This window comes from Microbacterium dauci, assembly GCF_030065535.1.
Lineage (GTDB): Bacteria > Actinomycetota > Actinomycetes > Actinomycetales > Microbacteriaceae > Microbacterium > Microbacterium dauci.
Genome location: NZ_JASJND010000007.1, coordinates 171,657 through 282,912, shown reverse-complemented (window position 1 = coordinate 282,912; position 111,256 = coordinate 171,657). Strand labels below are relative to the sequence as shown.

Genomic DNA, 111,256 nt, shown 5'->3' with positions numbered 1-111,256 from the left:
TCGGGGTAGTCGACGGATGGGTCAGGTTCGGTGGCGCTGAGCGCGTGCGCGAGGGCGTCAAGGTCGACGATGATGTCGTGCTGCTTGGCGCGCTCAGCGATCCAGTGATTCTTGCCGGCCGTGGGCGGACCGGTCACGATGACCACGGATGCCCCATAGCCGGCGATGACGCGATCCTGGCGCTTCGAGTTGCACGAGCGGCAGGCCGGTCGCAGGTTCTCGAGCACGTCCGAGCCGCCGTGGATGAACGGCACGACGTGATCTTTGGTGGTCGCGAGGCCCGTGCAGCCTGGCAGCTTGAGCCAGCACCGTGTGCCGTAGGTCTCGAGGACGAGCTGCGTCAGCTTGGCAGACGCGCGTCCTCCGCGCTTACCCACGAGGGGCATCCCGGCGAGCAGCGCACCAGGCGTGCACGTCGGCCCAGGCGTAGCGCACCTCACGGCCGATCGTGACGAACTTGGGGCCGTTACCCTCGCGGCGCATCTTCCGAAGCTTCTGCGTGCCGGCCTTGCCGAGCTGGAGCCATTCGGCCACCTGCTCGGGGGTGGCCCAGGCGCGGCGGGTGCTGTCGGTCATGCGTGGACTCCGAACGCTGCCATCGCAAGCTCGAGGCCTTCCTGGGGCACCACGGCGTTGCGCATCGCCTTGCGAGCGTCGCCGACCACACCAGCAGGGATGGGCGGCAGGCCATAGGACTCGGCGTACTCGCCGGCGACGGTCTTCGGTGACAGCGGGATGACGTGGACGCGGGTGAGCATCGGCGGCGGATTGTTCGTCCAGTAGTAGTGCCGGTCGGTCACCACGTCGGGTTCGACAAGCGGCGCGTAGTACGTGTGCACGTTCTCGACGACGAACGGTACGCCGAGAGCGCGTAGGTGGTTGACCTCGTCCCATAGGCGGGGGTCGGGGTTCAGTTCGCGGCCGTAGCGGGACGCGACCACCTTCGCCAGCTTCGAGTGCGTGGGGCAAGGCGGCGAGGACCACACGGCGTCGAACTCGTGGGCGTGCGCGAGCAGGTACTCGTGTGCGTCGACGACGAGCACGGTGTCGTTTGGGTAACGGCGCGCGTACTCGGCCGCGACGCGCGGATCAATCTCGAGCGCGGTCACCTTCCACTCATCCGGCCACAGGTGGCGGTTCCCACCGATCCCGGCGTAGGCGTTGAGGACTCTCACGACGCCACCACGATTCCGATGCACATGAACGCGAGAGCGAAACCGAATGCCGCTGCGCCGAGGATCACGCTCAGTAGCTCGCCGTTGGTCTCGATCCACGGTCGCGACTCGTGCTGCTGGCTGGTCATCGCTGCTCCCGTCGCTTCTGCACGCCTGCGAGCACGACGCGCGACTCGACGACGAACGCCTCGGCGGACTCCGTCCATGCCTCGTCGCGCCGTACGAGCGCGTCGAGTGCGCCTGCGACGTGGTGGACCTCGTTGAGCATGTCCAGGTCGCGGATGCTCACTGCGAGCAGCTGCTCGAACTTCACGTCGTCGCGGAGGCGAGCGAGATCGTCGGTGACGTTCACTTGTGCGGCTGTGGGGCGGTTCTCGTCGGTCATGCGATTTCTCCTTGCTCGTTCGCCCGTTCGGGCTTCTCGTGGCAGTGCGAGCACTTGCCCGCTGCGCTCATCTCGTGCTGCTGGGTCTTCCAGTTCGCGGGGCACCGATCGTCCGACCAGACGAGCGTCAAAGCTCGCGCGCGATCACTTGGCTTTGTCTCAGGAAGATGAGTAGTAGTTGGTAGGACAGGTTTGGGCCGCATGGGTGCGGCCCCCCCGGGCCGCGTGGATGCGACGGGGCCGCATGGGTGCGACGGGGTCTGACCGGGCCGCATGGGTGCGGCCCCCTCCCCCTCGTCGAGGCCGTCGAGCTGCTCGGGATCGAGGTCGAGAATGTGCTGCTGGGATGCCCTCGTGCGGTGCTGCGAGCTGCGGTCGCAGTCCGGCGGGCACTTGAGCAAGAAGTCATACCGATTGGGGCGCTCGTGTGACGCGAAACGCTCGTCGCCGCCCGCCTGGACGTGCCGGCGCACCTCGCCGAGCTTCTCCAGATCCGCGATCGCGCGCTGCACCTGGGAGCGGCTGCAACGCCCGTACTTGGCGAGGGTGGTGACCGCCGGCCACGCGCCGCCGTCGCCGCTGTGGTTCGCGATGCCGAGCAGGATGACGAGCGTCGTCCCCTTGGCGCGTGAGTGGTGCATGGCGATCGCCGCCGCTTCGAAGCTCACTCGGTCGCCGCCATCGCTGCCACGTCGGCAGCGTCGAACAGAAAGTCGCCGCGGTACCGGTCGAGGCGCTGCACCGGCTCGATCCGGCCGGCCTTGACCCATCGGGTAAGGGTGGATCGGTCGACGTGCAGCAGGCGAGCCGCTTCTGCACTTCCAATCAGGTTGGGCTGTGTCACAAGTGACACATTGCACTACCTAGCGCCCAGACTCGGACATTGCACCACTTAGCGGCGTGTCGCGTTTCGCCTCTTTGCACTAGATAGCGCGACGTGCCAATATCAGCGTTATGTCGATGGAACTCGCCCTGGACCCGAAGTACACGATGGACTTCGCCGAGCGTCTCTCATTCGCGCAGCGCCGGTCGGGCCTGGGCGTGCAGGAGATTGCAGATCGGCTCGACGTCTCACGCAACGCCGTGAGCACCTGGATCAACGGCCGGAACAAGCCGCGTCCGCGCGACCTCAAGGCATTCGCGCTGCTCACGGGCTACCCGGTGCTGTGGCTGGAAACAGGAGAAGCCCCGCACGGTGGCGGGGCTCCTACTGGTGGGTCGCTCCCCGGCTTGGACTCGAACCAAGAACCTATCGGTTAACAGCCGATTGCTCTGCCAATTGAGCTACCGAGGATCAGTCACCCGCGAGCGGGCAACTTGACTATCGTAGCAAAGCCCATGGGGTGCTCACGACATCAGCCGGCGATCGACGTCGCTTCGTCGGGCGTCCACTGCATGTCGTCGATGCTCGGCCCGATCCCGATCGTGTGGCCGGCGCGAAGGACCAGTACTGCGGCGCCGAGGTCGGTGACGAGCTCACGCTCGTTGGTCACGGCGACGATCGCCATGCCGTCGTCGCGGCGACGGACGAGGGCGTCGCGGACTGCGGGTCGCACGTCGACGTCGAGGTTCGCGTACGGCTCGTCCGCGATCAGCACCGCCGGATCCAGCACGAGGCTCCGCGCGATCGCGACCCGCTGCCGCATGCCGCTGCTCAACTCGTATGGGTACCTCGCTGCCGCCCCGATCGGCAGGTGCAGCTCGTCGAGCAGGTCGGCGATCCGCAGGTCGAGCGCACGCTGATTCACCTTGCGATCGCGCGTCGTGATCGGCTCCGCGACGATATCGGCGACCGTCAGCTGCGACTGCAGCGCCGAGTTCGCGCCCTGCGCGAGATGTCCGGTGCGGTACGTGCGGATGCGACGCGCGCGACCGCGAGCCCTGAGCGGGATGCCGGCGACCTCGGCGACACCGCCGACCATCCGCACGTCGCGCGGCTCCGTACCCGCGAGCGCGGCGGCCAGGCTGGACTTGCCCGACCCTGTCGCACCCATCACCGCGATCGCCTCGCCGGGCGCCAGACGGAACGAAACACCGTCCACGACCCGCATGCCGGCAGAGCCGCGAGCCACCGAGAGGTCGTCGCAGAGGACGGCGGCTTCGGGATCGGTCGTTCGCACCATGTCTTTCATCCTGCCTGGTTTCGCCGGGCTCGTCAGCGCGCGCCTCACGACGTTGTGACTATTTGCGATTGACCCAGACATTCTGGGAGAGCATCTCCCGACCCTCACCGCTCCGGTAGTTGAACTCGGCGCTCACACTCACGGCAGGACCGAGCCGCACCGACACGTGGTCGTGTGCGCAGTCCGTGCTCTGCCACACATCACCGACTGCCAGCGTCAAACAGAGGGTGTCACGATTATCGGCTCCGAGAGCGAAGTACACGTCGTACCCGTCGGCCACCCCGACGTACCGAAGCGTTGACTCGTCGATCGCGTCGCCTGCCCCGTCGAGGACGAACGCCGGGCGATCGGCGGCTGTTTGCTCGCGCGCGAACTCGGCCGGCGCGCAGCCCATCAGCAGGAACACCGCCGCGAGGAGCGCGGGCGCGCACACGCGTCGTGCGGTCATGCGTCCGCCCACCGCTCTGCGTGGCGCGCAATGAGGCATGGCTCCCAGCGCGGAATGTCACCCGACTGGCACTCGAGGATTCGGCAGATCGTATCGACCACCACCGGCATCACACCACCTCTGCCATCTGCTCCTCCAGCAACGTCGCCCGACGCAGCAGCTCGCGCATGACGGAGATGATCAACACGAGCCCGATGATCACCACCAGGAGAAGCGCTCCGACCAACACGACGAAAGGGCTTCCTGCTCGCGCGTCCCCGATCACGAACAGCCCCGTCACGACGACCACCCCCGCTGCACCGACCGCAGCGACGATCGCGTTCACCCACCTGAACGACTTGTCGTCGAAGACCGTGTCTTCCGCGACGAAGGTGAGCAGGCGCCACACGCACACCAACACGACCTCTCCACACGCGAGCAACAATCCCGCGAGCAGAATGCCGGGTGTCTCGAGGGCAGCGAACTCCGGCGCAGTCCGCGCGAAGCCCGACGCGATCATCGGGACCACCCACACCTGGCACACCACGAGCGCCGCGAACAGCGCCAAGACGATCACTTTCGTCGCCGAAACCAAAGGAGAGCGCATCTGCTGCCTATCGTTCTTCGATGTTTGACTATCGAAAAACGATACACCCGAGCTCGATGTCAGTCGAGTGTCGCGAGCACGCGCCGATGCTGATCGAGTTCACGCAGCGCGACACGAACGCGCCGACCCTCCTCCGAATCGGCAGGCACTCGCTGCACCGCCCCGAGGAGCTGCGCCTTCTCCTGATCGATCGCCCGCAGCCGCAGCCGACGGCACAATGCGAACGCCGATGCCTTCGCCTCAGCCTCGGTGAGCGCGGGGAACGACGACGTCAGGAGCTCCGCCGACAGCGAGCGGTACGGTTCGCGCGTGGCATCCACCGCCGCCGTCGACCACCCCACGCGCGTGCGATCAGGCTGGGCCACGATCGCCTGCCGGACGGCGTCGAGGGCTGGATGCTGCATGGGCAACGCGAGGGCTGCGTCGACCTCCGCGGCGTCGATCGTGTGCCCGTACTGCAGCACGCCCATCAGGGCATCGCGCTCGAGAACCACGGCCGCCGAATGCGGGAGCGTCGCCAGCGTCACCCGCACGGACTCGACCGGTGCGCCCGGCACCGGATCGACCGGCGGCGACGCGTTGTCACGAGACGCACGGCTCCCCCGCGCGGTGCGTTCGACGGCGGGTGTCACCTCGCCGAGGTCCATCCCGAGCTTGCGGGCGAGCACTCGCGTGTATCCAGGCCGCAGCGACGGGTCGCGGATCTCCGCCACGATCGGCGCTGCTGCGCGCAGCGCCCCGACGCGACCTTCGACGCTGCCCAGGTCGAATCCGGCGAGCTTCTGGTCGATGACGAACTCGAACATCGGCGCTTTGGCGTCCATCAGGGCGCGAACCGCACCGTCGCCGCGGTTGAGGCGGAGGTCGCACGGGTCGAGCCCGTCTGGAGCGACTGCCACATACGTCTGCGCGGCGAAGCGCTTCTCGTCGGCGAAGGCGCGGAGCGCCGCCTTCTGCCCCGCGGCATCCGGGTCGAAGGTGAAGATGACCTCTCCCGACGCACTGTCGTCGCCCATCACTCGACGGAGCACCGAGATGTGGTCGGACCCGAACGCGGTGCCGCACGTCGCGATCGCGGTCGTGATCCCTGCGAGGTGGCACGCCATCACGTCGGTGTAGCCCTCGACGACCACGACGCGGTGCGAGCGTGAGATGTCCTTCTTCGACAGATCGAGGCCGTACAGCACCTGCGCCTTCTTGTAGATCGGGGTTTCGGGGGTGTTCAGGTACTTCGGACCCTGGTCGTCGTCGTAGAGCTTTCGCGCGCCGAATCCGATCGTCTGCCCGGTGAGGTCTCGGATCGGCCAGACGACACGCCCGCGGAACCGGTCGTAGACGCCGCGCTGCCCCTGCGACACGAGACCCGCCGTGGCGAGCTCCTCGTCGCTGAACCCCTGTGCGCGCAGGGCATCGCGCATGTTGTTCCACCCCTTCGGCGCGTAGCCGATGCCGAAGTGGGCCGCAGCCCCCGCATCGAAGCCGCGCTCCCCCAGGAATCGGCGGCCGGTCTCTGCTTCGGGGCTCGCGAGCTGCGAGCGGAAGTACTCCGCCGCGGCGGTGTTCGCCTGATACAGCCGCGTGCGACCGCTCGTCTCGGGCGCAGGACCGCCGTCCTCGTAGTGGAGCGTGTACCCGATCCGACCGGCGAGCCGCTCCACCGACTCGGTGAACGTCAGGTGGTCCATCGCGCGGAGGAACGAATAGACGTCACCCGATTCGCCACAGCCGAAGCAGTGGTAGTACCCGACCTGCGGGCGTACGTGGAAGCTCGGGCTCCGCTCGTCATGGAACGGGCAGAGCCCCTTCATCGAGCCGACACCGGCCGACTTCAGCGCGACGCGCTCCCCGACGATGTCCGCGATGTTCGTCCGGGCCTTCACCTCGTCGACGTCGGACTGTCGGATGCGCGCCATCAGAGGCCTTCGATCGGCTCGGGCAGCGCGAACCCGGAGGATGCCACGACCCGTGAGCCGTCTGGCCAGAGGCCCAGCTCGCGCAGATCGACCGGACCGACGAGGGCGGAGTGCCACTCGATGGCGAACCGGTCGGTGAGGGTTGCGACTTGGTCGACGACGACGCGCTTGCGCGCGGCATCCGTCTGGGCACGTGCGAAATCGACGGCGTGGATGCGGTCGAGATGCTCCGGGCGCTCGAGAAGCGCTGACGCGAGTCGCTTCAAGACCCGGCGCTGCTCCTTGTAGAGCCCCTTACGGCCGTCGATCGAGACGACGAAGGCGCCGATCGTGCCCTTGAGCACCGCCATCTCGGCCTCGATCACGCGAGGCACGATCATGCGCCCACGGTAGCGGGTCAGTGCAGGCGTGTCGTAGTGCTCGCGGGTGGCTGCCGTCGCCGCTCGCGCGAAGCGGCCGATGAAGTCCGACGTGAGGTTCTTGAGGTGGCCGACCGAGGCGCGGGTGCCGTCGAACTCGGTCATCCACTCCGGGAGGCGCACGAGACGATACAACGCGTCGGCGAGCTCGTCGCGGCTGAACCCGAGCCCCACCCACGACTGGATCGCGGTCAGGAGCGACTCGCGCTCGCGCGGGTCGGCGAGGCGACGCGGGTCGAGGTAACCGTTGAGGACGGCATCCTCGAAGTCGTGCACCGAGTAGGCGATGTCGTCGGAGAGGTCCATGACCTCGGCCTCGATGCAGCGCACGCGGCCCGGCGCACCCTGCCGCATCCAGGCGAACACATCCTCATCCTCGGCGTAGACGCCGAACTTCTGCCGACCGCCCGGGTCGGGGATCGCGTGCTCCTCGGTCCACGGGTATTTGCAGGTCGCGTCGAGGCTCGCTCGCGTGAGGTTCAGGCCGACGCTCTCGCCGCGGTCGTCCTGCACCTTCGGCTCGAGTCGCGCGAGGATACGCAGCGACTGAGCGTTGCCCTCGAACCCGCCGATGTCCTCGGCCCAGTCGTTGAGCGCGCGTTCGCCGTTGTGGCCGAACGGCGGATGACCCAGATCGTGGCTCAGGCACGCAGTGTCGACGACGTCGGGCGAGAGCTCCAGGGCGATCGCGAGTTCGCGACCGACCTGCGCGACCTCGAGCGAGTGCGTCAGGCGGTTGCGTGCGAAGTCGGCGGGGCTCGCAGGGCTCAACACCTGCGTCTTCGCGGCGAGACGCCGGAAGGCGGCGGAGTGGAGCACGCGCGCGCGGTCGCGGGCGAACCCGTCCCGCTGGGATCGGTGCTGCTCGGGGTGGAAGCGTTCGGCGTCGCGGTCGTCGTATCCGGCGGGGCGGCCCGGCGCGATACCGACCCCGCTCGCCAGCTCAGCCGCCACTGGTGTCGAGCTCCGCATCGGCGAGGGCGCACGAGGCATCTTCACCGAGCTCACGGGAGTCCAGCCAACCGTCGGGCAGAGCGGGGCGCTTCGGCGTGCCGGCGCGGCCGCGCTGGCCCTCGGCCGCGGCACCGGGGTACGGCGCGGCGAGGTCGAGCGTGCCGAGCAGGTCGTCGATCTCGTTCAGGCTCGACGCCGTCGCGAGGCTCGCGCGCAGGTCGCCGCCGACCGGGTAGCCCTTGAAGTACCAGGCGACGTGCTTGCGGATATCGCGGCAGCCACGGTCCTCGTCCTCGAAGAACTCAACGAGCAATTCCGCGTGGCGGCGGAACGCGCCGGCGACGAAGCCGAGCGTCGCGTCAACGGGCTCACCGGCATCGCCGGTCGTTCCGAGCGCTCGGGCGAGGTCGCCGAACAGCCAGGGGCGACCGAGGCAGCCGCGGCCGACGACGACGCCGTCGCAGCCGGTCTCGGCCATCATGCGCTCGGCGTCCTCGGCCGACCAGATGTCGCCGTTGCCGAGCACCGGGACGCTCGTCACGGCTTCCTTCAGCTTGGTGATCGCCGACCAGTCGGCGGAGCCGGAGTAGAACTCGGCGGCGGTGCGCGCGTGCAGCGCGACGGCGGCGACACCGGCATCCTCCGCGATCCGACCGGCGTCCAGGTAGGTGAGGTGGTCAGCGTCGATGCCCTTGCGCATCTTGATCGTCAGCGGGATGTGCTCCGACGCCTTCGCGGCACGCACGACGATCTCGCGGAAGAGGTTCGTCTTCCACGGCAGCGCCGAGCCGCCGCCCTTGCGGGTCACCTTCGGGACCGGGCAACCGAAGTTCAAGTCGATGTGGTCGGCGTGGTCCTCGGCGACGATCATGCGGACGGCAGCCTCGACCGTCGCAGGATCCACACCGTAGAGCTGGATCGACCGCGGCGTCTCGGACTCGTGGTGGCGGATGAGACGCATCGTGGTGGCGTTGCGCTCGACCAGCGCGCGCGTCGTGATCATCTCGCTCACGTAGAGCCCGGCACCGTACTCGCGGCACAGTCGACGGAACGCCGTGTTGGTGATCCCGGCCATCGGCGCGAGCACCACGGGCGCGTCGAGCGTGATGGGCCCGATCTTCAGGGGCGCGGGAGGAGCAACGGTCGTGGACATATCCTTCACATTCTCCCAGACCCCCACGACCTCCGGCGTCGCCGCCGCGCCTATCGTGGAGACATGGCTGAGACCGCTGCACTGCGAGAGATCCCGTTCACCGCCGCCGACGGCACCGAGACGTCACTCAACGCCCTCGGCGACAAGACGTTCCTCGTCGTCAACGTGGCATCCAAGTGCGGCCTCACGCCGCAGTACGAGCAGCTCGAACAGCTGCAGAAGACCTACGGCGCGCAGGGCCTGCAGGTCATCGGCTTCCCCTGCAATCAGTTCATGGGGCAGGAGCCGGGCTCGATCGACGAGATCCTCGACTACTGCGCGATGACCTGGGGCGTCAGCTTCCCGATCATGGACAAAGTGAAGGTCAACGGCTCGGGCGCCGCGCCGTTCTACAAGGCGCTCAAGAAGACCCCGAACGCCGAGAAAGCCAAGGGACCGATCATGTGGAACTTCGAGAAGTTCCTCGTGACGCGCGATGGTGGCGTGCACCGATTCCGCCCGCAGACCAAGCCCGACGAGCCCGAGGTCATCGCCGCCATCGAGGCCGCGCTCGCCTGAAATGCACGCAGCGAAGGCAGCGTTCCTCATGTGGAACGCGGCCTTCGTGGTCTCAGAACTCAGGAAGCGGATGCCGCGGCGCGCTCGCCCCACACCTGACGGGCGATCTGCGCGAAGGCTGCCGGCGGCTGCGCGCCGCTGACGCCGTACTTGCCGTCGATCACGAAGAACGGCACACCCTGGATGCCGTAGGCGGTCGCCTGCGCCTGGTCGGCGCGGACATCCGCGAGGTGACGGTCGCTCTCGAGCGCCTCGCGCGCGGCATCCGCATCGAGTCCGACCTCGGCAGCCAACGCGACGAGGTCGTCGACGCGACCGACGTGGCGGCCCTCGGTGAAGTAGGCGGCCATGAGCCGCTCGGACATCTCGACCTGTTTGCCGTTCGCCTTGGCGAAGTGGATGAGCTCGTGCGCCTTCACGGTGTTCGTGTGCTGGAGCTTCTCGAAGTGGTACTCGAGGCCCGCGTTCGCGGCGACGCCGGTGACATGTTCATGCATCTGCGCTGCCTGCTCACGGGAGATGCCCTTGTGCTCGGCGAGGAAGTCCGAGATGTCGCCGTCGAAGTCGACCGGCGTGTCGGGCGAGAGCTCGAACGAGTGGTAGGTCACCTCGACCTTCGGGGCGTCTGCGTCGCCCGTCGTCTCGGCGAGGCCCGCCTCGAGGTTCCGCTTCCCGATGTAGCACCACGGGCAGGCGATGTCGCTCCACACGTCGATCTTGATTGCGTCCGTCACACCGAGTGCAACGCGGATGCCGCTCACGTATTCCGACCGGCGCATCGGCTGCGGCGATCTACGCTGGCGACATGCTCTCGGCGCATGATCCACTCCCCCGCGCGCCTCGCCGCGTCGTCATCGCCGGGACGACCGGCGCGGGAAAGTCGACGCTCGCCCGTCGGCTCGCGGCGCTCTGGTCAATGCCGTACACCGAGCTCGACTCGCTCTATCACGGTCCGAACTGGACGCCGCGCCCGGAGTTCCTCGACGACGTCCGGTGCATCGCTTCAGGCGAACGCTGGGTGTCGGAGTGGGGTTACTTCAGCTCCGGCGGCGGTCAGATCCTGGGTGCGCGGGCCGACCTCGCCATCTGGCTCGACCTGCCGCGGTCGGTCGCCCGCACCCAGCTGTTCCGCCGAACGGTGCGGCGTGGTCTGACACGCGAACTGCTCTGGAACGGCAATGTCGAACCGCCACTCTGGACCGTCTTCCGCGATCGCGACCACATCTTGCGGTGGGAGATGCGAACGCACGACACCTGGAAGCAGCGGATGCCGCGGGTCGCCGCCGAGTACGGGCTCACCGTCGTCCGATTGTCGAGCCGTCGCGACATCGCGGGCTGGCTCGCGGGTCCGGCTTCAGTCGTCGTCGCCTGAGGTCAACCGGCGGTCGGCGTGTCAACGGCTCCGCCGAAACGACGGTCGCGAGAGAGGAACAGCTCGATGGCGCCCCACAGGTCGGTGCGCGAGAAGTCGGGCCACAGCGTGTCGAGGAAGACCATCTCGGCGTACGCGGCCTCCCAGAGGAGGAAGTTCGACGTCCGCTGCTCTCCGCTCGAGCGGATGAACAGGTCGACGTCGGGCATGTCCGGCACGTACAGGTGACGGCGCAGGAGCTTCTCGGTGATCGCCGACGGCTTCAGGCGCCCGGCGGCGATCTGCTCCCCCATCGCCCGCATCGCGTCGATGAGCTCGTGCCGCCCGCCGTAGTTGACGCACATCGTCAGCGTGAGCGTGTCGTTGCCGCGGGTGAGCTCCTCCGCGTATTGCAGCTCCTTGATGACCGAGCCCCACAGTCGCGGCTTCCGGCCCGCCCAGCGCACTCGGACGCCCCACTCGTTGAGCTGATCGCGACGGCGGTGCAGCACGTCGCGGTTGTAGCCCATGAGGAAGCGCACTTCCTCGGGCGACCGGCTCCAGTTCTCGGTCGAGAACGCGTACACGCTGAGGTGCTTCACGCCGGCCTGTACCGCACCGGCGACGACGTCGAGCAGAACCTCCTCGCCCGCACGGTGCCCCTCGATGCGGGTGAGGCCGCGGCGATTCGCCCAGCGGCCGTTGCCGTCCATCACGATCGCGACATGGTTCGGCACGCCGCCCTTCGGGAACGCGGGCGGGTACACGCCGGTCCAGTCGAGCGGGCGGTAGGGCACCGCGTCGCGGTGCGTGTACGGCTTCGGACTCACCGAGGCGCCTCCAGATGTGACAGCGAGCGGATGCCGCGCTCGAGGTGGAACTGCGCATAGGCCGAGATGAGGCCCGAGGAGGCGGCGGAGGCGCCGGCCGATGCGGCATCCACCACATCCCACTCCCCCGCGAGCAACGCGCGGAGGAGGTCGCCGGTCTCCGGTGCCATGCGCGCGGACCCCGTCGGTGCGCACGAGCTGCATACGACGCCGCCGAGCTGCGCGACGAACCACTCGTGCGGACCCGGCGCGCCGCATCGAGCACACGCCTGCAGCGACGGCGCCCAACCTGACAGCGACATGACACGCAGCAGGTAGGAGTCGAGGACCGACCGCGACGCGTGCTCGCCGCGAGAGAGTGCCCGGAGCCCGCCGAGGAGCAGCAGGTACTGCTGCGGCGTCGCCTCGGACTCGTTCAACCGGTCGGCGGTCTCCGCCATCGCGGATGCCGCGGTGTACCGCTCGTAGTCGGGCACGATGTCGGCGCCGTAGGCACCGAGCGACTCGGCCTGCTGCACGATGTCGAGCGAACGCCCCTTGTAGAGCTGCACGTCCGCCACCATGAAGGGCTCGAGCCGCGCGCCGAACTTCGATGACGTGCGACGCACGCCCTTCGCGACCGCGCGGATCTTGCCGTGGCGACGGCTGAGCATCGTGACGATGCGGTCCGCCTCCCCCAGTTTGTGGGTGCGCAGGACCACGACTTCATCGCGGTAGGTGGGCACCATCCGATTATCCCGCGCGCAGGGGACAATGAAGGCGTGACCGAGCCGCAGTTCCTCATCCCGCTCTGGGCCGACCTCACCGCGGTGGGACTCGGCGGCGTCCAGGGCGCCCTGTTCGCGTCGGGTTTCGTGGGCCAGCGCCGCCTCGATCTGCTCGGCGTCGCGATCATCGGCATCGTGATGGGCCTCGGCGGCGGCATGATCCGCGACCTGCTGCTGAACACGACCCCGGCGGCCCTGCAGAGCAACTGGTACCTCCTCACCGCGACGGGCGCCGCCCTCGTCGGGATGCTGCTCGCGAACGTGTTCCAGCGACTCAACGCCGTCATCGTCGGCCTCGACGCCGTGGTGATCGGGATGTTCGGCGCGTTCGGCACGACGAAGGCGTTCGCGCTCGGCCTGCCGCCCATCCCCGCGATCTTCGTCGGCGTGTGCGCCGCGGTCGGCGGTGGCCTCCTCCGCGACGTGTTCATGGGGCTGCCCGTCGCGATGATGCACGTCGGATCGCTCTACGCGGTCGCGGCGGGCGGCGGGGCCGCCGCCTACGCCGTCCTCGACGCATTCGGGGTCCCCGCGGTCCCCGCCGCAGTCGCGTGCATCGGGGTCACCACGGTGATCCGCCTGCTCGCCGTGATCTTCGACATCTCGCTGCCCGAGCAGCGCGCGCTCTACCGCCGCAAGGTGGCCGTGGAGACCTCCGCGATCCCGATCATCCGCTCCTAAGCGGCGCGCGGCATCCGCTCGGTGCGGCATCCGCTCGGTGTGAGAGAAGCCCGCCGCCAGAGAACACCTGCGCGCCGAGAGAACGGGTCGCAACCGTTCTCTCGGCGCAGCGGTGTTCTCTCGCCGTTCGGCTGGGCGGATGCCGCGATGGGTGGCTGGCGGATGCCGGGACGGATACTACGAGCCAATGCCGCAGCCAGCGCCGGACGGAGCGCGGCCGCGGACCCGCGGCGCACGGCCGTGAGGCCGCGGCCGAGGCCGGGCTTAGACCGCGGTGAGCTCGCCGTCGCGGGAGCGCGTCCGGATCGCACGGTTGACGCACGACACGATCGCCTTGAGGCTCGCGGTCGAGATGTCGCCATCGATGCCGACGCCCCACAGGCGCACATCGTCGACCTGCAGCTCGACGTAGGCGGCCGCCTGGGCGTCACCGCCCGCGCTCATGGTGTGCTCGACGTAGTCGTAGAGCGTGACGTCGAAACCCTTCGCACGCATGACTTCGATGAACGCCGACACCGGACCGTTGCCGATCCCCGTCGTCGCGACGCGCTCGTCACCGTCGCGCAACGTGACGTCGAGCGAGACCTCGCCCGACATGTCGCTCTGCGTGCGCGTGGACAGCAGTTCGAACCGGCCCCACTTCTCGTCGGCGGCAGACGCGGGCAGGTACTCGTCCGAGAAGATCGCCCAGATCTGGTCGCTCGAGACTTCGCCGCCGTCGGCATCCGTCTTCGTCTGCACGACACCCGAGAACTCGATCTGCAGCTTTCGGGGCAGGTCGAGCGCGTGGTCGGTCTTCAGCAAGTAGGCGACGCCGCCCTTGCCCGACTGCGAGTTCACGCGGATGACGGCCTCGTACGAGCGCCCGAGGTCCTTCGGGTCGATCGGCAGGTATGGCACGGCCCATTCGATCTCGTCGACCGAGACACCGGATGCCGCGGCCTTCGCCGCCATCGCCTCGAAGCCCTTCTTGATCGCGTCCTGGTGCGAACCGCTGAACGCGGTGAACACGAGGTCGCCGGCCCACGGGCTGCGCTCGGGCACCGGCAGCTGGTTGCAGTACTCGGCGGTGCGCTTGACGTGGTCGATGTCGCTGAAGTCGATCTGCGGGTCGATGCCCTGCGTCAGCAGGTTGATGCCGAGGGCGACCAGGTCGACGTTGCCGGTGCGCTCGCCGTTGCCGAAGAGGCATCCTTCGATTCGGTCGGCGCCGGCCATGTAGCCCAGCTCGGCAGCGGCGATCGCGGTGCCGCGGTCGTTGTGCGGGTGGAGCGACAGGATGACGTTCTCGCGGTGCGCCAGGTGACGGCTCATCCACTCGATCGAGTCGGCGTACACGTTCGGCGTCGCCATCTCGACAGTGGCCGGGAGGTTGATGATGACCTTGCGGTCGGGCGTCGGCTCGAAGATCTCGATGACTTGGTTGCAGACGTTGACGGCGAACTCGAGCTCGGTGCCGGTGTAGCTCTCGGGCGAGTACTCGTAGTAGACGTCGGTCTCGGGGATCGTCTTCTCGTACTCGCGGCACAGGCGTGCACCCTCGAGGGCGATGTCGATGATGCCCTGCTGGTCGGTGCGGAAGACGACCTCGCGCTGCAGCACACTCGTTGAGTTGTAGAGGTGGACGATCGCCTGCTTCGCACCGGCGATGGCCTCGTAGGTGCGCTTGATGAGGTGCTCGCGCGCCTGGGTCAGCACCTGGATGGTGACATCGTCGGGGATGAGGCCCTCTTCGATGAGCTGGCGCACGAAGTCGAAGTCGGTCTGGCTCGCGCTCGGGAAGCCGACCTCGATCTCCTTGTACCCCATGCCGACGAGCAGCTCGAACATGACGCGCTTGCGCTCGGGGCTCATCGGGTCGATGAGCGCCTGGTTGCCGTCGCGCAGGTCGACGGCGCACCAGCGCGGCGCGGTCTCGATGCGCTTCGCGGGCCAGGTGCGGTCGGGCAGGTCGACGCGGATCTGCTCGTGGAACGGCCGGTACTTGTGGATCGGCGCGGCGGTGGGCTTCTGGGTGTTTCGCATGATGTGGCTACTTCTCTCGTCATCGTGGTTCGGGCCCACGGAAAAGCTCCGCGACGAGAGTGGCCCTGGTCTTACGAGCTCTCGCCGCGGCAGCTAAGAAGGAGCGAGCCGACGCGCATGCCGACCACAGTACACCCGATCGCCGGCGCGGACCGGCCGTGAGACGATCCGCGGCATCCCGACACTCCTCGGGCATGATGCACCGTCACCTCGCCGCGGGACTCGTCGCCGGCGCCGCGCTCCTGCTCGCTTCCTGCGCCACCCCGGCGGATGCCGGTGCCCCCGGCGCCGCTCCGTCCACCTCGCCGGAGCCGTCGCTCGGCGTCGTGTTCCCGGGACCACCCACCGGCGAGGTCGTCGCGCAGGGGACGGTCATGGACACCCCTGACGGCATCGAACTGTGCTTGGGTGCGGTCGCCGAGTCGTATCCACCCCAGTGCAGCGGCATCCCGCTCGAAGACTGGTCGTGGGAGGGCGTCGACGGCTCGGAGTCATCGGGCGACGTCACCTGGGGCTCGTACGCGGTGCAGGGCACCTACGACGGCACCACGTTCGCCGTCACGCAGGCGCCAATCATGCTCGCGCTCTACGACCCGATCATGCGCGAGGACCCGACCGGCGGCGAGCCCGGCGCGGGCGACGAGGCCGACCTGCTCGACCTGCAGGAGCAACTCCCCGACCTGCTCGGCGAGACGTACCTCGCCTCGTACCCCGAGAACGGCTGGCTGTGGGTCGACGTCGTCTGGGACGACGGAACGTGGCAGGATGCCGCGGACGCGGACTTCGGCGCCGACACGGTGATCATCCGGTCTGCGATCACGCCGCTCCCGTAAGTCTGGACTCAGGGCAGGAGCGCGAGGTTGCCGCCGGCGTGCCCGGTCATGAGCAGGCGGGCAGCCTCCTGTGCGTCGGCGAGCGGAAAGGTGCGCGCGACGGGTACGGTCAACAGGCCTCGCGCGGCGAGCTCGACGATGCGCGGTCGCGCCGCGTCGCGGAACTCCGCGCTCGACTTCTTCATGCCACCGATCATGACGATGCCGTCCGGCTCCACCCGGTCGGCGCGCACGATGGTGATGATGCGCGCCGGGTCGGCGACGAGCGCGAGCGACACCGCGATCGCCTCATCGGTGCCGACGGCGTCGAGCGCCGCGACGAAGGGCGCGCCCGCGGCATCCGTCGCCCGCTGTTCGAGTCCGTCGCCGTACGCGATCGGGATGCCGCCGTACCGGCGCACTGCGTCGGCGTTGGCCGCACTCGCGGTGCCGACGACGCGGATCCCGAGCGCTGCGGCCTGCTGCAACACGCTCACGCCGACGCCACCGGACGCACCGTGCAGCAGGATCGTGTCGCCGGCGACGGCGCCGCTCCGGTCTACGAGCTCGGCCGCAGTCGTGCCGGCGAGGAGCAGGTTCGCCGCCTCGGGGTGGGTGAGGGTGGCGGGCTTGTGGAACACCTTGCTCGCGGGGACGGCGAGCTCGGTCGCGTAGCCGCCGCTGACGCGGAACGCGAGCACGTCGTCCCCGACGGCAGCGGCGCCGGAGCTGATCTCGGTGTCGGGGCCGATGGCGGTCAGCTCACCCGAGACCTCGTAGCCGATCCGGGCAGGGTCCGCCCCGACGGGACGGCTGCTGAACTTCGCGTCGGCGGGGTTCATCCCCGCAGCATGCACCCGGATGGTCACCTCGCCGGGACCTGGTGCCGGCACCTCGACCGAGGCGAACCTCCAGTCGTCGATGCCGTCGGGACCGGTCCCGAACCACGCGTGCGCCATGGCGGCCTCAGAACCCGAGCCGGCCGAGCTGCTTCGGGTCGCGCTGCCATTCCTTGGCGACGCGCACGTGCAGCGAGAGGAACACGCGGCGCCCGAGCAACGGCTCGATGCCGGCACGGGCGCGCGCACCCACGTCGGCGAGGCGCGAGCCCTTGCGACCGATGATGATCGCCTTCTGGCTGTCGCGCTCGACGACGATGTTCGCGTAGACGTCGGTGAGGTCGCTGTCCTCACGGTCGGCGATGTCCTCCACCGTCACCGCGATGGAGTGCGGCAGTTCGTCACGCACACCGTCGAGCGCCGCCTCGCGGATGATCTCCGCGATCCGGTCCTCGACGGACTCGTCGGTGACGACGCCCTCCGGGTAGAGCGCGGGGCCGGTCGGCATGAGCTTCAGCAGCTCGTCGCTGAGGACGTCGAGCTGGTCGTCGGTCACGGCCGACAGCGGGATGACGGCGGCCCAGTCCTCGCGGAGCGCGTCGACCTCCATGAGCCGCTCGGTGATCTCGTCGCGCGAGGCCACGTCGACCTTCGTCACGATCGCGACCTTCTTCGCGCGCGGGTAGCCGTCGAGGGATGCCGCGATGCGGCGGTCACCCGGCCCGACCTTCTCGGTCGCGGGCACCAGGAATCCGATCGCGTCGACATCGCCGAGCACCTGCTCGACGAGGTCGTTGAGGCGCTGACCCAAGAGCGTCCGCGGCTTGTGGATGCCGGGGGTGTCGACGATCACGAGCTGGCCGCCGGGGCGGTTCACGATGCCGCGGATCGCGCGGCGTGTCGTTTGCGGCTTGTCGCTCGTGATGGCGACCTTCTCGCCGACGAGGGCGTTCGTCAAGGTCGACTTGCCGACGTTGGGGCGTCCCACGAAGGTCACGAATCCGGACCGGTCGGTCATGGTCACTCCGATCCCCGCGAGATGCGGATCTCTCCGGTGGACGGCGCGAACGCGGCATCCGCTGCTTCAAGGCTCTCAGAGCGCTCGACGAACACGGTGGCGAGCCCGCGACCGCGGCCGCGAGAGGTGCCGCCGGTCATCACGAGGCCGCCGTACTCGACACGCGCGCCCGGAACCGGGACGCTGCCGAGCGCCTTGCCGAACAGGCCGCCGATCGAGTCGACGTCGTCGTCTTCGAGCTCGATGCCGAACAGGTCGCCGACCTCGTCGAGGGCCAGGCGGGTGCTCACCCGGAACCGGCCGTCGCCCATGTCGGACACCTCGGTCTGACGCGAGTCGTACTCGTCGGCGATCTCGCCCACGAGCTCCTCGATGAGGTCCTCGAGCGTCACGAGCCCCGACACGCCGCCGTACTCGTCGACGACGAGGCAGACGTGCACGGCCTCGCGCTTCATCTGCTGCAGCAGCGTCTCGGCGCGCATCGACTCCGGCACGAAAACCGCGGGGCGCGCGATCTGCGCCACCGGCACGCCGCGCCAGGCCGACTCGTCGCGGAACGCGAACTGCACGAGGTCCTTCAGGTACACGACGCCGGTGATGTCGTCGGCTTCGCCGTCGGCGACGGGGATGCGGGACACGCCCTTGTCGAGGAACAGCGTCATGGCCTGCTGCGTCGTGGTGGCGGCATCCACCGTCACCATGTCGGTCCGGGGCACCATGACGGCGCGCACGAACCGATCCGTGAAGTCGAACACCGAGTGGATGAGATCGCGGTCGTCGGCCTCGATCAACGCCTGCGACGCGGCCTCGTCGACCATGCTCAGCAGCTGCTCCTCCGACGCGAACGACGCGCCTCGGTGGATGCCGGGGGTCAACCGGTCGCCGACGACGACCAGCAGGTGCGCCAGCGGGCCGAGGACGGTGCGCGCGCCGCGGATGAGCGGCGCACAGGCGCGGAGGAAGCCCTTCGAGTGCTGGCGGCCGACGGCGCGCGGCGAGGCGCCGACGAGCACGAATGAGGTGATCGTCATCACGACGACGGCGGCGAGCATCGCCCACCAGATGTTGTCGAAGATGAGCATGAACGCGACCGTGACGAGCACGGCCGCGGCGGTCTCGACGAGGATGCGGATGAAGACGACCGCGGTGCGGTGCGCATCCGGGTCCGCAGCGATCCGCTCGAGGGAGCGCTTGCTGCGCGCCGTCTCGGCGAGGTTCTCGAGGTCACTACGGGAGGTGACATCGAGCGCGGCCTCGAGCGAGGCCATGAGCCCGCCGAGGGCGACCAGGAGGACGGCAGCGACGAGGAGGAGGATCTCGGTCATGCGCGGCGGCGGCGCTCGCTTGCGTGGAACGCCGCGATGAGCTCCTTCTGCAGGCCGAACATCTCGCGCTCCTCCTCGGGCTCGGCGTGGTCGAACCCGAGCAGGTGGAGCAGTCCGTGCGTCGTGAGCAGGATGAGCTCGTCGACGGTCGTGTGCTTCGCGGCCTGCGCCTGCGTCTCGGCGACCTGCGGGCAGAGCACGATGTCGCCGAGAAGCCCGGCGGGCGTCGGCGACTCGTCGGTACCGGGGCGGAGCTCGTCCATTGGGAAGCTCAGCACGTCGGTCGGGCCGGGCTCGTCCATCCACTGGACGTGCAGCGCCTCCATCGCGCCCTCGTCGACCAGGAGGATCGCGAGGTCGGCGTCCGGGCTGACATGCAGCTCGGCCAGGTTGTGCTCGGTGAGCCGCAGCAGCACGGTCTCGTCGATCTCGACGCCCGACTCGTTGGTGATCTCGATCGTCATGAACGTCCTCGCTTGGGCTGACGGTCGCGCGGACCGCTCGGTCGCAGGCTCGAGCGACGCTCGGCCCGGTTGGCGAACTCGCTCGCCTCGTCTCGGTCGCGACGCGCCGCGAGCCGCTCTTCGTCGTAGGCGCTGTACGCATCGACGATGCGGCCGACGAGCGTGTGCCGGACGACGTCCGCGCTCGTGAGCATCGAGAAGTGGATGTCGTCGATGTCCTTGAGCACACGGGTCACGAGCCGCAGCCCCGACGCGCCCTGCGGCAGGTCGATCTGCGTGATGTCGCCGGTCACGACCATGCGCGTACCGAAGCCGAGGCGGGTGAGGAACATCTTCATCTGCTCGGGCGTCGTGTTCTGCGCCTCGTCGAGCACGACGAACGAATCGTTCAGCGTGCGACCTCGCATGTACGCGAGCGGCGCGACCTCGATGGTGCCGGATGCCATGAGCTTGGGCACCAGCTCGGGGTCCATCATCTCGTTGAGAGCGTCGTACAGCGGCCGCAGATACGGGTCGATCTTGTCGGTGAGCGTGCCGGGCAGGAACCCGAGCCGCTCTCCCGCCTCGACGGCTGGCCGCGTGAGGATGATGCGGCTGACTTCCTTGCGCTGGAGCGCCTGCACGGCCTTCGCCATCGCGAGGTACGTCTTTCCGGTACCGGCGGGGCCGATGCCGAAGACGATCGTGTGGTCCTCGATCGCGTCGACGTATTCCTTCTGCCCCATCGTCTTCGGACGGATGACCTTGCCGCGCGACGACAGGATCGCCTCACCGAGCACCTCGGAGGGACGCATGCCGGAGCCCTCGTTCAGGATGCGGTTCGACTGCGTGACATCGCTCGGGTCGAGGCCCTGCCCCGACCGGGCCATGCCGATGAGTTCGTCCACGAGCTCGTGGGCGCGTGCGACGGCGTCTGCGGCACCGGTCAGCGTGATCTCGTTCCCCCGGACGTGCACCTGCACGTCGGGGTGCTCCCGCTCGACGGTGCGCAGCAGCCGGTCCTGCGGGCCGAGCAGTTGGACCATGGCGACGCCGTCCGCGTAGATGCGGGCGACGGTGTGGTCGGGGGTGTCGTTCGGGCTCGTGGTGTGCTCAGGCACCCAGGCTCCCTTCGGTGAGGCCACCGCCGAGCACGTGCGCGTGCACGTGGAAGACGGTCTGACCGGCGGCGGCGCCGGTGTTGAAGACAAGGCGGAACTCGCCGTCCGTGTGTTCGCCCGCGAGCGTGTTCGCGAGGCCGACGACCTCGGCCAGCAGCGCCGGGTCGCCCGCGGCGAGTTCGACGACGTCGCGGTACTGCGGCGTCTTGGGGATGACGAGGAGGTGGACCGGCGCCTTCGGCGCGATGTCGCGGATGGCGAAGGCGTTCTCGGTCTCGGCGATGATCTCCGAAGGGATCTCGCCCTGGAGGATGCGGGTGAAGATCGACGGCTCGCTCATGCCGTCCAGTCTAGTCGCGAGGCCTTCCGCTGAGCCGGGCGCCGGGTCACCAGCGGCCGAGTCCGGCGTTCACGAGGGCGAGCGCGACGGGCCCGGCCGTCGAGGTGCGGAGCACCGTGTCGCCGAGGCGGACGAGCGTCGCCCCGGCAGCCTGGAGCACGTCGAGCTCGTCCGGTGCGATGCCGCCCTCCGGCCCTACGACGAGGACGACGTCCCGTTCGTCCGCGGCATCCCATGTGAGCGATGTCAGGGCGGCATCGGCGGTCGGCTCGAGGATCAGCATCCGCGAGACTCCGGCGCGTGCGGCGAGCTGCGCGGTCGTCACGGGTGCCGACACGGATGCCAACCGCGGCCGGTGCGCCTGTTTGGCGGCTTCTCGCGAGATCGTCTCCCACCGCGCGACGCCCTTCGCCACCTTCGCGGCATCCCATCGGCTGACGCTCCGCGACGCCTGCCACGGCACGATCTCGTCGATCCCGAGCTCGGTCGCGGCCTGCACCGCGAGCTCGTCGCGGTCGCCCTTCGCGAGCGCCTGCACCAGAACGGTGCGCGGCTGCGGCTCGGGCACGTCCTCGCGGCTCGTGACCTCGATCTGCACTTCCTTGGGCTGCACGGATGCCACGGTTCCGGTCAGCCACACGCCACGGCCGTCGCCCACCGTGACCGCCTCGCCGACGCGGACACGTCGCACCGAGGCGGCGTGGTGGGCCTCGGCACCGCCGAGGACCACGACGTCGCCGACGGCGGCATCCGCCGCGGACTCGAGGAGGAAGTGCAGCGCCACGATCAGCGCTTGAACTTGTCGCGGAGCTTCGCGAACAGTCCCGGGTGGAACTCGGCGAGGTGCGGCGGTGCCGGCTTCGTGCGCTTCGCGAGCTCCTGGATGAGAGCGCGCGACTTCGGGTCGAGGTGACCCGGAGTCACGACTTGCACACCGATCTTGAGGTCGCCGCGACCCGAGCCGCGCAGCGGCGTGATGCCGCGCTCGCGGATGGTCAGCACGTCGCCCGCCTGCACGCCGGCGCGCACGTCCAGGTCGACCGGGCCGTCGAGCGACTCGATCGTCACGCTCGTGCCGAGGATCGCGTCGACCATCGAAACTTCGAGGGTCGCGAGCAGGTCGTCGCCGTCGCGGCTGAACACGTCGTGCGGCTCGACCGTCACCTCGAGGTAGAGGTCGCCGTTCGGGCCTCCGGCGGGGCCGACCTCGCCGGAGCCGGGCAGCTGGAGGCGCAGTCCGGTCTCGACGCCGGCGGGGATGTCGATCGACACGGTGCGACGCGCGCGCACACGGCCCTGTCCCTGGCATCCCGAGCACGGGTACGGGATCGTCGTGCCGTATCCCTGGCACGTGGTGCACGGCTGCGAGGTCACGACGTTCCCGAGGAGGCTCCGGACGGTGCGCTGCACCTGTCCCGAGCCGTGGCAGATGTCGCACGTGACGGGCTGGGTGCCCGGCTGGCAGCACGACCCCTGACAGGTCTCGCACAGCACGGCCGTGTCGACCTCGAGGTCGCGGTGCACACCGAACACGACGTCACCGAGGGTGAGGTCGACGCGCACGAGTGCGTCCTGGCCGCGCTCACGGCGCGAACGGGGGCGTCCGGCGCGCGGGCCACCGCCGCCACCGCCGAAGAACGTCTCGAAGATGTCACCGAAACCGCCGAACCCGGCTCCGCCACCGAACCCGCCGTCGCCGCCGAGGTCGTAGCGCTGCCGCTGCTCGGGGTCGCTGAGCACGTCGTAGGCGTGGGTGACGAGCTTGAACCGCTCGGCCGCGTCCTCACCTGGGTTCACATCCGGGTGCAACTGCCGGGCCAACCGGCGGTACGCCTTCTTGATCTCATCGGGGCTCGCGTCGCGCTCGACACCGAGGACCTCGTAGTGGTCTGCCACAATCACCTTTCCGGCCCGGAGGCCGCGTCGCTCAGCGCGACTGCTCGTCTTCTTCGAGCAGTCGGCTCAAGTAGTGCGCGACGGCGCGAACCGCCGCGAGATTGCTGGGGTAGTCCATGCGTGTGGGACCGAGCACACCGAGTCGCGCGTGCGACCCCGTGACGTCGTACTCCCCCGCGACCACCGAGGCCTCGGCGAGCCCGAACGGCTCGTTCTCGCGGCCGATGCTCGTCGCCAGGCCGTGGTCGCCGGCGACCATCTCGCCCATGAGGCGCAGGAGCGTGACCTGCTCCTCGATCGCCTCGAGCAGCGGCGAGATGCTGCCGCGGAAGTCGGCCTCGCGGCGTGCGAGCGTCGCAGATCCGGCCATCACCAACTTGTCCTGCCGGAACTCCTCGAGCTCTTCGGCGAGGGTCCGCAGGACGATCCGCAGGTTGTCGTCGCGACCCGGCGCCGCGTCGGCCTCGAGCAGGCGCTGCACTGCAGCCGCCCCATCGCGCACGCTCTTGCCGGTCAGCAGGCTCGCGGCGCTGAGCTTGAGGTGCGCGGTCTCGTCGGCGGTCGGTTCCGACGCAAGGAACGCGACCCGCTGCGACACCCGACCGGTGTCGGTGACGACGATGACGACGATGCGCGATCCACCGAGGTGCACGACCTCGACGTGGGAGACATCGGCACGTGCGAACGAGGGGTACTGGACGATCGCGACCTGGCCGGTCAGCCGGGTGAGACTGCGGACCGTGCGGACGAGCAGATCATCGAGGTCTCCGGTGTCGGCGAGGAACGCGCCGATCGCGTTCTTCTGCGCGGGGCTCAGCGGACGGAGCTCGGCGAGGTGGTCGACGAAGACGCGGTAGCCCTTGTCAGTCGGGATGCGGCCCGACGAGGTGTGCGGCGCCGCGATGAGCTCTTCATCCTCGAGCAGCGCCATGTCGTTGCGGATGGTCGCAGCGGACACCCCGAAGTGGTGCCGGTCGACGATCGCCTTGCTGCCGACGGGCTCGCGGGTGTCGACGTAATCCTGGACGATCGCCCGCAGCACCTGCAGTCCACGTTCCGAGACCATCACCCCTCCTCCGCTGGCACTCTCATCCGATGAGTGCCAACTCTACCGTGCCCGGAGCGCACTCGCTGGGAGCTCCACGCGACGATCAGGTGGTCAGGGCGCGGACGACGGCGTCGGCGAGGAGCCGGCCCTGCCGCGTGAGGACGACCGTGCCGCGGATCGCCGACGGACCGTCGATGAGGCCGTCGGCGATGAGGGATGCCACCTCGCGGCGACCGGCATCCGTCGCCTCCGCGATCGGGACCCCGTCCACGATGCGCGAGCGGAGCAGGATGCTCTCGAGACGTCGAGCCTCGGCATCCGGGCGCTCGCGACCGGCAGCGGGCGACTCCCCCGCAGCGAGACGCTGCGCGTATGCCGCCGGGTGCTTCACATTCCACCAGCGGAGCCCGCCGACGTGGCTGTGCGCGCCGGGACCGTACCCCCACCAGTCGGCCCCCTGCCAGTACGACAGGTTGTGGCGGGAACGCTGCGCCGTCGACGTCGACCAGTTGGACACTTCGTACCAGCCGTATCCCGCGGCGGCGAGCCGCTCGTCGACGAGCTCGTACATGTCGGCCTGCAGATCGTCGTCAGGCGCCACGACCTCGCCTCGGCGGATCTGGCGCTCGAGCTTCGTGCCGTCTTCGATGATGAGCGCGTACGCCGAGATGTGGTCGGGCGCGTGCGACACGGCGGTCTCGACGGAGGCGCGCCAGTCCTCGAGCGACTCCCCCGGCGCGCCGTAGATGAGGTCGAGGCTCACTGCGAGGCCGGCGTCGCGCGCGGCGGCGACCGCCGTCGCGACGTTCGCCGGGTCGTGGGTCCGATCGAGCGCGGCGAGCACGTGCGGGACTGCGGACTGCATGCCGATCGAGAGCCGGGTCACGCCGGCATCGGCGAGTGTCTGCGCCGTGGCATCCGTCATCGTGTCCGGATTCGCCTCGACGGTGACCTCGGCGTCGGATGCCACGCCGAACGTCTCGCGGACGCCGTCGAGCATTCGCGCGAGGTCGCCCGGAGGCAGCAGCGTCGGGGTGCCGCCCCCGAAGAACACGGTCTGTGCGGGCCGGAGCGGTCCGCGCTCGGCCAGGACGCGACGCGACAGCACGATCTCACGGAGCACCTCGTCGGCGTACGCGTCCTGCCGGGCACCGCGCAGCTCGGTCGCCGTGTAAGTGTTGAAGTCGCAGTACCCGCAGCGCACCCGGCAGAACGGGACGTGCAGATAGACGCCGAAGTCGGTACCGGGGTCGACCACGACGTCGGACGGCAGCGAACCGTCGGCGGGAGCGGGATCGCCGAGCGGGAGTGCGGAGCCCATCAGGCTCCGGTCGCGTACAGCGGCGAGATCGCCCGCAGGTAGCCCTGGAAGAGCTCGCGGCGGCGACGCTTCACGAGCGGACGCCAGACGCGGTAGAGGAAGCCGACCCGACGGTCGAAGGCACGGACCGTGAACCAGACCTCGTCGTCCTCGCGCCACTCGATCGCGAACGACTCCTCGCCGCTCACGACGGCCCCGTCGACCGTCCCGAGCACGAACCCGATCTTACGCGGCTCGTCCGTCACCGAGATCACCCGCAGCTCGGCGTCGGCGCGCATCCCGCTCACGCGGCCGCGTACGCGGAGGGTCGCCCCGGGGCTCGCGTACGGCGTGCCGTCGGCGTCGAAGCGCTGGTCTTCGTCGAGTCGACTCGCCTGCACCGGCGTGCCCTCGGCGTCGAAGCCGACACCGGAGTACATCGGACCCGACGCGGGCCGGACGTCGGTCACCTGCAGGCCTGCGCCGGTGAGCGCGCCCCACGAGAGCAGCTGCTCGGCGGAGCTGCGGAACCGGGCCTCGCCGGAGCCGATCCGCCACGACGCCTCAGCCGGAACGGTGCCCTCGGGCGGATAGCCCATCAGATCGGCGGCCTGCGTCGCCCCGACGGCGGCGTAGTCGACGGTCCCTGCCTGGAAGTTCCCGCGGCGCATCGGACCAGCCTACTTCTTGTCCTTGCCCTCGACGTCGCCCGACAACGCGGCGATGAACGCCTGCTGGGGGACCTCGACGCGGCCGACCATCTTCATGCGCTTCTTGCCCTCCTTCTGCTTCTCGAGCAGTTTGCGCTTGCGGGTGATGTCACCGCCGTAGCACTTGGCGAGCACGTCCTTGCGGATCGCGCGGATGTTCTCGCGGGCGATGATGCGGGCGCCGATCGCGGCCTGGATCGGGACCTCGAACTGCTGGCGCGGGATGAGCTTGCGCAGCCGCTCCGTCATCATCGTGCCGTAGCCGTACGCCTTCTCGCGGTGGACGATCGAGCTGAACGCGTCGACCTTCTCGCCCTGGAGGAGGATGTCGACCTTGACGAGGTCGGCGGTCTGAGAACCGGCCGGCTCGTAGTCGAGGCTCGCGTAGCCCTGCGTCTTGGACTTCAGGTGGTCGAAGAAGTCGAAGACGATCTCGCCGAGGGGCATGTTGTAGCGCAGCTCGACGCGGTCCTCGCTGAGGTAGTCCATGCCGAGCAGGGTGCCGCGGCGGGACTGGCAGAGCTCCATGACGGTGCCGACGTAGTCCTTGGGCAGCAGGATGCCGACCTTCACGACCGGCTCGGAGACCTCGGCGACGCGGCCGTCGGGGTACTCGGACGGGTTCGTCACCGTCACGGTCTCGCCGGTGTCGGTCATCACCTCGTACGTCACGGACGGCGCGGTCGTGATGAGGTCGAGCCCGAACTCGCGCGCGAGGCGCTCGGTGATGATCTCGAGGTGCAGCAGACCGAGGAAGCCGCATCGGAAGCCGAAGCCGAGCGCGACCGAGGTCTCGGGCTCGTACTGCAGCGAGGCATCCGACAGTTTCAGCTTGTCGAGCGCCTCGCGGAGCTCGGCGTAGTCGCTGCCGTCGATCGGGTAGATGCCCGAGAAGACCATGGGCTTCGGGTCGGTGTACCCCGCGAGCGCCTCGGATGCGGGCTTGCGATGGTTGGTGATCGTGTCGCCGACCTTGGACTGGCGGACATCTTTCACACCGGTGATGAGGTAGCCCACCTCGCCGACGCCGAGACCCTTGGTGGGCACGGGCTCGGGGCTCGACACCCCGATCTCGAGGAGGTCGTGGGCGGCCTTCGACGACATCATCTGGATCCGCTCGCGCGGCTCGAGCTTGCCGTCGACCATGCGGACGTAGGTGACGACGCCGCGGTAGGCGTCGTAGACGGAGTCGAAGATCATCGCGCGCGCCGGGGCGTCGGCGTCGCCGACGGGCGCGGGGATCTTCTCGACGATGAGGTCGAGCAGCGACTCGACGCCCATGCCGGTCTTGCCACTCACCCGGAGGACGTCCTCCGGCTTGCCGCCGATGAGATTCGCGAGCTCGGCCGCGTACTTCTCGGGATCGGCCGCCGGCAGGTCGATCTTGTTGAGGACGGGGATGATCTGGAGGTCGTTCTCGAGCGCCAGGTACAGGTTCGCGAGCGTCTGGGCCTCGATGCCTTGCGCGGCGTCGACCAGGAGGATCGCGCCCTCGCACGCGGCGAGCGAGCGGCTCACCTCGTACGTGAAGTCGACGTGGCCGGGGGTGTCGATCATGTTGAGCGCGAAGGTGCCGGCATCCGTCTGCCACGGCATGCGCACGGCCTGGGACTTGATCGTGATGCCGCGCTCGCGCTCGATGTCCATGCGGTCGAGGTACTGCGCGCGCATGTCGCGGTCGGCGACCACGCCGGTGATCTGCAGCATGCGGTCGGCCAGGGTGGACTTCCCGTGGTCGATGTGGGCGATGATGCAGAAATTGCGGATCTGCGCAGGCGGCGTCGCGGCGGGCTGCAGAGGCGTGAGGGCGCGGGGTGACATGACCCTGCGAGTCTACCGGCGGCGTGGCATCCGCCATCGCATCGCGGAGCACTGAGCACGCCTTACCAGTCGGGTGACGCAACACGCCAGCAGCGACACGGATGAGAAAGAGTTAACCGTTTTGCCACTTGTGGGGCCGGATTTCTGACCGAATGCTCAATCATGCGTGTGCATCCTGCGCGGATGCCGCAGCGTGCCCGAGCCGTGATCTGGAGACCCCGTGACGCATCGATCCGCCCCTGCGCCCCACCCCCGTACATCCATCCGCCGCACCACCGCCGCACTGACGGCCACCGCCGTCGCCGCCGCCGGTCTCGCGCTGACGCCGAGCGCCGCGACCGCGGCAGTCGACCCCGCCTCGCCCCTCGTGATCTCCGAGGTCTACGGCGGCGGCGGGAACAGCGGCGCTCCACTCAGCCGCGACTTCATCGAGCTCGCCAACACCGGCGATGCATCCATCGACCTCGCCGGGTACAGCGTCCAGTACGCGTCGGCGACAGGCTCGTCGTGGCAGGTGACCCCGCTGGGAGACATCGATCTGCCTGCCGGAAAGCAGCTGCTCATCGGGCAGGCGACCGGGTCGAACACCGCGCTCCCGAGCTTCGACGCCGATGTCGAAGGCACCATCGCGATGAGCGGGTCGGGCGCCAAGGTCGCACTCGTGCGCACCGAGACGGCGCTGAGCGGCACGACCGGCATCTCGGCACTCCCCGACGTCGTCGACCTCGTCGGCTGGGGCAGCACCGCGAACGCCTTCGCGGGCAGTGCCCCCGCCCCCGGCACGACCAATGCCACCAGCATCTCGCGCGACGCCGAGTTCACGAACACGGCCGACAATGCCGCGGACTACACCACAGGCGCGCCCACCCCGACCGGCCTCGGCGCCGACCCCGAGCCGGAGCCCGAACCGGAGCCGGACCCCGAGACGGTCACGATCGCCGAGATCCAGGGCACCGGCGACGCATCGCCGCTGGCGGGCGACACCGTGATCACCACCGGCGTCGTGACGGCGCACTACCCCACCGGCGGCTTCAACGGCTACGTGATCCAGACCCCGGGTACCGGCGGCGCGATCGATCTCGCCACCCACGACGCCTCCGACGCCGTCTTCGTGTACGCGCCCGGCGCCGTGGACGAGGTCGCGCTCGGCGACACCGTCACCGTGACCGGCGAGGTGTCGGAGTGGAACGGCCTCACCGAGCTCACCGTGGCCGCAGGTGACGCCACCGTCATCGCCGACGCCGAGGCGCCGACTCCCGCCACCGTCGCCTGGCCCGAGACGGCCGCCGCGCGCGAGTCGCTCGAGTCGATGCTCATCGCACCGCAGGGTGACTTCACCGTGACGAACACCTACAGCACCAACCGGTACGGCGAAGTCGGCCTCGCGAGCGGCACCACGCCGCTCCGCCAGCCCACCGACGTCGCGCGACCGGGATCGGACGAGGCGGCCGCGGTCGCCGCCGACAACGCCGCGCGCGGCGTGCTGCTCGACGACGGCTCGACCACCGACTTCACATCGAGCGCCAACACCGGCAAGACGCCCGCGTACGTGTCGCTGACGGAACCGATCATCGTCGGCGCGGGCGTCTCGTTCACCGAGCCGCTGATTGTCGACTGGCGCAACAACGCCTGGAAGCTCAACCCGACCGAGGCGCTCGTCGCCGACGGGTCCGGCGCGGACGGCGTCACGTTCGAGAACACGCGCACCGAGGCCCCCGAGGCCGTCGGCGGTGACCTCACCATCGCATCGTTCAACGTCCTCAACTACTTCACGACCGTCGGCACCGACACCGCGAGCTGCACGGCGTACACCGACCGCTTCGGCGACGGCGTGACCGTGCGCGACGGTTGCGATCAGCGCGGCGCGTGGGACGCGGAAGACCTCGAGCGGCAGCAGGCCAAGCTCGTCGAGGCGATCACGACGGTGGATGCCTCGGTCGTGGGCCTCATGGAGATCGAGAACTCGGCGGCGCTGGGCGAGACCCCGGACGAGGCGACCTCGACGCTCGTCGACGCGCTCAACGCCTCGGCCGGCGCCGGCACGTGGGACTACGTCGCTTCGTCGGCGGACCTCCCGCCGGCATCCGAGCAGGACGTGATCACGAACGCGATCATCTACCAGCCCGCGCTCGTCTCCCCCGTCGGCGCCGCGCGCGCGCTGGGCGACCAGAGCGGTGACGGCGAGGCCTTCGGCAACGCGCGCGAGCCGATCGCGCAGGTGTTCGAGCCCGCCGACGGCGGGGCCGAGTTCCTCTTCGCGGTGAACCACTTCAAGTCGAAGGGCTCGGCCGGTCCGTGGCCGGGTGACGCCGACACCGGCGACGGCCAGGGTTCCTCGAACGAGTCGCGCGTCCGCCAGGCCACCGCGCTGCGCGACTGGATCACCGAGATCCAGGGCGACGTCGACGCGGTCGCGCTCGCCGGCGACTTCAACTCCTACAGCGAGGAGGACCCCCTCCACGTCCTGTACGAGGCCGGTTACACCAACGCCGAGCAGGCGTTCGACGTCGACACGTCGTCGTACAGCTTCTCGGGGCTGTCGGGCTCGCTCGACCACGTCCTGCTGAACGACGCCGCGCTCGCCCGCGCGACCGGCGCCGACATCTGGAACATCAACTCAGGTGAGTCGATCGCGCTCGAGTACAGCCGGTTCCGCTCGCACGGCACCGAGTTCTACGCGGCCGACGCCTACCGCTCCAGCGACCACGACCCGGTGATCGTCGGACTCGACGCGGATGCCGCTCCCGTCGAGCTCACCCTGCTCGGGATCAACGACTTCCACGGTCGCATCGACGGCAACACCGTCGCGTTCGGCGGCACTGTCGAGGAACTGCGCGACGCGGCATCCGGCCCCGTCCTGTTCCTCTCGGCAGGTGACAACATCGGCGCGTCGCTCTTCGCGTCGTCGGTCTCGCAGGATCAGCCCACGATGGACGTGCTGAACGCACTCGGACTCGAAGCGAGCGCCGTGGGCAACCACGAGTTCGACCGTGGCTTCGACGACCTCGCCGGCCGCGTGTCGGAGCAGTTCGACGCACCGCAGCTCGGCGCGAACGTCTACCTCAAGGGCACCGAGACGCCCGCCCTCGACGAGTACGCGCTCCTCGAGGCCGACGGGCTGACCGTCGGCGTCATCGGCGCCGTCACCGAGGAGACCCCGTCGCTGGTCACCCCGACCGGGATCGAGGACATCGAGTTCGGCGACGCCGTCGAGGCCGTCAACCGCGTGAGCGCGCAGCTCACCGACGGCGACGAAGCGAACGGTGAGGCGGACGTCATCGTGGCGCTCTACCACGAGGGTGCCGGCGCAGGCACGCCCGACGGAGCGACGCTCGAAGAAGAGGTCGCCGCCGGCGGTCCCTTCGCCGCGATCATCGAGGACACCTCCGCCGAGGTCGACGCGATCTTCACGGGCCACACCCACAAGGAGTACGCATGGTCGGCGCCCATCCCGGGCACCGATCGCACGCGCCCCGTCGTGCAGACCGGCTCGTACGGCGCGAAGCTCGGCGAGATCGTCCTGACGATCGACCCGGCGACCGGCGACGTGTCAGCGCACACCGAGCGCAACGTCGCCCGGACCACGACGCCGGCCGCCGATCTGATCGCGATGTACCCGCGGGTCGCCGAAGTGGATCGCATCACGAAGGCGGCGCTCGCCAACGCAGCGGCCATCGGCAACACTGCAGTCGGCGAAGTGTCGGGCGACATCACGACCGCGTACTCCGGTGGCTCGTACGTTGACGGCGTCTACACGGGAGGCTCGCGCGATGACCGTGCATCCGAGTCCACGCTCGGCGGCGCCGTCGCGAACATGCTGCGCGACAGCCTGGCCGACCTGCCGAACGGTGCCGTCATCGGCGTCACCAACCCGGGCGGCCTGCGCGCCGACCTGTGGGACACCCAGGCCGAGTTCGGCGCGGGTGCGGTGGCGGGCCTCGCCGACGGCACGGTGTCGTTCAGCCAGGCCAACGCGGTGCTGCCGTTCAACAACACGCTCGCGCTCGTCAGCCTGACCGGTGAGCAGTTCACCACGATGCTCGAGCAGCAATGGCAGCGCGACGCGGCAGGCAACGTGCCGCAGCGCCCGTACCTGCAGCTCGGGCTGTCGGACAACGTGTCGTACACCTACGACCCGGCACTCCCCGAGGGCGACCGCATCACCTCGGTCACCGTCGACGGCCAGCCGATCGACCCCACCGCCACCTATCGCATCGGGACGTTCTCGTTCCTCGCGGCCGGCGGCGACAACTTCCGGGTCTTCACCGAAGGTGCCGACTACGTCGACACCGGGCTCGTCGACTACGAAGCGTGGGTCGACTACATCGCCGATGGGTCGCCGCTCGCACCGTCGTTCGCGAAGCGCGGTGTGCAGGTCTCCGGCGTCCCCGAGACGGTCGCCGCGGGCGACACCGTCGCGTTCGACGTGGCAGGCCTGAACCTGACCAGCCGCGGCGCCCCGGCGAACACGGAGCTCACGGTGACGCTCGGCGAGCAGGAGCTCGGCACCGCGACGGTCTCGGAGGGTGCGGCATCCGTCTCGGTGACACTCCCGGCCGGCACCCCCGCGGGCACGGCGACGCTCACCCTGACGGCGGGCCCGAGCGGCACGGTGGTGCAGGTGCCGGTCACGGTCGAGGAGGCCGCTGAACCGGCCGCCAAGACCCGGACGCTGCTCATCGCGGTGCCGCCGGTGCACATCAACCGGTTCCTGCCCGCGACGCTCATCGCGCACGTCTCGCAGGAGGGCGGCCGCCCCGACGGTGTGGTCGAGTTCCGCGAGGGCGACACGGTGATCGCGACCGTCGAGGTCCGCCGTGGCATCGCGGCGAAGACGCTGGGCAAGCTCTCCCGCGGCGCGCACTCGTACACCGCGACGTTCGTGCCCGCTGACCCCACGGTCGCAGAGGGTTCGGAGAGCAACCGCGCCACGGTGCGCGTGCTGTTCTAGTCGCTGACGGACGGAGATGGGGCGGATCTGTGGATCCGCCCCATCTCCGTGTCCGGACGGCGATCGCGTCGTGACCGCTTCGTAGGCTGAAGGCATGACTGCGCAGGTGGTGTTCGTCCACGGCATCCGGACGTCCGCTTCCATGTGGCGGTCGCAGCTCGCCCACCTCGACGACATCGGCGTCGAGGGCGTGGCGGTCGACCTTCCCGGGCACGGAACCCGGATGTCCGAGACCTTCACCCTCGACGGCGCGTTCGCGACGATCGACGATGCGGTGGCGGATGCCGCGACCCGCGGGCCGGTGCTCCTCGCAGCGCACTCCATGGGCGGGCTCATCTCGACTGCGTACGTGGGGCGCGAGCACACGCCGCCGGTCGACGCGTTCATCGCGGCGAGCTGCACCGCGATCCCGCGGGGCCTCGGGCTCGCGACCTACCGGACGCTCGCGCGCGGGTTCGACCGACTCCCCCACCGCGGGCAGTATTTCGCCGATCTCGTGCTCGACCGGACGCTCCCTGCCGAGACGCGAGCCGACTTCGGGGCCGGCGGGTACGCCTATGACACGCAAGATGTCGCGTTGCGCAGCCTGTCGGTGCTTGATCTTGTCGCGGCGCTCGGCCGCATCGACATTCCGATGTGGTTCGTGAACGGGCAATGGGACCAGCTGCGCGTCAATGAGCGGCTGTTCACCACACTCGTGCCCCACGCGGAGCTCATCGTCGTGCCCCGCACCTCGCATCTGGTGACGGCGATGCGACCTCGCGTGTTCAACGCGGTCATCGACCTCGCACTCGCCACGATGGCCGCTTCGGACTGACGCGGCAGACCTGATAGACTCTCAAGTCGGCTTGCCGTGTGGGTTCCTCCCTCACACGACCGCCGCAAGACGCCCCTCTACCGTCGCGCGGCACATCATCCGAACACCTCCGAACGAAAGATACGTCGAACGTGGCGAACATCAAGTCGCAGATCAAGCGCAACAAGACCAACGAGAAGGCGCGCGAGCGCAACAAGGCCGTCAAGAGCGAGCTGAAGACCGCGGTGCGTCGCACCCGCGAGGCCATCGCCGCCGGCGACAAGGCTGCTGCCGAAACGGCGCTGCTCAAGGCCACCAAGAAGCTCGACAAGGCCGTCAGCAAGGGTGTCATCCACCAGAACCAGGCTGCGAACCGCAAGTCGTCGATCGCCAAGCAGGTTGCTGCACTCTGAGCCCAGGCTCACCGAAGGCCCGTCCCCACTGGGGGCGGGCCTTCGTCGTTCCTGGTACGTGCCGGCGCGTCAGGCGCCGTAGGGGGCGCGCGTGGCGATGACGGTCACGAGGCGCTCCACGGCGAAGACGGGGTCGCGCGAGGCGCCCTTGACCTCGGCATCCGCGCGCGCGGCGGCCTGGATCGCGAGGCCGAGCGAAGACTCGGTCCACCCGGCGAGGTCACGGCGGGCACGATCGACCTGCCAGTCCTTCATCCCGATGCGCGACGCGAGCTGCCTGGACGGCTCGCGGCTCCCGGCGACCCGTGCCATGGTCCGCAGCTTCGATGCGATCGCCGCGACCATCGGCACGGGATCCGCGCCCGACGCGAGTGCGTGCCGAAGTGCGATCAGCGCTTCGCCGTAGCGCCCGGCGATCGCCGTGTCCGCCACGGCGAACGCCGTTGTCTCGACGCGGCCGCCGTAGTACCGGGTGACGACCTGCTCGGAGATGTCGCCCTCGACGTCGGCGATGAGCTGCTGGCAGGCTGCGGCGAGCTCGGTCAGGTCGTCGGTGAACGCCGAGACGAGCGCACGGAGCGCTGGCGGCGCGATACGTCGCTTCGCAGCCTGGAACTCCCCCGCGGCGAAGTCGAACCGGTCGGAGTCGCGCTTGACCGCGGGGCAGGCGATCTCGACGCCGCCGCCCGTGCCGGCGCGGATCGCGTCGAGGAGCTTCTTGCCGCGGACACTCGACCCGGTGTGGCGCAGGACGACCGTCGCGCCGTCCTGCGGGTTGTCGAGATACGCGATCGCCTCGGCGAGGAATGCGTCGGAACACTTCTCGACGCCGGAGACGCGGATGAGTCGGGGCTCGCCGAACAGCGACGGCGACGCGACGCCGAGCAGGGTGCCGGGCGCGTAGTCGTCGGCGCGCACGTCGCTCACTTCGAGGCTCGGGTCCTCGGCGCGGAGGTACTCGCGGATGCCGGCGGTGGCACGCTCCGCGCAGATCTCCTCGGGCCCCGAGACCAGGACGACGGGGGCCGGCTGCGGGGCACGCCACGACAGCTGCGGGATCGCCGACGCGGGCGTCTTGGCGGCGGGACGGCGCGGGCTCGGCATGTCTCCCAGCCTACCCAGCGGCGCCGACGTCGCCGCGGGTCCGCGCCACCTTGAGACCGTCGCCGTCGGCCCACACCGAGATGTCCCCGGAGAGGTCGGTGCGCGCGATCGTCGCACCTTCGGCGACGAGGAGATCGAGGATCTCCGCCCGCGGATGCCCGTACGTGTTCTCCCCCACCGTGACGAGCGCAATGCTCGCCCCGAGCGCTTCGTAGAGCGAGGGGTCCTGGTCGGCGCTGCCGTGGTGCGCGACCTTCACGACGTCGTACGAAGGTGCGAGACCACCCGTCGCGACGAGCGACCGTTGCGCCTGCGCGGAGAGGTCGCCGAGGAAAAGCGCATCAGGGACGCGGCATCCGGCGATATCGAGGATCACGCTCGCGTCGTTCCCTGGCAGGTAGACGAGGTCGCGCGGCTTCGGCCACAGCGCTCGCCACGCGCAGTCACCGAGTCTGCCCTGCTGACCCGCGGCGACCGGCTGCACCGCCGCTCCCGATGCCGCCAGCTCGGCCAGGAGCGCGGCATCCGCATCCTCTGCGACAGGCCCGTGGAGGACGAGGTCGACCCGACCGCGGAGCGCGGATGCCCCACCGCGGTGATCCAGGTCGAAGTGCGTGATGACCGCGATATCGACCCGGTCGATGCCGAACCGGTCGAGGCAGTCACCGAGCAGCGCGGCATCCGGTCCCGCGTCGATGAGCATGATCGCGGCGCCGTCACGGACCAGCACTGCGTCACCCTGTCCGACGTCGCACGCGGCGATCGACCAGTCGGGTGGGATCCGGGAACGCTCGATCCACCCGGCGACCGGGCCGACAGCCGCGATGAGGAGGACCGCCGTGAGGCACACGGCGCCCGCTGCTCGCCGAACGGCACCGCGCCGAGCACCGATGAGGACGCCGACCGCCGCACCGGCGCCCGCGAGGGCGACGAGTCCTGGGAGCCCTTCGAGCCATGGCAACGTCGCACCCGGCACCGCGGCCGCCATCTGCGCCGTCGCCGCGATCCACGACGCGGGCAGCCACGCGAGCGCGGCGAGCCCGTGCGAGAGGATGGGCACCGGCTGCGCCAGGCACGCGAGCAGCCCGATCACGGTCGCCGCCGGAGCCGCGGGCCCTGCGAGGAGGTTCGCGAGCACGCCGATGAGCGGGACGGTCGGCTCGATGAGCACGATGAGCGGCCCGCAGGCGAGTTGCGCGGCGAGGGGCACCGAGAGGGCGAGGGCGAGCGGCGGCGGCATCCACCGCGAGAGGCCATCGGCGAGTGGCCCCGCGAACAGCAGCAGCGATCCCGTCGCCGCCGCGGAGAGCGCGAACCCGAGTGACCCGGCGAGCCAGGGGTCGACGAGCAAGAGCACGCAGACCGAGGCGCTGAGGATCGAGACGCCGGCTCCGATCCGCCCGAGCAGCACGCCGACCATCGCGATCGCCGCCATGGTGCCGGCGCGCACGACGCTCGGCTCCGGGGACACCAGCACGATGAAGCCGACGAGCGCACCGAGGCCGACGAGGACTCGGATGCCGCGCCGCGCACCGCACCACGCGGCGGCGGCGAACGCGATCCCGACGACGATCGCGCAGTTCGCCCCGGACACCGCGGTGAGGTGCGACAGCGACGATGCCTTCATCGCGGCGTCGAGGTCGGCCGAGACCGCCGACGTGTCCCCCACCGCGAGGCCGGGCACGAGCCCAGCCCCGGGGTCCGGTAGGCCGTTCGCGGAGCCGACCAGGCCCGTGCGCAGATCGGCGGCGACCGCGAGGGCACCGTTCGGCGGCGCCAGCACGACGACCGTCGAGGCCGTGACGACGAGCACCGCACGGTCGCCGGCGTCGGCCGGGAACGCCGTGGCCGTCGCCTCGATCCGGGCGCCGAGGTCGAGGCCGGGCAGGCGCTCCGGCGCACGGATCAGCACCGGGGCCGAGACCGCCTGCTCGCGGTGCCCGACCGCGACCGTCCGCAGGATCGCGTCGAACCTCACCCCCGTGGCGGACCGCTCGACCTTGCCGACGACGTCCGCGGTGACCGTCACTGCGCGCCCTCCGCCGATCTCGAGTGCCGCGGCCTCGGCCCGGGACGGCTGCGCCACAGCGACGTGCGTCGCGGCGGCGGCGCCGAATGCGAGCGCGACCGCCGCGATGGCGGCGACCGTGCCGGCGCCCCTTCTGGCCGCGAACCGCGCCCCACCGAGCGCGACGACGGATGCCGCCCACAACGCGACCGCGATGACCCATGCGGCATCCGGGACGGCGATCGCGAACCCGGCCGACGCCCAGGCCACACCCGCGACCGGGAACAGCCGCAGGTCGCGGCGACGGGCGGATCGCTGGCTCATGCGCTCAGACCGTCACGAGGTCACGGAGCGCGGCGAGCATCTTCTCGCCGATGCCGGGAACGGCGAGCAGGTCGTCGACGCTCGTGAACCGGCCGTGCTCGTCGCGCCAGTCGAGGATCCGCTGCGCGATCGCGGGCCCGACGCGCGGGAGGGTATCGAGCGCCGCGAGGTCCGCCGTGTTCAGGTTGATGGTCCCGTCGGCACTCGCTCCCGGCGCGTCGGTCCCGACAGGCGGCGCCTCACCCTCGGCCGGGACGTGCAGCTGCTCACCGTCGCTGACGAGGCGGGCGAGATTGATCCCCTCGGGAGTCGCCGCGTCGGTGAATCCGCCCGCCGCGGAGACGGCATCGACGACGCGCGCACCGTCATCGAGTCGGTAGAGCCCCGGCTCGGCCACCTCGCCCGACACATGGACGTAGACGGCGGCCGGCGCCACTGACGGCGCGGCGTCCGGCACGGTCTCGATCGGGACGGCATCGAGACCGGACCGGACGATCCCGATCGACACCGTCGCCGCGGCCGCCACGATGACCAATGTCACCGCCGCACCGATACTCAGCCGACGCCCGGTCGGCGCCGCCCGCGCTCCCACCTGTCGATGGTGCGCGCGAGCGGGCGGGTCAGCGGGTCGCTCGCGCCTGCCCGTGGATCATCTCGGATGATCCATACCGGTGGAGAACGCCGCAGCGCCCCCAGCAGGTCAGGCGGTGGTGAAGCTGACGACCTTGGGGGCGCGGACGACGGCGCGGACGATCTCCTTGCCGCCGAGCGCACGGACGACCTTCTCGTCGGCGCGGGCGAGCGCCTCGAGCTCATCGCCCGAGATCTTCGCCGGAACCGTCAGCGTGCCGCGCACCTTGCCGTTGACCTGCACGACCGCGGTGACTGACTCCTCGACGAGGAGCGTCGGGTCGGCCTGACGCCACGCGACGACACCGACGAACGGCTCGTAGCCGAGGATCTCCCACATCTCCTCCGCGGTGTGCGGCGCGAAGAGGTCGAGGATCATCGCGACGGCCTCGGCGGCCTCGCGCACGGCGGGGTCGCTCGCGCCGGCACCGGAGTCGATCGTCTTGCGGGTGACGTTGACGAGCTCCATGAGGCGCGCGACGACGACATTGAACTTCGACTGCTCGACGAGGCCGACGACATCGGCCCAGAGGCGGTGCGTGACGCGGCGGAGCGCGGCGTCACCTTCCTTCCAGACGACGTCTGTGGGGCTGTCGACATCGGATGCCACGCGCAGCGCGCGGGCGAGGAACTTCTGGGCGCCGGTCGTCGAGACGTCTTCCCAGTTGATGTCGTCCTCGACCGGGCCGGCGAACGCGATCGCGACGCGGACGGCGTCGGCACCGGGGTCGGCCATGCTCGACGCGAACTCGACGAGGTTGCCCTTCGACTTCGACATCTTCGAACCGTCGAGCAGCACCATGCCCTGGTTGATGAGGCTCGTGAAGGGCTCGGTGAAGTCGATGAGGTCCATGTCGAACAGGACCTTCGTGATGAAGCGCGCGTACAGCAGGTGCAGGATCGCGTGCTCGACACCACCGATGTACGAGTCCACCGGCGCCCACTTCGCCGCCTCGGCGACCGGGAACGGCTGCGTCGCGTCGTTCGGCGCGAGGAAGCGCAGGAAGTACCAAGAGCTGTCGACGAACGTGTCCATCGTGTCGGCATCCCGGAGCGCGGGCGCACCGGTCTCGGGGTCGACGGTGTTCACCCACTCGGTCGCGCCGCCCAGCGGCGACGTGCCCTTCGGCTTGAGGTCGAGCCCGGTGGCATCCGGCAGTCGCACGGGAAGCTGCTCGTCGGGGACGGGCACGATGCGACCGTCCTCGGTGTGGATCATCGGGATCGGCGTGCCCCAGAAGCGCTGGCGCGAGATCAGCCAGTCGCGCAGGCGGTACGTCTTCGCAGCACGCCCGTTACCGGCAGCGGTGAGCTCGTCGATCGCGCGGGCGATCGCGTTGCGCTTGGAGAGGCCGTTGAGCGACCCCGAGTTGATGAGACGACCGTCGCCGGTGAGCGCGACACCAGTGCGCACCGGGTCGAGCGACTCGAGGTCGTCCTCGCTTGCACCCGGATCGATGGGCACGCCGTCCTCGTCGAACTCGATGACCGGGATCGCGCCGGTGACCGGAGCCGTCGTGTCGACGACGACCTTGACGGGCAGGTCGAACGCACGGGCGAAGTCGAGGTCGCGCTGGTCGTGCGCGGGCACCGCCATGACGGCGCCGTGGCCGTAGTCCGCGAGGACGTAGTCGGCGGCCCAGATGGGCAGCCGCTCGCCGTTGATGGGGTTGATCGCGAAACGGTCGAGGAAGACGCCCGTCTTCGGACGATCGGTCGACTGCCGCTCGATGTCGCTCGACTTCTGCACGGTGTCGAGGTAGTCCTGGAACCGCATGCGCACAGCCGAAGACGAGCCGGCGGCGAGCTCCGCAGCCAGGTCGGAGTCGGGCGCGACGACCATGAACGTCGCGCCATGGAGCGTGTCGGGGCGCGTCGAGAAGACGCTGATCTTCTCGGTACGTCCCTCGATCTCGAAGTCGATGTCGGCACCGACCGAACGGCCGATCCAGTTGCGCTGCATCTGCAGCACCTTGTGCGGCCAGAAGCCCTCGAGCTGGTTCAGGTCGTCGAGCAGCCGGTCGGCATACTCGGTGATCTTGAAGTACCACTGCGTGAGCTTCTTCTTGACGACCTCCGCGCCGCAGCGCTCGCAGTGCCCGTCGACGACCTGCTCGTTCGCGAGCACGGTCTGGTCGTTCGGGCACCAATTGACGGGGCTCTGCTTGCGGTACGCGAGCCCGCGCTCGAACAGGCGCTGGAACAGCCACTGGTTCCAGCGGTAGTACTCGGGGTCACTGGTGTGGAGCACGCGGCTCCAGTCGTAGCTCGAACCGAACTCGCGGAAGCTGACCTTGTGCTGGTCGATGTTGTTGTACGTCCACTCGCGCGGGTCCGAGCCGGCACCGCCCTTGATCGCCGCGTTCTCGGCGGGCAGGCCGAACGAGTCCCAGCCGATCGGGTTGAGGACGTTGTAGCCGCGGTGGCGCCAGAATCGCGCGACGGCGTCGACGTAGGCGTAGTTCTCGGCGTGCCCCATGTGCAGGTCGCCGGACGGGTAGGGGAACATCCCGAGCACGTACTTGCGGGGGCGAGTGTCGCCGTCGCCGCCCGCCGCGAACGGGTCGGCCTCCGCCCAGCGGGCCTGCCACTTCGCCTGGATGGCCGAGGTGTCGAAGGTCCCCGGCTCAGTGGTCGGTGCGTCGGTGGAGGTGCTGCGGGACACGGAAGAACCAATCGTGCAAAAGGTCGGGAATGCGCGCGAAAGCGTCATTCCAGCCTAGCGGACGGTCCTCACTCCCAGCCGGGCGGCAGCGTCCCCCCGATCGCCGCGAGCGGTCCGCGCGCCTTGATGCCGACCTCGGCCACCTCGTCTGCCGCGACAGAGCCCCAGGTGATGCCTCCGCCGGCGCCGACGTACGCGCCGTCGGCGTGGACCACGATCGATCGGATCACCATCGCGAGGTCGGCGGCACCGTCGTCGCCGACCCAGCCGAAGCAGCCGGCGAACACGCCGCGCGGCGCGGCCTCGAGCCGGTGGAGGATCTGCATCGCCGACAGCTTCGGCGCACCGGTCATGCTGCCTGCAGGGAAGGCGGCATCCCACAGGTCGCCGACCGTCGTCCCGGCGATCAAGCGTCCTGCGACCGTGCTGACGAGCTGGTGCACCGCAGGGTAGCTTTCGACTTCGAGCAGTCGCTCGGCCGCGACCGTCCCGGGTTCGCAGACCCGCTGCAGATCGTTGCGCATGAGGTCGACGATCATGACGTTCTCGGCCTGCTCCTTCTCGCTCGCGCGGAGCTCGGCCGACAGGGCGGCATCCGTCTCGGCATCGCATCCGCGAGGGCGCGTGCCCTTGATCGGACGGGTCCGCACGACACCTCCCGACACCTCGAGGAATCGCTCCGGCGTCGCGCTGAGGAGCGCCTCGTTCCCTGAACGGATCATCCCGCCGTGGTGCGACGGGGTCGCCGAGCGCACACGAAGGTACGTCTCGAAGGGATCGACGGATGCCGCGGTCTCGAACCGCGTCGTGAGACAAAGCTGGTACGCCCTGCCCTCCCGGATCTCCTCACGGCAGCGCGCGATGAGATCGGCATAGGCATCTGCGGCGTGCCGCCCGATGATCTCGACGGGGGCAGGTGCCGACGGCAGCGGAACCTGCGCCAGCGCCACCCAGTCTTCGACCGTCGCCGCGTACGCGTCGAGCACGTCGGCCGGCGCGACGACGAAGACGCGGCGCGCAGCGTGGTCGAAGGCGATGAAGCGGTCGACGCGCAGCCAGCGGTCGGGCACCGGATCAGCGGATGCCGGTGCCCCGGCGCGCTGCGCCGCGTCGTCGTAGCCCGCCCAGCCGACCCACCCACCGGTGAACGGGCCGAAGCCCTCCGGCTCCCCGGAGCCGTCGCAGACGACGTCGATCGGCGCGTCTGCGGGGGCGCCGCTGCCGATCCAGCTCCACCCGTCTGCGGCATCAGGTCCCGCGTCGAGCCAGAACGCGTGCTCGGCTCCAGCGAACCCGGCGGCGAAGACTGACGCCGGGTCGACCCATCCCGATCGCTCGTGCGCGGTGAGTCGGGGCATCCGCCCATTATCGGGCCATCCATCGGAATCGTCCGGTCATCCCCCAGGTCCGCTCGAGCCCGCTCGATAGCCTGGGAGCGTGAACGAGTTCCTCACCTGGCTGCTCGACACCGTGCAGGATGTCGATCCCGTGGTGCGGACGATCGTCGCAGGCGTCGCGATCATGCTAGAGACGAGCGTGCTCATCGGGCTCATCGTGCCCGGCGACACCATCGTCATCGTCGCCGGCACCGCCGTCGGCAGTGTCGGCGAGGGTGCGATCCTCGTGGCAGCCGTGCTGGTCGGCGCACTCATCGGCGAAAGCATCGGCTTCGCACTCGGGCGGTGGCTCGGCCCGCGCATCCGGTTCTCGAGGTTCGGCAGGCTCATCGGCGAGAAGAACTGGATCCGCGCGGAACTGTATCTGCGGCGCCGGGGCGGTGTAGCGATCTTCCTCTCGCGGTTCCTCCCCGTCCTGCATTCCCTCGTCCCGCTCACCGTGGGGATGAGCGGCTACGCCTACCGCCGATTCCTCGCGTGGACGTTGCCGGCGTGCACGATCTGGTCGATCGCCTATGTCTCGGTCTCGGCCGCCGCGGCCAGCGGGTACCGCGAGCTCGCCGACAGCCTCCACTTCGCTGCGTACCTCTTCGTCGCCGTCATCGCCGCGTTCCTGGTGCTCGCCTACGTCGTGAAGCGCGTCATCGCGGCGCGCGAAGCTCGGCACCTGCGCACCGACGTTGTCAACCTCCCCGAGGCACCGGGCGGCGACGTGAAAGACTGAAGCGATGGCTTCTCCGACTACACCCGAGACGAAGATCCTGTGGTTCGCCCGGCTCGAATACCGCTTCCACGCGTGGCGTGAAGGTCGAGCGCGCGCTCGCGGCCGCCGCCCGACGGTCGCCGCGTTCCCCGGTTACGGGAGCACCGAATGGGTTAGGGTGCTCGGTCGGGTGCTGATCCCACCGAAGGTCAAGCGCCGAGAGCGCGGCGAGTACGCCGGCGTCCGCGGGTGGCGCAGCTTCGCAGCGGTCCCCATCGCGCATGCGACGGTCCGCGTCACCATCGACGGCGTCGACCACGAGGTCCCTGCCGATCGCGGCGGTGTCGTCGACATCGTGCTTCCCGCGACCCTCCCGCCCGGGTGGCAAACGGTGACGATGCGCGTCGAAGGCTCTGAGCCCGTCGAAGCCCGCGTGTTCATCGTCGCCGCCGACGTGCGGTTCGGCGTCGTCTCCGACATCGACGACACCGTCATGGTGACTGCGCTCCCCCGCCCGTTGCTGGCCGCGTGGAACTCGTTCGTGCTGAACGAGCACGCGCGACAGCCGGTGCCCGGGATGGCGGTCCTGCTCGAGCGACTGATGCGCGACAACCCCGGCGCGCCGATCCTCTACCTCTCGACGGGCGCGTGGAACGTTGCGCCGACACTCGTCCGCTTCCAGCGCCGCCACCTCTTCCCCTCGGGTGCCCTGCTGCTCACCGACTGGGGTCCCACGCACGACCGCTGGTTCCGCAGCGGCAAGGCGCACAAGCAGAAGAACCTCCGCCGCCTGGCGCGCGAGTTCCCCGACATCGACTGGCTCCTCGTCGGCGACGACGGGCAGCACGACGACGAGATCTACACCGAGTTCACGATCGAGCACCCCGATCAGGTCGCGGCGGTCGCGATCCGTCGCCTGTCCCCCGCGGAGGCCGTCCTCGCCGGTGGCCGGACCGCGGTCGACGACCACACCGCCGCCGGTGTGCCCTGGGTGACCGGCGACGACGGGTCGGAACTCCTCGAGCGACTCACCGACGTCCGCGTCATCAGCGACGTCGCAGACCCCGCCTAGGCTGACGGCCATGTGCGGAAGATTTGTCGTCGCGAACGTGGCATCCGAGCTGGTCGGCGTCCTCCGCGTCGACATCGAGAGCGACGATCTGCCCCAGCCGTCCTACAACGTCGCGCCGACCGCTCAGGTCGGGATCGTGCTCGACTCGGCGAAGACCGACCCGCCGACGCGGCGTCTCGAGTCCGCCAGATGGGGGCTCGTTCCTGGCTGGGCGAAAGATCCCAAGATCGGCGTCAAGGCGTTCAACGCTCGTTCCGAGGAGCTCGAGGACAAGCCGATGTTCCGGCAGGCGTTGATCAAGCGCCGCGCGATCGTGCCCGCCACCGGGTACTACGAGTGGGCGACGACCGACGACGGCAAGGTGCCGTATTTCATCTCCCCCGCCGACGGATCGCCGATGCTCTTCGCCGGCCTCTACGAGTGGTGGAAAGACCCGCAGAAGGCCGAGGACGACCCGACGAAGTGGCTGCTGTCGTTCACGATCCTCACGCGCGACGCGGTCGATCCCCTCGGTTCCATCCATGATCGGATGCCGCTGTTCGTCGACGCCGATTTCGCCGACGCGTGGCTCGACACCGAGGTCGACAACGTCGGCGATCTGCTGGACGCCGCGGTCGACGCGGCACCCGCCGTGGTCGAAAGGCTGACCGACCACGAGGTGGGTCGCGAAGTGGGGAACGTCCGCAACGACGCTCCCGACCTCATCCGCCCGGTCTGACGCCCAGCCGAACGGCCTATCCTCGGGTGGTGACGTCCGCGACCCGTACCCGCCTCACGCGCGCCGAATGGTCGGCGCGAGCGGCAGCGCACGAGGAACGCGCTGACGCGCTCACGGCCGGCCGGCGCGCACGGGTGCAGCGCGGGCAGACGCATCCCGTGGACGACTTCCTTTACACCTATTACTCGTACAAGCCGGGGCTGTTGCGGAAGTGGCATCCGGGCCGTGACGTGACGCTGGCGGACGCCGTGTCCGCCCCGCACGCGGCGTGGCGCTGGTACCGCGTCGACGGCCACGACGTGATTGCCGACGCCGAGGGGTTCCTGGCCGAGAAGGCGCCGCTCGTCCGCGCGATCCGCGGCATCCTGTCGAGCACGCTCGCTCGCACCGGATCGTATGGCTGTTTCGGCATGCACGAGTGGGCGATGGTCTACCGCGACCGTGAGACGCGGCATCCGGTGCCGCTGCGACTCGGCAACGATGGCACGGACGCCGTCGTCGAGTCGCACGACCTTCGCTGCACGCACATCGACGCCTTCCGCTTCTTCACGCCCGATGCCACGCCACGGAACCGCTTCGCGCCGGCGCGGGACACGCAGGCCGAGCACGAACAGCCCGGGTGCCTGCACGCCGGCATGGACCTCTACAAGTGGGCGGTGAAGCTTGGCCCGCTCGTCCCGGGCGAGGTGCTGCTCGACGCGTTCGAGCTCGCGCGCGACATCCGGGAGCTCGACATGCGCGCGTCGCCGTACGACCTCCGTGACTGGGGCTACGAGCCGGTCGCGGTCGAGACGCCGACGGGCAAGGCCGCGTACGTCGCCGCGCAACGGCAGTTCACCGAGCGCGCCCAGCCGATCCGTCGAGTGCTGCTCGAGCAGATCGGCTGAGCGGCCGTCACTCGAACTCGATCGTCGCGTCGGGGTTGTTCAGGACGATCACCGGCGTGATCGTCGGGTGTCCCGCAGCGATGATCCGGTCGCGATCGAATCGCACGAGCGGGTCACCCGCCTTCACGGCGGTGCCTGTAGCAACGAGCGTCTCGAATCCATCGCCCTACATCGCAACCGTGTCGATGCCGACGTGGATGAGGAGCTCGCTCCCGTCGCAGCCGGGCCGACAGGAACGTGATCCGGTAGGTGCTCGCGGGGATGCTGCCGAACGACCAGATGTTGTTGAGCTTCGTGGTCGCCCAGGAGACGCGGCCGGTCGACTGGTCGCGGAGTGGCTAGGAGGTCGGCCAGCCGTAGGAGTGGTCGACGGTGAGGTCGAGGACGTCTCCGGGACGGAGCAAGCCGTTCGGAATGCGCTCGATCGGGATGTTGAACTTCTGGCTGATCCCCCAGGCGGTGTCGCCCTCGACGACGACGTAGTCGATCGGCGCGTCGTCGAGCCCGGTCGGAACGGGGCCGGTCGGGCGCGGCGTCACCGCGTCCTCGGTGTCGGCGGGCCCGGCGTCCTGCGCCGGGGTCGACGGTGAGGGCTCGGCGGATGCGGCCGGGGTCGCGTTGGTGTCAGCCGTGGGCACCATCACGAGCGGAGAAAGGGCCATGCCCATGAGGCCGACGACGACAGCAGCGCACACGCCGACGGTGATTCTCTGCGGGGTGTTCACGGTCGTGAGGTTAGCGTCCCTTTGAGTGGTACACCTGATCAACTCACCGATGATCGGAGGTTCACCCAGGCCGGAGCCGGGTCAACCCTCTCGCGCCCGCCGCTCCGCGAGCGCAGGATGAGGGGGACGAAAGGATGACTCATGACCGACGCACCCACATCGCCCGAGAACCTGGAGCGCTTCGCGGCCGGCGAGGGCGAGCACCTGCCACCGGCACCCGAAGGGGACCCGGCCGGTCCTGACGACGCGGAGGAAGTGTTCACTCCTCCGCCGGGCAACACGCCGTACGCCGCCCGAACCACAGTGGATGACAATCGGACGCCCGAAGACGAGACCGCCATCGATCCGACTTGAACCGAAGAGTAGTCGAAACCACGAAAACCCCCGGGGAACCGGGGGTTTTGGTGGACCTGAGGGGACTCGAACCCCTGACCCCCTGCATGCCATGCAGGTGCGCTACCAGCTGCGCCACAGGCCCTTGGTTACCGCTCGCGGCAACTCGTCTAGCTTACTACACGCTCACCCGTGCTCTGAACACGGGGCGAGCACGCCTCAGCCCTGCGGAGCGGGCTCCGGTGTCTGCACGGGAATGACGGGACAGTCCTTCCAGAGCCGCTCGAGCCCGTAGAACACGCGCTCCTCCTCGTGGAAGACGTGGACGACGAGGTCGCCGAAGTCGAGCAGGATCCAACGAGATTCCTGGCGACCCTCGCGGCGCAGCCGCTTCTGGCCGGCCTCGAGCATCGCCTCCTCGACCGCATCGGCGATCGCGGCGACGCCGCGTTCGCTCGAGCCGGTCACGAGGAGGAACGCATCGACCAGCGGCAGCGGCTCCGAGACGTCGAACGCGACGAAGTCCTCGCCGCCCTTCGCATCAGCGGCGGCCGCGGCGATCTGGACGAGCTCGTGCGTGCGGGTGGTGGCTACCATCAGAAGACTCCATTCACGACGGCCAGGATGAGGACCGTCGCGAGCGCGAGGGCGAGGGCGCCGGCCATGACAGCCAGCGTCATCGTCAGCCGGCCGCCCTTGTCGGGCGCCGGCGGGCGGATGATGTCCTCCGCGCTCTTGATCGTGCTGATCGCCGAGCTGGCGGCGATCGGGGTGGGGGACGATGCAGGCGGCAACTCGCCGTCGATGAGCGTGGCATCGACGTCCTTGCCATCCTGGGAACCGGGCGTGCTGCCGGTCGAACCGTAGGAGTCGGGCAGCGAGTAGCTGCCCGTGATCAGCAGCTCGCCGGTGCCCATGATCGGGACCGACAGCGAGCCGGTCTCGGGGGTCTGCGACAGGATCAGCGCGTTCGGCGCGGACGTCGAACCGCCACCGCCGCGCACCAGGAGATGGTCGAACGACGGGGGAAGATCGGCCTCGATGCCATCACCGGCGAGGAGGTTCGCTCCGAGCGCGGGAGCGACGACCGGCGCCTTCTCGACCGCGGCCGGCTCCTCCTCAGAAGCCTCGGCATCTGCGTCCGACTCGGCCTCAACGGGTTCCGACGCTTCGTCGGGCTCCTCGGCCTCGTCAGCCTCGGGCTCCCCCGCCTCAGGTTCCTCGTCCGCAAGCCCTTCGTCGTGCGTCTCGATCCCATCGGATTCGGCTGCGTCGACCGGGTCGACATCGGGCTCGACGTCGACGACATTCGAGTCATCGTCGGGCGCGACGACTGCCGGCTCGTCGACCTCGGGTTCCGTCACCTCGGGCTCGGCAGCCTCCTCGACCACCTCGGGCTCGGCGGGCGCATCATCGGCAGCGGCATCCGCGTCGGGCTGGTCGGCGACGACATCGATGGACTCCGTGCGCAGCTTCGCCTGCTGGCGCGCCTGACGGCGGGTGACCGGAGCAGCCTCGAGATCGACATCGGCGGAGGGCGCCTCGGGGAGCTCGACGGGCTCGGCCGCACGCGGCGGCGTCTGGACCGGGGCGACCGGGGGTACCTCATCGATCAGCGAGGCCGCCTGCTGCGCCTCCTCGGCCTCCTCGGGCGTGATGACGGGGTTCGATGCCGTGTTCCGCAGCTCACGCAGCTGCCGCCGGGTCAGCGGAGGGCCCGGCTGGTCTGGTGTGCTCATGCCTTGCTCCGATACAGGTGGTGCTTCGCAATGTATTGGACGACGCCGTCAGGGACGAGGTACCACACCGGGTTTCCCCGACTCACCCGTTCACGACAGTCCGTCGACGAGATCGACAGCGCGGGAACCTGCAGCTCACTGACGTCCTCGCTCGGCAGCCCGTCGACGCTCAGCGTGTGCCCCGGACGCGAGACCGCGACGAAATGCGCGAGATCCCACAACTCGACGACGTCACGCCACCCGAGGATCTGCGCGATGGCGTCGGCTCCCGTGATGAAGAACAGATCGGCGTCGGGCCGCTCCGCCTTCAGATCGCGGAGCGTGTCGATCGTGTACGTCGCCCCACGTCGGTCGATGTCGACGCGGCTGACCGTGAACATCGGATTGGATGCCGTCGCGATGACGGTCATCAGGTACCTGTGCTCCGCCGACGAGACGCCTGACTTGTGCCGTGGCTCCCCCGTCGGGACGAAGACGACCTCATCGAGATCGAACGACTGCGCCACCTCGCTGGCCGCGACCAGGTGACCGTGGTGGATCGGGTCGAACGTGCCGCCCATCACCCCGATGCGTGGGGCCCGCGTGGATGCCATCACGGATGGCCTCAGTGGTGGCCGTGGCCCGCCTGCGGTGCCGGGTGCTTCTTGGCGTACGCCTCAGCCTTGTGCGCGTGGCGGTTCGCGACGTTCCGGTACGAGAGGGTCACGAAGCCGAGCGCGAGGAAGATCACGAACGCGACGACGCCGTATCCGAAGGTCTCGGCCATCACGTTGCCCTGGTGCTCGGTTTCGGCTGCGGCGAAGGCAATGGTCGTCGCGAAAGTCATTCGGGCTCCGTTCGAGGATCGGGTGCAGGAACAGTTTAGGCGGTCAGCGGCGGATCTGCCCGCCACCGCGGGCGAGCCACTTGGTGGTCGTCAGCTCCGGCAGCCCCATCGGGCCGCGCGCGTGCAGCTTCTGGGTCGAGATGCCCACCTCAGCGCCGAATCCGAACTCGCCGCCGTCGGTGAACCGCGTCGACGCGTTCACCATGACGACGGCCGAGTCGACCTCCGCCAGGAACCGCTCCGCGTGGGTGTCGTTGTCGGTGATGATCGACTCGGTGTGCTGGGTCGAATATGTGCGGATGTGCTCGAGCGCGGCATCGAGATCGTCCACGATGCGCACCGACACGTCCAGGCTCATATGTTCGGTCGCCCAGTCCGCCTCGGTCGCGGGCACCACGTCGGAGGCAAGCGACTGCGCCGCCTCGTCGCCGTGAACGGTGACCCCCTGCGCCTGCAGCGCGGCCACCACGGGCGGCACCAGGCGATCGGCAGCATCGCGCATGACGAGCAGCGTCTCGACCGCGTTGCACACGCTCGGGCGCTGCACCTTCGCGTTCACGACGATGTCGGTGGCCCAATCGAGTCGCGCCGTCGAGTCCAGCACGATGTGGACGACGCCGGCACCGGTCTCGATGACGGGCACGGACGACTCGGTGACGACCGTCTCGATGAGCTGGGCGCTCCCCCGCGGCACGAGGACGTCGACGAGCCCCCGTGCGCGCATGAGTGCACGTGCGCCCTCACGACCGAAGTCGTCGACGGACTGAATCGCCTCGGGATCGACGCCCGACGCCGCGAGCGCTCCGCGCATCACGCGAATGAGCTCGGCGTTGGAGGATGCCGCGGCCGAGCCGCCGCGGAGGACGACCGCGTTGCCGGACCGCAGCGCGAGCGCCGCGATGTCGACGGTCACGTTGGGTCGGGCCTCGTAGATCGCGCCCACCACACCGAACGGCACCGACACCTTCTGCAGGTTGAGGCCGTTCTCGAGCGTGCGGTCGTCGATGACCCGACCGACCGGGTCGGGCAGCAGCGCCACGTCACGCACAGCGGCCGCCAGTGCACGGACGCGCGCGTCGTCGAGGCGGAGACGGTCCAGGAGCCCCGTCGAGAGCCCGTCGGCGGCACCGCGTGCGAGGTCGTCGGCGTTCGCAGCGACGATCTCGCTGACGTTCGCCTCGATGGCGTCGGCGATCGAGCGCAGCAGGTCGGCCTTGGCGGCATCCGACAGCAATCCGACGGATCGCGATGCGGTGCGGGCGAGCTGCATCCGCTCCTGCGCGCTGACGAGGGTGGTGGTCATCCCGCCAGTCTAGAGCGGGGCGGATGCCGCGGGTCCGGGGTCAGCGAGCGTCGACGCGAACGGGCGCTGTGCCGACCGGCGCCGCCGGCTCGGGGTTGGGCGCGAACCACGTCCCGACGTCCTCGCCGCGCAGCGCCTCGAAGACGAGGTCGGCACTCGTGACGAGCACCGCGACGCCCGCGGCCGAGGCGAGCTTCGCCGCCGAGACCTTCGTCGCCGCACCGCCGGTGCCGACGCTGTTCACCACGACGGAGCCGAACTCGTAGCCGGCGAGGTCGTCACCGTACTCGACCGAGTGGATCGGGCGGGCACCAGGCTCCGCCGGCGGCCGGGTGTACAGGCTCTCGATGTCACTGAGGAGGACGAGAGCGTCGGCACCGATGAGCTGTGCGACGAGCGCGGCAAGCCGGTCGTTGTCACCGAAGCGGATCTCGTGCGTCGCGACCGTGTCGTTCTCGTTGACGATCGGCAGGATGCGCAGGCCCAGCAGCCGTTCCATCGCGCGCCGCGCGTTCGAACGGTGCGTCGCGTTCTCGAGGTCACCGGCGGTGAGGAGCACCTGCCCGGCGACGATCTCGAACGGCCGGAGCGCCGCCTGGTAGCGGTAGATCAGGACGTTCTGCCCGACGGCCGCCGCCGCCTGCTGCGTCGCGAGGTCGCTGGGACGCGAGTCGAGGAGCAGGAACGGCATGCCGGTCGCGATCGCACCGGACGAGACCAGGACGACCTCGGTGCCGCGGGCATGCGCCTCGGCGAGGGCTTCGACGATCGGCTGGATCTTCTCTGCGTTCTCGCCGCTGATCGACGAGGAGCCGACCTTGACGACGACACGACGTGCGCCGGCGATGCCGGCCCGTTCCTGCAGGCTCACGACTCGTCCTCGTCCTCCCAGCCGTCACCGCGGGCGGCGAGGCGCTCGGACTCGAGCTCTGCGCGCGCTTCGGCCTTGGCATCCATCCGCTCGTGATAGCGGTCACGGCGCTGCGACGTCGTGCGACGCGGGTTCAGGTCGAGACGCGGGTCGGTGCCTCGCGGCGCCGTCATGAGTTCGGCGGCAGAGCTGAGCGACGGGTGCCAGTCGAAGATGATGCCGTCGCCGGGGCCGATGACGACGGTCGAACCCGCCTGCGCACCGACGCGGAACAGCTCGTCCTCCACGCCCAGCTTCTCGAGCCGGTCGGCGAGGAAGCCAACGGCCTCTTCGTTCTGGAAGTCGGTCTGCTGCACCCAGCGGAGCGGCTTCGTGCCGAGAATCCGGTAGTAGGTGCCGTACGTGCCGCCTTCGACGCGGATCTCGAAGTCTTTCTCGGCGCCCTGCGGGCGGATGACGATCCGCTCGGGCGCGGGCGCGGTGGCGGCTTCGATGCGGTGCTGCTCGACGAGCTCGCCGAGCGCGAACGTCAGCTGACGCAGACCATCGTGGCTCACCGTCGAGATCTCGAAGACGCGGTAGCCGCGCGCCTCGAGCTCGGGACGGACGAGATCGGCGAGGTCTTTCGCCTCGGGCACGTCGAGCTTGTTGAGCGCGATGAGCTGGGGGCGCTCCAGGAGCGGCACCTGACCCTCGGGGACGGGGTACGCGGCGAGCTCGGCGAGGATCACGTCGAGGTCGCTGATCGGGTCGCGACCCGGCTCGAGCGTCGCACAGTCCAGCACGTGCACGAGCGCCGTGCAACGCTCGACGTGGCGGAGGAACTCGAGCCCGAGCCCCTTGCCGTCGCTCGCACCCTCGATGAGGCCGGGAACATCGGCGACGGTGAAGCGCGCGTCTCCTGCCTGCACGACACCCAGGTTCGGGTGCAGCGTCGTGAACGGGTAGTCGGCGATCTTCGGGCGTGCAGCGGAGATGGCGGCGATGAGGCTCGACTTGCCGGCAGACGGGAACCCGACGAGCGCCACATCGGCGACGGTCTTCAGCTCGAGCTGGACATCGCCCTGCCACCCGGGCGTACCGAGCAGTGCGAAGCCGGGCGCCTTGCGCTTCGGGTTCGCGAGCGCCGCGTTTCCGAGACCACCCTGGCCGCCGGGGGCGACGACGAAGCGGATGCCGGGCGTCACCATGTCGACGAGGATTTCGCCCGTCTCGTCCTTGACGACGGTGCCGACGGGGACCGGGAGCTCGAGGTGCTCGCCGGCGGCACCGGAGCGGTTGTCGCCCATGCCGAACCCGCCGTTGCCCGCGGAGCGGTGCGGCGAGTGGTGGTACGACAGGAGGGTCGTCACCTGGGGGTCGGCGACCAGGACGACGTCGCCGCCGTGCCCGCCGTTGCCACCGTCTGGACCGGCGAGCGGCTTGAACTTCTCGCGCCGGACGGAGACGCACCCGTTGCCGCCCTTGCCCGCACTCAAGTGCAGTGTCACGCGGTCGACGAAGGTCACCATTCGGGGTCTCCTGGCAGTGCGATGTTGGGTGGGAACACGTGAGGGGCGAGCCGTAGCCCGCCCCTCACGTTGGAACTCTGTGTCTTACTCGGCGACCGAGACGATGTTGACGACCTTGCGGCCGCCCTTCGTGCCGAACTCGACTGCGCCGGCCTCGAGGGCGAACAGCGTGTCGTCGCCACCGCGGCCGACGTTCGCGCCGGGGTGGAAGTGCGTGCCGCGCTGGCGGACGATGATCTCGCCGGCGAGGACCTTCTGACCACCGAAGCGCTTCACGCCGAGGCGCTGTGCGTTGGAGTCACGACCGTTACGGGTGGAGCTTGCGCCCTTTTTGTGTGCCATCTCTCGTGCCTCCTGGCTTACTTGATGCCGGTGATCTTGACGCGCGTGAGGTCCTGACGGTGGCCCTGGCGCTTCTTGTAACCGGTCTTGTTCTTGAACTTCTGGATGATGATCTTCGGGCCGCGCTCCTCGCCGAGGACCTCGGCGGTGACCTTGACCTTCGCGAGCTTGTCGGCGTCGGTCGTCACGGCGTCACCGTCGACGAACAGGACGGCGGGCAGCTCGATCTTGTCGCCGACCTTCGCCGCCTGACGGTCGAGAACGACGACCGTGCCGACCTCGACCTTTTCCTGACGGCCACCGGCGCGCACAACTGCGTAAACCACTTCACACCTTGTTTCTTCTGTGGAGCGCTGGGCTCCGGGCTCTGATGAGACTGGGAAGTCCTGGTGCGGAAGCGAGGCTCTGCGTCGCCATAGGCCTGCGACACGTGACGCACCAAGGGTCCAGAATACCCGATCCTCCGGGCGGAGGCAAAAGCGCTGACCCGCGAGTCGCGGCGACCCGCTCCCCCGCACGGCGAGCCTATGATCGCGGGATGGCCATCCTCGTCGACACCGCGATGTGGCCCGCGCACGGGCGCCTCTGGGCGCATCTCGTCTCGGACCACGACCTCGACGAACTCCATGTCTTCGCCGCCGCGCACGGCATCCCACAACGCGCGTTCGACCGCGATCACTACGACGTCCCCGACGAGGCGGTCGAACGCCTCGTCGCGGGCGGTGCGGAACGCGTCACGGGGCACGAACTCGTGCGCCGGTTGATCGCGTCGGGCTTGCGCGTCACCGCCCGCGAGCGTCGCGGACGGTGACCTCGGCGGTCACTCCCCGTCAGAGGTGGCGACCGGGGTGCCGGTGAGCGCAGCGGTCGTCACACGACGGCGTCCGCGGCCCTGACCCGGCGCCTTCGGCTCGGGGAGCGCGTCGAGCACGGAGTCGAGCATGCGATCCGCGTCGCTCTTCGGCGCGGCATCCGCTCGCTTCTTGCGGGGACGCTTGGGACGCTCCGCACGCTCGGGCGCTGCGACGACACCGCTCGGCTGCTCGGCAGGCGCCTCTTCGAGCGGGTGAATCGTGGATGCCGCGATCTGGGCGAGCGCCGACTTCACACCCTCGGTGATGACGTGGGTGCCGGTCGTCGGCGCAGCGCTCTGGCCGCTGCCACCGCCGTTGCCGCCGCCACCGTTGTTGTTGCCGCCGCGCGAGCGACGGTTGTTGTTCGACCCACCGCCGCCGTTGCCGCCCGCACGGTGCTTCACAACGGGGTCGTGGTGCACGATGACGCCACGGCCGGCGCAGACGTCGCACGCCTCGCTGAAGGTCTCGAGCAGCCCGAGACCGAGCTTCTTGCGGGTCATCTGCACGAGGCCGAGCGACGTGACCTCGGCGACCTGGTGCTTCGTCCGGTCACGGCTGAGGCACTCGACGAGGCGTCGCAGCACGAGGTCGCGGTTGGACTCGAGGACCATGTCGATGAAGTCGACGACGATGATGCCGCCGATGTCGCGCAGGCGCAGCTGACGGACGATCTCCTCGGCCGCCTCGAGGTTGTTCTTGGTGACGGTCTCTTCGAGGTTGCCGCCGGTGCCGACGAACTTGCCGGTGTTGACGTCGACGACCGTCATCGCCTCGGTGCGGTCGATCACGAGCGAACCACCGGACGGCAGCCAGACCTTGCGGTCGAGCGCCTTCTCGATCTGCTCGGTGACCCGGAACTCGTCGAACGGGTCGTGGTCACCCTCGTACTTCTCGATGCGCTCGAGCAGATCGGGGGCGACCCCGGTCAGGTACGACGTGATCGTCTGGTGCGCTTCCTCGCCCTGGATGAGCATCTTGCGGAAGTCCTCGTTGAAGACGTCGCGGACGATCTTGACCAGGAGGTCGGGCTCGGAGTGCAGGAGCGCGGGCGCCTGGCCGGACTGCGACTGCGCGCTGATGTGCTCCCACTGCGAGGTGAGGCGCTGGACGTCGCGCGTCAGCTGCTCCTCGGTCGCGCCCTCGGCCGCGGTGCGGACGATGACACCCGACGACTCGGGCAGCACCTCCTTGAGGATCTTCTTCAGGCGCGCGCGCTCGGTGTCGGGGAGCTTGCGGGAGATGCCGTTCATGGCACCGCCGGGGACGTACACGAGGTACCGGCCCGGGAGCGAGATCTGGCTCGTCAGGCGGGCACCCTTGTGTCCGACCGGGTCCTTCGTGACCTGCACGAGCACGCGGTCGCCGCTCTTGAGGGCAAGCTCGATGCGACGCGGCTGGTTGCCGGTCTCGACGGCGTCCCAATCGACTTCGCCGGAGTACAGCACGGCGTTGCGGCCGCGGCCGATGTCGACGAAGGCGGCCTCCATCGAGGGCAGCACGTTCTGGACGCGACCGAGGTACACGTTGCCGATCAGCGACGCGTCCTGGTTGCGCGCGACGTAGTGCTCGACGAGGACGTTGTCTTCGAGCACGGCGATCTGGATGCGACCGTTCTTCGAGCGGACGATCATGTCACGGTCGACGGCCTCGCGGCGCGCGAGGAACTCGGCCTCGGTCACCACCGCACGGCGGCGACCGGCCTCGCGACCGTCGCGGCGACGCTGCTTCTTCGCCTCGAGACGGGTCGAACCCTTGATGCGCTGCGGCTCGGTGATGACCTCGACCGCGCGGCGGCGCGGCGCCGGCTCGTCGCCGGACTCCGCTGCCCCACCGCCACCGCGGCGGCGGTTGCGCCGGCGCGAGCTCGACGAACCCTCGGCGGGCTGATCGTCACGGTCATCGCGGTCGTCACCCGGACGAGCGGGCAGCGCGACGATCTCGGGCGCGTAGAAGTGCAGGGCGGTCGACACGGCCGACACGAACGCCTCGGGCAGCAGGCCCAAGCTCGCGGCGGTGAGCGGAGCGGGCTCGGCTTGGGTTGTGGGCTCGGCTTCGGTTGCGGGCTCGGCCGTTTCGGCGACCTCGACCGGAGCGTCTGCTGCCGGGGTGTCTGCTGCGGGGGCGTCGTCGGATGCGGGAGCGGATGCCTCGTCGGCGGGCGCCGCCCCGGCGGGAGCCTCGTCGGCTGCTTCGGCATCGGCGGGTGCGTCGGTGGGAGTGCCCTCGGCCTCGGCGGCATCCGTCACCGACGCGTCGGACGCGGGAGCTTCTTCGGTCGGGACGTCGGCCGTCGTGGACACCTCGGTGTCGGTCAGCGGCGCATCCGGCTCATCGAGAGGGGCTGCTTCGTTGTGCTCATCGGCCATCACTGGCTTACTCCTAGCGGACGGCTCCGCGGGCCGTCCGGACGTTCTCTGGCGGCGCCGTCCCGTATGCAGGACGGGCCGCGAACTCACTCGGTCTGCAGTCGATCACCGCTCTCTGCGCGGGTGATGCTGCTTGGGCGGTCATCGCCCGAAGTCTTCTGGGTGACATCCGGGCGGCGCGGCCGCGGGGACGTCGACCACCAGTATCTCACTAACCGCGCGGAAACCGTGACCGCGGTCGTTTTGCACGGCTCCGAGCCCAGCCCGGGCATACGAAGCCGGTGCGATAATCGGCCGCATGACCGCCCGGACGACCACGCCCCGCCCCACTGCGTTCGCCGTCTGGTTGATCATCGCCGGTGTCATCGGATGGATCGCCGCCTTCGCGCTGACGATGGAGCGGATGAAGCTCCTCGCCGATCCGAACGCGACGGCCGCGTGCGACATCAGCCTGCTCGTGCAGTGCGGGGCCAACCTGCAGTCGTGGCAAGGCTCGGTGTTCGGCTTCCCGAACCCGATCCTCGGGCTCACCGGCTGGATGGCGCCCGTCGTCGTCGGTGTCGCGCTCCTCGCCGGTGCGCGGTTCGCCCGCTGGTTCTGGCTGCTGTTCGGCCTCGGGATCACCGGCGCCTTCGCATTCGTGATCTGGCTGATCTCGCAGAGTGTGTTCGTCCTCGGCACGCTCTGCCCGTGGTGCATGGTCACGTGGGCTGTGACATTCCCCACGTTCTTCGCCGTCGCCGTGCACTTGCTCCGGATCGGCGCGATCCCTGTCCCGGAGCGGGTGCAAGCCGCGGCGGATCGACTGATGGCATGGGTGCCGCTGATGGCGATCGGCGGGCTCGCCGTCGTCGGACTCATCGCGCAGCTCCACCTGAACTGGATCGCCGAGTTCTGATCCCCTGAGAACGACGAAGCGCCCGGTCCCAGGGGACGCGGGCGCTTCGAAGGTGCGGGTCAGTCGAACCAGATGCCGAGCTCGCGGGCGGCGGACTCGGGGCTGTCGCTGCCGTGGACGAGGTTCTGCTGCACGGCGAGGCCCCAGTCACGGCCGAAGTCGCCGCGAATGGTGCCGGGAGCTGCCGTCGTCGGGTCGGTCGTGCCGGCCAGCGAGCGGAAGCCCTCGATGACGCGGTTGCCAGCGAGACGGATCGCGACCGACGGGCCCGACATCATGAAGTCGAGCAGCGGCTCGTAGAAGGGCTTGCCCTCGTGCTCGGCGTAGTGCTGCTCCAGCAGCGCACGCTCGGGCTCGACGAGGCGGATGTCGACGAGCGCGTAGCCCTTCGCCTCGATGCGGGCGAGGATCGCGCCGGTCAGGCCGCGGGCGACGCCGTCGGGCTTGACGAGGACAAGGGTCTGTTCGGTGGCCATGTCAGTCTCCGTTCGTTTCCGCCTGCGCGGCGAGCGTTGCGTTGCGCTCGTCGAGCGCACCGCCCTTGATGGTGGCATACACATACATCGCGCCGAAAACCACGGCCGCGATTAGCAGCGCGGGCACGAGGAACGCGGCCAGTGCGATGACCCCCTGCAGCACGGCGCCGGCGATGACGGCCCAGCGGTGCCGGACGAGCCCGGCGAGGGCGACCGTCACGACGGCGAGCACGCTACCGGCCACGATCGCCCACCAATCGGCGATGCCGCCCGGCAGCACGCGCAGGCCGAAGACGACCAGTCCGCCGAGGAAGACCACCAGCGATTCGGAGATGAGGACGACCGACAGCAGGGACTCCTGCGCACCGCGGTGCCGACGCACGCGCGGACTCACGAGGCGTACCCCGCTTTCCAGTCCTCTGCAGCCGACAGCGCGACGGCCTCCCCCGCGAGGACGACACTCCCCGCGATGACGACGGCACGACGATCGGACGCCGCAGCCCAGGCGCGCGCCGCTTCGGCGGCGTCCGTGAGGTCGTGATGGACCGTCACCGACGCGCCGAGTTCCTCGGCGAAATCGGCGACGGTATCGGGCTCGGCGGCCCGATCGGACTCCGGCGCGGTCGCGAACACGTGCGCGGCGGACGGCGCGAGGGCACCGACGATGCCGGCCACGTCCTTGTCACCGAAGGCGCCGAGGACCATGCCCCACTCGTCGAAGTCGAACGAGTCACCGAGCGCGGTGACGAGGGCCTTCGCGCCGTGCGGGTTGTGTGCGCTGTCGACGAGCACCGTCGGCGCGATGCCGACGAGCTGCAGGCGACCCGGCGACGTCGCGTTCGCGAGACCGTCGGCGAGGACGTCCTCCGCGAGCGCCTGGGTCGCGCCGCCGATGAGCGATTCGACCGCGGCGATCGCGAGCGCCGCATTGTGCCCCTGGTGCGCGCCATAGAGCGGCAGGTACAGCTCCGGGTACGTACCGGCGAGGCCGCGCACGGTGATGAGCTGGCCGCCGACCGCGAGCTTCTGCTCGAGGAGGCCGAACTGCTCGCCGTCGAAGGCGATCGTCGCCTCGGCGCGGCGCGCACCCTCGGTGAGGACGGCGACGGCCGCGGCATCCTGCGACGCGGAAACGACGGCTGCGCCCTGCTTGATGATCCCGGCCTTGACCGCCGCGATGTCGGCGATCGTGTCGCCGAGGCGGTCGGCGTGGTCGATGTCGATCGGCGCGAACACGGCGACGTCACCGTCGGCGGTGTTCGTCGAGTCCCATGCGCCGCCCATACCGACCTCGATCACCGCGACGTCGACGGGCGCGTCGGCGAACGCGACGAACGCGAGCACGGTGAGAAGCTCGAAGAACGTCAACGGTGCCTCGTCCTGCAGCTCGAGCTCTGCGTCGACGAGTCCGACGATCGGAGCGATCTCGTCCCACGCGTCGGCGATCGCGCCGTCGGCGATGGGCTCACCGTCGATCATGACCCGCTCGGTGAAGCGCTCCAGGTGCGGGCTCGTGAAGAGCCCGGTCCGCAGGCCGTGTGCGCGGATGATCGACTCTGCGATCCGACTCGTCGACGTCTTGCCGTTGGTGCCCGTCACGTGCACCACGCGGTAGGTGCGCTGCGGGTCGTCGAGCAGTTCGAGCACCCGTCGGGTGCGCTCGACGCGCGGCTCCACCCAGCGCTCGCCCTGCCGCTCGAGGAGCGCCGCGTAGACGGCATCCGCCCGCTTCCGGTCGCTCACGAGGTCGCTCCGATCCGGCGCACACCGATGGTGAGCGCGCCCGCGTTGGCATAGGTTCCGGCGTCGACCGTCGTGGTGAACTCCGGCGTCGAGCGCAGCGCCTCGCCGAGGAGCACGTCCCCGCCGACCACCTGCACGAGTGCGGCTTCCGCGAGGGTCTCACCCGCGACGGCGGCGATCTCGAACGCGGATGCCACGGCCTCGCCGTCCGCCGTGTCGGCGAACGTCAGCTGCAGCGCGATGCGGTCGCTGACCTCGAAGCCGGCGGCCTTGCGGGCGTCTTGCACGGCGCGGATGACGTCGCGCGCGAGGCCCTCGGCCTCGAGCTCGGGCGTCGTCGTGGTGTCGAGCAGCACGAAGCCACCTGCCGGAAGGAGCGCGATCGCGGTGCCCTCGGCCACACCGCCCGCCTCGAGGGTCAGGTCGTACTCCCCCACCTCGAGCGCGATGCCGTCGACGACGACCACGCCGTCCTCCTCCGTCCAGAGACCGGCCTTCGCGCCCTTGATGACGTGCTGCACCTGCTTGCCGAGGCGCGGGCCGGCGGCACGCGCGTTGACCGCGAGCCGCTGGCTGATGCCGTACTGCTCGGCGAGCCCGTCGGTGAGGGCCACGAGTTCGACGGCCTTGACGTTGAGTTCGTCACGCACGATGTCTTCGAACTGCGCCAGCGACGCGGCATCCGGCACCGCGACCGTGAGCTGCGCGAGCGGCAGGCGTACGCGCTTGCCTTCCTTCTTGCGGAGCGCGTTGGCGACCGACGACACCTCGCGGACGGTGTCCATCGCGGTGCGGATGTCGGATGCCGGGGCGTAGAGGTCGGCATCCGGCCAGTCCGTCAGGTGCACGCTGCGGCCGCCGGTGAGCCCCTGCCACACGCGCTCCGACGCGAGCGGAATGAGCGGCGCTGCGACGCGAGTGAGCGTCTCGAGCACCGTGTAGAGGGTGTCGAACGCCTCGGTGGATGCCGGGTCGGCGGCATCCACGCCCACCCAGAACCGGTCGCGTGAGCGACGGATGTACCAATTCGTGAGCGCCTCAGCGAAGTCGCGGAGCTTCGCCGCGGCCATCGTCGAATCGAGCGCCTCGAGGTCGGCCGCGACCCCACGCACGAGGTCGCCGGTGAGCGCGAGGATGTGGCGGTCGAGCACGTTCGTCGAATCGGTACGCCAGGTGGCCTCGTAGCCGGTGCCCTCGGGGCCGCCCGCCGCGTTCGCGTACGTGGTGAAGAAGTACCACGCGTTCCACAGCGGCAACAGGAACTCGCGCACGCCGGCGCGGATCCCCTCCTCGGTGACGACGAGGTTGCCGCCGCGCAGCACGGAAGAGCTCATGAGGAACCACCGCATGGCGTCGGAGCCGTCGCGGTCGAAGACCTCGCTCACGTCGGGGTAGTTCCGCAGCGACTTCGACATCTTCTGCCCGTCGCTGCCGAGCACGATGCCGTGGCACGCGACGCCGGCGAACGCCGGACGATCGAACAGTGCGCCCGAGAGCACGTGCATGACGTAGAACCAGCCGCGGGTCTGCCCGATGTACTCGACGATGAAGTCGGCCGGCGCGTGCTCGTCGAACCAGTCGCGGTTCTCGAACGGGTAGTGCACCTGCGCGTACGGCATCGAGCCCGAGTCGAACCAGACGTCGAAGACGTCTTCGATGCGCCGCATCGTCGACTGCCCGGTCGGGTCGTCGGGGTTCGGGCGCGTGAGGTCGTCGATGAACGGGCGGTGCAGGTCGACCTCACCCGCCTCGTTCACGGGCAGGCGACCGAAGTCGCGCTCGAGGTCGGCGAGCGAGCCGTAGACGTCGACGCGCGGGTACTCGGGGTCGTCGCTCTTCCACACCGGGATCGGCGATCCCCAGAAGCGGTTGCGGCTGATCGACCAGTCGCGCGCACCCTCGAGCCACTTGCCGAACTGCCCGTGCTTGACGTTCTCGGGCGCCCAGGTGATCTGCTCGTTGAGCTCGACGAGGCGGTCCTTGATCTGCGTGACGCGCACGAACCAGCTCGAGACCGCCTTGTAGATGAGGGGGTTCCGGCAGCGCCAGCAGTGCGGGTACGAGTGCTCGTAGCTGGCCTCGCGCACGAGGCGCCCCTCCGCCTTGAGCAGACGGATGAGGGGCCGGTTCGCGTCGAGCCACAGCTCGCCGGCGACGTCGGTGACCTGCGGCAGGAACTTGCCGCCGTCGTCGAGGCTGACGATGAGCGGGATGCCGGCGGCGGCCGTGATCCGCTGGTCGTCCTCACCGTAGGCGGGCGCCTGGTGGACGATGCCGGTGCCGTCGGTGGTCGTCACGTAGTCGTCGACGAGGATGCGCCACGCGTGCTGCGTGCCCCACGTCTCGGCATCCGCGTAGTAATCGAACAGCCGGTCGTACGAGACGTCCGCGAGCTCGGCACCCTGGACGGTGCGCTCGACGGCCTCGCGGGCCTCGTCGGCCGAGGCGTAACCGAGGTCCTTCGCGTAGTTCCCGAGCAGGTCGGCGGCGAGCAGGTAGCGGTGCGACTCGCCTTCGGCGGCGTCCTCGTGGACGTCGGATGCGCCTGCGGGACCGCCGGGCAGCACGGCGTACGTGATGTCGGGGCCGACGGCGAGCGCGAGGTTGGTCGGAAGGGTCCACGGGGTCGTCGTCCACGCGAGCGCGCGCACGGCGGTGAGCCCGAGGGCCTCGGCCTTGGCACCGACGAGCGGGAAGGTCACCGTCACCGACGGGTCCTGCCGCATCTTGTAGACGTCGTCGTCCATGCGCAGCTCGTGGTTGCTGAGCGGCGTCTCGTCGCGCCAGCAGTACGGCAGCACGCGGTGACCCTCGTACGCGAGGTCCTTGTCGTAGAGCTCCTTGAACGCCCACAGGACCGACTCCATATACCCGGTGTCGAGCGTCTTGTAGCCGCGCTCGAAGTCGACCCAGCGGGCCTGGCGGGTGACGTAGTCCTGCCACTGCTGCGTGTACTCGAGCACCGACAAGCGCGCCTTCGCATTGAAGGCGGCGATCCCCATGTCTTCGATCTCGCTCTTCTCGGTGATCCCGAGCTGCTTCATCGCCTCGAGCTCAGCGGGAAGCCCGTGGGTGTCCCACCCGAAGACGCGATCGACCTTCTTGCCGCGCATCGTCTGGAAGCGCGGGAAGAGGTCCTTCGCGTAGCCGGTGAGGAGGTGCCCATAGTGGGGCAGGCCGTTGGCGAACGGCGGGCCGTCGTAGAAGACCCACTCGTCGGCACCCTCGCGCTGCGCGATGGACTCGGCGAACGTGCCGTCCTGCTCCCAGAAGCCGAGGACGTCCCGCTCGATGTCGGGGAACCGCGGACTGGGCACGACGGCGGCATCGGCGGCGGGGCCGAAGTCGGAAGATCGGGGGTAGGTCATGAAAGCTCCTGCAGGTCATCTCCTGCGAGGACGATCTGACGACCGCGGTACCACCCCGCTTGGCGCTCGCCGGTCCGGCGACGCCCACTCTCCTGCGGCGATGACGGGCCTGCCCCGCTCGGTTCTACTGAGCGGCGGACCGCTGTTCTTCCGAGAGCTCCCCGGTGATGGCCGGATCGGTGCTGATGGCCTCCATCATACGCGCCGCCTACGCTGACGTCATGGCCCGCTCCCGTCTCCGTCCCGAGCCACCGCGCATCTCCGAACCCGACCTCCCGGACACCTTCGAGGACGTCGCGCTCCGCCGGTCGGCGGAGGTCATCGAGGGGCGGGTGACGCTCGCCCCCGGGAAGACCGACGCCGCGCACTCGCGCATCAGCGAGAGCGTCGTGGAGGCGGCATCCGTCGAAGCGATCGACTTGAACGGCGCGATCCTCTCCGACGTCGTGTTCGAGCAGATGTCGGCCGCCGAGCTGCTGGCGCGGGAAGGCACGTGGCGGACGGTCGTCGTGCGCGGCGGCCGGATCGGCACGCTCGACCTCTCGCGCGGCCGGTGGGACGGCGTCGTCCTCGACGGCGTGCGAATCGACTACCTCACCGTCGCAGGCGCCACCCTCGCCGACGTCGAGATCAGCGGATGCCGCATCGGTACGCTCGACGCCCCCGGTGCACAGCTCGACAGGGTGCGCTTCGTCGGGACGACCGCCGATGAGGTCGACACCCGGGAGTTGCAGTCCCGCGACCTCGATCTCCGCGGCCTCGACGCCGTCGCGTTCACCGATGTCCGGGCGCTTCGCGGCGCCACGCTGAGTACCGCGCAGGTCGAGGCGCATGCCGCCGCGTTCGCGGCCGCACTGGGTGTCGACGTGCAGGACTGACGCGGGTCAGGCGACTTCAGGCGGCGAAGGGCTCCGAACGCACCGCGACGGTGTCGGCCTTCTCGAGCAGCCTCGACACGGGGCAACGCTGGTGCGCTGCGACGGCGAGCGCGTCCGCGGCAGCGGCATCCAATCCTTCGCCCGACACGAACGCGGTGGCGACGAACTCGAAGCCACCACGGGTCTCGGCATCCTGGAGCGAGACCTCGACGCGGACCGTCGTGCGGTGCGCACCCCGGACGATCGCCTGCGCCGTGGCGTTGAGACACGTGGCCCACGACAGCGCAAGCAGCTGTTCCGGGTTGCTGCGGGTCAGATCGGCGGCGGGGTCGAGCGGACTCGAGACCGCGACCTCCAGTCCGCCGTCGACGTGGCTGACCCCGGTCCCGCCGTCGTCGTTGCGAGCCGACGTCCGGTACCTGGTGGTCATGGCGCAACTATAGTTGTACTTCGTCCAACAAATCGTTCTGAGGAAGTCGCGTGCCCACCCCGCCGCCGGTCGAGCTCATCGGAGCCGGAGTGACCTACCCCACCGGGGTCACCGCGCTCCGGAACGTCGACCTCTCCGTGGCATCCGGCGAGATCCTCGGCATTGTCGGTGAGAGCGGAGCCGGCAAGAGCACACTCCTCTCCATCCTCACCGGCGAGCTCACCCCGACGACCGGCCGCGCGAAGGTCTTCGGCGACGACGTCCCCACGAGTCGTGCGGCATTGCGCGCGCTCCGCCGCGAGCTCGGGGTCGTGTTCCAGGGCGTGCACCTGCTCGGCAACCGGACCATCGCGCAGAACGTCGCCGTCGCGTTGCGCCTGCGCGGGCGGAGCCGCGAGGCCGCGGCATCCGTCATCGAAGCCCTCCGGTTCGTCGGGCTCGAGGACCGTGCCGACGCCTACCCGGCGCAGCTGAGCGGCGGGCAGCGGCAACGCGTCGGCATCGCCCGCGCGCTCGTCACGCGGCCGCGCCTGCTCCTCTGCGACGAGCCGACCTCGGCGCTCGACGCCGCGACCGCCGCCGGCGTCCTGGACCTTCTGCGCGACGCGCGGGACCGGTTCGGCACCACCGTGCTCATCGTCACCCACGACCTCGACGTCGTCCGCGCGGTGTGCGACCGCGCCGCCGTGTTCGAGGACGGCATCCTGCGCGACGTCCTCACCGTGACCGCACCGCCCGAGGCCGAACGCCTCGGCTACCTCGAACGTGTCCGACGGGAGCTCGGCGCATGAACGGCCTGTTCGAGTCGCTCGGCGAGCGCGGCGACGACCTCATCGCAGCGCTCGGCGAGACCGGCTACATGCTGGTCGTGTCGCTCGCCGCTGCGGTCGTGCTCGGGATGCCGCTCGGCATGACCGTCTACCTCACCCGCGCAGGCGGCATCGCGCCGAACCGCGTCGTGTGGTCGACAGCCAACGCGGTCATCAACGTCGTGCGCTCGTTCCCGTTCCTGCTGCTGGTCGTCTTCCTCGTCCCGGTGACCCGCGCGATCTACGGCACGACGTTCGGGACCCCGGCCGCGACCTTCTCCCTCTGCGTCGTGGCCGTCGCGATCTACGCGCGACTCGTCGAGCAAATCCTGCGCGAGATCAACCCCGGCATCCCGCGGGTCGCACAGAACCTCGGAGCGACGCTCCCCCAGACCGTCATCCGCTTCCTCCTCCCCGAGGCCGTTCCCGGGCTCGTCTACGCCCTCACGTCGGCGAGCATCAGCCTGCTGTCGTACTCGACGGTGCTCGGCGTCGTCGGCGGCGGCGGGATCGGCGACTTCGCGCTCCGGTACGGCTACCAGGAGTACGACTATCCCCTCATGTACGCGACGGTGCTGCTGATCCTGCTCATCGTCCTCGCCATCCAGTCGATCGGGCACCGCCTGTCGATCCGTCTCGACCACCGCTGAACCGCAGTCCCACAAGGAGCACCCATGTCCCGTCACCACGCTCGCCTCGCCACCGCCGCGCTCGCCGTCGGTGCGCTCGCACTGCTGGCCGGCTGCGCCGCGCCCGCGTCGGAGTCCGACGGCGTGCAGACCATCCGCGTCGGTGCGGTCACCTCTCCCATGACCGACGTCGTCGAAGCCGCGGGCGAGGCCATCGCCGACGGGTACGAGGTCGAGCTCGTCGAGATCAGCGACTACGTGACCGTCAACACGATGCTCGCCGCCGGCGACATCGACGCGAACTTCGCGCAGCACGAGCCCTATATGGAGGAGTTCAACGCGAAGAACGACGCCGACCTCACCGCACTCCAGTCGATCTACAACTTCGTGATCGCGTTCTACTCGAAGGAGCACGCGTCGATCGACGACCTCCCCGACGGCGCCACCGTCGCCATCCCGAACGACGCGTCGAACACGGGTCGCGCGCTGAAGCTGCTCGCAGACGAGGGACTCATCACCCTGGCATCCGATGTCGATCCCTACGCGTCGACCGTCGACGACATCGCCGAGAACCCCAAGAACCTGGAGTTCCTGCAGCTCGAGATCGGACAGCTCAACACCGCGTACGACGAAGCCGACCTCGTCTTCCAGTGGCCGTCGCACATCGCGGCGCTCGGCCTCACCCCGCAGGACGACGGCCTCATCACCGAGCTCGACGACCGATTCGCGCTGCAGCTCGTCGTGCCCGGCGAGGACGCCGACTCCGCGGCGACGGCCGCGCTGGTCGAGGCGTTCACGAGCGACGAGGTGCGCGAAGTCATCGAGGGCAACCCCGCCATCGAGGTCGCGTTCTGACGCTCGTCGCACCCCGAGAAACCATCGCTGCGCGAGAAACCACACCCGCGCTGGTTTCTCGCGCGGCGCGTGGTTTCTCGCACGACTCGACGCGGATGCCGCGCTCGGCGACACGGGTGCGGTCTGCACACCGCGGGTAGACTGACCGGACAACCCACACTCAGGCACGCTCACACAGTGCCGCACATACTGCTCGAGGAGACACGATGACGAACGCGCAGATTCCCGACAAGCCGGCTCTCGAGGGCCTCGAGCAGAAGTGGGATGCCGCGTGGGCGGCACAGGGCACGTACCTGTTCGACCGCGACGCGGCCAAGGCGAAGGGTCGTGCGGGCGTCTTCTCGGTCGACACCCCGCCGCCGACCGCGTCGGGATCGCTGCACATCGGCCACGTCTTCAGCTATACGCACACCGACGTCAAGGTGCGCTTCGAGCGCATGAGCGGCAAGACCGTCTTCTACCCGATGGGTTGGGACGACAACGGCCTCCCCACCGAGCGCCGGGTGCAGAACTACTACGGCGTGCGCTGCGACACCTCGCTCCCCTACGACCCCGACTTCACGCCGCCGTTCCGCGGTGACGCGAAGAGCCTGAAGCCTGCCGACCAGGTGCCGATCAGCCGCCGCAACTTCATCGAGCTCTGCGAGGAGCTGACGATCGAGGACGAGAAGCAGTTCGAGGACCTCTTCCGCAAGCTCGGCCTCTCGGTCGACTGGACGCAGACCTACCGCACCATCTCGGACGACACGATCCGCACGAGCCAGCTCGCGTTCCTCCGCAACCTCGAGCGCGGCGAGGCGTACCAGTCGCTCGCGCCCACCCTGTGGGACATCGACTTCCGCTCCGCGATCGCGCAGGCCGAGCTCGAGGACCGCGACCAGCAGGCGTCGTACCACCGTGTGGCGTTCCACAAGTCCGACGGCTCGGGCGACATCCACATCGAGACGACGCGCCCCGAACTGCTCCCCGCGTGCGTCGCCCTCGTCGCGAACCCCGACGACGAGCGCTACCAGCCCTACTTCGGCTCGACCGTGCGCACACCGCTCTTCGACGTCGAGGTGCCCGTGCTCCCCCACCCCCTCGCGGTGAAGGACAAGGGCACCGGTATCGCGATGATCTGCACCTTCGGTGACGTGACCGACATCATCTGGTGGCGCGAGCTCGACCTGCCGAACCGCACGATCCTCGGCAAGGACGGCCGCATCCTCCCGGATGCCCCTGAGGTGCTCGAGACGGATGCCGCGAAGGCGGCGTACGCCGAGCTCGCGGGCAAGACCGTGTTCAGCGCCAAGAAGCGCATCGTCGAGCTCCTCGAGGAGTCGGGCGAACTGCTCGAGGTCTCGAAGCCCTTCACCCACCCGGTGAAGTTCTACGAGAAGGGCGACCGCCCGCTCGAGATCGTCTCGACGCGCCAGTGGTACCTCCGCAACGGCGCCCGGGACGCCGAGCTCCGCGAGAAGCTCATCGAGATGGGCCGCGGCATGGGGTGGCATCCCGACTTCATGCGCGTCCGGTACGAGAACTGGACGAACGGCCTCACCGGCGACTGGCTCGTGTCGCGCCAGCGCTTCTTCGGTGTGCCGATCCCGGTCTGGTACGGCCTCGACGAGCACGGTGAGCGCGACTACGACCGCGTCCTGACGCCCGACGTGTCCCGCCTTCCCGTCGACCCGACCACCGACGTGCCCGACGGCTACACCGAGGATCAGCGCGGCGTGCCGGGCGGGTTCGACGCCGAGCGCGACATCTTCGACACCTGGGCGACCTCGTCGCTCACGCCGCAGCTCGCGGGCGGATGGGAGCGTGACGAGGAACTCTGGAACCTGGTCGCACCGTTCGACGTGCGCCCGCAGGGGCAGGACATCATCCGCACCTGGCTCTTCTCGACCATGGTGCGTTCGGTGCTCGAAGACGGTCGTGCGCCGTGGACGGATGCCGCCATCTCCGGCTTCATCGTCGACCCCGACCGCAAGAAGATGTCGAAGTCGAAGGGCAACGTGGTGACCCCGGCCGACATCCTCGACGCGCACGGCACCGACGCGGTCCGCTATTGGGCGGCCTCCAGCCGACTCGGCGCCGATGCCGCGTTCGACCCGCAGAACCCGACGCAGGTGAAGATCGGGCGCCGCCTGGCGATCAAGGTCCTGAACGCGGCGAAGTTCGTGCTGTCGTTCCCCGTGCCCGAGGGCGCGCAGATCACGCACGCGCTCGACGCGTCGATGCTCGCGACCCTCGACCAGGTCGTGCGCGACGCGACCAAGGCGTTCGAGTCGTACGACCACGCCCGCGCGCTGGAGATCACCGAAGCGTTCTTCTGGACCTTCTGCGACGACTACCTCGAGCTCGTGAAGGAGCGCGCGTACAACCAGGCCGACACCGGTCAGGCGTCCGCGGCCCTCGCGCTGCGCCTCGCCCTGTCGACGCTCCTGCGGCTGCTCGCCCCGGTCCTCGCGTTCGCCGCCGAGGAGTCGTGGTCGTGGTTCGAGGAGGGCTCGGTGCACACCGCCGCCTGGCCGACGCCGCTCGAGTTCGACGGCGACCCGGCCGTGCTGCGCGCCGTGGGCGAAGCACTCATCGGTGTGCGACGCGCGAAGACCGAGGCGAAGGCCTCGCAGAAGACGCCCGTCGCGTCGCTGACGGTCGCCGGCCCCGCCGCCGCGCTCGACGCGATCCGCTCCGCCGAGGGCGACCTCGCCGCGGTCGGCCGGATCGCCGCTGTCAGCTACGCCGACGCCGACGCCATCGTCGTCACCGACATCGAACTCGCCCCTCAGGAGGCATGATGCGAATGGGTACCCGCTGGGACAGCGGCGCGGAGCCGCCGGCATCCGTCCCGGCTCTGCTGCACGAGCAGATCGCGGCGGTGGATGCCACGGTGACGCTGTCCGGCGTGCAGCCGAAGCCGCGCTGGACGCTCACCTGGCTGGAAGGGCGCCCCGTCGCCGAGCTGGAGACGGGTGCCGTCGTCCGGCAGGATCGCGACGGCCAGGTCGTCGTCGGCCACGTCGACGCGCTCGAGGACTGACCCCGCTCAAGCGTCGGCGGGGCTGAGGCCCTGCCGTGACGCCTCGAGCAGCAGCTTCGTGCACACCATGCTGGCGACGAGGCAGATGGCGCCCGCGATCAGGTACGGCAGCCGCAGGTCGACCCGCGCGACCCAACCGCCGAGGACGGTCGCCAGCGGAAACATGCCCCACGTGATCATCCGGATGACGCCGAGCGTGCGCCCGAACAGCGCGGGCGGGATGAGTCGCTGGCGGAGCGCGGCCCACGGGACGTTCCAGGTCGAGATCGCGAACGCCATCGCCGCGTAGGCCACGACCGCGGTGACGACCTCAGGTGCGACGCCGACGGCGACGAGCGCGAGCGCGGCCAGCAGGTTCGCTGCCCACATCACGCCGCCGCGCCCGAACCGGGCGACGAGGCGCGAGGCGACGAGCGAGCCGGCCAGCGCTCCGAGCCCGATGCCCGCGGTCACGAAGCCGATCGCCGCCGGCGCGACGTGGTGCTCGTCGAGGAAGTAGAGCATCGTCGGCGCCTGGGCGAACGAGAACGCGCACCCCATGAGTGACGTGAATAGCACCAGCGCACGCAGATAGCGATGCCTCCAGAGGAAGCGGAGCGCCTCGGATGCCGGGACGCGGGGTGCGGTATCCGACGCCGACGCCTCGGCGCGGAGCGGCCGCGCAGCCGACAGCGGGAGCAGGATGGCGAGGACGATCGGGACGAGATACCCGACCGACCCGACCCAGAGCGGCAGGGCCAGCGACACCGCGAAGAGCACGCCCGCGATGGGCTGCGCGATGAAGCTGTCGATCGTGACCTGCGCGGCTTGGATGCGCCCGTTCGCGCGCTCGAGGTGCTCGTCACGCACGACGGCGGGGATTACCGCGTGGGTCGCGTTGTCGAACACGGTCTCGCCGAACCCGAACACGAGCGTGCCGGCGAAGAGCCACCAGATGTCGAGCGCGCCCGTCACGGTGAGCACGGCGAGACCGAGCGCCGCACCGCCGCGGAGCGTGTTCGCAACCGCCATGAGCATCCGCCGATCGAATCGGTCGACAAGCATGCCGGCGGGGATCGCGAAGACGAACCAGGGGACGAACGCGAGGGCCGCGAGGACCGAGATCACCAGCGGGTCCCTCGTGAGCGTGGTCGCGATGAGCGGGACGGCGGTGCGCCCGAGCCCATCGGCGAGGTTGCTGAACGCCGCCGCGCTCCACAGCTTCTGGAAGGCGGCGCCGAGTCCGCGGACGGGCGGTGCCTCGACCATGATGGTCATCGCGGCAGAGTGCCCGTGTGCATGAGGGCTGCGATGTCGCGTGCCCGTTCGTCTGCAGCCAGGTGCACGCGGCGGCGAGCAGCGGTCGCCGCCCGGCGCGCGATCCGCCGCGTGACCGCGCGCTCGATTGCGCGCGTGCCTGCGAGCAGAAGCTCATCGAGGATGGTGGACGATGCGGGGATGCTGATGGTGGTCAAGTCAGTTGCCTTCCTCGGGAAGTGCGAAGACGTCGACTCGAGCCGTGAAGGGCAATGTGCCCTCCTCGTCTTGCCCGCGGTAGCGGTCGGTCGTCTCGTCGATGAGCGCCGAGAAGCGCTCGTTCAGTTCCTTCGCCTGCGCGGGCGTGAGGCGGAGGTTGGCCGTCGAGATGAGGGTGGTGTCATCGTTCAGCTCGTCGGCGGCGCGCATGCTGGTGGTCACGAAGGTGAGTAGCTGCTGGTGCCTGCGGTTCAGGAACTCGGTCATGATGACCTGCGTCGCCGCAAGACCCGCGGGGCTCTTCATCGCCTCGGGGTTGTAGAACGAGACCGAGCCGGGCTCACGCTCCCACCAGCGTTCCCGAGCAGATCCCCGCCCCTCGACCTCGCGGATGAGGTCGTGCTTCGCGAGCGCTCGAAGGTGGTAGCTGGTCGAACCGCTCGACTCCCCCGTGCGCGCCGCGAGCGAGCTCGCGGTCTGGGGCCCGTACTGCGACAGGATGTCGTAGATCTCGACGCGGAGCGGGTGCGCGAGGGCACGCAGTGCGCCCGCGTCGAGAAGCCGGTCGACGCGCTCTGCGGGCTTCTTCGGTTCGGTCATAGTGCAAAGGTATCTTTGCATCTCCTTCTTTGCAAGCATTTCTTTGCAATAGATCGTTTGCACGCTCGAGACCATCGCGCGCCCGTACGCTGGAGACATGACGGATGCCGCTTCCAACCCGCTCCTGTCCGCACCGACGCTCCCCTACGGACTGCCCGATTATCGGCCGATCCGCCCCGAGCACTATCTCCCGGCATTCGAGCAGGCCTTCGCCACGCACCGCGCCGAGATCGCCGCGATCACGGCCCAGGATGCGGCTCCCACCTTCGAGAACACGTTCATTCCCCTCGAGACCGCGGGCGCACTGCTCGGTCACGTGGCCCGCACGTTCTACACGGTCTCCTCCGCCGACGCGACGGCCGCGATCCAGGAGATCGACGAGACGCTCGCACCGCTCATGTCGGCGCACCAGGATGCGATCCAGCTCGACGCGGCACTCTATGCGCGCGTCGCGGCCGTGCACAGCCAGCTCGACGACCTCACGCTCGACTCCGAGCAGCGCTACCTCGTCGAACGGCACTTCCGCGAGATGACGAGCGCCGGCGCAGGCCTGGACACCGCCGAGAAGACCGTCCTCACCGAGCTGAACCAGCGCCTGTCGGTCCTCACCACCTCGTTCGAGAAGCACCTCCTCGCCGACACGAACGACCTCGCGGTCGTCTTCGACGAGGCTGCCGACCTCGACGGGCTGACCCCGGGCGAGCTCTCCGCAGCCGCGCAGAACGCCGCCGACCGCGGGCTCGAGGGCTCGTACGTCATCACACTGACCCTCTTCACCGGGCACCCGTACCTGTCGACGCTCACCTCGCGCGAGAGCCGCCGCCGCCTGCTGGAGGCGTCGCGTTCACGCGGCATCCGTGGGAACGAGAACGACAACCGTGAAGTGCTCACGGAGATCGTGCGGCTGCGCGCCGAGCGCGCCGGCATTCTCGGGTTCGACTCCCACGCGGCGTACGTGACGGCCGACCAAACGGCGGGATCCCCCGAGGCCGTCCATGAGCTGCTCCGCCGGCTCGCGGTCCCGGCTGCGCGCAACGCAGCGCGCGAACAGGCCGCCCTGCAGGAACTCATCGATGCTGAACCGGAGCCGTTCACCCTCGAAGCGCACGACTGGGCGTTCTACACCGAGAAGGTCCGCGCCGCCCGATACGACCTCGATCGCACCGCACTCCGCCCGTGGTTCGAGGCTGAGCGCGTGCTCACCGACGGCGTGTTCCGCGCTGCGACCGCGCTGTACGGCATCACCTTCACCGAGCGGGCCGACCTGCCCGCGTACCACCCCGACGCCCGGGTGTTCGAGGTCCACAACGAGGACGGCTCCGCGCTCGGCCTGTTCATCCTCGACCTCTACACGCGCGATTCGAAGCGCGGCGGCGCCTGGATGAACTCGATCGTCAGCCAGTCGCGACTTCGTGGCTCCTCCCCCGTCGTCGTCAACAATCTCAACGTGCCCAAGCCCGCGGCGGGTGCTCCGACGCTGCTGACCCTGGATGAGGTGACGACGCTCTTCCACGAGTTCGGGCACGCGCTGCACGGCCTGTTCGCGACGGTGACGTATCCGCACTTCGCCGGGACCGCGGTGTTCCGCGATTTCGTCGAGTTCCCGAGCCAGGTCAACGAGATGTGGATCTTCTGGCCCGAGATCCTCGAGAACTACGCGCGGCACGTCGACACCGGCGAGCCGCTGCCCGCGGAGGTCGTCGCGAAGCTCAAGGAGTCCGAGGCGTTCAATCAGGGCTTCGCGACGAGCGAATACCTCGCGGCGGCATGGCTCGACCAGGCGTGGCACTCCCTTGGAGCGGATGCTGCGACCGACGAGATCGACGTCGCCTCGTTCGAGGCCACCGCGCTCGCAGATGTTGGGCTCGACAACCCGGTCGTCCCGACGCGCTACTCGTCGACGTATTTCGCCCACGTCTTCTCGGGCGGCTACAGCGCCGGGTATTACTCCTACATCTGGAGCGAGGTGCTCGACGCCGACACCGTCGAATGGTTCAGCGAGCAGGGCGGGCTGACGCGACCGAACGGACAGCGGTTCCGCGACCGTCTGCTGGGGGTGGGCGGCTCGAAGGATCCCCTCGAGGCCTACCGCGACTTCCGTGGACGGGACGCGCGCACCGAGCCGCTGCTCGAGCGCCGAGGCCTCACGGACTGACAGACGTGGGATCGCCGCCCACCGCGTAGACGAGACGGGCGAACTGTCCGACGGCCTCGGCGGAGACCAGCCGCAGCCGGTCTGACTCGATCCGGCGCGGCAACAGCGGCGCGCCGCCGGTCAGCAGGACGGGCGCGACCGAGACGGCGATCTCGTCGAGCGCGCCGATGTCGAGGAACTGCCCCGCGAGGTCGCCGCCGCCGACGACCCAGATGTCGCCGTCGCCGGCCGCTTCGCGGATGGCGGGCAGAGCGGATGCCACGTCCCCCGAGACGAAGCGGACGTCGGCCCCGGTCGGGACCGGCAGGTCGCGGGTCGTGAAGACGAACGTCGGCTTGTCACCGTAGAACTCCGCCCACTTCTCCGGATTCGCCAGGATGTCGCTCTCGGCGAGGACCCATTCGTAGGTGGTGGATCCTTCGACGAGGACGGTGGCGCCCGACGGGAACAGGCCCTCATCAGGATTCTCGCCGTTCTCGACGGCGAACAGCCACGCGAGGGAGTTCCGCTCGTCTGCGATGAAGCCGTTGATCGTGGTGGCGGTGTCGAACAGGATGCGGGTCATGGCGGCCACGGTACGCGCGGCATCCGACATCCTCTGTTCGAAGCGGTGCGTGCCTGTCAGGATCGAGGCATGGCCGATTCGATCCCCCCACTGGCATCCGCACCGTACCGCGAGGTGACGAGCGTCTTCCTCGAGGGAGCGCTGATGACCGTCATCCGCCACGAGAAGAAGACGCTCGCGGACCTTCGTGACATCTTCGACACGAGCTTCACGGCACTCGCGGAGGCGGTGAAGAGCGGGTGGGTGATCCCGACCGGACCGGCCTACGCCGTCTATCACGGCGACCCGCAGGGCACGTTCGACCTCGAGGTCGGGTTTCCGGCGCTCAGCGCGCCGACTGCCGACATCCCCACGACGGCGGGGACGATCCACGCCTCGGCATTGCCGGCGGGGAACGCCGCAATCCTCACGCACGTCGGCTCCTACGCCGGGCTCGGTGACACCTGGGGAACGTTGATGGCGAGCACCGACACCGAACACCGCGGCGTCTGGATCGAGGCGTACGTCGCCGACCCATCGAGCACAGCCGACGCGGACCTCCGCACCGACCTCATCCTGCCGCTGCGCTGAGGGTCAACACGCTGAGCCTGATCACAGCGCACGGAGCCTGCGTACAGTCCGCCCGCTGGCCGTCGGGCGTCAGGCGCTCTTGCGTTTCTGGCGGAGTACCAGCGTGGGCGGCGCACCATCGGTGACCGAGGCGCGCGTGACGATCACCTTGTCGACGTCTTCGGCCGAGGGGATCTCGAACATGATCGGGCCGAGCACATCCTCGAGGATCGCGCGAAGCCCACGAGCACCGGTCTTGCGGGCGACGGCGAGGTCGGCGACAGCGCGGAGCGCCTCGTCCTCGAACTCCAACTCGACGCCGTCGAGCTGGAACATCCGCTGGTACTGCTTCACGAAGGCGTTCTTCGGTCCGGTGAGGATCTCGATGAGCGCGGTCTGGTCGAGCGGCGACACCGTGGTGACGACGGGGAGACGGCCGATGAACTCGGGGATGAGGCCGAACTTATGGAGGTCTTCGGGCAGCACGTCGCGGAAGACGTCCTGCTCCTGCTCCTTGTCCTGCAGCGGTGCGCCGAAGCCGACGCCGTGCTTGCCGACACGCGACGAGATGATGTCCTCGAGCCCTGCGAACGCACCGGCGACGATGAACAGCACGTTCGTGGTGTCGATCTGGATGAACTCCTGGTGCGGGTGCTTGCGTCCACCCTGGGGCGGAACGGATGCCACCGTCCCCTCGAGGATCTTCAGCAGCGCCTGCTGAACGCCCTCGCCGGAGACATCACGGGTGATCGAAGGGTTCTCGGCCTTGCGGGCGATCTTGTCGACCTCGTCGATGTAGATGATGCCCGTCTCGGCGCGCTTGACGTCGAAGTCGGCCGCCTGGAGCAGCTTCAGGAGGATGTTCTCCACGTCCTCGCCGACATAGCCGGCTTCGGTGAGGGCAGTGGCATCCGCGACGGCGAACGGTACGTTCAAGCGCTTCGCAAGCGTCTGGGCGAGATAGGTCTTGCCGCAACCGGTCGGACCGAGGAGCAGGATGTTGCTCTTCGCGATCTCGACCTCGTCGGCACGCTGCTCGGCCGACTGGATCGTGCTGCGTGCACGCACGCGCTTGTAGTGGTTGTAGACCGCGACGGCGAGAGCGCGCTTGGCCGGGTCCTGCCCGACGACGTACTCCTCGAGGAAGCTGAAGATCTCGCGCGGCTTGGGGAGGTCGAAGTCGCTGACCTCGCCGTCACCCGACTCCGCCATGCGCTCTTCGATGATCTCGTTGCAGAGCTCGACGCACTCGTCGCAGATGTAGACGCCGGGACCGGCGATCAGTTGCTGGACCTGCTTCTGGCTCTTGCCGCAGAAGGAGCACTTGAACAGGTCGGCGCTTTCACCGATGCGTGCCATATCGCTCCCCCTCAGGATTCCTGGTGCTGGTGATGAGCCTAATCGCAGATCCGGACACTGGGTGGATTGCGACGCGGGTGTGGACGGGAACCGAAGACGCTGATGCCCCGCCGAGGTCTCGACGGGGCATCAACTGTCGGTCAGGACGTGATCGCTGCCGGCAGGCGCTTGCGCGAGGTCAGCACCTGGTCGACGATCCCGTACTCGAGCGCTTCCTGCGCCGAGAGGATCTTGTCGCGGTCGATGTCCTTGTGCACCTGCTCCGCGTCGCGGTTGGTGTGCTTGGCCATCGTGTCCTCGAGCCACGTGCGCATGCGGAGGATCTCCGCCGCCTGGATCTCGATGTCCGATGCCTGCCCGTGCCCGGCCTCGCCGACGGCGGGCTGGTGCATGAGGATGCGGGCGTTCGGCAGCGCGAGGCGCTTGCCGGTGGCGCCGGCCGCCAGCAGGACCGATGCCGCCGAAGCCGCCTGGCCGAGGACGACCGTCGAGACCTGAGGTGAGATGTACTGCATCGTGTCGTAGATCGCCGTCATGGCCGTGAACGAGCCACCGGGCGAGTTGATGTACATGATGATGTCGCGGTCGGGGTCCATCGACTCCAACACCAGCAGCTGCGCCATGACGTCGTCGGCCGACGCGTCGTCGACCTGGACGCCGAGGAAGATCACGCGGTCTTCGAACAGCTTGTTGTACGGGTCCTGGCGCTTGTAGCCGTATGCCGTGCGCTCCTCGAACTGCGGGAGGATGTAACGGCTGGACGGCATCGCGATGCCCTGCTGCGGGCGACCGAACGTCGGGGTGTTCATCTGTGCTGTTCCTTCGCTCAATTCTCGGTGCCGCCGCCACCGGCGACGTCGGCAGCGTGCTCGCGGATGTGGTCGACGAAGCCGTACTCGAGCGCTTCCTCGGCCGTGAACCAACGGTCACGGTCACCGTCGGCGTTGATCTGCTCTACGGGCTTGCCGGTCTGCGATGCGGTGATCTCGGCGAGACGCTTCTTCATGTCGAGGATCAGCTGCGCCTGCGTCTGGATGTCGCTGGCGGTGCCGCCGAAGCCGCCGTGCGGCTGGTGCAGCAGGACGCGCGCGTTCGGCGTGATGTACCGCTTGCCCTTGGTGCCGCTGGTCAGCAGGAGCTGACCCATGGATGCCGCCATGCCGATGCCGACCGTGACGATGTCGTTCGGCACGAACTGCATCGTGTCGTAGATCGCCATGCCGGCCGTGATCGAGCCGCCGGGCGAGTTGATGTAGAGGTAGATGTCCTTCTCGGAATCCTCTGCGGCGAGGAGGAGGATCTTGGCGCAGATCTCGTTCGCGTTCTCGTCGCGCACCTCCGAACCGAGCCAGATGATGCGGTCTTTCAGCAACCGGTCGAAGACGCTGGTCGCCATGAGGGGTTCAGCCATGGATGTTCTCCTGGATTCGTGTTCGTGCTTCGAATCTAGCGGCGCGAAAACGGCGTCTCGCCCGTGTTCGCCGTGGGCATACCGGCGGCGGCATCCCGTGCCGGAATCGACCGGAGGAACGCCGAAGGCGGTGGGGTCTGTCGACTCCCACCGCCTTCGGTCGATGCGGATTACTCGCTGTCAGCGGCCTTCTTGGGGGCGCGCTTCGCGGGGGCCTTCTTGGCCGGAGCCTCGGCGTCGTCGGCCTTCGCAGCCGGCTTCTTCGCGGGGGCCTTCTTGGCAGGAGCCTTCTCGGCGGGGGCCTCGGCGTCGTCAGCCTTCGCAGCCGGCTTCTTCGCAGGAGCCTTCTTCGCGGGAGCCTTCTTCGCAGGAGCCTTCTCGGCGGGCGCCTCCTCGGCGGGGGCCTCGGCCTCGGCCGACTCCTCCTCCTCGGCGACGAAGCCGGTCAGGTCGACGGGCTTGCCGTTCGTGTCGACGACCTTGACCTTGCCGAGCGCGACGGCGACAGCCTTGTTGCGCGCGACCTCGCCGACCATGAGCGGCAGCTGGTTGCCCTCCTGAAGCGCGTCGACGAAGTCCTGCGGCGACATGCCGTACTGCTGCGACGACTGGATGAGGTACTGGGTGAGCTCGTCCTGCGAGACCTGCACCTCGTGCTTCTCGGCGACCTTGTCGAGCACCATCTGCGTGCGGAACTGCTTCTCGCTCGCCTCGGTGACCTCGGCGCGGTGGACGTCATCCTCGAGGCGGCCTTCGCCCTCGAGGTGCGCGTGCACCTCGTCCTCGACGAGCTTCGCCGGGACCGGGATGTCGGAGCGCTCGATGAGCGCCTCGATGAGCTTGTCGCGCGCGGCGGAGCCCTGCGTGAACACCGACTGCTGCGAGACCCGCTCGACGAGGCTCTCGCGGAGCTCGGCGAGGGTGTCGAACTCGCTCGCGACCTGCGCGAAGTCGTCATCTGCCTCGGGGAGCTCGCGCTCCTTGACGGCCTTGACCGACACCGAGACCTCGGCCTCTTCGCCGGCGTGGTCGCCACCGACGAGCTTCGAGCGGAACGTGGTGTCCTCACCGGCGGTGAGCGAGTCGATCGCCTCGTCGATGCCCTCGAGCAGCTCGCCCGAGCCGACCTCGTACGACACGCCCTCGGCGCGGTCGATCTCGGCGCCGTCGATCGTGGCGACCAGGTCGAGCTCGACGAAGTCGCCGGCCTTCGCCGGACGGTCGACGGTCACGAGGGTGCCGAAACGGCTGCGGAGCTTGTCGAGCTCGACATCCACTGCAGCCTCGTCGGTCTCAACAGCGTCGACCTCGATCGTGATGTCGTCGTACGACGGCAGCTCGAACTCGGGACGCACGTCGACCTCGACCTCGACCTTGAGGTCGCCCGAGAAGTCCTTGCTGCTCGGCCACTCGACGACCTCGGCGGACGGACGGCCGACGATGCGGACCTCGTTCGCGGTGACGGCCTCGCGGTAGAAGACGTCGAGGCCTTCGCTGACGGCGTGCTCCAGCACGGCCTCACGACCGATGCGCTGGTCGATGATGGGGGCGGGGACCTTGCCCTTACGGAAGCCGGGGATCTGGACGTCCTGCGCGATGTGCTCGTACGCGTGGGCGATGCTCGGCTTGAGCTCCTCGGGGGTGACCGTGATGTGGAGCTTCACCCGGGTGGGGTTCAGCTGCTCGACGGTGCTGGTGACCATGCCTGTCGTTCTCCTTCGCCGGCCGCGCGGGTGCGCGTCCGTTTGGGGTCTTGGGTTCGTGGGGCCGTTGGTCGGGGCGACAGGATTTGAACCTGCGGCCTCCCGCTCCCAAAGCGGGCGCTCTACCAAGCTGAGCTACGCCCCGGGCGCGCACGCACGTGCGCCGAAAAACGGCCGTTGGTCAGTCTAGCCGACCGTGTCCGCTACACTCGTCGAGGCGCTGATTCCGGCGCCGTCGGGGATGTAGCTCAATGGTAGAGCCTCAGTCTTCCAAACTGATTACGCGGGTTCGATTCCCGTCATCCCCTCCAACGCTCCGACGTTCGGCCGCAGGCCGGGCGGCGGAGCGTTCGTGTTGTCAGTGGATCGAACCCTGGGTGGGCCCACGCCGCCAGAGGCTCCGCGCGCCGCGCAGGTCAGACGGAGGTGTAGGCGACGATGCCGCGGCGCACGGCGTCGAGCGCGGTGCGGGCGGTGCGGCCGACCGCGGCATCCGCGACGATCGACAGCTGATCGAGCAGGTCGATCGTCTGCTTCGCCCACCTCACGAAGTCGCCGGCGGCCATGTCCGCCTCGTCCAGCACGCGGTCGAGGGTCGCGCCGCGCGCCCACGAGTTCATGGCGCGGGCGAGTCCCGTCGCGATCGGCTCGCTGCCCGGCAAACGGTGGTCCTGCTCGAGGTCGTCGAGCCGTGACCACAGCTCCTGCGTCCGCGCGAGCGCCTCACGGAACGGTCCGCGCGGCAGCCCGTACTCCCCCGTCTCGTCGCGGCGCGGCTCGTAGACGAGGCAGCATGCGAGTGCGGCGAGCGACGCCGGGTCGAGGTCGTTCCACAGCCCGCGACGCAGCGACTCTGCGACGAGCAGGTCGCGCTCACCGTAGATGCGGCGCATCGTGCGGCCGGCATCCGTCAGCGACACGGCACCGTCGGCGTCGGTCGCGACGTACTCGAGCTCCCACAGCACGTCGACGATCCGGTCGAAGATGCGCGCCACCGTCCCAGTGCGGGTCTCGATGTCGCGGCGCATCTTGTCGCTGCGGCGGCGCAGCTTCCAGTAGCGCTCCGCCCACCGCGCGTGGTGCTCGCGGTCGGGGCACGTATGGCACGGATGCCGCTGCATCCGGCGCCGCACCGATTGGATCTCGTTCTGCCGCTGCGCTCGGATCCGCGACGGCGCATTCTTGTCGGCGCGGTTCAGCTTCTCGAGGTCGCTGAGCTCGCGCCGGAGCCCGGAGTATTCCGCGAAGTCGCCGCGATCGCAGGTCATCGAGGCGGTGTACCCCGCGAGCGATTCCTCCGCTTCCCTGACCTGGCGGGCGAGCCCGACGACGGCGCGGTCGGCCTGGAACTGCGCGAACGACGACTCGAGGATCTCGCGCGCGCGTTCGCGCCCGAACTGGTCGATGAGGTTGACCGCCATGTTGTAGGTCGGCCGGAAGCTCGAGTTCAGCGGATAGGTGCGGCGCGAGGCGAGCGCCGCGACCGCCTGCGGGTCGAGTCCCTCGGACCACTGCACGACCGCGTGTCCCTCGACGTCGATGCCACGGCGCCCGGCACGGCCGGTGAGCTGCGTGTACTCCCCCGACGTGATCGCGACGCGCGCTTCCCCGTTGAACTTCTCGAGCTTCTCGAGCACCACGGTACGGGCGGGCATGTTGATACCGAGTGCGAGCGTTTCGGTCGCGAAAACCACCTTGACGAGCTTGCGCTGGAAGAGCTCTTCGACGACCTCCTTGAAGGCCGGTAGGAGACCCGCGTGGTGGGATGCCACGCCCCGCTCGAGGTTGTCACGCCATTCCCAGTAGCCGAGCACACCGAGGTCCTCGTCCTGCAGCGGCAGCATCCGCTCGTCGATGATCGAGCGGATCTCCTCCCGCTCAGCGGGGCTCGTGAGTCGCACGCCCGAACGGCGGACCTGCTGGACGGCGGCGTCACAGCCCACGCGGCTGAAGATGAAGAAAATCGCGGGGAGCAGGTTCGCACGCCCCAGCAGTTCAACGACCTGCGGCCGGTCGATGCGTTCGATCCGCTGCGCGGTCGACGGGCGCACCGGGCGCTTGCCGCCGCGGTATGGACGGCGCGCCTCGCGATCGTTCCGACTGCGGTACTCCGCAGCGCGACGATTGTTCTCGAAGGTCGCACCCTTCGGAGACCGGATCCGGGTGAGCTCCTGGTTCACCTGCGCGGTCGCGATCCCGGCACGGTCGTCGAACAGCGGGAGCAGGTCGCCACGCACGAGCACGTGCTGCTCCAGCGGCACCGGACGCGTCTCGGAGACGATCACGGCAGTGTCGCCGCGGACCGTGTCGAGCCAGTCACCGAACTCCTCGGCGTTCGACACCGTCGCCGAGAGCCCCACGAGGCGGACCGACGGCGGCAGGTGGATGATGACCTCTTCCCACACCGCACCACGGAAGCGGTCGGCGAGGAAGTGCACCTCGTCCATGACGACGTAGCGCAGCCCGCGGAGCGCCGAGGAGTCGGCGTAGATCATGTTCCGCAGCACTTCGGTGGTCATCACGACCACGCGGGCATTGCCGTTGATGTTGGTGTCTCCGGTGAGGAGACCGACGTTCTCCTCGCCGTACACCTCCTGCAACTCGCGGAACTTCTGGTTCGAGAGCGCCTTCATCGGCGTCGTGTAGAACGCCTTCTCCCCCGGGGTCCCCATCGCGAGGTGCACGGCGAACTCGCCGACGATCGTCTTGCCGGCGCCCGTCGGCGCGGCCACCAGGACGCTCCGGCCGTCTTCGAGGGCGTGGCATCCGGCGATCTGGAACGGGTCGAGCCCGAACGACTGCAATGCAGCGAACTCCGCCGAGATGGGGTGAGCCTGCGCCGCCTGGGCCATCGCATATCGCTCGGCGGGGTCGCTCACGCGGGAGACCCGTCTTCGACCAGCCCCGACTCCACGAGGGTCGCCTGCTCACGCTTGGCGCGGCGGCGGTCGAACAGCATCGACAGGGTCGCGGCAGCGAGGAAGAGCACGATCAGGATGCCGGTCAGCAGCAGCGTCGACACGATGTCGGACGGCGGCGTCGCGATCGCCGCGACCGTGACGGCGACGACGACGGCGATGCGCCACGACTTCATGATCGCCTTGCCCGACATCACCCCGGCGAGGTTCAACGCGACGAGGAAGACCGGAAGCACGTAGGCGACGCCGACGATGAGCATGAGTTTCAGCGCGAAGTCGTAGTACGTACGGGCGTCGTAGAACGCGGAGGTGCCCTCGGGGACGAATTCCGCCATCAGCTTCACGATGTTCGGCATGACGAGGAGCCCCGTCGTGACACCGGCGAAGAACAACGGGATCGCGGCGGCCGCGAACCCGACCGAATAGCGGATCTCCTTGCGAGACAGCCCCGGCATGATGAACGCCCAGATCTGCCAGATCCACACCGGCGCGGCCAACAGCAATCCGATCGCGAACGACATCCGGAGCTTGAGGTCGAACGCGCCGGTGATGGTCGTGTACATGACCTCGACCTTGTTTTCTTCGCCTCGAGCTGCCGCGATCTCGCGGACCGGGCGGGTGATCAGGTCCATGAACGGATCCGTCAGGAAGTACGCGATCACCATGCCGATGACGATCGCCGCGAGGCAGATCAGAAAGCGGTTGCGCGCCTCGATGAGGTGCCCGGCGAGCGACATCCGCTTGTCTGTGCGGGGCGGACGCGCCGGCTTCGTGCGCCCCGTCCGCTCACTCACCACCGGCGGTGTCAGGACGAGCTACGTGGCGGGTCGCCGGCGTCTGTCGACGAGGCTGCGCCACGGTCGTCCGACGACGTCCCCGTCGACGCGGCGGGCGCGTCGTCGTTCTTCATCGCCTTCATCTCACCGCGGAACACGCGGGCCGACTGACCGACGCTCTTCGCGAGGGCCGGCAGCTTCGCAGCCCCGAACAACAGAAGGATGACGGCAAGGATCAGCAGCCACTGCCACCCGTGAGGTCCCATGATGTGCTCTTCCCGCTCGGAGTCGACGTACGGCCAGTGTAACCGCCGTCGACTGCGTGTCGGCTCAGCGGTACTGTGCGAGCCCTGCTTCGGCCCAGGATGCCGCCGATGCACGTGCCGCGGCCGGCGCGACGATCTCGACGTCGCCCCCCAGCCGGGCGATGACCCGCTTGATGCTGCGCTCATCCGCCACGCGCAGCGCGGCATCCCGGAACTCGCCCGACCCGGTCACCGACGCACGGTCCACGTACTCGCCGAGGAGCGGGAGGACATCGGGGCGGCAGCGCACCGCGACGACCGCATCCGACTCCCCCGGCGCGAACAGCCCGGGCACCGGGTCACCGCCGTGCGTGATGGCGATGTCGGTCAACGCGACGTCCGACACCCGGTCGAGGTGGAATGTGCGGACCGCCTCTCGGAGGTGGCACCAGCCCTGCAGGTACCACTGGCCGTCGGCGATGTGGACCTTCACGGGATCGACGGTGCGCGTCGTCGGCGCGGCATCCGGTGCCCGGTATTCGAACGAGACCGCCACACCTCGGCGGATCGCCTCGGCGACGCGGGTGCGGACATCGTCCACGGCGCTCGGCGCGACGATGACGTCGGCCGGGGTGCTGGAGGCGCCCCGCGCAAGCTTCGCGAGCAGGCCGTGCACCACGCCGCTGTCGCCGACACCCGGCAGGCTCGCCGCGAGTTGGAGACCTGCGAGCAGTGCCGCTGCTTCGCGCGCGGTGAGGCGCGGCGTCCGCTCGAGGCCGACGGCGTTGGTGATGACGATGCGGTCCTGCTCGTCGAGCAGATCCCAGTCGATGTCGAAGAGATCGTTCGCCATCTGCCAGAACCCGCCGTCGCCGGGGAGGCCGATGACCGTCAGCTTCTCGACCATCGCGCGCATCTGCTCGGGTGTGACCTCGAACTCCGCAGCGGCCTCATCCACGGAGACTTCGCCGCGGGAGATCAGGTACGGCACGAGCTGGAGCATGAGTGACGCACGGTCGGTCGCAAGCAGCGGCTTGGCGCTCATGCCACCGCCTCCGCGTGGAGGGCGCGCGTGCGCTCGAGTCGCTCGATGACGGCCGCGCGCAGGTCGGCGGGCTCGACGACACGGACCTCCGGCCCGTACGACGCCAGCTCGTCGGCGAAGATGTGGAGGTCCACGAACGGCACGTGGATGCCCTGGTCAGCGGCGGTACCGCGGCGGTGCAGCCGAAGCGCCGCTTCGGTGCCCGGCTCGACTTCGAGGAGCGCGCGCTGGCGCTCCGCGACCGCGGCGAGGCCCGCGAGCGCCTTCTCCCCGGCCCCATCGCGCAGAGCGACATCGAACGATGTGCGGGTGATCGACACGTCGGAGCTGATCCGGGTGAGCAGGAACGTCCGCTCGGCGTCGAGCGACACATCGTGGCCGTACACGTGCCAGCGACCCTCGTACTCGAGCAGCGCGAGCGGCTGGATACGGCGACGGTGCGCCCGATCGGAGCCGCCACGGATGTAGTCGAACTCGACGACGCGCGCCTGCTCGATCGCCCGTTGCAGGGGCGCGAACGCAGGCTCACGCAGGCTGATCCGAGGCGCGTAGCCGATGATCGGCGCGTCGACTTCGATGCCGAGGGCGCGGATCTTCCGCAGCCCGCTGCGTGCCTGCGCCGACATGGACGACTCGCCCCACACACCGCTCGCGAGGTTCAAAACGGCGATCTCGGCAGGACTGAAGTCGATGTCGACGGGGAGCGCGTACTCGGAGGTCGGCACCCGGTACCGCGCTTCGCGCAGATCGTCCGGATCGGCGAAGTCGCCGATCGTCTCGATCGGGACGCCCAGCGCTCGGAGGTTCTCCTTGTCGCGCTCGAACATCTTCTCGAGCGCGTCCTTGCTCGCACCGCCCTCGCCCTGTTCGCGATAGCCGGCGACGGACGACAGGATCGTGTCCTTCGTCAGCCCCTGCTCGGTGGCGAGCAACGCGACGACCAGGTTGACGAGGCGCTCTTCGGGCGCGCTGCGGTTGGGGTCGCCGATCACAGCACCATCCTAGGCACGCACGGGAACCGCGCTCGGTGGATGCACCGGGCGGTCCGTCTCACTGTGCGATCGGTGCGGACTCGTCGATTCCGAGGATGTCGATCACGAAGACGAGCGTCGAGCCCGCCGGGATCGCACCCTGCGCCGTCTCGCCGTAGCCGAGTTCCGGAGGAATTACGGCGAGCACCTGCGAGCCGACCGTCTGACCTTCGAGCGCCTGTGCGAAACCGGGAACGACACCGTCGAGACCGAATGCGGTCGATGCGCCCTTCTCCCACGATGAATCGAAGACCTCGCCGTTGTCCCAGAGCACGCCGGTGTAGTTGACCCGTGCGATCGAATCGGCCTGGATCTCCTCCCCATCGCCCTTCTTCAGCGTCTTGACGATGAGGTCTTTCGGCGCGGGCGCGTCGGGCACGATGATGCCGGGACGCCCATCCGTCGCGAGGACGACGGTCGGGATGCCGGAGCCGTCGACATACTGCGGCGCGCCGTCGGCGGCTGACAGGTAGACCTTCTCGAGGTCGATCACGAAGATCGCGCTGTCGCCCTCGCTGAGCTGCAGGTTCGCGGCGGCCTGCTCGGAGATGTCCTCCGGTGCGATTGCGCCGACGATGCGCGAGCCTTCCGTGGCGCAGTGGAGCATGGATGCCACGCCTTCGGCGAAGGCCGCCCACTGCGTGACCGGCTGGACGACGGTGCCCGACGAGACGAGCTGCTGGCCGGTGGTGCCGTTGAGCACCGTGGTGGTGAAGACGACATCCTGCGCCCGGCTCGTCACAGCCAGCCCGTCGCCCTCGATGAGCTCGGTCGCCGAGGTCTCCTCGACGTGCACCGGCGCCGATGTCGTGACCTCCGGCGTACCGAAGTCGCCGGAGACGTCGATCAGGTCGAGTGCCGACGACGACGCGGTGGTGGGTTCGCAGTCCGCGGTCGAGGACGAGTCGGATGCCGCGCATCCGACGAGTGCGAGGGCGGAGAGGCCGAGCACGGCGATGGCCGCGGGGATCTGACGCATTGCCTCAGTCTACGGTCTCGTCGCCGCGGTCCCCGGCCGCCAGACGGGCGCCGTCGGCAGCCTTCTGCGCGTCGCGGACGCGCTTGCGCAGGTTCTTGTCGGTGATCTCGCGGTCGCCGACGGCGCCGGGCGTCCACGCCTCGACGTCGACGTCGGAGTAGCTCGGCTTCTTCAGCGCGCGCTTGCGCACGTCGGGCGGCATCGCACCGGGCGCGAGTCGGCGTGCGGTGATGAGGAAGCCGGTGTGCGCGACCATGCGGTGATCGGGTCGGACCGCGAGGCCCTCGACGTGCCAGCCGCGGATCATCGTCTCGGTCGCCTCGGGATCGGTGAACAGCCCCGTCGCACGGATGTATTCGGCAACGCGGCTGAGCTGCGTCGCGGTGGCGATGTAGCAGAGCACGACACCGCCGGGAGTGAGTGCCTCGGCGACGACATCGATGCACTCCCACGGCGCGAGCATGTCGAGCACGACTCGGTCGACCGTGCCGGAGCCGGCTGCGACCGGGAGCTGTTCGGCGAGGTCACCGACGACGACCTCCCACGTGTCCGGACGCTCGCCGAGGAACGTCTCGACGTTCGCCTGCGCGACGTCGGCGAACTCGTCGCGCCGCTCGAACGAGAGGAGCTTCCCGGCCTGCCCGATCGCACGCAGCAGCCAGAGCGAGAGGGCGCCCGATCCGACGCCGGCCTCGACAACCGTCGCGCCGGGGAAGATGTCGGCGGCGGCGAGGATCTGGGCGGCATCCTTCGGGTAGACGATCGCCGCACCGCGGGGCATCGACATGACGAAGTCGCGCAGCAGCGGACGCAACGCGAGGTATTCGTGCCCACCGCTGTTCACGACGACCGAACCGTCGGGCTGCCCGACGATGAACTCGTGCTTGAGCACGCCATGGTGGGTGTGCAGTTCGCCGCCGTCACGGAGAGTGATCGTGTGCAGACGCCCCTTCGGGCCGGTCAGCTGGACGCGGTCACCGAGCCGGAACGGTCCACTGGGTCGGAGATCGGTCATGCGCCGGCCCCCGTCCGAGCCTCGTGCAGGACGGCGCCCAGGTCGGCGGCCGTCCGTCCGTCGAGCGTCGGCCACAGGGTGTACGCCCCAACCCCGTCGAGCGGAACCATGTTCGGCACGCCGATCGTCACCGTGCCGGCGGCGATGGCCGACCGTGCGCCGTTGGGCGAGTCCTCGAGTGCGACGGTGTCGCCGGGTTCGACGCCCAGTCGTTCGCAGGCGATCAGGTACGGGTCGGGGAACGGCTTCGGGCGAGGCACCTCGTCGCCGCCGATCACGAGGTCGAACGCCTTGAAATCGATGAGGTCGACCACTTCGTGCGCCATGCGGCTCATCGACATGGTCACCAACGCTGTCGGTACGCCCGCGCGGCGGAGATCGGCGAGCAGCTCGCGGGCGCCCGGACGGAACGGGACGCCGAGCTCCCTCAGCTGCCGCGTCACCTCGTCGGTGAGGTGGGCGACGATCTCGGATGGCTCCATCCGCACCCCCGCAGCCTGGAGCACTCCCGCAGAGTCGTTCAGCCCCAGCCCGACCAATTGCATGGCCTGCTCGTGGCTCCAGGTGCCGCCGTAGCTCTCGATCAGGGCTGTCTCTGCGGACATCCAGTAGGGCTCGGTGTCGACGAGGGTGCCGTCCATGTCCCAGAGGACCGCAGCGGGAAGGGGCGAAGTCACCGCTCCATGTTAGGCGAGCGGTGCCTGCCCACCCGACGGGCGGCGGCGTATCGTGGGGGGAACCGAAAGAGAGGACGTCCGTGCAGGGACTCGGGAAACGTGTGCTCGTGATCGCCTTCGACGGCTGGAACGACGCCGGCGAGGCAGCGACCGCCGCCGCCACGCAGGTGCAGGCCGCGGGACATTTCGAGCGGGCGTTCGGGGTCGACCCGGAGCTCTACTTCGACTACCAGTACACCCGGCCGCAGATGAAGGCCGACGCCGAAGGCGTGCGGAGCCTCGTCTGGCCGGAGGCGACCCTCTGGCGCCCGACCGATCACACCGAGGAAGCGCCCGCACTGTGGCTGCTCACAGGGCCGGAGCCGGCGCGTGCCTGGCAGGCGTTCGCCGCCGAGTTCGTGGATGCCGCGCTCCGTGAGGACATCACCGGGATCGTCGCACTCGGCTCGATGATGAGCGACGTGCCGCACACGCGACCGATCTCGGTGTTCGCAGGCTCCGACAACGAGGAGCTCCGCACGCTGCTGGAGCTCGAGCGCTCGACGTACGAGGGCCCGGTCGGCATCCTGTCGGTCATCGCTGCCGCTGCCGAGCAGGCGGGCATTCCGACGGCCGCGCTCTGGGCGAGCGTTCCGCACTACGTCGCCGGCCACACGCCCTCCCCCAAGGCGACACTCGCGCTGCTGGACAAGCTCGAGGAGATCACCGGCGCCACCGTCGCACGCGGAGAACTCCCGGCGGACGCGCTCGCGTGGGAGGCATCCATTGACGCGGCTGCGGCGGATGACGAGGAGATGAGCGAGTACATCCGCCAGCTCGAGACGACCCGCGACACGTGGGACTCCCCCGAGGCCTCCGGCGATGCGATCGCGCAGGAGTTCGAGAAGTACCTGCGTCGTCGCGGCGACGGCCCGCGCGGCCCGAAGGACGACCCGCGTCGCTGACCGCCGGCGTCAGTACGCCTGCAGCGCTCCCGTGCCGAGCAGGATGAAGAGTACGACGCCCAGCACGATGCGGTAGATCACGAACGGCAGGAAGCTGCCCTTCTTGAGGTAGCGCATGAGGTAGGCGATGACCGCCCAGCCGACCCCGAATGCCACGACCGTCGCGACGGCCGTCTCACCGAGCGTGAAGACGGATTCCCCCGGCTCGCGGATCGCCTGGATCAACTCGTAGAGACCGCTACCGAACACCGCGGGCACGGCGAGGAGGAAGGCGACCTCGGCAGCCGCGGGACGCGTGTAGCCGAGCGCGAGGCCCGCCGTCGTGGTCGCGCCGGAGCGGGAGACGCCGGGGATCAGTGCCAGCGCCTGCGCACCGCCGAGCGCGAGACCGTGCCCGAACGTGAGGTCCTTCTCAGTGCGGACCCGCTTTCCGAGCGCATCGGCGATGCCGAGGATCACACCGAAGACGATGAGCACGGTCGCCACGAGCCAGAGGTTCCGGAACGTGTCGCGGATGACGTCTTGGAACAGGAAGCCGAGCACACCGATCGGCAGCGTGCCGATGATGACGATCCAGCCCAGGCGCACATCGGCGTCGTCACGGGGCACCTTGCCGACGAGCGACTGCGCCCACTTCCCGATGATCGTCGTGATCTTCTTCCAGAAGTACACGAGCACGGCGAGCTCGGTACCGATCTGGGTGATCGCGGTGAACGTCGCGCCCGGATCCTCCGCCGACGGCAGGAACTCGCCGACGATGCGCAGGTGCGCGCTCGAGGAGATCGGCAGGAACTCCGTCAGCCCCTGGATGATGCCGAGGATGATCGCCTCGAGAAGACTCATGTGGGGCCTTTCAGTACGTGCGGATCAGGTCGGTCAGGACCCGCTGCCCGAACGCCAGCGCGTCGATCGGGACGCGCTCGTCGACGCCGTGGAACATCCCCGTGAAATCGAGCCCGGCCGGCAAGCGCAATGGTGCGAATCCGAAACCGGCGATCCCCAGCTCGGCGAGGGCCTTGTTGTCCGTGCCCCCACCCATAAGATACGGGATCACCGGCACACCCGGATCATGCCGCGCGAGCGAGCCGACCATCGCATCGACGAGGTCACCCGAGAAGGGCACCTCGAGCCCGATGTCCCGGTGGACGACCTCGATCTCGATGTCGTCGCCGACGATGCGCTGCACCTCGGCGAGCACCTCGTCCTCGTGCCCCGGCAGCGTCCGGATGTCGATCGCCGCGGTCGCGGCATCCGGGATCACATTGTGCTTGTAGCCGGCCGTCAGCCCCGTCGGGTTCGTCGTGGTGCGGAACGTGGAGCGCAGGAACGCGGATGCCGGGCCGGTGGCGTCCGCGACCGCGTCGGGCTCTCCCGCGTGCATGCCTGAGAGATCCGCGAGCGACGCCACGAGCTGCCGGGTCGTGGACGTGAGCTCGATCGGCCACCCGGTGCGACCGAGTGCCGCGACCGCCTCGGCGATACGGGTGACCGCGTTGTCCGGGTGATGCCGGCTGCCGTGACCGGCGAGCCCCCGAGCATGGAGCCGGATCCAGACGAGCGCCTTCTCGCCCACCTGCAGCAGATACGCACGGCGGTCGCCGACGGCGATGGAGTAGCCGCCGACCTCGCTGATGGCCTCGGTGGCGCCGGCGAACCACTCGGCGCGGTCGCGGATGACCAGCTGCGACCCCTCGACGCCGCCATTCTCCTCGTCGGCGAAGAACGTGACGATGAGATCGCGCTCGGGCTGCTCACCCGAGCGGAGCACCTCGGCGACCGAGGTGAGGATCATCGCGTCCATGTCCTTCATGTCGACGGCGCCGCGACCCCAGAGCATGCCGTCCTTCACGACGCCCTCGAACGGGTCGACGCTCCAGTCCTCCGCAACGGCGGGGACGACGTCGAGGTGCCCGTGCAACACCAGTGCGGGTTTGTCGGGATTGCGGCCGGGGATGCGTGCGGTGACGTTCGTGCGCCGCGCGATCGGCTCGTAGTACTCGGGCGTGAGACCGAGCGACTCGAGGTAGGCACCGACGTACTCGGCGGCTTCGCGCTCGCCGCGCGAGCGGCCCTCGCCGAAGTTGGTGGTGTCGAAACGGATGAGATCGCGCGCCACTCGCGCGACCTCTGGAAGGTCGTCGTGTTCGGGCATGCGGACCACGCTACCCGCCGCGGCGATGCGCGCGCGGCATCCACTCCTGGAAACAAGAAATGGGCCCCTGATCAGGGGCCCATCTGTTGTGCGCGAGGGGGGACTTGAACCCCCACGCCCTATTCGGGCACTAGCACCTCAAGCTAGCGCGTCTACCTATTCCGCCACCCGCGCAAGGTGGTTTTTGCTTTCGCAACCGAGGAACGACACTACCACGTCCTGGGCGTAGCGATAAATCGACGGCGACGTCGGCACCTCAGGGTCGTCACGCGACCGAGACGCCGAACGCGAGTCCCAGGACGTACGTGACGGCGGCGGCGCCGAAGCCGATCGCCAACTGACGCAGGCCGCGCCGCAGCGGCGGCGCACCGGAGAGCAGTCCGACCGTCGCGCCGGTCAGCACGAGCGCGAGACCGACGAGGGCGAGCGCCAGTGCGACCGCCGCGAACCCGGTCATCCCGAAGATCCACGGCAGCACCGGGATCACAGCACCCGAGGCGAAGAACGCGAAACTCGATCCCGCGGCGCCGAGCGCCGACCCGACCGATTCGAGGTCGGCAGCGGGCTCTGCAGGTCGCCGGTACGGGACCGCGTCGCTCGCCTGCGCCGTGCGGATCGTGCGGCGCGCACGCGCCAGCGCCTCATCCTCGTCGATGCCACGGGCGCGGTAGACGAGCGCGAGCTCGTTGGCGTCGAGGTCGAGGTCGGGCAGGACGTGGTCGGTGTCATTGTTCGGGTGCGTGGCCTCGAGGAGCTCGCGTTGCGAGCGCACCGACACGAACTCCCCCGCAGCCATCGACAGGGCGCCGGCGAGGAGACCCGCGACACCGCTGAAGAGGACGAACTGCGGGGCGACACCGGTCGCACCGATGCCCATCACGAGGGCCAAGTTCGAGACGAGCCCATCGTTGGCACCGAACACCGCAGCGCGGAACGTGCCCGACAGGCGGGTCCGTCCGCGGGCGGCGAGCCCGCGGACGACCTCACCGTGGATTTTCTCGTCGGCGCGCATCGCGGGGGTCGCGTGCGGGTCGTCGTCGTACGGCGAGCGGTTCTCGGCGTTCTGGGCCAACGCGAGCACGAAGATCGAACCGAACCGTCGCGCCATCAGCGCGAGGAGGCGAGTCCGCACGGATGCCGCAGGCAACCGCGCTGGCTCTCCACCGAGCAGCGCCAGCCAGTGCGCCTCATGGCGACCCTCGGCATCCGCCAATGCGACGAGGATCTCGCGCTCCTCCCCCGTCTTGCGGACGGCGAGCTCGCGATAGACACGCGCCTCGGCCCGCTCGTCGGCGAGGTACTGCGCCCAGCGGCGGCGGTCACGGGCGGAAGACGGGACGGTCGGGGTGTGCTCGGGCGCGCTCATGTCGCGTCAACGCTAGCCAGCGGTCACCGCCCGAACGCCCGAAAAGCCCGAACTGTCAGCATTTCGGACCGCCGAACGTCAGGAGTGGACGCGCCTGCGGAGCACCTCGATGCGCGCCTGCAGCTGGGCGACGGTCGCGCGCGCCACCTCGGGTCCACCGCAGATGCGTCGGAGCTCCGCATGCACGGAACCGTGCGGCTCACCGCTCTGCCTGGCGTAGAGACCGACGAGACTGTTCAGCAGCTGCCGCTGCTCGCGCAGCGTGCGGTGCAGCGCAGGGGGCAGGGTCGACTCGGCTTCGCTCTGCGGAAGGCCAGTCTTCTGCTCGTGCGCCTCACGCGCCCGGCGATGCTTGGTCTGCCTCGACTGCCGCTGCATGAGCAGCTCGTGCACATGCTCGGGCTCGAGCAGTCCCGGGATGCCGAGGAACTCCTCCTCCTCGAGGCTGCCCGGAACGGCGAGCTGGCCGAACTCTTTCCCGTCGTAGAGCACGCGGTCGAAGTGCGCGACGGAGCCGAGCGCCTGGTAGCTGAACTCCTCGGTGAGCGCGTCGGACGCCTTGTCCTCGCGCTCGGCCTCGGCGAGCAGATCGTCTTCGAGCCCGTCCTCACCGTCGCTCTCACGGTCGAGCGCGTGGTCGCGTTCGCGCTCCATCTCGTTCGCCAGCGCAAGGAGCTGCGGCACGTTCGGCAGGAAGACGGATGCCGCTTCGCCGCGGCGCCGCGCACGGACGAAGCGCCCGATCGCCTGCGCGAAGAACAGCGGCGTCGACGCGCTCGTGGCGTACACGCCGATCGCGAGCCGCGGCACGTCGACGCCCTCGGACACCATGCGGACCGCCACCATCCAGCGCGTGGTCGCCTGCGCGAACGTCTCGATGCGACCGGATGCCGCCTTGTCGTCGGAGAGCACGACGGTGGCGGCCTCGCCGGTGATGTCGCGGAGGATCGCGGCGTAGGCGCGTGCGGCGGTCTGGTCGGTGGCGATGATGAGCCCACCGGCATCCGGGACTTCCTGCCGCACCTCGGTGAGGCGTCGGTCGGCCGACCGCAGCACCGCGGGGATCCAGTCGCCCTGCGGGTCGAGCGCGGTGCGCCAGGCCTGCGAGTTGATGTCCTTCGTGTTGTCCTGCCCGAGGTGCGCCTCGTACTCGTCGCCCGCCTTCGTGCGCCAACGCATCTGGCCGGCGTAGACGTGGAACAGCACGGGCCGGACGACGCCGTCGGCCAGCGCACGGCCGTAGCCGTAGTTGTAGTCGGTCCGCGAGATGCGGATGCCCTTGTTGTTCGGGTGGTACTCGACGAACGGGATCGGCGCGGTGTCGCTGCGGAACGGCGTCCCCGACAGGAGTAGTCGACGGGTCGCGCGTCCGTACGCCTCACGCAGCGCATCGCCCCAACTCAGCGCATCGCCGCCATGGTGCACCTCGTCGAGGATCACGAGTGCCCGCGAGTCGAGCACGAGCCGTTCGTGCACGGATGCCTTCACCGCGACCTGCGCGTACGTGACGGCGACCCCGTGATAGTGCCGGGCGGGCGAGTAGTGCTTGTTGCTGAAGCGGGGGTCGAGGCGGATGGACACCCGGGCAGCGGCATCCGCCCACTGGGTCTTCAGGTGCTCGGTTGGGGCGACGACGATGATGCGGTCGATGACGCCGCGTCGCATGAGCTCGCTCGCCAGGCGGAGGGCGAAGGTCGTCTTGCCTGCACCCGGGGTGGCCGCCGCGAGGAAGTCACGCGGACCGCGGCCGACGCCCTCGGGCCCGTCTGCGTCGAAGTACTGCTCGAGGGCTTCGGCCTGCCAGGCCCGGAGGTTCTGCGCCGTGCCCCACGGGGCGCGTTGCGGGAACGACGGCGACAGGTGTTCGGCGGCGAAACTTCCGAAGTGCGACTGCTCACCCTCGGCTGCCGGTCCCGGCGCCTCGGGTTGCTCGTTCGCTGTCACGTCGATCCACGATAGACGGCCCTCCGGACAGCCACGGACAGGGAGCGGCCGGGTAGCCTCGATGCGGAGGTTCGATGCGCAACAACGACCCGGGCTCCGAAGAGCACCGCTCCCCCTACGTCCCCAACGCGACGGCGCACCCGTGGCGTCGCATGGTGTCTATCGGCGACTCGTTCACCGAGGGCATCGGCGACCCGGAACCCTCGCTCCCCGGCGGCCATCGCGGCTGGGCCGACCGCGTCGCCGAAGTCCTCGCGGCGCAGGTCGACGACTTCGCGTACGCGAATCTCGCGGTGCGCGGAAAGCTCATCGCGCAGATCGTCGAGGCGCAGATCGAGCCGGCGCTGGCGCTCAAGCCCGACCTCATCACCCTGTCTGCCGGCGGCAACGACGTCATCCGGCCCGGTGGCGACCCCGACCTGGTGGCGGAGCTGTTCGAGGATGCCGTCGCGAGGCTCTCGACGCAGGGCGCGACGCTCGTCGTGTTCACCGGCATCGATACCGACTTCACCCCGGTGTTCCGCGGCATCCGCGGCCGGGTCGCGATCTACAACGAGAACATCCGCGGCATCGCCGACCGCTACGACTGCATCGTCGCCGACCAGTGGGCGCTCAAGGACATCCAGGACCCGCGGTTCTTCGACGACGACCGCCTGCACATGAACCCGCTCGGTCACCACGAGGTCGCGCGGATGGTGCTGCGCGCGCTGAACGTGCCGAACGACCTGCTGCCGATGCAGCCCGACCCGCTGCCGTCGATGACGTGGCGCGAAGCGCGCACGAACGACCTCTTCTGGGCGCGGGAGCACCTGGTGCCGTGGGTGCTGCGGCGGCTGCGGCACCAGTCCTCCGGCGACGCGATCACGGCGAAGCGGCCGGACGCGCTCCCCGTGCTGCGGCGGCTCGACTCGGACGACTGACCGCCGTCAGCGCAGCGCCCAGAGCGCCACGGCGGAGGCCGCCGCGACGTTGAGCGAGTCGACCCCTCCTGCCATCGGGACGGTCACAACCGTGTCCGCGGCGGCGAGCGCGCGCGGCGACAGGCCGTCGCCCTCCGAACCGAGCAGGATCGCGAGGCGTTCCGGCCGCTGAGCCGCGAACTCTTCGAGCGGGACGGCGTCGTCGGCGAGCGCCATCGCCGCCACGTGCAGGCCGGCGGCACGGAGTTCGGGCTCGGCGGCATCCCACTCCGGTAGCCGCGTCCACGGCACCTGGAAGACCGTGCCCATGCTGACGCGGACGCTGCGCCGATAGAGCGGGTCACCACACCGCGGGGTGACCAGCACGGCATCGGCGCCGAGCGCGGCGCAGTTGCGGAAGATCGCTCCCACGTTGGTGTGGTCGCCGATGTCGTCGAGGATCACCACGGTGCGGGCATCGCGCACGACGTCGGCGACGGCCGGAAGCTCGGGCCGATGCATCGCGGCGAGCGCACCTCGATGCACCGCGTAGCCGGTGACCGCCTCGGCGACCGTATCGGGCACGACGTAGATCGGGGCGTCTCCCGAAAGGGATGCCGCGGCGTCGTGCCACTTCTCCTGCACGAGGAGCGAGCGGGGGCGATGCCCCGCGGCCACGGCTCGCGCGATGACCTTCTCGGACTCGGCGATGTAGAGCCCACCCTCGGGCTCTGTCATCCGCCGGAGCGCGACGTCGGTGAGCCCGCGGTAATCGGCGAGCCGCGGGTCGGTTGGGTCGTCGATCCGCACGGTCGTCATGTGCACCATGCTGTCACGCAGGTGCCGCACCCGGTACGACGCGTCACCTCCGCGCAACACGGAGCGCGTAGGCTCGGGACTGCATTTCGGAGGTGGGCATGGGCACGGCGGTGGAACTCGACGCTGACGCCACGGCGGCCCTCGGGCGTGCGATCGATGCGCTCGCCGGACACCGCGTCGCGGTCGTCACCGGCGCCGGCGTCTCGACGGATTCCGGCATCCCCGACTATCGCGGGAAGGGTGCTCCCGTGCGGACGCCGATGACCGCGCAGCAGTTCCTCGCCGACGACGCCAATCGTCGTCGGTACTGGGTCGGCAGTCACCTCGGCTGGCGCGCCTTCTCCGCCGCAGCTCCGAACGCGGGGCACCTGGCGCTCGCCGAGCTGGAGCGTGCCGGCGTGGCATCCGGCATCGTCACCCAGAATGTCGACGGCCTGCACGTGCGTGCGGGCAGTCACCGAGTCGTCGAACTCCACGGCACGATGCGTCGCGTGCATTGCATCCACTGCGGACAGGTCTTCGACCGGCGCGACCTCGCCGTCCGCGTCGAGCGGGACAACCCGTGGATCACTGTGCCCGAGAACGTCGAGCTCGGCCCCGACGGCGACGTGGTCCCGAGCGCCGGCGAAGCCTTCATCGTCCCGGAGTGCTCCGTGTGCGGCGGCGTACTCAAACCCGACGTCGTGTTCTTCGGCGAGTACATCCCGGCCGAGAAGTTCCGCGAAGCCGAGCAGCTCGTCCACGGCAGCACAGCACTCCTCATCGCAGGCTCGTCGCTGGTCGTCAATTCCGGCATCCGTCTGCTCGAACGCGCCCGCCGACGGAAGATGCCCGTCGTCATCGTCAACCGCGGTGCGACGCGCGGCGACGCGCGCGCGACCGTCAAGGTCGACGCCGGAACCTCCGAAGTGCTCGCCGAACTCTCCCGCGCGCTCACCGCCCTGCGCTGAGGGACCGCGTGCGCTGACGCCCCTCCTGCGCCGCATAGGCTCAAGGGGTGACGACTCTCACCCTCGTGCGCCACGGCCAGACCGACTGGAACCTGGGCCGCCGCATCCAAGGCGCGACGGACATCCCGCTCAACGAGACCGGCCGCAGCCAGGCTCGCACAGTCGGCCTCGAGCTGGCCGCCGAGCTCGACGCCGACACCCCCGTCTTCCTCGCGTCGAGCGACCTGTCCCGCGCGCACGAGACCGCTCGGATCATCGCGGATGCCGCCGGCCTCGACGAGCCGCGTACCTATCCGGCGCTTCGGGAGCGCACCTACGGCGAGGCCGAGGGGATGACCGACACGGAGTTCCTGGCACGTTGGGGCTCCTGGCACACCGCGACGATCCCCGGCGCGGAGGAGTGGCCCGATGTCACCCGCCGCGCCCTCGACGGAATGCGGCAGATCGTGCAGGATGCCCGGCGCGCCACCGCACCGCGGGCACCCGAGATCGTCGTCGTCGCACACGGCGCGCTCATCCGAGCCGTCATCCGCCACGCGACCGCAGGGCGGTTCCCGGAGGAAGGTGTACGGCTCGGCAACGGCTCGCGGCACACCTTCCTCGTCGAACGGGAGCGACTCCGGCTGCTGTCTTCCTCCGGCGTCCCCGCCTGATGCTCCGGCGCTGAGCTCAGGCCACGCCGAGCGCCCGGGCGATCACCAGCAATTGCACCTCGGTGGTGCCCTCCCCCACTTCGAGGATCTTCGAGTCCCGGTAATGCCGCGCCACGGGGTATTCGTTCATGAACCCGTTGCCGCCGAAGATCTGCGTGGCGTCGCGCGCGTTGTCCATCGCCGCGTCACTCGCGGTCAGCTTCGCGATCGCAGCCTCCGCCTTGAACGGGCGACCGGCATCTCGGAGCCGAGCAGCATGGAGCCATGCGAGCCGCGACACGTGGACCCGCTGCTGCATGCGCGCGAGCATGAACTGGATCGACTGCCGCGTCCCGAGGCGCTCGCCGAACACAACGCGACTGCCCGCGTAGTCGACAGCCGCGTCGAGGCATCCCTCCGCCGCGCCGGTCGCGAGGGCCGCGATCGCAATGCGACCCTCGTCGAGGATGTGCAAGAAGTTCGCGAACCCGCGGCCGCGCTCGCCGAGGAGGTTCGCCTCGGGCACCCGTGTACCGTCGAACGTCAGCGGATGGGTGTCGCTCGCGTGCCAGCCCACCTTGTCGTACGCGGGCCCGACCCTGAACCCGGGGGTACCGTTCGGCACCAGGATCGTCGACACCTCGCGCGACCCGTCCGGGCGCTCGCCGGTCACCGCGGTCACCGTGACGAACCGGGTGATAGGGGTGCCTGAGTTGGTGATGAACTGCTTCGCGCCGTCGATGACCCACTCCCCGCCGTCGAGGCGTGCGGTGGTGCGCGTCGCACCGGCATCCGATCCCGCCTCCGGCTCGGTGAGACCGAACCCGGCGAGCGCGCGGCCCGCCAGCAGGTCGGGGAGGTGTTCGGCTCGCTGCGTGTCGGTGCCGAAGCGGAACACGGGCATCGCGCCGAGACTCACCCCGGCTTCGAGAGTGATCGCGATTGACTGGTCGACACGGGCGAGGGCCTCGATCGCGAGGCCGAGCGCGACATAGTCGCCGCCCTGCCCACCCACGTCCTCGGGGAACGGCAACCCGAAGAGCCCCATGTCCCCCATCTGGGCGACGACGTCCATCGGCAGCGTCTTCGTGCGGTCGGCCTCATAGGCGACGGGCGCCACCACCTCGTCGGCAAACGAACGGACGAGCCCCGCGAGCTCGACGTGCTCCTCGGCCAGGTCGTACCCGGTCAGCGGCAGGCTCATGCGAGCACCATCGCCCGGCCGGGCTCACGCAGCACGTCGCCGACGTCGGTGAGGAAGCGCGCAGCCTCGGCACCGTCGACGAGCCGGTGGTCGAACGAGAGGCTGAGCGTCAGCACATCCCGCAAGGCGATCTGCCCCTCGAACTCCCACGGCTGACGGCGGACCGCCCCCAGACCCAGGATGCCGGCCTCCCCCGGCACGAGGATCGGCGTCCCCGCATCGACCCCGAAGACGCCGAAGTTGGTGATCGAGAACGTGCCCCCGCTGAGCTCGACGGAGCTCGCCTTCCCTGCTCGAGCCGTCTCGGCGAGCGCACGGATGGCGTCGGCGAGTTCGAGGAGCGTCATCCGCTCGGCATCCTTCACCGAGGGGACGACGAGCCCGCGGTCGGTCGCCGCCGCGATGCCGAGGTTCACGTAGCGACGGCGGACGATCTCGCCAGCTGCCTCGTCCCACGACGAGTTGAGATCGGGATTCCGCGTCAGCGCCAGACACACGGCCTTCGCCGCGACCGCCATGATGCCGATGCGATGCTCCGCATACCGCCGATCCGCCCGCAGGCCCTCGACGAGCGCAACGGTCGCCGTCACATCGACGGTGAGGAAGGTCGACGCGTGCGGCGCCGTGAACGCGGAGCGCACCATCGCGTCTGCGGTGTGCTTGCGCACGCCGCGGATCGGGATGCGCTCCTCACGCTCGTTCGACACGGACGTGGTCGTGGTCGTGCGTTCCGCATACGCCTCGACGTCGTCGCGCGTGATGATCCCTGTGACACCGGATGCCGCGACGAGGTCGAGATCCACGCCGAGGTCCTTCGCGAGCTTGCGCACGGGCGGCGTCGAACGCGGACGCTCCCGCAGTTCGCGCTCGGGCTCCGAGACGGCGATGGCGTCGTGCGGCGCCGCTTCGCGGACCGCCGTATCGGTCGCGCCGGCGCGGGCCTCGCCGCGCGATCTGCGCTGCGGCCGACCCGCGGCGCGCGGTGCGGCGCCGTACCCGACGAGGTTCGGCTCGCGCCGTTCGGCGTCGGCGCCCGGCTGTTCGGCGTCGCCGCCGACGTCGAACGAGACGAGCACCTCGCCGACCGCGACCACGTCGCCGGCGTCGTGACGGAGCGCCGCGACAGTCCCGGCGAACGGCGAGGGCAGCTCAACGACGGCCTTCGCCGTCTCGACCTCGGCGATCGCCTGGTTCAGCGCGACCTCGTCACCCTGGGCGACGAGCCACTGGACGATCTCGGCTTCGGGGAGTCCCTCCCCGAGGTCGGGGAGACGGAAGTCTGTGATCATGCGGACACCTCCGACATGCTGTTCGGGCGGCCGAGAACGCGGTCCACGGCGTCGAGGATGCGGTCGAGATCGGGCAAGTGGTACTGCTCGAGCTTCGCGGGCGGGTAGGGCACATCGTGCCCGGTCACGCGCACCGGCGCCGCCTCGAGGAAGTGGAAGCACTTCTCGGTGACGCTCGCGATGAGCTCGGCCGCCACTCCGCCCTCACGGGACGCCTCGTGGGTGACCACGACCCGGCCCGTGCGTCGAACGGATGCCGCGATCGTGCCGTAATCGACCGGGGACAGCGATCGCAAGTCGATGACCTCGAGCGAGATGCCCTCGTCCTCAGCGGCGAGCGCAGCATCGAGCGCCGTCGTCACCTGCGCCCCGTACGTGAGGACGGTGACGTCGGAACCGGGACGGACGATGTTCGCGAGGCCCAGCGGGGCGGCATCTGCGATGTCGCCGTCGAGCTCGACGCCGCCCTTCGCGTGGTATAGCCGCTTGGGTTCCAGGAAGATCACCGGGTCGTCGCATGCGATCGCCTGACGCAGCATCGTGTACGCGTCCTGCGGGTTCGAGCACGCCACGACGCGAAGGCCCGCGGTGTGCACGAAGTACGCCTCGGGCGACTCGGAATGGTGCTCGGCAGCGCCCACACCCCCGGCCCACGGAATCCGGATCGTGAGCGGCATCCGCACCTGCCCCTGCGTCCGGTAGTGCAACTTCGCGACTTGGCTGACGATCTGATCGAACGCCGGGTACACGAACCCGTCGAACTGGATCTCGACCACCGGTCGGAATCCGCGGAACGCCAGGCCGACCGCCGTGCCGACGATGCCCGACTCGGCGAGCGGGGTGTCGAGCACCCGTCGCGGCCCGAACTCCGCCTGCAGTCCGTCGGTGATCCGGAAGACACCACCGAGCGCGCCGATGTCCTCGCCCATGATGAGGACTTTGTCGTCGTCGGCGAGCGCCCGCCGGAGTCCGGCGGTGAGCGCCTTGCCCATCGTGAGCTGGGTCATGCCACACCGCCATCCGTGCCAAAGCCGTCGAGGTAGGCGGCGAACTGCGCACGCTGCTCGTCGATCCCCGAGTGCGGCTCGGCGTACACGTGATCGAAGACCCGCAGCGGCGCAGGCGGGGCGATCCCCACGACGGCACTGCGCATGGCGGCCGTGAACCGGTCGGCATCCGCCGTGACGGCCTGCTGGAACGCGTCGTCGAACGCGCCGACGGAGCGAAGGTACGCCTCGACCCGACCCAGCGGGTCACGTGCGCGCCAGTGGTCGAGTTCGTCGGTGTCGCGGTACCGGGTCGGGTCGTCCGACGTCGTGTGCGGCCCCATCCGGTACGTGACGGCCTCGATGAACGCCGGGCCCTCACCGCTTCGCGCATGATCGGCGGCCCACCGCATCGCTGCGACGCAGGCGAGCACGTCGTTGCCGTCGATGCGCATGCTCGGGATGCCGAACCCCGGCGCCCGGCCGGCGATCGGGTACTGCGCCTGCAGCGCGACCGGCTCGGAGATCGCCCACTGATTGTTGGAGCAGACGAAGACGACCGGGCTGCCGTACGACGCGGCGAAGACCATCGCCTCGTTGACGTCGCCCTGGCTGCTCGCCCCGTCGCCGAAGTAGGCGACGGCGATCTGGTCACCGCCGTCGCGCTGGATACCCATCGCATAGCCGACGGCGTGCAAGCTCTGCGCCCCGATGATGATCTGCGGATTGGCGACGTGCACCGCGAACGGGTCGTACGACGAGTGCGCCGCGCCGTGCCACACCATCACGAAATCGGCCGGCGCGACGCCGCGGACGAGCTCGATGCCGATCTCGCGATAGCTCGGGAAGAGGAAGTCGTCGTCGTGGCAGGCCCACGCCGTACCCACCTGCACGGCCTCCTGCCCCTGTGCGGGCGCCCAGAGCCCGAGGTGCCCCTGCCGCTGCAGGGCGACGCCCTCCGCGTCGAGACGACGGGTGAGCGCCATGTCGCGGTAGAGCTGGCGCAGCATCGCGGTGTCGACGTCGGCGATCCAGGGATCGAGCCGTTCGTCGGCGACACGGGCGCCGGTGTGGTCGAGGAGCCTCGCGACGTCCTCGGTGTCGGTGGACCGGGCCGCGGCCGGGGTCAGAGTATCGGTCATCATCGTCCTCTCTGATCGCGATCGCACGTCTTGTGGACAGGCGATCGGCGCAGAACACCGGCTTCGTCGCCGGATGCCGCGAGACTATGCCGACATCGCACCTCGCTCAAGCATCGACGCGCTCGTTGAGCATCCTGCGCAAACCCCGCGCCGAGCCCCTGCTATGGTTTCGCACTATGAGCGCCCTGGACCACGTCGATCTCGAGCTCCTGAACGCCCTCGCCGAGGACCATCGAGCGACCGTCGTCGCGCTCAGCGAGCGACTCGGCCTGAGCCGCAACACGGTGCAGGCACGCATGGCGAAGCTGGAGCGCTCCGGCGTCTTCCTGTCGTACGAGCGCGCGATGTCGCCCGCCGCCCTCGGGTACACGATCGACGCGATCCTGCACGTGCAGGTGCGTCAGGCCGACCTCCCCCGTATCACGGTCGAGCTCGAGCAGATCCCCGAGGTCGTGCAGTGTCACGGCCTGAGCGGACCGGTCGATCTGCTCGTGCGGGTCGCCGCGCGCGACACGCAGCACCTGTTCGACGTCGACGCCCGCATCCTGGCGATCGACGGCGTGGAGCGCACCGAGACCTCGCTCGCCATGGGCGAGGTCATCGGATACCGGGTCCGACCTCTCCTGGCAGCGGCTCGACGGGAGCACTGACCGCCGCAGCGGCGCGCGCATCGAGCCGGACGAGCACGACGCCGACGAGGATGAGCGCGCCACCGAGGAACTGCACCGGCGCCGGCGTCTCGGCCAGCAGGATCCACGCGAACATCAGCGCGAAGAGCACCTCGGAGAGTCCGACGAAGGATGCGACCCGCGAGCCGATCAGCGGCACGGCCATGACGCCGAAGGCGTAGCCCGCCGCGGTGCAGACACCGACGAGGAGCAGTGGCACGATGGCGGGCAGCTCGAGCCCGACCAGGTCGACCGTGAGCGGGGGCGCGGCGAACGGCATGATGCCCGTCACGGTGAGGATCCCCATGGCGATCGCACCGACCAGTAGTCCACCCGACGCGAGTGCGAGCGGCGGCAGATCGGGACCCGTGCGCTCGCTCATCGTGAAGTAGACGCACACGCAGACGGCGGCGAGGAGTGCGAGCCCGACACCCACGAGGTCGAATCGCGCGCTCGTGACGTCCACGACCAGGACGAGTCCGACCATCGCGATCACGGACCCCGCGATCACCGCGCGCGACGGGGTCATGCGCGTGCGCGCCCACACGAAGAGGACGAGCATCACCGGGGCGAGGTACTGGATGAGGAGTGCCACTGCCACCGGCATCCGCTGCATGGCGGAGAAGAAGAGGAGCTGGCAGCCGACCACCGGGATCAATCCGAAGGCAGTGAGCGACAGCCAATGAGTGCGGAGGAAGCCCCGCTGCGCGCGGAGCGTGCGGATCAGCGCCGGCGACACCACGAGCCCCGCGACCGTCATACGGACCAGGAGCACCGCGGACAGCGACCATCCGCTCTCGAGCAGCGGCTTCGCGATCGGCCCGCTGATCGAGAACGCCAGCGCGCTCGTCACTGCGAGCAGCAGTCCGCGGGCGCCGAGCGCGGCCCGCGCGGGCACGACCGGGAGGACGATCGGGTGGGGTGCGGTGTGCGTCACGTCGGACTCCTCGAACTGGCGCGTGGACTGCGGAGCCAGTGTCAGGAGTGACCTGTGCTTACACTGGTGACACTACTGCTCGTCGACGTCAGGAGTCAACACCGTGTTCATCCGTGACACCGAGCTCTCGCTTCGCGCTGCGACCGCGCTCGTCAACTCCCTGCCCGAGACCGACGCCGAGGGCATCGATCGGCTCGCGACGCTCGACGATCTCGCCGCGTACCTGCAAGAGTTTCCCTACAGCGGGACGATCCGCCGCGACGACGTAGAGCTCGCCGAGCTCCGTGCCGCGCGCACTCGTCTACGGCTGCTGTGGACCGGCGACCGCGAGGCCGCCGTGCCGATCGTCAACGCGATGCTGCGGGAGGGGAAGGCACTCCCCCAGCTCGTCATCCACGACGCGTACGACTGGCACATCCACGCCACCGACGACGCGGCGCCACTGGCGACGCGCATCACGGTGGAGGTCGCGATGGCCTTCGTCGACGTCATCCGGTCGGGCAAATTCGACCGCGTCCGTACCTGCTCGGCCGACGACTGCTCATCGGTCTACATCGACTACTCGAAGAACGGCTCGAAGCGCTACTGCGACACCGGCAACTGCGGCAACCGCATGAACGTCAACGCGTACCGGCGTCGGAAGGCCGAAGAAAGCGCCTGATCGCGGATGCCGCTTCGCGTGGCGTCTCGTAATGGATGAGGTGCCCGACGCCGGGGATCACCTCGAGTTCGGCATCAGGGAACCGGTCGCGCAGGGTGTACTGCGCCGACAGCGGTGTGATGTCGTCCTTCTCCGCGACGACCAGCAGCGTCGGCTGCGCGATCGCCGGCGCGGACTCGCGGACATCGTGCGACACCGAGGTGACGAAGGCGTCGCGGAGCGTGTCACGGTCCGCGAACCGCGAGAAGTACGTGTCGTGCTGGTCGTGGACGAACCGGCGGATCGCGGCATCCTTCGTCTTCACCATCGCGAGGCTCATGATCCGCACGATGAGCGGATTGCGCAGCAGCGCTTCTCCCACGCGGGCGGGGAGCTTCGCACCGGCGTCGTAGTAGAACACCGCGAGCCGGGTGAGGATGCCGCGCGGTCCCTCGAGCGCGGGCGCGCCGATCGGGTTCACCAGGATCAGCTTCGGCGTCGCGAGGCCCCGCGCGACGGCCGCAGACGCGACGATCGAGCCGAACGAGTGGCCGAGCACGATCGCGCGCGGCGCGACGGCCGCGACGAAGTCGGTGAGCCACTGGGCATAGGCGTCGAGGTCGTGCCTGCCGGACAGAGGCGCGGTCTCGCCGAACCCCGGCAGGTCGGGCGAGATGATGCGGAACCCGGGCAACTGGGCGATCACCGGCTCGAGGCCGTGATGCTCGCCGCGGAATCCGTGGACCGCGACGATCGTCACCTCGGCGTCATCCGCCCCGTACACCCAGTAGGCGGTGGCCGATCCCGCAACCTCCGCCTCGCGCCGCTCCACCGGTATCTGTGCGAGCTCGGCGGCGTACGGGTTCGGGACGGTCACCCGTCGAGTCTACGAGGGCGGCGTGCCGCAGCCGCGATGTCGGAGCATCCCCGTAGCGTCGGAGCATGACCGGCTGGCATGCGATCCCCCTCTGGGATGACGACACCTTCGGCGACGCCGCTGCGGTCGCGCCGGAGCCGGTCGCCGTCGCACCCGTCGTCGCCGAGGCGCTCGTCGAGGCACCCGCATCCGGCATCCGGATCGGCGTGTTCGACCTCGAGACCACCGGCGTCGACGTCCGCGAGGACCGCATCGTCACCGCACACGTCGGCGTCCTCGACGCGACGGGTGCCGTCGTCGAGGCCCGCAGCTGGATGGCCGACCCCGGAATCGAGATCCCCGAGGGCGCGAGCGCCATCCACGGCATCAGCACCGAGCGCGCGCGAGCCGAAGGTCGACCCGCCGGCGACGTCGTGGCCGAGGTCACCGCGGCGCTGCGGGCGCTGTTCGACGCCGGCATCCCGGTCGTCGCATACAACGCATCGTTCGACTTCTCGATGCTCCGGTACGAAGGCATCCGACACGGACTCGCGACGATCGACGCACCATCGCCGGTCGTCGACCCGCTCGTCGTCGACAAGACCTACGATCGCTACCGCCGCGGCAAGCGGACGCTCGAGGTCGTGGCGGCGCACTACGCCGTCACGCTGGAGGGTGCGCACGACGCCGCCGCCGACGCGGTCGCCGCTGGGAGGGTCGCGCAGGCGATCGCCGCGCGCTTCGAGCTCGATCTCGCCGCACCCGACCTGCACACCCAGCAGATCGCGTGGGCGCGAGCGCAGGCCGAGAGCCTCACCGAGTACTTCATCAAGGTCGGCCGCCTCGATCCCGAAGACGCGCTCGACGGGAGCTGGCCGATCCGCTGACCCGCCGACCGCGGGCGGCCGGAAACGACGAACGCCCCGCCGAAGCGGGGCGTTCGATGCGGCTGCTTACTTGCTGCCGAAGTTCTTGAAGCGCTGGTTGAACTTCTCGACGCGGCCGGCCGAGTCCATGATGCGCTGCTTGCCCGTGTAGAACGGGTGCGAAGCGGACGAGATTTCGACGTCGATGACCGGGTAGGTCTCGCCGTCCAGCTCGATCGTCTTGTCGCTCGTGACCGTCGAACGGGTCAGGAAGGTCTCGCCGGAGCCGAGGTCGCGGAACACGACGGCCTTGTACTCGGGGTGGATGTCAGTCTTCATTGGGTTCCTCACGAAGTGCCCTGGATTTTGCCAGCGGCGGGTGGAAGTCTGCGGCGCGAGTGCGCCAAAGAGAGATTCTATCAGGATGCCGCGCGTGCGGCGAACCGGCCGTCCTCGGCGGTCAACGTGATCGGCATGCCGAACGTCTCGGTCAGCGATTCGGCGGTGAGCGCGTCGGCGATGGGCCCCTGGGCGACGACCCGGCCTTCGCGAAGGAGGAGCACGTGGGTGAAACCGACCGGGATCTCCTCGACGTGGTGCGTCACCATGATCATCGCGGGGGTCGACGCCTCCTGCGCGTAGCCCCCGAGCAGGCCGAGGAGCTCTTCGCGGGCGCCGAGGTCGAGGCTCGCGGTGGGCTCGTCGAGGAGGAGGAGCTCGGGGTCGGTCATGACGGCGCGCGCGATCTGCACACGCTTCTGCTCGCCATCGGAGAGCGTTCCGAAGGTGCGGTCGGCGAGGTCGGCGAGACCCCACTCCCCCAGCACACGCCGGGCGCGGCGCTCGTCGATCGGTTCGTAGTCCTCACGCCAGCGGCCGAGCACCGAATAGGCCGCGGTGAGGACGACGTCGATGACCGCTTCATCCTGCGGCACGCGCTTGGCCATGGCCGACGACGCGAACCCGATGCGCGGCCGAAGGTCGAACACGTCGGTGCGACCGAGTCGCTCGTCGAGGACCGTCACCGATCCCGAGGTCGGGTGGATCAGGGTCGCCGCGAGCTGCAGGATCGTGGTCTTGCCGGCGCCGTTCGGCCCGAGCACCACCCAGCGCTGATCAGCTGCGACGGTCCAGTCGATACCGTCGACGATGTTGCGGGCGTTGCGGCGGACGACGACATCGGCGAGTTCGAGGACCTCAGACATGGTTCCCAGCCTATCCGGCGGGAGCAGCCACCTCGCGGTAGAGCGCCGCCGTGGCGTCGGCGATCGCCTCCCAACTGAACGCGGTCGCCGCGCGCTCGCGACCGGCGGTGCCGTACGCCTTCGCACGCTCGCGGTCGGCGACGACCTCGGTGAGCGTCGCGGCCAGGTCGGCGACGAACCGGTCGGGGTCGAGCGGCGTCCCGGTGCCATCCTGCGCCTGCTCGATCGGCACGAGGCGTCCGGTGACGCCGTCGACGACGACCTCCGGGATGCCGCCGGTCGCGGTCCCGACGACCGCAGCACCGCATGCCATCGCCTCGAGGTTCACGATGCCGAGCGGCTCGTAGACCGATGGGCAGACGAATGTGGTGGCGGCGGTGAGGATCGTGCAGAGATCCTGTCGGGGCAGGAACTCCTCGATCCAGACCACGCCGTCGCGCGTGGCCTGGAGTCCGCGCACGAGCTCTTGCACCTCGGCCATGATCTCGGGGGTGTCGGGCGCACCGGCGCAGAGGACGAGCTGCACCTCGGGCGGCAGCATCTCGGCGGCCCGTAGGAAGTACGGCAGGCCCTTCTGCCGAGTGATGCGCCCGACGAAGACCACTGATGGACGCGACGGGTCGATGCCCCACCGCTCGAGCAGTTCTGGGTCCTCGCGCGGCTGCCAGGCATCGACGTCGATGCCGTTGTAGATAACCCGCACCTTCGTCGGGTCGAGGTCCGGGTAGCTGCGGAGGATGTCGCGCCGCATGCCGTCGCTGACGGCCACGACTGCAGCCGCGTGCTCATACGCCGCCTTCTCGACATAGCTCGACACCGCGTATCCGCCGCCGAGCTGTTCGGCCTTCCACGGGCGGAGCGGTTCGAGCGAGTGGGCGGTCACGACGTGCGGGATGCCGTGCAGCATCGAGGCGACCATGCCGGCGAAGTTGGCGTACCACGTGTGGCTGTGCACGACATCGGCCCCCGCGACGTCGGCCACGATCTCGAGGTCGGTACCGAGGGTCTGGACGGCTGCGTTCGCGCCGGCGAGACCAGCCGGGACAGCGTACGACGACGTGCCTGGTTCGCCCCGTTCGGCACCGAAGGCACGCACCTGCACCTCGAGTCGTTCCCGGAGCGACCTCACCAATTCGGTCACGTGGACACCCGCGCCTCCGTACACCTCGGGCGGGTACTCCTTCGTGATGATGTCGACGCGCATGGTCCGAACTCTAGGGCACGTGAAACACGCGACATAGTCCTGGCCGCGCGGCCGCTTAGCGCCATAGTGTGGGCACATGCCTGCATCGCCGAAGGTCCTCGGTATCGTCCTCGCCGGTGGCGAGGGCAAACGCCTCATGCCACTCACTCAGGACCGGGCGAAGCCCGCCGTCCCGTTCGGCGGTCAGTACCGCTTGATCGACTTCGCGATCTCGAACCTCATCAACTCGGGCCTCCGGCAGATCGTCGTGCTGACGCAGTACAAGTCGCACAGCCTCGACCGCCACGTGTCGCAGACATGGCGCATGTCGGCGCTGCTCGGCGCGTATGTGACGTCGGTGCCGGCGCAGCAGCGCCTCGGCAAGCGGTGGTTCTCGGGCTCTGCCGACGCGATCCTCCAGTCGCTCAATCTGATCCACGACGAGAAGCCCGACATCGTCGCGGTCATCGGCGCCGACCACGTCTACCGCATGGACTTCCAGCAGATGATCGACGCGCACATCGCCTCCGGCGCACGTGCGTCGGTCGCCGGCATCCGTCAGCCGATCGAACTCGCGAACCAGTTCGGCGTCATCGACGTCGATCCGACCGACGGGTCGACCATCCGAGAGTTCCTCGAGAAGCCGCAGAACCCGGCAGGGCTCGTCGACAGCCCGCAAGAGGTGCTCGCGTCGATGGGCAACTACGTCTTCGACACCGACGCCCTCATCGAGGCGGTCGAGGCGGACGGCGAGTTGCCGACGTCGAACCACGATATGGGCGGCGACATCATCCCTTACTTCGTGAACCGCGGCGAGGCCGCCGTGTACGACTTCAAGCGCAACGACGTGCCGGGATCCACAGATCGAGACCGCGACTACTGGCGCGACGTGGGGACGATCGACTCGTTCTTCGACGCGCACATGGATCTCATCTCCGCGCTGCCGGTGTTCAACCTGTACAACACCGACTGGCCGATCCGCTCGCAGTCGGTGAACTCGCCGCCCGCGAAGTTCGTGCGAGACGGCGTGGGTCGCATCGGCAACGCGATCGACTCGATCGTGTCGCTCGGCTGCGTGCTGTCCGGCACGCACCTCGAGCGGAGCGTCGTCGGACCGTGGACGCTGTCCGGCGGTGGCTCGACGATCACCGACTCGGTGCTCTTCGACTACGTCAGCGTGGGGGCCGGGGCACGAGTGCACCGCGCGATCCTCGACAAGAACGTCGTCCTCGAGCCGGGTGCCACCGTCGGCGTCGATCGCGAGCTCGACCTCGCCCGCGGATTCACGGTGACGGACAGCGGGCTGACAGTCGTCGGGAAGAACGTGCGCATCCGAGCGTGACCGCGGCCGGGTAGCGTGGGACAGTGCCTGACGCCCGCTTCCTCGTCGTGTTCGACGCCGATTCCACGCTGATCCGCAACGAGGTCATCGAGCTCATCGCCGACGAGGCGGGCCGCGGCGCAGAGGTGGCGGCGGCAACGGAAGCCGCGATGCGCGGTGAGGTCGACTTCGCCGAGAGCCTCCGGTCGCGTGTCGCCGAGCTCGCAGGCGTGCCGTTGACGGCGTTCGAACGCGTCCTCGCCCGCATCGAGCCGACGCCCGGGGGACGCGAGCTCATCGACGCCATTCACGCGCGCGGCGGCATCGCCGCCGTCGTCTCGGGCGGATTCCACGAGATCCTCGACACCGTCGCACCGAGCCTCGGCGTGGACGTGTGGCGCGCCAACCGTCTCGCGCACGCCGACGGTGCGCTGACGGGCGTCGTCAACGGTCCGATCGTCGATGCCGCTGGAAAGGCCGCCGCACTGCGTGAGTGGGCCGAGCAGCACGGCGTGCCGATGTCGCAGACGTTCGCGATCGGTGACGGTGCGAACGACCTGGTGATGATGGATGCCGCTGCCCTCGGCATCGCGTTCAACGCGAAGCCCGCGGTGCGCGCGCAGGCCGACCTCGTCGTCGGCCCGGTCGACCTGGCGGAAGTGATCCCGCTCCTCCCCTGAGCGCTGGTGGGTGTCGGGGGTGCCGCGTATGGTCGCGGCATGGACGTCATCCTCATCCCCGGCCTCTGGCTCGACGCGTCGTCGTGGGACGACGTCTCGGCTGCACTGCGTGACGCCGGTCACACCCCGCATGCCTTGACGATGCCCGGCACCGGCGAACCGGCATCCGTCTCGGCCGACATCGGCATCGCCGACTGGGTCGCCGCTGCCGTCGAGCGGATCGATGCGATCGACGCGCCCGTCGTCCTCGTCGGGCACAGCGGCGGCGGCAACGTCGCGTGGGGCGCCGCCGAGGCACGCGCGGATCGAGTGGCTCGTGTCGTCTTCGTCGACACGACACCGCCGCCGCCCGGCGCCGAGATCTCGGAGTTCCCGGTCGAGGATGGTGTGATCGCAT

112 protein-coding genes, 5 tRNA genes and 2 pseudogenes (2 of these 119 only partly in view) are annotated in these 111,256 nt (G+C 69.5%); 34 read left to right on the top strand and 85 right to left on the bottom strand.

What is annotated here, in order from left to right; genetic code table 11:
- The 7 genes in view from QNI14_RS12845 to QNI14_RS12815 are tightly spaced (at most 23 nt apart) and all read right to left on the bottom strand, a layout consistent with a single transcriptional unit that may run on beyond the window.
- Nucleotides 1–377, bottom strand: partial view of an HNH endonuclease gene (locus QNI14_RS12845; protein ID WP_283717013.1) — the 5' portion only. It extends 307 nt beyond the left edge of the window; only the first 377 of its 684 coding nucleotides appear in the window; its start codon is at nt 375–377; its stop codon lies off the left edge, out of view.
- Nucleotides 370–576, bottom strand: coding sequence for a helix-turn-helix transcriptional regulator (locus QNI14_RS12840; protein ID WP_283717012.1), 207 nt, complete (start codon nt 574–576; stop codon nt 370–372). Before QNI14_RS12840 ends, QNI14_RS12845 begins: the two co-directional genes overlap by 8 nt.
- On the bottom strand, nt 573–1,175 hold the full coding sequence (locus QNI14_RS12835) for a class I SAM-dependent methyltransferase (protein WP_283717011.1): 603 nt from the start codon (nt 1,173–1,175) through the stop codon (nt 573–575). The genes QNI14_RS12840 and QNI14_RS12835 overlap by 4 nt, the downstream gene beginning before the upstream one ends.
- Nucleotides 1,172–1,303: a hypothetical protein gene (locus QNI14_RS12830; RefSeq protein WP_283717010.1), complete on the bottom strand. Its 132-nt coding sequence runs from the start codon at nt 1,301–1,303 to the stop codon at nt 1,172–1,174. The genes QNI14_RS12835 and QNI14_RS12830 overlap by 4 nt, the downstream gene beginning before the upstream one ends.
- Entirely contained in the window at nt 1,300–1,560 is a 261-nt protein-coding gene (locus tag QNI14_RS12825) for a hypothetical protein (protein ID WP_283717009.1), read from the bottom strand. Before QNI14_RS12825 ends, QNI14_RS12830 begins: the two co-directional genes overlap by 4 nt.
- On the bottom strand, nt 1,557–2,201 hold the full coding sequence (locus QNI14_RS12820; protein WP_283717008.1) for a helix-turn-helix domain-containing protein: 645 nt from the start codon (nt 2,199–2,201) through the stop codon (nt 1,557–1,559). Before QNI14_RS12820 ends, QNI14_RS12825 begins: the two co-directional genes overlap by 4 nt.
- Before the next feature lie 23 nt (nt 2,202–2,224).
- On the bottom strand, nt 2,225–2,413 hold the full coding sequence (locus QNI14_RS12815) for a DUF6397 family protein (RefSeq protein WP_283717007.1): 189 nt from the start codon (nt 2,411–2,413) through the stop codon (nt 2,225–2,227).
- Nucleotides 2,414–2,514: 101 nt separating this feature from the next.
- On the opposite strand from QNI14_RS12815, the gene QNI14_RS14130 reads away from it, so the two are divergent.
- A complete protein-coding gene (locus QNI14_RS14130) occupies nt 2,515–2,820 on the top strand; it encodes a helix-turn-helix domain-containing protein (protein ID WP_430539286.1) in 306 nt (101 codons plus the stop codon).
- Here the strand turns inward: QNI14_RS14130 and QNI14_RS12810 are convergent.
- The 7 genes from QNI14_RS12810 to dusB form a co-directional block, all read right to left on the bottom strand.
- Nucleotides 2,782–2,854 (bottom strand) — tRNA-Asn (locus QNI14_RS12810). The two genes, QNI14_RS14130 and QNI14_RS12810, sit on opposite strands and share 39 nt — an antisense overlap.
- A gap of 61 nt (nt 2,855–2,915) precedes the next feature.
- Nucleotides 2,916–3,683 (bottom strand): ATP-binding cassette domain-containing protein, encoded by a 768-nt coding sequence (locus QNI14_RS12805; RefSeq protein ID WP_283717006.1) that lies wholly within the window; start codon nt 3,681–3,683, stop codon nt 2,916–2,918.
- A gap of 58 nt (nt 3,684–3,741) precedes the next feature.
- Nucleotides 3,742–4,131, bottom strand: a complete 390-nt coding sequence (locus tag QNI14_RS12800; protein ID WP_283717005.1) for a hypothetical protein — start codon at nt 4,129–4,131, stop codon at nt 3,742–3,744.
- Between the two features lie 109 nt (nt 4,132–4,240).
- Nucleotides 4,241–4,717, bottom strand: coding sequence for a DUF2975 domain-containing protein (locus QNI14_RS12795; RefSeq protein WP_283717004.1), 477 nt, complete (start codon nt 4,715–4,717; stop codon nt 4,241–4,243).
- Between the two features lie 59 nt (nt 4,718–4,776).
- Nucleotides 4,777–6,630, bottom strand: coding sequence for a DNA primase (gene dnaG / locus QNI14_RS12790; protein ID WP_283717003.1), 1,854 nt, complete (start codon nt 6,628–6,630; stop codon nt 4,777–4,779).
- Nucleotides 6,630–8,021, bottom strand: a complete 1,392-nt coding sequence (locus QNI14_RS12785; protein WP_283717131.1) for a deoxyguanosinetriphosphate triphosphohydrolase — start codon at nt 8,019–8,021, stop codon at nt 6,630–6,632. The genes dnaG and QNI14_RS12785 overlap by 1 nt, the downstream gene beginning before the upstream one ends.
- Nucleotides 7,993–9,156, bottom strand: a complete 1,164-nt coding sequence (gene dusB / locus QNI14_RS12780; protein WP_283717002.1) for a tRNA dihydrouridine synthase DusB — start codon at nt 9,154–9,156, stop codon at nt 7,993–7,995. The genes QNI14_RS12785 and dusB overlap by 29 nt, the downstream gene beginning before the upstream one ends.
- Nucleotides 9,157–9,219: 63 nt before the next feature.
- Between dusB and QNI14_RS12775 the strand changes: the two genes are divergently transcribed.
- A complete protein-coding gene (locus tag QNI14_RS12775) occupies nt 9,220–9,714 on the top strand; it encodes a glutathione peroxidase (RefSeq protein ID WP_283717001.1) in 495 nt (164 codons plus the stop codon).
- 59 nt (nt 9,715–9,773) lie between these two features.
- Here QNI14_RS12775 and QNI14_RS12770 read toward each other — a convergent pair whose 3' ends face one another.
- Nucleotides 9,774–10,448 carry a DsbA family oxidoreductase gene (locus QNI14_RS12770; RefSeq protein WP_283717130.1) on the bottom strand — a complete coding sequence of 225 codons (675 nt, stop codon included), beginning with the start codon at nt 10,446–10,448 and terminating at the stop codon, nt 9,774–9,776.
- Nucleotides 10,449–10,519: 71 nt separating this feature from the next.
- Between QNI14_RS12770 and QNI14_RS12765 the strand changes: the two genes are divergently transcribed.
- Complete coding sequence (locus QNI14_RS12765; RefSeq protein WP_283717000.1) at nt 10,520–11,086, top strand: P-loop NTPase family protein; 567 nt, start codon at nt 10,520–10,522, stop codon at nt 11,084–11,086.
- A 2-nt stretch (nt 11,087–11,088) separates the two neighbouring features.
- Here QNI14_RS12765 and QNI14_RS12760 read toward each other — a convergent pair whose 3' ends face one another.
- Together QNI14_RS12760 and recO are read right to left on the bottom strand one after the other, a co-directional pair.
- Complete coding sequence (locus tag QNI14_RS12760) at nt 11,089–11,895, bottom strand: isoprenyl transferase (protein WP_283716999.1); 807 nt, start codon at nt 11,893–11,895, stop codon at nt 11,089–11,091.
- Nucleotides 11,892–12,620, bottom strand: a complete 729-nt coding sequence (recO, locus tag QNI14_RS12755) for a DNA repair protein RecO (protein ID WP_283716998.1) — start codon at nt 12,618–12,620, stop codon at nt 11,892–11,894. The genes QNI14_RS12760 and recO overlap by 4 nt, the downstream gene beginning before the upstream one ends.
- Nucleotides 12,621–12,656: 36 nt before the next feature.
- Between recO and QNI14_RS12750 the strand changes: the two genes are divergently transcribed.
- Nucleotides 12,657–13,343: a trimeric intracellular cation channel family protein gene (locus QNI14_RS12750; RefSeq protein WP_283716997.1), complete on the top strand. Its 687-nt coding sequence runs from the start codon at nt 12,657–12,659 to the stop codon at nt 13,341–13,343.
- A gap of 264 nt (nt 13,344–13,607) precedes the next feature.
- On the opposite strand, the gene leuA is transcribed toward QNI14_RS12750, so the two are convergent.
- The gene (gene leuA / locus QNI14_RS12745) at nt 13,608–15,368 is read right to left on the bottom strand and encodes a 2-isopropylmalate synthase (RefSeq protein WP_283716996.1); all 1,761 of its coding nucleotides are present in this window, start codon (nt 15,366–15,368) and stop codon (nt 13,608–13,610) included.
- 194 nt (nt 15,369–15,562) lie between these two features.
- On the opposite strand from leuA, the gene QNI14_RS12740 reads away from it, so the two are divergent.
- Nucleotides 15,563–16,201, top strand: a complete 639-nt coding sequence (locus tag QNI14_RS12740; protein WP_283716995.1) for a hypothetical protein — start codon at nt 15,563–15,565, stop codon at nt 16,199–16,201.
- 8 nt (nt 16,202–16,209) lie between these two features.
- Here the strand turns inward: QNI14_RS12740 and QNI14_RS12735 are convergent, their stop codons facing one another.
- From QNI14_RS12735 to lepA, 12 genes are all read right to left on the bottom strand, one after another.
- Complete coding sequence (locus tag QNI14_RS12735; RefSeq protein ID WP_283716994.1) at nt 16,210–17,139, bottom strand: NADP-dependent oxidoreductase; 930 nt, start codon at nt 17,137–17,139, stop codon at nt 16,210–16,212.
- A 7-nt stretch (nt 17,140–17,146) separates the two neighbouring features.
- The gene (era, locus tag QNI14_RS12730) at nt 17,147–18,037 is read right to left on the bottom strand and encodes a GTPase Era (RefSeq protein ID WP_283716993.1); all 891 of its coding nucleotides are present in this window, start codon (nt 18,035–18,037) and stop codon (nt 17,147–17,149) included.
- 2 nt (nt 18,038–18,039) lie between these two features.
- Nucleotides 18,040–19,362 (bottom strand): hemolysin family protein, encoded by a 1,323-nt coding sequence (locus QNI14_RS12725; protein ID WP_283716992.1) that lies wholly within the window; start codon nt 19,360–19,362, stop codon nt 18,040–18,042.
- Nucleotides 19,359–19,826 (bottom strand): rRNA maturation RNase YbeY, encoded by a 468-nt coding sequence (gene ybeY / locus QNI14_RS12720; protein ID WP_283716991.1) that lies wholly within the window; start codon nt 19,824–19,826, stop codon nt 19,359–19,361. Before ybeY ends, QNI14_RS12725 begins: the two co-directional genes overlap by 4 nt.
- Nucleotides 19,823–20,851, bottom strand: a complete 1,029-nt coding sequence (locus tag QNI14_RS12715; RefSeq protein WP_283717129.1) for a PhoH family protein — start codon at nt 20,849–20,851, stop codon at nt 19,823–19,825. Before QNI14_RS12715 ends, ybeY begins: the two co-directional genes overlap by 4 nt.
- A 67-nt stretch (nt 20,852–20,918) precedes the next feature.
- Nucleotides 20,919–21,266, bottom strand: a complete 348-nt coding sequence (locus QNI14_RS12710) for an HIT domain-containing protein (protein WP_283716990.1) — start codon at nt 21,264–21,266, stop codon at nt 20,919–20,921.
- Between the two features lie 46 nt (nt 21,267–21,312).
- On the bottom strand, nt 21,313–22,050 hold the full coding sequence (locus tag QNI14_RS12705; protein ID WP_283716989.1) for a 16S rRNA (uracil(1498)-N(3))-methyltransferase: 738 nt from the start codon (nt 22,048–22,050) through the stop codon (nt 21,313–21,315).
- A 2-nt stretch (nt 22,051–22,052) separates the two neighbouring features.
- On the bottom strand, nt 22,053–23,162 hold the full coding sequence (gene dnaJ / locus QNI14_RS12700) for a molecular chaperone DnaJ (RefSeq protein ID WP_283716988.1): 1,110 nt from the start codon (nt 23,160–23,162) through the stop codon (nt 22,053–22,055).
- Nucleotides 23,163–23,193: 31 nt separating this feature from the next.
- Nucleotides 23,194–24,228: a heat-inducible transcriptional repressor HrcA gene (gene hrcA / locus QNI14_RS12695; protein ID WP_283716987.1), complete on the bottom strand. Its 1,035-nt coding sequence runs from the start codon at nt 24,226–24,228 to the stop codon at nt 23,194–23,196.
- 85 nt (nt 24,229–24,313) lie between these two features.
- Nucleotides 24,314–25,531 (bottom strand): radical SAM family heme chaperone HemW, encoded by a 1,218-nt coding sequence (gene hemW / locus QNI14_RS12690; protein WP_283716986.1) that lies wholly within the window; start codon nt 25,529–25,531, stop codon nt 24,314–24,316.
- On the bottom strand, nt 25,531–26,181 hold the full coding sequence (locus tag QNI14_RS12685) for a DUF1990 domain-containing protein (protein WP_283716985.1): 651 nt from the start codon (nt 26,179–26,181) through the stop codon (nt 25,531–25,533). Before QNI14_RS12685 ends, hemW begins: the two co-directional genes overlap by 1 nt.
- 9 nt (nt 26,182–26,190) lie before the next feature.
- Nucleotides 26,191–28,041 carry a translation elongation factor 4 gene (gene lepA / locus QNI14_RS12680; protein WP_283716984.1) on the bottom strand — a complete coding sequence of 617 codons (1,851 nt, stop codon included), beginning with the start codon at nt 28,039–28,041 and terminating at the stop codon, nt 26,191–26,193.
- A gap of 220 nt (nt 28,042–28,261) precedes the next feature.
- On the opposite strand from lepA, the gene QNI14_RS12675 reads away from it, so the two are divergent.
- From QNI14_RS12675 to rpsT, 3 genes are all read left to right on the top strand, one after another.
- Nucleotides 28,262–32,992, top strand: coding sequence for an ExeM/NucH family extracellular endonuclease (locus tag QNI14_RS12675; RefSeq protein WP_283716983.1), 4,731 nt, complete (start codon nt 28,262–28,264; stop codon nt 32,990–32,992).
- A gap of 94 nt (nt 32,993–33,086) precedes the next feature.
- On the top strand, nt 33,087–33,809 hold the full coding sequence (locus QNI14_RS12670) for an alpha/beta fold hydrolase (protein WP_283716982.1): 723 nt from the start codon (nt 33,087–33,089) through the stop codon (nt 33,807–33,809).
- A 131-nt stretch (nt 33,810–33,940) separates the two neighbouring features.
- Entirely contained in the window at nt 33,941–34,201 is a 261-nt protein-coding gene (rpsT, locus tag QNI14_RS12665; protein ID WP_283716981.1) for a 30S ribosomal protein S20, read from the top strand.
- A gap of 69 nt (nt 34,202–34,270) precedes the next feature.
- Here rpsT and holA read toward each other — a convergent pair whose 3' ends face one another.
- From holA to QNI14_RS12640, 5 genes are all read right to left on the bottom strand, one after another.
- Nucleotides 34,271–35,305 (bottom strand): DNA polymerase III subunit delta, encoded by a 1,035-nt coding sequence (gene holA, locus QNI14_RS12660; RefSeq protein WP_283716980.1) that lies wholly within the window; start codon nt 35,303–35,305, stop codon nt 34,271–34,273.
- A 10-nt stretch (nt 35,306–35,315) separates the two neighbouring features.
- Nucleotides 35,316–37,637 (bottom strand): ComEC/Rec2 family competence protein, encoded by a 2,322-nt coding sequence (locus QNI14_RS12655; protein ID WP_283716979.1) that lies wholly within the window; start codon nt 37,635–37,637, stop codon nt 35,316–35,318.
- A 4-nt stretch (nt 37,638–37,641) separates the two neighbouring features.
- Entirely contained in the window at nt 37,642–38,229 is a 588-nt protein-coding gene (locus QNI14_RS12650) for a ComEA family DNA-binding protein (protein ID WP_283716978.1), read from the bottom strand.
- 108 nt (nt 38,230–38,337) lie between these two features.
- The gene (leuS, locus tag QNI14_RS12645) at nt 38,338–40,980 is read right to left on the bottom strand and encodes a leucine--tRNA ligase (RefSeq protein ID WP_430539280.1); all 2,643 of its coding nucleotides are present in this window, start codon (nt 40,978–40,980) and stop codon (nt 38,338–38,340) included.
- Nucleotides 40,981–41,000: 20 nt separating this feature from the next.
- Nucleotides 41,001–42,290: an anthranilate synthase component I family protein gene (locus tag QNI14_RS12640; protein WP_283716976.1), complete on the bottom strand. Its 1,290-nt coding sequence runs from the start codon at nt 42,288–42,290 to the stop codon at nt 41,001–41,003.
- 79 nt (nt 42,291–42,369) lie between these two features.
- On the opposite strand from QNI14_RS12640, the gene QNI14_RS12635 reads away from it, so the two are divergent.
- From QNI14_RS12635 to QNI14_RS12620, 4 genes are read left to right on the top strand one after another with little or no spacing between them, the layout of a single operon-like run.
- Nucleotides 42,370–43,053, top strand: coding sequence for a DedA family protein (locus QNI14_RS12635; RefSeq protein ID WP_283716975.1), 684 nt, complete (start codon nt 42,370–42,372; stop codon nt 43,051–43,053).
- Between the two features lie 4 nt (nt 43,054–43,057).
- Nucleotides 43,058–44,104, top strand: coding sequence for an App1 family protein phosphatidate phosphatase (locus QNI14_RS12630; protein ID WP_283716974.1), 1,047 nt, complete (start codon nt 43,058–43,060; stop codon nt 44,102–44,104).
- 10 nt (nt 44,105–44,114) lie between these two features.
- Nucleotides 44,115–44,822: an SOS response-associated peptidase gene (locus QNI14_RS12625; RefSeq protein WP_283716973.1), complete on the top strand. Its 708-nt coding sequence runs from the start codon at nt 44,115–44,117 to the stop codon at nt 44,820–44,822.
- A 26-nt stretch (nt 44,823–44,848) separates the two neighbouring features.
- Nucleotides 44,849–45,709 carry a 3-methyladenine DNA glycosylase gene (locus QNI14_RS12620; RefSeq protein WP_430539279.1) on the top strand — a complete coding sequence of 287 codons (861 nt, stop codon included), beginning with the start codon at nt 44,849–44,851 and terminating at the stop codon, nt 45,707–45,709.
- A 7-nt stretch (nt 45,710–45,716) separates the two neighbouring features.
- Here the strand turns inward: QNI14_RS12620 and QNI14_RS12615 are convergent.
- Nucleotides 45,717–45,863 (bottom strand): annotated as a pseudogene (locus tag QNI14_RS12615) (PTS glucose transporter subunit IIA); the annotation flags it as partial.
- Nucleotides 45,864–46,047: 184 nt separating this feature from the next.
- Nucleotides 46,048–46,434, bottom strand: coding sequence for a LysM peptidoglycan-binding domain-containing protein (locus tag QNI14_RS12610; protein ID WP_283716971.1), 387 nt, complete (start codon nt 46,432–46,434; stop codon nt 46,048–46,050).
- A gap of 141 nt (nt 46,435–46,575) precedes the next feature.
- On the opposite strand from QNI14_RS12610, the gene QNI14_RS12605 reads away from it, so the two are divergent.
- Nucleotides 46,576–46,788: a hypothetical protein gene (locus QNI14_RS12605; RefSeq protein ID WP_283716970.1), complete on the top strand. Its 213-nt coding sequence runs from the start codon at nt 46,576–46,578 to the stop codon at nt 46,786–46,788.
- 48 nt (nt 46,789–46,836) lie between these two features.
- Here QNI14_RS12605 and QNI14_RS12600 read toward each other — a convergent pair.
- The 10 genes from QNI14_RS12600 to rplU form a co-directional block, all read right to left on the bottom strand.
- A tRNA-Ala gene (locus QNI14_RS12600) sits at nt 46,837–46,912 on the bottom strand.
- A gap of 74 nt (nt 46,913–46,986) precedes the next feature.
- Nucleotides 46,987–47,364, bottom strand: a complete 378-nt coding sequence (gene rsfS, locus QNI14_RS12595; protein WP_283716969.1) for a ribosome silencing factor — start codon at nt 47,362–47,364, stop codon at nt 46,987–46,989.
- Nucleotides 47,364–48,506, bottom strand: coding sequence for a hypothetical protein (locus QNI14_RS12590; protein ID WP_283716968.1), 1,143 nt, complete (start codon nt 48,504–48,506; stop codon nt 47,364–47,366). Before QNI14_RS12590 ends, rsfS begins: the two co-directional genes overlap by 1 nt.
- A complete protein-coding gene (gene nadD / locus QNI14_RS12585; RefSeq protein ID WP_283716967.1) occupies nt 48,503–49,099 on the bottom strand; it encodes a nicotinate-nucleotide adenylyltransferase in 597 nt (198 codons plus the stop codon). The genes QNI14_RS12590 and nadD overlap by 4 nt, the downstream gene beginning before the upstream one ends.
- Nucleotides 49,100–49,110: 11 nt before the next feature.
- On the bottom strand, nt 49,111–49,332 hold the full coding sequence (locus QNI14_RS12580) for a hypothetical protein (protein WP_283716966.1): 222 nt from the start codon (nt 49,330–49,332) through the stop codon (nt 49,111–49,113).
- 43 nt (nt 49,333–49,375) lie between these two features.
- The gene (locus QNI14_RS12575) at nt 49,376–50,635 is read right to left on the bottom strand and encodes a glutamate-5-semialdehyde dehydrogenase (protein ID WP_283716965.1); all 1,260 of its coding nucleotides are present in this window, start codon (nt 50,633–50,635) and stop codon (nt 49,376–49,378) included.
- 40 nt (nt 50,636–50,675) lie between these two features.
- Nucleotides 50,676–51,506 (bottom strand): glutamate 5-kinase, encoded by an 831-nt coding sequence (proB, locus tag QNI14_RS12570; RefSeq protein ID WP_283716964.1) that lies wholly within the window; start codon nt 51,504–51,506, stop codon nt 50,676–50,678.
- Complete coding sequence (obgE, locus tag QNI14_RS12565; protein WP_283716963.1) at nt 51,503–53,017, bottom strand: GTPase ObgE; 1,515 nt, start codon at nt 53,015–53,017, stop codon at nt 51,503–51,505. Before obgE ends, proB begins: the two co-directional genes overlap by 4 nt.
- Before the next feature lie 84 nt (nt 53,018–53,101).
- Nucleotides 53,102–53,359 carry a 50S ribosomal protein L27 gene (gene rpmA / locus QNI14_RS12560; RefSeq protein WP_283716962.1) on the bottom strand — a complete coding sequence of 86 codons (258 nt, stop codon included), beginning with the start codon at nt 53,357–53,359 and terminating at the stop codon, nt 53,102–53,104.
- A 17-nt stretch (nt 53,360–53,376) separates the two neighbouring features.
- Nucleotides 53,377–53,685 carry a 50S ribosomal protein L21 gene (gene rplU / locus QNI14_RS12555; RefSeq protein WP_283716961.1) on the bottom strand — a complete coding sequence of 103 codons (309 nt, stop codon included), beginning with the start codon at nt 53,683–53,685 and terminating at the stop codon, nt 53,377–53,379.
- Nucleotides 53,686–53,897: 212 nt separating this feature from the next.
- Here rplU and QNI14_RS12550 point away from each other — a divergent pair, with 212 nt between their 5' ends.
- Nucleotides 53,898–54,170, top strand: a complete 273-nt coding sequence (locus QNI14_RS12550; RefSeq protein WP_283716960.1) for a DUF4031 domain-containing protein — start codon at nt 53,898–53,900, stop codon at nt 54,168–54,170.
- A gap of 9 nt (nt 54,171–54,179) precedes the next feature.
- Here the strand turns inward: QNI14_RS12550 and QNI14_RS12545 are convergent, their stop codons facing one another.
- Nucleotides 54,180–56,582 carry an Rne/Rng family ribonuclease gene (locus QNI14_RS12545; protein WP_283716959.1) on the bottom strand — a complete coding sequence of 801 codons (2,403 nt, stop codon included), beginning with the start codon at nt 56,580–56,582 and terminating at the stop codon, nt 54,180–54,182.
- Nucleotides 56,583–56,880: 298 nt separating this feature from the next.
- On the opposite strand from QNI14_RS12545, the gene QNI14_RS12540 reads away from it, so the two are divergent.
- The gene (locus QNI14_RS12540; protein WP_283716958.1) at nt 56,881–57,480 is read left to right on the top strand and encodes a vitamin K epoxide reductase family protein; all 600 of its coding nucleotides are present in this window, start codon (nt 56,881–56,883) and stop codon (nt 57,478–57,480) included.
- 59 nt (nt 57,481–57,539) lie between these two features.
- Here QNI14_RS12540 and ndk read toward each other — a convergent pair whose 3' ends face one another.
- Genes ndk through ileS form a run of 4 tightly spaced genes read right to left on the bottom strand, consistent with a single transcriptional unit; the run spans nt 57,540 to nt 63,067 of the window.
- Entirely contained in the window at nt 57,540–57,956 is a 417-nt protein-coding gene (ndk, locus tag QNI14_RS12535) for a nucleoside-diphosphate kinase (protein ID WP_283716957.1), read from the bottom strand.
- A 1-nt stretch (nt 57,957) separates the two neighbouring features.
- Complete coding sequence (locus QNI14_RS12530; RefSeq protein ID WP_283716956.1) at nt 57,958–58,338, bottom strand: DUF4233 domain-containing protein; 381 nt, start codon at nt 58,336–58,338, stop codon at nt 57,958–57,960.
- Nucleotides 58,339–58,346: 8 nt separating this feature from the next.
- Nucleotides 58,347–59,699, bottom strand: coding sequence for a bifunctional folylpolyglutamate synthase/dihydrofolate synthase (locus QNI14_RS12525; RefSeq protein WP_283716955.1), 1,353 nt, complete (start codon nt 59,697–59,699; stop codon nt 58,347–58,349).
- The gene (gene ileS / locus QNI14_RS12520; RefSeq protein ID WP_283716954.1) at nt 59,696–63,067 is read right to left on the bottom strand and encodes an isoleucine--tRNA ligase; all 3,372 of its coding nucleotides are present in this window, start codon (nt 63,065–63,067) and stop codon (nt 59,696–59,698) included. Before ileS ends, QNI14_RS12525 begins: the two co-directional genes overlap by 4 nt.
- 221 nt (nt 63,068–63,288) lie before the next feature.
- Here ileS and QNI14_RS12515 point away from each other — a divergent pair, with 221 nt between their 5' ends.
- The gene (locus QNI14_RS12515) at nt 63,289–63,945 is read left to right on the top strand and encodes a hypothetical protein (protein ID WP_283716953.1); all 657 of its coding nucleotides are present in this window, start codon (nt 63,289–63,291) and stop codon (nt 63,943–63,945) included.
- Between the two features lie 16 nt (nt 63,946–63,961).
- On the opposite strand, the gene QNI14_RS12510 is transcribed toward QNI14_RS12515, so the two are convergent.
- A complete protein-coding gene (locus tag QNI14_RS12510; RefSeq protein ID WP_283716952.1) occupies nt 63,962–64,375 on the bottom strand; it encodes an OsmC family protein in 414 nt (137 codons plus the stop codon).
- Between the two features lie 50 nt (nt 64,376–64,425).
- Between QNI14_RS12510 and QNI14_RS12505 the strand changes: the two genes are divergently transcribed.
- The 5 genes from QNI14_RS12505 to QNI14_RS12485 all read left to right on the top strand — a co-directional run bounded on the left by QNI14_RS12505 (nt 64,426) and on the right by QNI14_RS12485 (nt 69,693).
- Nucleotides 64,426–65,166, top strand: coding sequence for an ATP-binding cassette domain-containing protein (locus QNI14_RS12505; RefSeq protein WP_283716951.1), 741 nt, complete (start codon nt 64,426–64,428; stop codon nt 65,164–65,166).
- Nucleotides 65,163–65,834, top strand: a complete 672-nt coding sequence (locus QNI14_RS12500) for a methionine ABC transporter permease (protein ID WP_283716950.1) — start codon at nt 65,163–65,165, stop codon at nt 65,832–65,834. Before QNI14_RS12505 ends, QNI14_RS12500 begins: the two co-directional genes overlap by 4 nt.
- A 24-nt stretch (nt 65,835–65,858) precedes the next feature.
- On the top strand, nt 65,859–66,668 hold the full coding sequence (locus QNI14_RS12495) for a MetQ/NlpA family ABC transporter substrate-binding protein (RefSeq protein ID WP_283716949.1): 810 nt from the start codon (nt 65,859–65,861) through the stop codon (nt 66,666–66,668).
- 206 nt (nt 66,669–66,874) lie between these two features.
- On the top strand, nt 66,875–69,451 hold the full coding sequence (gene valS / locus QNI14_RS12490; RefSeq protein ID WP_283716948.1) for a valine--tRNA ligase: 2,577 nt from the start codon (nt 66,875–66,877) through the stop codon (nt 69,449–69,451).
- Between the two features lie 5 nt (nt 69,452–69,456).
- On the top strand, nt 69,457–69,693 hold the full coding sequence (locus QNI14_RS12485) for a hypothetical protein (RefSeq protein ID WP_347177836.1): 237 nt from the start codon (nt 69,457–69,459) through the stop codon (nt 69,691–69,693).
- A 6-nt stretch (nt 69,694–69,699) separates the two neighbouring features.
- Here the strand turns inward: QNI14_RS12485 and QNI14_RS12480 are convergent, their stop codons facing one another.
- From QNI14_RS12480 to QNI14_RS12470, 3 genes are read right to left on the bottom strand one after another with little or no spacing between them, the layout of a single operon-like run.
- Entirely contained in the window at nt 69,700–70,950 is a 1,251-nt protein-coding gene (locus QNI14_RS12480; protein ID WP_283716946.1) for an MFS transporter, read from the bottom strand.
- Nucleotides 70,947–71,147 carry a hypothetical protein gene (locus tag QNI14_RS12475; protein ID WP_283716945.1) on the bottom strand — a complete coding sequence of 67 codons (201 nt, stop codon included), beginning with the start codon at nt 71,145–71,147 and terminating at the stop codon, nt 70,947–70,949. The genes QNI14_RS12480 and QNI14_RS12475 overlap by 4 nt, the downstream gene beginning before the upstream one ends.
- A gap of 1 nt (nt 71,148) precedes the next feature.
- Nucleotides 71,149–71,748: a winged helix-turn-helix domain-containing protein gene (locus QNI14_RS12470; protein ID WP_283716944.1), complete on the bottom strand. Its 600-nt coding sequence runs from the start codon at nt 71,746–71,748 to the stop codon at nt 71,149–71,151.
- A 97-nt stretch (nt 71,749–71,845) separates the two neighbouring features.
- Between QNI14_RS12470 and QNI14_RS12465 the strand changes: the two genes are divergently transcribed.
- Nucleotides 71,846–73,903 (top strand): M3 family metallopeptidase, encoded by a 2,058-nt coding sequence (locus tag QNI14_RS12465; protein WP_283716943.1) that lies wholly within the window; start codon nt 71,846–71,848, stop codon nt 73,901–73,903.
- Here the strand turns inward: QNI14_RS12465 and QNI14_RS12460 are convergent.
- A complete protein-coding gene (locus QNI14_RS12460; protein WP_283716942.1) occupies nt 73,893–74,468 on the bottom strand; it encodes a dihydrofolate reductase family protein in 576 nt (191 codons plus the stop codon). The two genes, QNI14_RS12465 and QNI14_RS12460, sit on opposite strands and share 11 nt — an antisense overlap.
- Nucleotides 74,469–74,537: 69 nt before the next feature.
- Here QNI14_RS12460 and QNI14_RS12455 point away from each other — a divergent pair, with 69 nt between their 5' ends.
- Complete coding sequence (locus QNI14_RS12455; RefSeq protein WP_283716941.1) at nt 74,538–75,038, top strand: GyrI-like domain-containing protein; 501 nt, start codon at nt 74,538–74,540, stop codon at nt 75,036–75,038.
- Between the two features lie 69 nt (nt 75,039–75,107).
- Here QNI14_RS12455 and clpX read toward each other — a convergent pair whose 3' ends face one another.
- The 5 genes and pseudogenes from clpX to QNI14_RS12430 form a co-directional block, all read right to left on the bottom strand.
- Nucleotides 75,108–76,376 (bottom strand): ATP-dependent Clp protease ATP-binding subunit ClpX, encoded by a 1,269-nt coding sequence (gene clpX / locus QNI14_RS12450; protein WP_283716940.1) that lies wholly within the window; start codon nt 76,374–76,376, stop codon nt 75,108–75,110.
- A 140-nt stretch (nt 76,377–76,516) separates the two neighbouring features.
- A complete protein-coding gene (locus QNI14_RS12445) occupies nt 76,517–77,185 on the bottom strand; it encodes an ATP-dependent Clp protease proteolytic subunit (RefSeq protein WP_283716939.1) in 669 nt (222 codons plus the stop codon).
- A 17-nt stretch (nt 77,186–77,202) separates the two neighbouring features.
- Nucleotides 77,203–77,799, bottom strand: a pseudogene (locus QNI14_RS12440) (ATP-dependent Clp protease proteolytic subunit); the annotation flags it as partial.
- 158 nt (nt 77,800–77,957) lie between these two features.
- Nucleotides 77,958–79,490, bottom strand: coding sequence for a trigger factor (tig, locus tag QNI14_RS12435; protein WP_283716938.1), 1,533 nt, complete (start codon nt 79,488–79,490; stop codon nt 77,958–77,960).
- 68 nt (nt 79,491–79,558) lie between these two features.
- Nucleotides 79,559–79,635, bottom strand: a tRNA-Pro gene (locus tag QNI14_RS12430).
- Nucleotides 79,636–79,727: 92 nt separating this feature from the next.
- Here QNI14_RS12430 and QNI14_RS12425 point away from each other — a divergent pair.
- Nucleotides 79,728–79,801: transfer RNA gene (locus QNI14_RS12425), tRNA-Gly, on the top strand.
- A 105-nt stretch (nt 79,802–79,906) separates the two neighbouring features.
- On the opposite strand, the gene QNI14_RS12420 is transcribed toward QNI14_RS12425, so the two are convergent.
- The 8 genes from QNI14_RS12420 to QNI14_RS12385 all read right to left on the bottom strand — a co-directional run bounded on the left by QNI14_RS12420 (nt 79,907) and on the right by QNI14_RS12385 (nt 88,176).
- On the bottom strand, nt 79,907–82,369 hold the full coding sequence (locus QNI14_RS12420) for a DEAD/DEAH box helicase (protein WP_283716937.1): 2,463 nt from the start codon (nt 82,367–82,369) through the stop codon (nt 79,907–79,909).
- Entirely contained in the window at nt 82,366–83,145 is a 780-nt protein-coding gene (gene tatC, locus QNI14_RS12415; protein ID WP_283716936.1) for a twin-arginine translocase subunit TatC, read from the bottom strand. The genes QNI14_RS12420 and tatC overlap by 4 nt, the downstream gene beginning before the upstream one ends.
- A 68-nt stretch (nt 83,146–83,213) precedes the next feature.
- Nucleotides 83,214–83,450 carry a twin-arginine translocase TatA/TatE family subunit gene (gene tatA / locus QNI14_RS12410; protein ID WP_283716935.1) on the bottom strand — a complete coding sequence of 79 codons (237 nt, stop codon included), beginning with the start codon at nt 83,448–83,450 and terminating at the stop codon, nt 83,214–83,216.
- Nucleotides 83,451–83,514: 64 nt separating this feature from the next.
- Entirely contained in the window at nt 83,515–84,474 is a 960-nt protein-coding gene (locus tag QNI14_RS12405; RefSeq protein WP_283716934.1) for a helix-turn-helix transcriptional regulator, read from the bottom strand.
- Nucleotides 84,471–85,466: a helix-turn-helix transcriptional regulator gene (locus tag QNI14_RS12400; RefSeq protein WP_283716933.1), complete on the bottom strand. Its 996-nt coding sequence runs from the start codon at nt 85,464–85,466 to the stop codon at nt 84,471–84,473. Before QNI14_RS12400 ends, QNI14_RS12405 begins: the two co-directional genes overlap by 4 nt.
- Nucleotides 85,467–85,524: 58 nt before the next feature.
- Nucleotides 85,525–86,484, bottom strand: coding sequence for an FKBP-type peptidyl-prolyl cis-trans isomerase (locus tag QNI14_RS12395; protein WP_283716932.1), 960 nt, complete (start codon nt 86,482–86,484; stop codon nt 85,525–85,527).
- Between the two features lie 4 nt (nt 86,485–86,488).
- The gene (locus QNI14_RS12390) at nt 86,489–87,499 is read right to left on the bottom strand and encodes a tRNA (adenine-N1)-methyltransferase (RefSeq protein ID WP_283716931.1); all 1,011 of its coding nucleotides are present in this window, start codon (nt 87,497–87,499) and stop codon (nt 86,489–86,491) included.
- Nucleotides 87,496–88,176 (bottom strand): HAD family hydrolase, encoded by a 681-nt coding sequence (locus tag QNI14_RS12385; RefSeq protein WP_283716930.1) that lies wholly within the window; start codon nt 88,174–88,176, stop codon nt 87,496–87,498. The genes QNI14_RS12390 and QNI14_RS12385 overlap by 4 nt, the downstream gene beginning before the upstream one ends.
- Nucleotides 88,177–88,256: 80 nt before the next feature.
- Between QNI14_RS12385 and QNI14_RS12380 the strand changes: the two genes are divergently transcribed.
- On the top strand, nt 88,257–89,120 hold the full coding sequence (locus QNI14_RS12380) for a PAC2 family protein (RefSeq protein WP_283716929.1): 864 nt from the start codon (nt 88,257–88,259) through the stop codon (nt 89,118–89,120).
- A gap of 9 nt (nt 89,121–89,129) precedes the next feature.
- Here QNI14_RS12380 and QNI14_RS12375 read toward each other — a convergent pair whose 3' ends face one another.
- From QNI14_RS12375 to QNI14_RS12355, 5 genes are all read right to left on the bottom strand, one after another.
- Nucleotides 89,130–89,963 carry an undecaprenyl-diphosphate phosphatase gene (locus tag QNI14_RS12375; protein ID WP_283716928.1) on the bottom strand — a complete coding sequence of 278 codons (834 nt, stop codon included), beginning with the start codon at nt 89,961–89,963 and terminating at the stop codon, nt 89,130–89,132.
- Between the two features lie 10 nt (nt 89,964–89,973).
- On the bottom strand, nt 89,974–91,272 hold the full coding sequence (locus tag QNI14_RS12370) for a M20/M25/M40 family metallo-hydrolase (RefSeq protein ID WP_283716927.1): 1,299 nt from the start codon (nt 91,270–91,272) through the stop codon (nt 89,974–89,976).
- 89 nt (nt 91,273–91,361) lie between these two features.
- Nucleotides 91,362–91,446 (bottom strand) — tRNA-Leu (locus QNI14_RS12365).
- A gap of 91 nt (nt 91,447–91,537) precedes the next feature.
- Entirely contained in the window at nt 91,538–92,638 is a 1,101-nt protein-coding gene (locus QNI14_RS12360) for a VIT1/CCC1 transporter family protein (protein ID WP_283716926.1), read from the bottom strand.
- 78 nt (nt 92,639–92,716) lie between these two features.
- On the bottom strand, nt 92,717–94,582 hold the full coding sequence (locus QNI14_RS12355) for a DEAD/DEAH box helicase (protein WP_430539278.1): 1,866 nt from the start codon (nt 94,580–94,582) through the stop codon (nt 92,717–92,719).
- A 74-nt stretch (nt 94,583–94,656) separates the two neighbouring features.
- Here QNI14_RS12355 and QNI14_RS12350 point away from each other — a divergent pair, with 74 nt between their 5' ends.
- A complete protein-coding gene (locus QNI14_RS12350; RefSeq protein ID WP_283716925.1) occupies nt 94,657–95,502 on the top strand; it encodes an SGNH/GDSL hydrolase family protein in 846 nt (281 codons plus the stop codon).
- Nucleotides 95,503–95,508: 6 nt separating this feature from the next.
- Here QNI14_RS12350 and QNI14_RS12345 read toward each other — a convergent pair whose 3' ends face one another.
- Complete coding sequence (locus QNI14_RS12345) at nt 95,509–96,300, bottom strand: TrmH family RNA methyltransferase (RefSeq protein ID WP_283716924.1); 792 nt, start codon at nt 96,298–96,300, stop codon at nt 95,509–95,511.
- A gap of 98 nt (nt 96,301–96,398) precedes the next feature.
- On the opposite strand from QNI14_RS12345, the gene QNI14_RS12340 reads away from it, so the two are divergent.
- Together QNI14_RS12340 and QNI14_RS12335 are read left to right on the top strand one after the other, a co-directional pair.
- On the top strand, nt 96,399–97,250 hold the full coding sequence (locus tag QNI14_RS12340) for a Sir2 family NAD-dependent protein deacetylase (RefSeq protein ID WP_283716923.1): 852 nt from the start codon (nt 96,399–96,401) through the stop codon (nt 97,248–97,250).
- A 47-nt stretch (nt 97,251–97,297) separates the two neighbouring features.
- On the top strand, nt 97,298–97,903 hold the full coding sequence (locus tag QNI14_RS12335) for a histidine phosphatase family protein (protein WP_283716922.1): 606 nt from the start codon (nt 97,298–97,300) through the stop codon (nt 97,901–97,903).
- Between the two features lie 16 nt (nt 97,904–97,919).
- Here QNI14_RS12335 and QNI14_RS12330 read toward each other — a convergent pair whose 3' ends face one another.
- Genes QNI14_RS12330 through pdhA form a run of 4 tightly spaced genes read right to left on the bottom strand, consistent with a single transcriptional unit; the run spans nt 97,920 to nt 102,503 of the window.
- Entirely contained in the window at nt 97,920–99,086 is a 1,167-nt protein-coding gene (locus QNI14_RS12330) for an acyl-CoA dehydrogenase family protein (protein ID WP_283716921.1), read from the bottom strand.
- On the bottom strand, nt 99,083–100,375 hold the full coding sequence (locus tag QNI14_RS12325) for a dihydrolipoamide acetyltransferase family protein (RefSeq protein WP_283716920.1): 1,293 nt from the start codon (nt 100,373–100,375) through the stop codon (nt 99,083–99,085). The genes QNI14_RS12330 and QNI14_RS12325 overlap by 4 nt, the downstream gene beginning before the upstream one ends.
- A complete protein-coding gene (locus QNI14_RS12320) occupies nt 100,372–101,382 on the bottom strand; it encodes an alpha-ketoacid dehydrogenase subunit beta (protein WP_283716919.1) in 1,011 nt (336 codons plus the stop codon). The genes QNI14_RS12325 and QNI14_RS12320 overlap by 4 nt, the downstream gene beginning before the upstream one ends.
- Nucleotides 101,379–102,503 carry a pyruvate dehydrogenase (acetyl-transferring) E1 component subunit alpha gene (pdhA, locus tag QNI14_RS12315; RefSeq protein ID WP_283716918.1) on the bottom strand — a complete coding sequence of 375 codons (1,125 nt, stop codon included), beginning with the start codon at nt 102,501–102,503 and terminating at the stop codon, nt 101,379–101,381. Before pdhA ends, QNI14_RS12320 begins: the two co-directional genes overlap by 4 nt.
- A 176-nt stretch (nt 102,504–102,679) precedes the next feature.
- Between pdhA and QNI14_RS12310 the strand changes: the two genes are divergently transcribed.
- A complete protein-coding gene (locus tag QNI14_RS12310) occupies nt 102,680–103,153 on the top strand; it encodes an Lrp/AsnC family transcriptional regulator (protein WP_283716917.1) in 474 nt (157 codons plus the stop codon).
- Here the strand turns inward: QNI14_RS12310 and QNI14_RS12305 are convergent.
- Nucleotides 103,101–104,108: an EamA family transporter gene (locus QNI14_RS12305; RefSeq protein WP_283716916.1), complete on the bottom strand. Its 1,008-nt coding sequence runs from the start codon at nt 104,106–104,108 to the stop codon at nt 103,101–103,103. The genes QNI14_RS12310 and QNI14_RS12305 overlap by 53 nt on opposite strands.
- 103 nt (nt 104,109–104,211) lie before the next feature.
- Here QNI14_RS12305 and QNI14_RS12300 point away from each other — a divergent pair, with 103 nt between their 5' ends.
- Nucleotides 104,212–104,769, top strand: a complete 558-nt coding sequence (locus tag QNI14_RS12300; protein ID WP_283716915.1) for a CGNR zinc finger domain-containing protein — start codon at nt 104,212–104,214, stop codon at nt 104,767–104,769.
- Here QNI14_RS12300 and QNI14_RS12295 read toward each other — a convergent pair.
- Nucleotides 104,729–105,625, bottom strand: a complete 897-nt coding sequence (locus tag QNI14_RS12295; RefSeq protein ID WP_283716914.1) for an alpha/beta fold hydrolase — start codon at nt 105,623–105,625, stop codon at nt 104,729–104,731. The genes QNI14_RS12300 and QNI14_RS12295 overlap by 41 nt on opposite strands.
- Before the next feature lie 65 nt (nt 105,626–105,690).
- Here QNI14_RS12295 and QNI14_RS12290 point away from each other — a divergent pair, with 65 nt between their 5' ends.
- Complete coding sequence (locus QNI14_RS12290) at nt 105,691–106,491, top strand: exonuclease domain-containing protein (protein WP_283716913.1); 801 nt, start codon at nt 105,691–105,693, stop codon at nt 106,489–106,491.
- A gap of 66 nt (nt 106,492–106,557) precedes the next feature.
- On the opposite strand, the gene QNI14_RS12285 is transcribed toward QNI14_RS12290, so the two are convergent.
- The 3 genes from QNI14_RS12285 to glgA form a co-directional block, all read right to left on the bottom strand.
- Complete coding sequence (locus QNI14_RS12285) at nt 106,558–106,809, bottom strand: type B 50S ribosomal protein L31 (RefSeq protein ID WP_184218081.1); 252 nt, start codon at nt 106,807–106,809, stop codon at nt 106,558–106,560.
- A gap of 80 nt (nt 106,810–106,889) precedes the next feature.
- On the bottom strand, nt 106,890–107,675 hold the full coding sequence (locus QNI14_RS12280; RefSeq protein ID WP_283716912.1) for an ABC transporter ATP-binding protein: 786 nt from the start codon (nt 107,673–107,675) through the stop codon (nt 106,890–106,892).
- A gap of 10 nt (nt 107,676–107,685) precedes the next feature.
- A complete protein-coding gene (gene glgA / locus QNI14_RS12275; RefSeq protein WP_283716911.1) occupies nt 107,686–108,879 on the bottom strand; it encodes a glycogen synthase in 1,194 nt (397 codons plus the stop codon).
- Nucleotides 108,880–108,955: 76 nt separating this feature from the next.
- On the opposite strand from glgA, the gene glgC reads away from it, so the two are divergent.
- The 3 genes in view from glgC to QNI14_RS12260 are tightly spaced (at most 39 nt apart) and all read left to right on the top strand, a layout consistent with a single transcriptional unit that may run on beyond the window.
- A complete protein-coding gene (gene glgC, locus QNI14_RS12270) occupies nt 108,956–110,200 on the top strand; it encodes a glucose-1-phosphate adenylyltransferase (protein WP_283716910.1) in 1,245 nt (414 codons plus the stop codon).
- Between the two features lie 23 nt (nt 110,201–110,223).
- Nucleotides 110,224–110,859 carry a phosphoserine phosphatase SerB gene (serB, locus tag QNI14_RS12265; RefSeq protein ID WP_283716909.1) on the top strand — a complete coding sequence of 212 codons (636 nt, stop codon included), beginning with the start codon at nt 110,224–110,226 and terminating at the stop codon, nt 110,857–110,859.
- A gap of 39 nt (nt 110,860–110,898) precedes the next feature.
- Nucleotides 110,899–111,256, top strand: partial view of an alpha/beta fold hydrolase gene (locus QNI14_RS12260; protein ID WP_283716908.1) — the 5' portion only. It continues 335 nt past the right edge of the window; only the first 358 of its 693 coding nucleotides appear in the window; the start codon lies at nt 110,899–110,901; its stop codon lies off the right edge, out of view.

Coding starts and splice junctions, on each gene's coding strand:
- QNI14_RS12840 (WP_283717012.1), bottom strand. CDS start 576: ATGACCGACAGCACCCGCCGCGCCTGGGCCACCCCCGAGCAGGTGGCC.
- QNI14_RS12830 (WP_283717010.1), bottom strand. CDS start 1,303: ATGACCAGCCAGCAGCACGAGTCGCGACCGTGGATCGAGACCAACGGC.
- QNI14_RS12825 (WP_283717009.1), bottom strand. CDS start 1,560: ATGACCGACGAGAACCGCCCCACAGCCGCACAAGTGAACGTCACCGAC.
- QNI14_RS12820 (WP_283717008.1), bottom strand. CDS start 2,201: ATGCACCACTCACGCGCCAAGGGGACGACGCTCGTCATCCTGCTCGGC.
- QNI14_RS14130 (WP_430539286.1), top strand. CDS start 2,515: ATGTCGATGGAACTCGCCCTGGACCCGAAGTACACGATGGACTTCGCC.
- QNI14_RS12805 (WP_283717006.1), bottom strand. CDS start 3,683: ATGGTGCGAACGACCGATCCCGAAGCCGCCGTCCTCTGCGACGACCTC.
- QNI14_RS12800 (WP_283717005.1), bottom strand. CDS start 4,131: ATGACCGCACGACGCGTGTGCGCGCCCGCGCTCCTCGCGGCGGTGTTC.
- QNI14_RS12795 (WP_283717004.1), bottom strand. CDS start 4,717: ATGCGCTCTCCTTTGGTTTCGGCGACGAAAGTGATCGTCTTGGCGCTG.
- dnaG (WP_283717003.1), bottom strand. CDS start 6,630: ATGGCGCGCATCCGACAGTCCGACGTCGACGAGGTGAAGGCCCGGACG.
- QNI14_RS12785 (WP_283717131.1), bottom strand. CDS start 8,021: ATGCGGAGCTCGACACCAGTGGCGGCTGAGCTGGCGAGCGGGGTCGGT.
- dusB (WP_283717002.1), bottom strand. CDS start 9,156: ATGTCCACGACCGTTGCTCCTCCCGCGCCCCTGAAGATCGGGCCCATC.
- QNI14_RS12775 (WP_283717001.1), top strand. CDS start 9,220: ATGGCTGAGACCGCTGCACTGCGAGAGATCCCGTTCACCGCCGCCGAC.
- QNI14_RS12765 (WP_283717000.1), top strand. CDS start 10,520: ATGCTCTCGGCGCATGATCCACTCCCCCGCGCGCCTCGCCGCGTCGTC.
- leuA (WP_283716996.1), bottom strand. CDS start 15,368: ATGCGAAACACCCAGAAGCCCACCGCCGCGCCGATCCACAAGTACCGG.
- QNI14_RS12740 (WP_283716995.1), top strand. CDS start 15,563: ATGATGCACCGTCACCTCGCCGCGGGACTCGTCGCCGGCGCCGCGCTC.
- QNI14_RS12735 (WP_283716994.1), bottom strand. CDS start 17,139: ATGGCGCACGCGTGGTTCGGGACCGGTCCCGACGGCATCGACGACTGG.
- era (WP_283716993.1), bottom strand. CDS start 18,037: ATGACCGACCGGTCCGGATTCGTGACCTTCGTGGGACGCCCCAACGTC.
- QNI14_RS12725 (WP_283716992.1), bottom strand. CDS start 19,362: ATGACCGAGATCCTCCTCCTCGTCGCTGCCGTCCTCCTGGTCGCCCTC.
- ybeY (WP_283716991.1), bottom strand. CDS start 19,826: ATGACGATCGAGATCACCAACGAGTCGGGCGTCGAGATCGACGAGACC.
- QNI14_RS12715 (WP_283717129.1), bottom strand. CDS start 20,851: ATGGTCCAACTGCTCGGCCCGCAGGACCGGCTGCTGCGCACCGTCGAG.
- QNI14_RS12710 (WP_283716990.1), bottom strand. CDS start 21,266: ATGAGCGAGCCGTCGATCTTCACCCGCATCCTCCAGGGCGAGATCCCT.
- hrcA (WP_283716987.1), bottom strand. CDS start 24,228: ATGGTCTCGGAACGTGGACTGCAGGTGCTGCGGGCGATCGTCCAGGAT.
- hemW (WP_283716986.1), bottom strand. CDS start 25,531: ATGGGCTCCGCACTCCCGCTCGGCGATCCCGCTCCCGCCGACGGTTCG.
- QNI14_RS12685 (WP_283716985.1), bottom strand. CDS start 26,181: ATGCGCCGCGGGAACTTCCAGGCAGGGACCGTCGACTACGCCGCCGTC.
- lepA (WP_283716984.1), bottom strand. CDS start 28,041: ATGTCACCCCGCGCCCTCACGCCTCTGCAGCCCGCCGCGACGCCGCCT.
- QNI14_RS12670 (WP_283716982.1), top strand. CDS start 33,087: ATGACTGCGCAGGTGGTGTTCGTCCACGGCATCCGGACGTCCGCTTCC.
- holA (WP_283716980.1), bottom strand. CDS start 35,305: ATGCCGAGCCCGCGCCGTCCCGCCGCCAAGACGCCCGCGTCGGCGATC.
- QNI14_RS12655 (WP_283716979.1), bottom strand. CDS start 37,637: ATGAGCCAGCGATCCGCCCGTCGCCGCGACCTGCGGCTGTTCCCGGTC.
- leuS (WP_430539280.1), bottom strand. CDS start 40,980: ATGACGCTTTCGCGCGCATTCCCGACCTTTTGCACGATTGGTTCTTCC.
- QNI14_RS12640 (WP_283716976.1), bottom strand. CDS start 42,290: ATGCCCCGACTCACCGCGCACGAGCGATCGGGATGGGTCGACCCGGCG.
- QNI14_RS12630 (WP_283716974.1), top strand. CDS start 43,058: ATGGCTTCTCCGACTACACCCGAGACGAAGATCCTGTGGTTCGCCCGG.
- QNI14_RS12625 (WP_283716973.1), top strand. CDS start 44,115: ATGTGCGGAAGATTTGTCGTCGCGAACGTGGCATCCGAGCTGGTCGGC.
- QNI14_RS12605 (WP_283716970.1), top strand. CDS start 46,576: ATGACCGACGCACCCACATCGCCCGAGAACCTGGAGCGCTTCGCGGCC.
- rsfS (WP_283716969.1), bottom strand. CDS start 47,364: ATGGTAGCCACCACCCGCACGCACGAGCTCGTCCAGATCGCCGCGGCC.
- QNI14_RS12590 (WP_283716968.1), bottom strand. CDS start 48,506: ATGAGCACACCAGACCAGCCGGGCCCTCCGCTGACCCGGCGGCAGCTG.
- nadD (WP_283716967.1), bottom strand. CDS start 49,099: ATGGCATCCACGCGGGCCCCACGCATCGGGGTGATGGGCGGCACGTTC.
- QNI14_RS12580 (WP_283716966.1), bottom strand. CDS start 49,332: ATGACTTTCGCGACGACCATTGCCTTCGCCGCAGCCGAAACCGAGCAC.
- QNI14_RS12575 (WP_283716965.1), bottom strand. CDS start 50,635: ATGACCACCACCCTCGTCAGCGCGCAGGAGCGGATGCAGCTCGCCCGC.
- obgE (WP_283716963.1), bottom strand. CDS start 53,017: ATGGTGACCTTCGTCGACCGCGTGACACTGCACTTGAGTGCGGGCAAG.
- rpmA (WP_283716962.1), bottom strand. CDS start 53,359: ATGGCACACAAAAAGGGCGCAAGCTCCACCCGTAACGGTCGTGACTCC.
- QNI14_RS12550 (WP_283716960.1), top strand. CDS start 53,898: ATGGCCATCCTCGTCGACACCGCGATGTGGCCCGCGCACGGGCGCCTC.
- QNI14_RS12545 (WP_283716959.1), bottom strand. CDS start 56,582: ATGGCCGATGAGCACAACGAAGCAGCCCCTCTCGATGAGCCGGATGCG.
- QNI14_RS12540 (WP_283716958.1), top strand. CDS start 56,881: ATGACCGCCCGGACGACCACGCCCCGCCCCACTGCGTTCGCCGTCTGG.
- ndk (WP_283716957.1), bottom strand. CDS start 57,956: ATGGCCACCGAACAGACCCTTGTCCTCGTCAAGCCCGACGGCGTCGCC.
- ileS (WP_283716954.1), bottom strand. CDS start 63,067: ATGACCTACCCCCGATCTTCCGACTTCGGCCCCGCCGCCGATGCCGCC.
- QNI14_RS12515 (WP_283716953.1), top strand. CDS start 63,289: ATGGCCCGCTCCCGTCTCCGTCCCGAGCCACCGCGCATCTCCGAACCC.
- QNI14_RS12510 (WP_283716952.1), bottom strand. CDS start 64,375: ATGACCACCAGGTACCGGACGTCGGCTCGCAACGACGACGGCGGGACC.
- QNI14_RS12500 (WP_283716950.1), top strand. CDS start 65,163: ATGAACGGCCTGTTCGAGTCGCTCGGCGAGCGCGGCGACGACCTCATC.
- QNI14_RS12495 (WP_283716949.1), top strand. CDS start 65,859: ATGTCCCGTCACCACGCTCGCCTCGCCACCGCCGCGCTCGCCGTCGGT.
- valS (WP_283716948.1), top strand. CDS start 66,875: ATGACGAACGCGCAGATTCCCGACAAGCCGGCTCTCGAGGGCCTCGAG.
- QNI14_RS12485 (WP_347177836.1), top strand. CDS start 69,457: ATGGGTACCCGCTGGGACAGCGGCGCGGAGCCGCCGGCATCCGTCCCG.
- QNI14_RS12480 (WP_283716946.1), bottom strand. CDS start 70,950: ATGACCATCATGGTCGAGGCACCGCCCGTCCGCGGACTCGGCGCCGCC.
- QNI14_RS12470 (WP_283716944.1), bottom strand. CDS start 71,748: ATGACCGAACCGAAGAAGCCCGCAGAGCGCGTCGACCGGCTTCTCGAC.
- QNI14_RS12465 (WP_283716943.1), top strand. CDS start 71,846: ATGACGGATGCCGCTTCCAACCCGCTCCTGTCCGCACCGACGCTCCCC.
- QNI14_RS12460 (WP_283716942.1), bottom strand. CDS start 74,468: ATGACCCGCATCCTGTTCGACACCGCCACCACGATCAACGGCTTCATC.
- QNI14_RS12455 (WP_283716941.1), top strand. CDS start 74,538: ATGGCCGATTCGATCCCCCCACTGGCATCCGCACCGTACCGCGAGGTG.
- clpX (WP_283716940.1), bottom strand. CDS start 76,376: ATGGCACGCATCGGTGAAAGCGCCGACCTGTTCAAGTGCTCCTTCTGC.
- QNI14_RS12445 (WP_283716939.1), bottom strand. CDS start 77,185: ATGAACACCCCGACGTTCGGTCGCCCGCAGCAGGGCATCGCGATGCCG.
- tig (WP_283716938.1), bottom strand. CDS start 79,490: ATGGTCACCAGCACCGTCGAGCAGCTGAACCCCACCCGGGTGAAGCTC.
- tatC (WP_283716936.1), bottom strand. CDS start 83,145: ATGTCGCTCGCCGGGCACCTCATCGAGGCGCGCAACCGCTTTCTGATC.
- tatA (WP_283716935.1), bottom strand. CDS start 83,450: ATGGGACCTCACGGGTGGCAGTGGCTGCTGATCCTTGCCGTCATCCTT.
- QNI14_RS12405 (WP_283716934.1), bottom strand. CDS start 84,474: ATGAGCGCCAAGCCGCTGCTTGCGACCGACCGTGCGTCACTCATGCTC.
- QNI14_RS12395 (WP_283716932.1), bottom strand. CDS start 86,484: ATGCGTCAGATCCCCGCGGCCATCGCCGTGCTCGGCCTCTCCGCCCTC.
- QNI14_RS12390 (WP_283716931.1), bottom strand. CDS start 87,499: ATGACCGATCTCCGACCCAGTGGACCGTTCCGGCTCGGTGACCGCGTC.
- QNI14_RS12375 (WP_283716928.1), bottom strand. CDS start 89,963: ATGAGTCTTCTCGAGGCGATCATCCTCGGCATCATCCAGGGGCTGACG.
- QNI14_RS12370 (WP_283716927.1), bottom strand. CDS start 91,272: ATGCCCGAACACGACGACCTTCCAGAGGTCGCGCGAGTGGCGCGCGAT.
- QNI14_RS12360 (WP_283716926.1), bottom strand. CDS start 92,638: ATGAGCGCGCCCGAGCACACCCCGACCGTCCCGTCTTCCGCCCGTGAC.
- QNI14_RS12350 (WP_283716925.1), top strand. CDS start 94,657: ATGCGCAACAACGACCCGGGCTCCGAAGAGCACCGCTCCCCCTACGTC.
- QNI14_RS12345 (WP_283716924.1), bottom strand. CDS start 96,300: ATGACGACCGTGCGGATCGACGACCCAACCGACCCGCGGCTCGCCGAT.
- QNI14_RS12340 (WP_283716923.1), top strand. CDS start 96,399: ATGGGCACGGCGGTGGAACTCGACGCTGACGCCACGGCGGCCCTCGGG.
- QNI14_RS12330 (WP_283716921.1), bottom strand. CDS start 99,086: ATGAGCCTGCCGCTGACCGGGTACGACCTGGCCGAGGAGCACGTCGAG.
- QNI14_RS12325 (WP_283716920.1), bottom strand. CDS start 100,375: ATGATCACAGACTTCCGTCTCCCCGACCTCGGGGAGGGACTCCCCGAA.
- QNI14_RS12320 (WP_283716919.1), bottom strand. CDS start 101,382: ATGACCCAGCTCACGATGGGCAAGGCGCTCACCGCCGGACTCCGGCGG.
- pdhA (WP_283716918.1), bottom strand. CDS start 102,503: ATGACCGATACTCTGACCCCGGCCGCGGCCCGGTCCACCGACACCGAG.
- QNI14_RS12310 (WP_283716917.1), top strand. CDS start 102,680: ATGAGCGCCCTGGACCACGTCGATCTCGAGCTCCTGAACGCCCTCGCC.
- QNI14_RS12290 (WP_283716913.1), top strand. CDS start 105,691: ATGACCGGCTGGCATGCGATCCCCCTCTGGGATGACGACACCTTCGGC.
- QNI14_RS12285 (WP_184218081.1), bottom strand. CDS start 106,809: ATGAAGACTGACATCCACCCCGAGTACAAGGCCGTCGTGTTCCGCGAC.
- QNI14_RS12280 (WP_283716912.1), bottom strand. CDS start 107,675: ATGTCTGAGGTCCTCGAACTCGCCGATGTCGTCGTCCGCCGCAACGCC.
- glgA (WP_283716911.1), bottom strand. CDS start 108,879: ATGCGCGTCGACATCATCACGAAGGAGTACCCGCCCGAGGTGTACGGA.
- glgC (WP_283716910.1), top strand. CDS start 108,956: ATGCCTGCATCGCCGAAGGTCCTCGGTATCGTCCTCGCCGGTGGCGAG.